Source organism: Desulfatiferula olefinivorans (genome assembly GCF_054657895.1).
In genome coordinates, this window is sequence record NZ_BAAHXV010000001.1 from 1 (window position 1) to 115343 (window position 115343).

At 59.2% G+C, this 115343-nt stretch carries 88 protein-coding genes, 3 tRNA genes and 6 riboswitches (1 of these 97 running past the window's edge); of the genes, 40 read left to right on the plus strand and 51 right to left on the minus strand.

Going from position 1 to position 115343, the window contains the following annotated elements; all coding sequences use genetic code 11:
• Both ACYQ11_RS00005 and ACYQ11_RS00010 read right to left on the minus strand, forming a co-directional pair.
• The coding region (locus tag ACYQ11_RS00005; protein ID WP_459921676.1) for a hypothetical protein at positions 1-2016 on the minus strand (2016 nt) is incomplete at its 3' end.
• Between the two features lie 453 nt (positions 2017-2469).
• Entirely contained in the window at positions 2470-3225 is a 756-nt protein-coding gene (locus ACYQ11_RS00010; protein WP_459921677.1) for a DUF6160 family protein, read from the minus strand.
• Positions 3226-3266: 41 nt separating this feature from the next.
• Positions 3267-3355, minus strand: a riboswitch (cyclic di-GMP riboswitch).
• 2092 nt (positions 3356-5447) lie between these two features.
• A riboswitch (cyclic di-GMP riboswitch) is annotated at positions 5448-5536 on the plus strand.
• A gap of 44 nt (positions 5537-5580) precedes the next feature.
• On the opposite strand from ACYQ11_RS00010, the gene ACYQ11_RS00015 reads away from it, so the two are divergent.
• The 11 genes from ACYQ11_RS00015 to ACYQ11_RS00065 all read left to right on the plus strand — a co-directional run bounded on the left by ACYQ11_RS00015 (position 5581) and on the right by ACYQ11_RS00065 (position 21437).
• A complete protein-coding gene (locus ACYQ11_RS00015; protein ID WP_459921678.1) occupies positions 5581-6297 on the plus strand; it encodes a DUF6160 family protein in 717 nt (238 codons plus the stop codon).
• A gap of 97 nt (positions 6298-6394) precedes the next feature.
• Positions 6395-6482, plus strand: a riboswitch (cyclic di-GMP riboswitch).
• Between the two features lie 34 nt (positions 6483-6516).
• Positions 6517-7431, plus strand: coding sequence for a hypothetical protein (locus ACYQ11_RS00020; RefSeq protein ID WP_459921679.1), 915 nt, complete (start codon positions 6517-6519; stop codon positions 7429-7431).
• Positions 7432-7476: 45 nt separating this feature from the next.
• Positions 7477-8205 carry a hypothetical protein gene (locus ACYQ11_RS00025; RefSeq protein ID WP_459921680.1) on the plus strand — a complete coding sequence of 243 codons (729 nt, stop codon included), beginning with the start codon at positions 7477-7479 and terminating at the stop codon, positions 8203-8205.
• A 149-nt stretch (positions 8206-8354) separates the two neighbouring features.
• On the plus strand, positions 8355-9107 hold the full coding sequence (locus ACYQ11_RS00030; RefSeq protein WP_459921681.1) for a C39 family peptidase: 753 nt from the start codon (positions 8355-8357) through the stop codon (positions 9105-9107).
• A 63-nt stretch (positions 9108-9170) separates the two neighbouring features.
• Positions 9171-10271 (plus strand): transporter, encoded by a 1101-nt coding sequence (locus ACYQ11_RS00035; RefSeq protein ID WP_459921682.1) that lies wholly within the window; start codon positions 9171-9173, stop codon positions 10269-10271.
• Between the two features lie 24 nt (positions 10272-10295).
• Positions 10296-12200: an OmpP1/FadL family transporter gene (locus tag ACYQ11_RS00040; protein ID WP_459921683.1), complete on the plus strand. Its 1905-nt coding sequence runs from the start codon at positions 10296-10298 to the stop codon at positions 12198-12200.
• 16 nt (positions 12201-12216) lie between these two features.
• A complete protein-coding gene (locus tag ACYQ11_RS00045; RefSeq protein WP_459921684.1) occupies positions 12217-13734 on the plus strand; it encodes a hypothetical protein in 1518 nt (505 codons plus the stop codon).
• A gap of 132 nt (positions 13735-13866) precedes the next feature.
• Positions 13867-13946, plus strand: a riboswitch (cyclic di-GMP riboswitch).
• Positions 13947-14018: 72 nt separating this feature from the next.
• Positions 14019-14104: riboswitch (cyclic di-GMP riboswitch) on the plus strand.
• Positions 14105-14197: 93 nt separating this feature from the next.
• Positions 14198-14277: riboswitch (cyclic di-GMP riboswitch) on the plus strand.
• A 26-nt stretch (positions 14278-14303) separates the two neighbouring features.
• On the plus strand, positions 14304-14804 hold the full coding sequence (locus ACYQ11_RS00050; protein WP_459921685.1) for a DUF6160 family protein: 501 nt from the start codon (positions 14304-14306) through the stop codon (positions 14802-14804).
• 185 nt (positions 14805-14989) lie between these two features.
• Positions 14990-15865 carry a hypothetical protein gene (locus tag ACYQ11_RS00055; protein ID WP_459921686.1) on the plus strand — a complete coding sequence of 292 codons (876 nt, stop codon included), beginning with the start codon at positions 14990-14992 and terminating at the stop codon, positions 15863-15865.
• A 47-nt stretch (positions 15866-15912) separates the two neighbouring features.
• Positions 15913-18201, plus strand: a complete 2289-nt coding sequence (locus ACYQ11_RS00060) for an LVIVD repeat-containing protein (protein ID WP_459921687.1) — start codon at positions 15913-15915, stop codon at positions 18199-18201.
• A gap of 62 nt (positions 18202-18263) precedes the next feature.
• Positions 18264-21437 carry an Lcl domain-containing protein gene (locus ACYQ11_RS00065; protein ID WP_459921688.1) on the plus strand — a complete coding sequence of 1058 codons (3174 nt, stop codon included), beginning with the start codon at positions 18264-18266 and terminating at the stop codon, positions 21435-21437.
• A gap of 60 nt (positions 21438-21497) precedes the next feature.
• On the opposite strand, the gene ACYQ11_RS00070 is transcribed toward ACYQ11_RS00065, so the two are convergent.
• Positions 21498-23063: an acyl-CoA carboxylase subunit beta gene (locus ACYQ11_RS00070; protein ID WP_459921689.1), complete on the minus strand. Its 1566-nt coding sequence runs from the start codon at positions 23061-23063 to the stop codon at positions 21498-21500.
• Between the two features lie 472 nt (positions 23064-23535).
• Between ACYQ11_RS00070 and ACYQ11_RS00075 the strand changes: the two genes are divergently transcribed.
• The gene (locus ACYQ11_RS00075; protein WP_459921690.1) at positions 23536-24114 is read left to right on the plus strand and encodes a four helix bundle suffix domain-containing protein; all 579 of its coding nucleotides are present in this window, start codon (positions 23536-23538) and stop codon (positions 24112-24114) included.
• A gap of 155 nt (positions 24115-24269) precedes the next feature.
• Here ACYQ11_RS00075 and ACYQ11_RS00080 read toward each other — a convergent pair whose 3' ends face one another.
• Entirely contained in the window at positions 24270-25007 is a 738-nt protein-coding gene (locus ACYQ11_RS00080; protein ID WP_459921691.1) for an acyl-[acyl-carrier-protein] thioesterase, read from the minus strand.
• Positions 25008-25154: 147 nt separating this feature from the next.
• Here ACYQ11_RS00080 and ACYQ11_RS00085 point away from each other — a divergent pair, with 147 nt between their 5' ends.
• Entirely contained in the window at positions 25155-25754 is a 600-nt protein-coding gene (locus ACYQ11_RS00085; protein ID WP_459921692.1) for a peptidylprolyl isomerase, read from the plus strand.
• A 7-nt stretch (positions 25755-25761) separates the two neighbouring features.
• Here the strand turns inward: ACYQ11_RS00085 and ACYQ11_RS00090 are convergent, their stop codons facing one another.
• The 5 genes from ACYQ11_RS00090 to ACYQ11_RS00110 all read right to left on the minus strand — a co-directional run bounded on the left by ACYQ11_RS00090 (position 25762) and on the right by ACYQ11_RS00110 (position 32859).
• Positions 25762-27315 carry an acyl-CoA carboxylase subunit beta gene (locus tag ACYQ11_RS00090; RefSeq protein ID WP_459921693.1) on the minus strand — a complete coding sequence of 518 codons (1554 nt, stop codon included), beginning with the start codon at positions 27313-27315 and terminating at the stop codon, positions 25762-25764.
• A gap of 262 nt (positions 27316-27577) precedes the next feature.
• A complete protein-coding gene (locus ACYQ11_RS00095) occupies positions 27578-28930 on the minus strand; it encodes a sodium ion-translocating decarboxylase subunit beta (protein WP_459921694.1) in 1353 nt (450 codons plus the stop codon).
• Positions 28931-28971: 41 nt separating this feature from the next.
• Positions 28972-31074, minus strand: coding sequence for a biotin/lipoyl-containing protein (locus ACYQ11_RS00100; RefSeq protein ID WP_459921695.1), 2103 nt, complete (start codon positions 31072-31074; stop codon positions 28972-28974).
• A 14-nt stretch (positions 31075-31088) separates the two neighbouring features.
• Positions 31089-31325 (minus strand): OadG family protein, encoded by a 237-nt coding sequence (locus ACYQ11_RS00105; protein WP_459921696.1) that lies wholly within the window; start codon positions 31323-31325, stop codon positions 31089-31091.
• A gap of 349 nt (positions 31326-31674) precedes the next feature.
• Complete coding sequence (locus tag ACYQ11_RS00110) at positions 31675-32859, minus strand: pyridoxal phosphate-dependent aminotransferase (RefSeq protein WP_459921697.1); 1185 nt, start codon at positions 32857-32859, stop codon at positions 31675-31677.
• Positions 32860-33090: 231 nt separating this feature from the next.
• Here ACYQ11_RS00110 and ACYQ11_RS00115 point away from each other — a divergent pair, with 231 nt between their 5' ends.
• Positions 33091-35142 (plus strand): fascin domain-containing protein, encoded by a 2052-nt coding sequence (locus ACYQ11_RS00115; RefSeq protein ID WP_459921698.1) that lies wholly within the window; start codon positions 33091-33093, stop codon positions 35140-35142.
• Between the two features lie 298 nt (positions 35143-35440).
• Here ACYQ11_RS00115 and tgt read toward each other — a convergent pair whose 3' ends face one another.
• Positions 35441-36592 (minus strand): tRNA guanosine(34) transglycosylase Tgt, encoded by a 1152-nt coding sequence (gene tgt, locus ACYQ11_RS00120; RefSeq protein ID WP_459921699.1) that lies wholly within the window; start codon positions 36590-36592, stop codon positions 35441-35443.
• Between the two features lie 168 nt (positions 36593-36760).
• On the opposite strand from tgt, the gene arfB reads away from it, so the two are divergent.
• Entirely contained in the window at positions 36761-37189 is a 429-nt protein-coding gene (gene arfB / locus ACYQ11_RS00125) for an alternative ribosome rescue aminoacyl-tRNA hydrolase ArfB (protein ID WP_459921700.1), read from the plus strand.
• An 11-nt stretch (positions 37190-37200) separates the two neighbouring features.
• On the opposite strand, the gene queA is transcribed toward arfB, so the two are convergent.
• Together queA and ACYQ11_RS00135 are read right to left on the minus strand one after the other, a co-directional pair.
• On the minus strand, positions 37201-38265 hold the full coding sequence (queA, locus tag ACYQ11_RS00130) for a tRNA preQ1(34) S-adenosylmethionine ribosyltransferase-isomerase QueA (protein WP_459921701.1): 1065 nt from the start codon (positions 38263-38265) through the stop codon (positions 37201-37203).
• Positions 38266-38268: 3 nt separating this feature from the next.
• The gene (locus tag ACYQ11_RS00135; protein WP_459921702.1) at positions 38269-38454 is read right to left on the minus strand and encodes a DUF2065 domain-containing protein; all 186 of its coding nucleotides are present in this window, start codon (positions 38452-38454) and stop codon (positions 38269-38271) included.
• A gap of 281 nt (positions 38455-38735) precedes the next feature.
• Between ACYQ11_RS00135 and gatB the strand changes: the two genes are divergently transcribed.
• Together gatB and ACYQ11_RS00145 are read left to right on the plus strand one after the other, a co-directional pair.
• Positions 38736-40169, plus strand: a complete 1434-nt coding sequence (gene gatB, locus ACYQ11_RS00140) for an Asp-tRNA(Asn)/Glu-tRNA(Gln) amidotransferase subunit GatB (protein ID WP_459921703.1) — start codon at positions 38736-38738, stop codon at positions 40167-40169.
• Between the two features lie 14 nt (positions 40170-40183).
• A complete protein-coding gene (locus ACYQ11_RS00145) occupies positions 40184-40765 on the plus strand; it encodes a hypothetical protein (RefSeq protein WP_459921704.1) in 582 nt (193 codons plus the stop codon).
• Positions 40766-41084: 319 nt separating this feature from the next.
• On the opposite strand, the gene ACYQ11_RS00150 is transcribed toward ACYQ11_RS00145, so the two are convergent.
• The 4 genes from ACYQ11_RS00150 to ACYQ11_RS00165 form a co-directional block, all read right to left on the minus strand.
• A complete protein-coding gene (locus ACYQ11_RS00150) occupies positions 41085-42227 on the minus strand; it encodes a hypothetical protein (protein ID WP_459921705.1) in 1143 nt (380 codons plus the stop codon).
• Between the two features lie 388 nt (positions 42228-42615).
• Positions 42616-44163 (minus strand): hypothetical protein, encoded by a 1548-nt coding sequence (locus ACYQ11_RS00155; protein WP_459921706.1) that lies wholly within the window; start codon positions 44161-44163, stop codon positions 42616-42618.
• Positions 44164-45406: 1243 nt separating this feature from the next.
• Complete coding sequence (nadA, locus tag ACYQ11_RS00160; RefSeq protein WP_459921707.1) at positions 45407-46300, minus strand: quinolinate synthase NadA; 894 nt, start codon at positions 46298-46300, stop codon at positions 45407-45409.
• A gap of 31 nt (positions 46301-46331) precedes the next feature.
• Positions 46332-47051 (minus strand): LolA family protein, encoded by a 720-nt coding sequence (locus ACYQ11_RS00165; RefSeq protein ID WP_459921708.1) that lies wholly within the window; start codon positions 47049-47051, stop codon positions 46332-46334.
• A gap of 68 nt (positions 47052-47119) precedes the next feature.
• Here ACYQ11_RS00165 and ACYQ11_RS00170 point away from each other — a divergent pair, with 68 nt between their 5' ends.
• From ACYQ11_RS00170 to ACYQ11_RS00190, 5 genes are all read left to right on the plus strand, one after another.
• Positions 47120-48361, plus strand: a complete 1242-nt coding sequence (locus ACYQ11_RS00170) for a molybdopterin molybdotransferase MoeA (protein ID WP_459921709.1) — start codon at positions 47120-47122, stop codon at positions 48359-48361.
• Between the two features lie 26 nt (positions 48362-48387).
• Positions 48388-50322 carry a molybdopterin biosynthesis protein gene (locus ACYQ11_RS00175; protein WP_459921710.1) on the plus strand — a complete coding sequence of 645 codons (1935 nt, stop codon included), beginning with the start codon at positions 48388-48390 and terminating at the stop codon, positions 50320-50322.
• A gap of 49 nt (positions 50323-50371) precedes the next feature.
• Positions 50372-51202, plus strand: a complete 831-nt coding sequence (locus tag ACYQ11_RS00180) for an undecaprenyl-diphosphate phosphatase (RefSeq protein ID WP_459921711.1) — start codon at positions 50372-50374, stop codon at positions 51200-51202.
• A 39-nt stretch (positions 51203-51241) separates the two neighbouring features.
• Positions 51242-52594: a phosphomannomutase/phosphoglucomutase gene (locus ACYQ11_RS00185; protein ID WP_459921712.1), complete on the plus strand. Its 1353-nt coding sequence runs from the start codon at positions 51242-51244 to the stop codon at positions 52592-52594.
• 243 nt (positions 52595-52837) lie between these two features.
• The gene (locus ACYQ11_RS00190) at positions 52838-53227 is read left to right on the plus strand and encodes a cold-shock protein (RefSeq protein ID WP_459921713.1); all 390 of its coding nucleotides are present in this window, start codon (positions 52838-52840) and stop codon (positions 53225-53227) included.
• Positions 53228-53413: 186 nt separating this feature from the next.
• On the opposite strand, the gene mutL is transcribed toward ACYQ11_RS00190, so the two are convergent.
• The 7 genes from mutL to ACYQ11_RS00225 form a co-directional block, all read right to left on the minus strand.
• Positions 53414-55282 (minus strand): DNA mismatch repair endonuclease MutL, encoded by a 1869-nt coding sequence (gene mutL / locus ACYQ11_RS00195; RefSeq protein WP_459921714.1) that lies wholly within the window; start codon positions 55280-55282, stop codon positions 53414-53416.
• Positions 55283-55297: 15 nt separating this feature from the next.
• Positions 55298-55483 carry a hypothetical protein gene (locus ACYQ11_RS00200; protein ID WP_459921715.1) on the minus strand — a complete coding sequence of 62 codons (186 nt, stop codon included), beginning with the start codon at positions 55481-55483 and terminating at the stop codon, positions 55298-55300.
• Between the two features lie 17 nt (positions 55484-55500).
• On the minus strand, positions 55501-56961 hold the full coding sequence (gatA, locus tag ACYQ11_RS00205) for an Asp-tRNA(Asn)/Glu-tRNA(Gln) amidotransferase subunit GatA (protein WP_459921716.1): 1461 nt from the start codon (positions 56959-56961) through the stop codon (positions 55501-55503).
• A 26-nt stretch (positions 56962-56987) separates the two neighbouring features.
• Positions 56988-57275 carry an Asp-tRNA(Asn)/Glu-tRNA(Gln) amidotransferase subunit GatC gene (gene gatC, locus ACYQ11_RS00210; RefSeq protein WP_459921717.1) on the minus strand — a complete coding sequence of 96 codons (288 nt, stop codon included), beginning with the start codon at positions 57273-57275 and terminating at the stop codon, positions 56988-56990.
• Between the two features lie 7 nt (positions 57276-57282).
• Positions 57283-58002: an SPOR domain-containing protein gene (locus ACYQ11_RS00215; RefSeq protein WP_459921718.1), complete on the minus strand. Its 720-nt coding sequence runs from the start codon at positions 58000-58002 to the stop codon at positions 57283-57285.
• A gap of 21 nt (positions 58003-58023) precedes the next feature.
• The gene (argS, locus tag ACYQ11_RS00220; protein WP_459921719.1) at positions 58024-59691 is read right to left on the minus strand and encodes an arginine--tRNA ligase; all 1668 of its coding nucleotides are present in this window, start codon (positions 59689-59691) and stop codon (positions 58024-58026) included.
• Between the two features lie 186 nt (positions 59692-59877).
• The gene (locus tag ACYQ11_RS00225) at positions 59878-60276 is read right to left on the minus strand and encodes a hypothetical protein (protein ID WP_459921720.1); all 399 of its coding nucleotides are present in this window, start codon (positions 60274-60276) and stop codon (positions 59878-59880) included.
• Positions 60277-60547: 271 nt separating this feature from the next.
• Here ACYQ11_RS00225 and ACYQ11_RS00230 point away from each other — a divergent pair.
• Both ACYQ11_RS00230 and ACYQ11_RS00235 read left to right on the plus strand, forming a co-directional pair.
• Positions 60548-60635, plus strand: a tRNA-Ser gene (locus tag ACYQ11_RS00230).
• A 16-nt stretch (positions 60636-60651) separates the two neighbouring features.
• Positions 60652-60741, plus strand: a tRNA-Ser gene (locus ACYQ11_RS00235).
• A gap of 105 nt (positions 60742-60846) precedes the next feature.
• Here ACYQ11_RS00235 and ACYQ11_RS00240 read toward each other — a convergent pair.
• The gene (locus ACYQ11_RS00240) at positions 60847-62286 is read right to left on the minus strand and encodes a DegQ family serine endoprotease (protein WP_459921721.1); all 1440 of its coding nucleotides are present in this window, start codon (positions 62284-62286) and stop codon (positions 60847-60849) included.
• Between the two features lie 1305 nt (positions 62287-63591).
• Between ACYQ11_RS00240 and ACYQ11_RS00245 the strand changes: the two genes are divergently transcribed.
• Genes ACYQ11_RS00245 through ACYQ11_RS00260 form a run of 4 tightly spaced genes read left to right on the plus strand, consistent with a single transcriptional unit; the run spans position 63592 to position 68052 of the window.
• Complete coding sequence (locus ACYQ11_RS00245; protein WP_459921722.1) at positions 63592-65379, plus strand: ATP-binding protein; 1788 nt, start codon at positions 63592-63594, stop codon at positions 65377-65379.
• Positions 65366-66739, plus strand: coding sequence for a sigma-54-dependent transcriptional regulator (locus ACYQ11_RS00250; RefSeq protein ID WP_459921723.1), 1374 nt, complete (start codon positions 65366-65368; stop codon positions 66737-66739). Before ACYQ11_RS00245 ends, ACYQ11_RS00250 begins: the two co-directional genes overlap by 14 nt.
• Positions 66740-67660 (plus strand): MBL fold metallo-hydrolase, encoded by a 921-nt coding sequence (locus tag ACYQ11_RS00255; protein WP_459921724.1) that lies wholly within the window; start codon positions 66740-66742, stop codon positions 67658-67660.
• A complete protein-coding gene (locus tag ACYQ11_RS00260) occupies positions 67657-68052 on the plus strand; it encodes a RidA family protein (RefSeq protein WP_459921725.1) in 396 nt (131 codons plus the stop codon). Before ACYQ11_RS00255 ends, ACYQ11_RS00260 begins: the two co-directional genes overlap by 4 nt.
• 44 nt (positions 68053-68096) lie before the next feature.
• Here the strand turns inward: ACYQ11_RS00260 and ACYQ11_RS00265 are convergent, their stop codons facing one another.
• From ACYQ11_RS00265 to ACYQ11_RS00290, 6 genes are all read right to left on the minus strand, one after another.
• A complete protein-coding gene (locus ACYQ11_RS00265; protein WP_459921726.1) occupies positions 68097-69815 on the minus strand; it encodes a flotillin family protein in 1719 nt (572 codons plus the stop codon).
• 111 nt (positions 69816-69926) lie between these two features.
• On the minus strand, positions 69927-70610 hold the full coding sequence (locus tag ACYQ11_RS00270; RefSeq protein WP_459921727.1) for a YqiJ family protein: 684 nt from the start codon (positions 70608-70610) through the stop codon (positions 69927-69929).
• Between the two features lie 6 nt (positions 70611-70616).
• Positions 70617-71303, minus strand: coding sequence for a PspA/IM30 family protein (locus tag ACYQ11_RS00275; protein WP_459921728.1), 687 nt, complete (start codon positions 71301-71303; stop codon positions 70617-70619).
• A gap of 63 nt (positions 71304-71366) precedes the next feature.
• Positions 71367-71885, minus strand: a complete 519-nt coding sequence (locus ACYQ11_RS00280; protein ID WP_459921729.1) for a hypothetical protein — start codon at positions 71883-71885, stop codon at positions 71367-71369.
• Between the two features lie 151 nt (positions 71886-72036).
• Entirely contained in the window at positions 72037-73188 is a 1152-nt protein-coding gene (locus ACYQ11_RS00285; RefSeq protein ID WP_459921730.1) for a class II aldolase/adducin family protein, read from the minus strand.
• Positions 73189-74880 carry an aldehyde ferredoxin oxidoreductase family protein gene (locus ACYQ11_RS00290; RefSeq protein WP_459921731.1) on the minus strand — a complete coding sequence of 564 codons (1692 nt, stop codon included), beginning with the start codon at positions 74878-74880 and terminating at the stop codon, positions 73189-73191.
• Positions 74881-75074: 194 nt separating this feature from the next.
• On the opposite strand from ACYQ11_RS00290, the gene ACYQ11_RS00295 reads away from it, so the two are divergent.
• Positions 75075-76274 carry a methyltransferase domain-containing protein gene (locus ACYQ11_RS00295; RefSeq protein WP_459921732.1) on the plus strand — a complete coding sequence of 400 codons (1200 nt, stop codon included), beginning with the start codon at positions 75075-75077 and terminating at the stop codon, positions 76272-76274.
• A 211-nt stretch (positions 76275-76485) separates the two neighbouring features.
• Here ACYQ11_RS00295 and ACYQ11_RS00300 read toward each other — a convergent pair whose 3' ends face one another.
• The 7 genes from ACYQ11_RS00300 to ACYQ11_RS00330 form a co-directional block, all read right to left on the minus strand.
• Positions 76486-76986: an FKBP-type peptidyl-prolyl cis-trans isomerase gene (locus tag ACYQ11_RS00300; RefSeq protein WP_459921733.1), complete on the minus strand. Its 501-nt coding sequence runs from the start codon at positions 76984-76986 to the stop codon at positions 76486-76488.
• A 145-nt stretch (positions 76987-77131) separates the two neighbouring features.
• Positions 77132-79753 carry a GltB/FmdC/FwdC-like GXGXG domain-containing protein gene (locus ACYQ11_RS00305; protein WP_459921734.1) on the minus strand — a complete coding sequence of 874 codons (2622 nt, stop codon included), beginning with the start codon at positions 79751-79753 and terminating at the stop codon, positions 77132-77134.
• A gap of 23 nt (positions 79754-79776) precedes the next feature.
• Entirely contained in the window at positions 79777-81327 is a 1551-nt protein-coding gene (locus tag ACYQ11_RS00310; RefSeq protein ID WP_459921735.1) for a glutamate synthase-related protein, read from the minus strand.
• Positions 81328-81363: 36 nt separating this feature from the next.
• A complete protein-coding gene (locus tag ACYQ11_RS00315; RefSeq protein ID WP_459921736.1) occupies positions 81364-82767 on the minus strand; it encodes a glutamate synthase-related protein in 1404 nt (467 codons plus the stop codon).
• A gap of 16 nt (positions 82768-82783) precedes the next feature.
• Positions 82784-83698 carry a methylenetetrahydrofolate reductase gene (locus ACYQ11_RS00320; protein WP_459921737.1) on the minus strand — a complete coding sequence of 305 codons (915 nt, stop codon included), beginning with the start codon at positions 83696-83698 and terminating at the stop codon, positions 82784-82786.
• On the minus strand, positions 83695-84363 hold the full coding sequence (locus ACYQ11_RS00325) for a methylenetetrahydrofolate reductase C-terminal domain-containing protein (protein ID WP_459921738.1): 669 nt from the start codon (positions 84361-84363) through the stop codon (positions 83695-83697). The genes ACYQ11_RS00320 and ACYQ11_RS00325 overlap by 4 nt, the downstream gene beginning before the upstream one ends.
• Positions 84364-84424: 61 nt before the next feature.
• Positions 84425-84820: a hydrogenase iron-sulfur subunit gene (locus ACYQ11_RS00330; protein ID WP_459921739.1), complete on the minus strand. Its 396-nt coding sequence runs from the start codon at positions 84818-84820 to the stop codon at positions 84425-84427.
• Positions 84821-85537: 717 nt separating this feature from the next.
• On the opposite strand from ACYQ11_RS00330, the gene ACYQ11_RS00335 reads away from it, so the two are divergent.
• Positions 85538-87709, plus strand: coding sequence for a glutamine synthetase III family protein (locus ACYQ11_RS00335; protein ID WP_459921740.1), 2172 nt, complete (start codon positions 85538-85540; stop codon positions 87707-87709).
• Positions 87710-87802: 93 nt separating this feature from the next.
• Here ACYQ11_RS00335 and lon read toward each other — a convergent pair whose 3' ends face one another.
• Both lon and ACYQ11_RS00345 read right to left on the minus strand, forming a co-directional pair.
• Positions 87803-90238 carry an endopeptidase La gene (gene lon / locus ACYQ11_RS00340; RefSeq protein ID WP_459921741.1) on the minus strand — a complete coding sequence of 812 codons (2436 nt, stop codon included), beginning with the start codon at positions 90236-90238 and terminating at the stop codon, positions 87803-87805.
• Positions 90239-90301: 63 nt separating this feature from the next.
• Entirely contained in the window at positions 90302-90718 is a 417-nt protein-coding gene (locus ACYQ11_RS00345) for an Hsp20/alpha crystallin family protein (protein ID WP_459921742.1), read from the minus strand.
• A 398-nt stretch (positions 90719-91116) separates the two neighbouring features.
• On the opposite strand from ACYQ11_RS00345, the gene ACYQ11_RS00350 reads away from it, so the two are divergent.
• Together ACYQ11_RS00350 and ACYQ11_RS00355 are read left to right on the plus strand one after the other, a co-directional pair.
• The gene (locus tag ACYQ11_RS00350) at positions 91117-92211 is read left to right on the plus strand and encodes a GGDEF domain-containing protein (RefSeq protein WP_459921743.1); all 1095 of its coding nucleotides are present in this window, start codon (positions 91117-91119) and stop codon (positions 92209-92211) included.
• Positions 92212-92218: 7 nt separating this feature from the next.
• On the plus strand, positions 92219-93331 hold the full coding sequence (locus tag ACYQ11_RS00355; protein WP_459921744.1) for a GGDEF domain-containing protein: 1113 nt from the start codon (positions 92219-92221) through the stop codon (positions 93329-93331).
• 121 nt (positions 93332-93452) lie between these two features.
• Here ACYQ11_RS00355 and ACYQ11_RS00360 read toward each other — a convergent pair whose 3' ends face one another.
• The gene (locus tag ACYQ11_RS00360; protein WP_459921745.1) at positions 93453-94736 is read right to left on the minus strand and encodes a peptidase U32 family protein; all 1284 of its coding nucleotides are present in this window, start codon (positions 94734-94736) and stop codon (positions 93453-93455) included.
• A gap of 138 nt (positions 94737-94874) precedes the next feature.
• On the opposite strand from ACYQ11_RS00360, the gene ACYQ11_RS00365 reads away from it, so the two are divergent.
• On the plus strand, positions 94875-95261 hold the full coding sequence (locus tag ACYQ11_RS00365) for a nucleotide pyrophosphohydrolase (protein WP_459921746.1): 387 nt from the start codon (positions 94875-94877) through the stop codon (positions 95259-95261).
• On the opposite strand, the gene ACYQ11_RS00370 is transcribed toward ACYQ11_RS00365, so the two are convergent.
• The 4 genes from ACYQ11_RS00370 to ACYQ11_RS00385 all read right to left on the minus strand — a co-directional run bounded on the left by ACYQ11_RS00370 (position 95204) and on the right by ACYQ11_RS00385 (position 98657).
• Positions 95204-95752 carry a GNAT family N-acetyltransferase gene (locus tag ACYQ11_RS00370; protein ID WP_459921747.1) on the minus strand — a complete coding sequence of 183 codons (549 nt, stop codon included), beginning with the start codon at positions 95750-95752 and terminating at the stop codon, positions 95204-95206. The genes ACYQ11_RS00365 and ACYQ11_RS00370 overlap by 58 nt on opposite strands.
• Before the next feature lie 17 nt (positions 95753-95769).
• Positions 95770-97539 carry an ATP-binding protein gene (locus tag ACYQ11_RS00375; protein ID WP_459921748.1) on the minus strand — a complete coding sequence of 590 codons (1770 nt, stop codon included), beginning with the start codon at positions 97537-97539 and terminating at the stop codon, positions 95770-95772.
• Positions 97536-98231 carry a response regulator gene (locus tag ACYQ11_RS00380; protein ID WP_459921749.1) on the minus strand — a complete coding sequence of 232 codons (696 nt, stop codon included), beginning with the start codon at positions 98229-98231 and terminating at the stop codon, positions 97536-97538. Before ACYQ11_RS00380 ends, ACYQ11_RS00375 begins: the two co-directional genes overlap by 4 nt.
• A gap of 201 nt (positions 98232-98432) precedes the next feature.
• A complete protein-coding gene (locus ACYQ11_RS00385) occupies positions 98433-98657 on the minus strand; it encodes a hypothetical protein (RefSeq protein ID WP_459921750.1) in 225 nt (74 codons plus the stop codon).
• Positions 98658-98987: 330 nt separating this feature from the next.
• Between ACYQ11_RS00385 and ACYQ11_RS00390 the strand changes: the two genes are divergently transcribed.
• A complete protein-coding gene (locus ACYQ11_RS00390; RefSeq protein WP_459921751.1) occupies positions 98988-100877 on the plus strand; it encodes a peptidylprolyl isomerase in 1890 nt (629 codons plus the stop codon).
• Between the two features lie 144 nt (positions 100878-101021).
• On the plus strand, positions 101022-101276 hold the full coding sequence (locus ACYQ11_RS00395; protein WP_459921752.1) for a hypothetical protein: 255 nt from the start codon (positions 101022-101024) through the stop codon (positions 101274-101276).
• 18 nt (positions 101277-101294) lie between these two features.
• Here ACYQ11_RS00395 and ACYQ11_RS00400 read toward each other — a convergent pair whose 3' ends face one another.
• Complete coding sequence (locus ACYQ11_RS00400) at positions 101295-101963, minus strand: DUF47 domain-containing protein (RefSeq protein WP_459921753.1); 669 nt, start codon at positions 101961-101963, stop codon at positions 101295-101297.
• A gap of 246 nt (positions 101964-102209) precedes the next feature.
• Between ACYQ11_RS00400 and ACYQ11_RS00405 the strand changes: the two genes are divergently transcribed.
• From ACYQ11_RS00405 to ccsB, 4 genes are all read left to right on the plus strand, one after another.
• Positions 102210-105083 carry a M16 family metallopeptidase gene (locus ACYQ11_RS00405; protein ID WP_459921754.1) on the plus strand — a complete coding sequence of 958 codons (2874 nt, stop codon included), beginning with the start codon at positions 102210-102212 and terminating at the stop codon, positions 105081-105083.
• Between the two features lie 139 nt (positions 105084-105222).
• The gene (locus tag ACYQ11_RS00410) at positions 105223-106875 is read left to right on the plus strand and encodes a Na/Pi cotransporter family protein (RefSeq protein WP_459921755.1); all 1653 of its coding nucleotides are present in this window, start codon (positions 105223-105225) and stop codon (positions 106873-106875) included.
• A 173-nt stretch (positions 106876-107048) separates the two neighbouring features.
• Entirely contained in the window at positions 107049-108416 is a 1368-nt protein-coding gene (gene resB / locus ACYQ11_RS00415) for a cytochrome c biogenesis protein ResB (protein WP_459921756.1), read from the plus strand.
• 20 nt (positions 108417-108436) lie between these two features.
• A complete protein-coding gene (ccsB, locus tag ACYQ11_RS00420) occupies positions 108437-109279 on the plus strand; it encodes a c-type cytochrome biogenesis protein CcsB (RefSeq protein WP_459921757.1) in 843 nt (280 codons plus the stop codon).
• A 135-nt stretch (positions 109280-109414) separates the two neighbouring features.
• Here the strand turns inward: ccsB and ACYQ11_RS00425 are convergent, their stop codons facing one another.
• The 5 genes from ACYQ11_RS00425 to lnt form a co-directional block, all read right to left on the minus strand.
• Entirely contained in the window at positions 109415-110197 is a 783-nt protein-coding gene (locus ACYQ11_RS00425) for a TatD family hydrolase (RefSeq protein WP_459921758.1), read from the minus strand.
• A 77-nt stretch (positions 110198-110274) separates the two neighbouring features.
• A complete protein-coding gene (gene thiL / locus ACYQ11_RS00430) occupies positions 110275-111231 on the minus strand; it encodes a thiamine-phosphate kinase (protein WP_459921759.1) in 957 nt (318 codons plus the stop codon).
• Position 111232: 1 nt separating this feature from the next.
• The gene (locus ACYQ11_RS00435; protein WP_459921760.1) at positions 111233-111781 is read right to left on the minus strand and encodes an HD domain-containing protein; all 549 of its coding nucleotides are present in this window, start codon (positions 111779-111781) and stop codon (positions 111233-111235) included.
• A 5-nt stretch (positions 111782-111786) separates the two neighbouring features.
• Positions 111787-112885, minus strand: a protein-coding gene (gene prfB, locus ACYQ11_RS00440; RefSeq protein WP_459921761.1) for a peptide chain release factor 2 whose coding sequence is annotated in 2 segments (ribosomal slippage) — positions 111787-112815 and positions 112817-112885 — 1098 coding nt in all. Because the reading frame shifts where the segments join, the coding sequence is not laid out codon by codon here.
• A 120-nt stretch (positions 112886-113005) separates the two neighbouring features.
• Positions 113006-114589 carry an apolipoprotein N-acyltransferase gene (lnt, locus tag ACYQ11_RS00445; RefSeq protein WP_459921762.1) on the minus strand — a complete coding sequence of 528 codons (1584 nt, stop codon included), beginning with the start codon at positions 114587-114589 and terminating at the stop codon, positions 113006-113008.
• 398 nt (positions 114590-114987) lie between these two features.
• Between lnt and ACYQ11_RS00450 the strand changes: the two genes are divergently transcribed.
• On the plus strand, positions 114988-115296 hold the full coding sequence (locus tag ACYQ11_RS00450; protein ID WP_459921763.1) for an STAS domain-containing protein: 309 nt from the start codon (positions 114988-114990) through the stop codon (positions 115294-115296).
• A 21-nt stretch (positions 115297-115317) separates the two neighbouring features.
• Here ACYQ11_RS00450 and ACYQ11_RS00455 read toward each other — a convergent pair.
• A tRNA-Pro gene (locus ACYQ11_RS00455) sits at positions 115318-115343 on the minus strand; it runs 51 nt beyond the window's last position.

The following is a 115343-nucleotide window of genomic DNA, read 5'->3' on the forward strand; positions in this document are numbered from 1 at the left end:
ATACATGTAATAATCCGAATACCAGGTGGATTTGTAGCGGTTGAACCGCTGACGCAGGCCGTTGTAGTCGCTGAGCACGGCGGTGTCCGGGTCTTCCGCATCCCGTTCGTCGGTGGGGTAGAGGTATTCCCATGAGTCTGGATTGTCCTTGTTGACCAGGGCATAGATCCGTCCGTCGGGACGCAGGTAGACATACCAGGTTCGGCCGTCCATCGTCACGGTGTCCGCATCGGGATCGGCATAGTAATACGGTCCTTCTCCGCCGAAACAGCTGCGCACGGCCCAGTTGACGGTCCAGGCGGCAAGCTGGGTTTCACCCACGCCGGTGGGGTTGAAGGGCGTGTACCCGTTCTGGGCGGGGACCTGTCCTGTCCGGTTTCCGCCGTCGGGGGTCCCGTAATCCCCGGAACTGGGGCCGGCCAGAGCCCGGAGGATCGGGTAGTTCTGGTTCGCATCGTACTGATAGTCGCTCCGGTTGGCCGTGGTAAAGGGCACGTTGCTCCGGGACAGGTAGTTTTTGTCGGTATCTTTCAGGGAGATATCGTAAATTCCAAGGAGATTCAGCGTTTTGTATGTGGTCATGCTGATCAGGGAATCGTTGAGGGTCATGGCCTCGGTGTAGCCCCCGTGGCCGTGCTGGGTGATGGGGTTGGAGGCCTCGGCGGTTTCCCCGGAAGCGCCCCCGTCGGCAAAGCCGAAATGGGTGGTGGCGCCGGTCAGAAAGACCAGGCTTTCCAGCATGGAGGCGGGAAAGGCGCCGGAAGCTTCATCGGTGCGGTCCCGGCCCAGAAGATCGTGCCGCATCATCATGGTGATCGAATCTTCCACGCTCAGGGTGTCCGGGTCAAAGCCGATGCCGTGCAGGGCATCGACCATTTCCCGGAGCAGGTAGACCGGCTCCTCCCCTTCGGCGGTGTCGACCATGGAGATATCACGGTCGGACCGGGCCAGGAGCTGGGCCAGGTAGGGCATGAACTCCCGGACGGTCAGGCCCAGTTCGGTGTCGGAATAGATCGCGGCGGTGTCGGAGCTGTACAGCGGATCGGCGGTGTACACGTCCCCGTTTTCTGTGAAACGGCTTTCGAGGGTCTGAATCAGGGTTTTCACCTTGTCGGCGTTGGTCGATGCGTCTGCGGGATCGAACACGGCCGCCGTTTCCCGGATCACCTCGTAAAAAAACGAGCGGGCCGTGGGGTCGGCCATCATGGTGTTCATCCAGTTGATCAGGGTGTTGACCCCGGCCACCGCATTGCCTGCCCCGAGGTTTTCATCCAGGGCCGGATCGATGACGTCCCGGTTCACGGGGTCGCCGGCGGCATCGATCCACAGGGGATAGTCGGCCCGGATCATCAGTTTGCCCAACAAAGTCGCAAGATCATTGAAATCCCGATCGAATTCCGCCTCGCCGATATCGTCGATCAGCTCCTGCATGTCCGCAAGGATCGTCAGGGCGTCTTTTTTGTCGAGCATGCGCGAAACGACCTTCCGGGCCATGGCCGCCATATGAAGGTCTCCGGGACGCTGGTCCCCTTCCCACAGGGCGTCAAGAAAGGCATAGAAGGCATCGGCGTAGTCGCCGGGGGTTTGGCTGTAAAAGGCGCCGATGTCGGGGGGGCTTTCCACGAAAAAGGGCGCGCTTTCATCCCGGACCAGGCCCAGAAGGGCGGAGGCGTTGTCCGAGAGCAACAGGGACAGGGGCTGACTGTCGTCCCTCAGAATCCCCGCGGCCACCGTGGAAAAGGTGACAAAGTCATCGGTCAGATGGTCCACCGTGCAGGTCAGCCGGGGGTTGGTCTGTTTCGCGTCGATGCTGTCCCAGATGTCTTCCAGGGAACCCCGGCCGTCGAAGACCTCCAGGACCCTGAATCCGGCGTCCGGATTGTCGGTGTTCATCGGACCGTTATCCTGAAAGGCGGTATCGATGTTTTTGTCGTCATCGGCCAACATCCCGCAGGCGCACAGGCTAAGCAGGCAGCCCACAATACCCATCCATTTGATCAAACGATGTTTCATCATAAAAACCTTTTTCCCCGATCAAATCTTTGATCACGCTCGTCATGAAAAAAAACCGGGCCTTGCAACCCGGACGGTTCCGATCAGGACCGATGCGACATATCGGTCATATGTGAATCAATAAAGGTCATTTGAACGACTGTCAAGTTTCTTTCTGCATTGACGGTGATTTCATGGTCAGACAACGGAGAGCGGCCTTCGGTGGATAGCGTCAAGACCCCCGACAATGCAGGCACCGGGTCATAGAAACAGGCCATGGGCCGGCACGGTCCCTGTTCCGGCACGGCAACGGGCCAGGTCGACTGGTTGACCTTATATATAAGGGGGCCTCGGAAAAGAAAAAAGGATCATACCGGACGGCCTTGTCCTTATTCAAATAAAAAGCCCCTTCCGCAAACGTCTGAGGTTTGAGAAAGGGGCTTTACGTCAATCAGGGATGAGAATCAGGATATCAGATCAGTGAGCGGCGATTTCGACGTTGCCGCCCAGGATCGCCATGGCGCCGGCGCCCTTGGCGATGGAGATGAATTCAGCCCCGTCATTAATGGCGCCTGCTTTGGCAACGCCCACGGTGTATTCGTCAGCGGTGGTGGAGATCAGCAGGGTGGGCAGGCCAATGACCACACCCACGACATCCTGAGCCGCGCCGTTACCGTTGGTGGCAGCGCCGATGATAGCGGTTGCTTCGTCGTAGGTTAAACCGTTGGCCATCATGGTAGGTATAACCATACCGGGGACGGCATTATACCAATCTGCGATGGCGACGAGGTCCATGCTGGACAGGTTGTCGTTGAGGCCGGCCTGAAGCACGGTACAGGTCCCAACGTCAATGGTCAGAGCGGCTGCCTTGTTCCACAGGGTGATTTCAGCCGTTGCGGCATTGTTATCATGATCATACGTGTATGCATTGGCACCGGTTACGGCATTGAATCGGGTCTGGTAGACAGCGTCCGACGTCATGGCCAGGTATTGTTTCACAACGTGTTTGTCGCTGATCACGATTGAACCGGCCGTTCCGGTGGTACCGGTTTCATCCGTATAGGAGGTTGATCCGGTGAACTGTTCGATGACCACGTTGTCAACGGTGATGCTCACACCGGCCTGGCCGGTGGCGGCTTTCATGCCGGCGTCATCCATGGCGGTCAGTGCGAATACGGTAGGGGGGATGGCGAGAGATGCAAAGACGAGTAAACTGATAGCACGTTTTTTCATTTTTCTTCTCCACGTAAATAAAAAATTAATTTTAATTTACCAGAGGTAACCCGACCATCCGTATGGCAAGCATCACACGGATTCGATGGCTTTCCGTCACCGGATTACTCCGGCTTTGGTTTTTTCTGTGGTGTTGAAACGAACACGACGTCCGCACAAAGAATGATTCTAACTGGATCAAGCATGAATAATCGTCTCATGTCAATGATTTTCCTGTCTTCAAGCTTCAAGCATCCTTATATAGTAACAGGAAATCGGAACAGATAATAAGGATCGTCCAGGACGTCATTGCCCTGTTAAAGATAGGACAGCAAACATCGAAGGTTTCTACCGGCACCGACCGACTGCAATGGGTCGATCAGCCTTACTGGTACAAGACCGACACAACGTGCGGGTATGACGCCGATCGGGAATGCATCTGATATGAATGACGACGAAAAGACACCACTTCGGAACAATAGATCCCGAAGGGGTGAAACCGGAGCGTTCCCCGGGTGACAGAACATCACCCGCGGCAGCCTGTGCTCCTTGAACAGAGAGACGTAAACAAATACTTCACACACAAACTCTTTTAAAGAACCCGCTACAGGACGTTACACGTGGTCGTCGTACCGTCGATCAGCATCCGGTGTAACCGTTTATCACGAGAAATCCAGAATGGTCTGATCGGCCCCGGCCGACTCGATACGTTAATGCCCAGGTTGCTCAGGGCGTCAAGCGCCCCATGGGTTCGTTTTATTATTCGACCCCTCGAATAATGATGATTTGAAAAGCAACATGCATGCCACTTGCTGGAGCCGAAGACTAAATAATTGTAATTAAAGAATTTTATATAATTTCAGCATCAGGGTCGTAACCCTAATCCATGATTATTCCATAAAACTATGTTCCGCCTCTGTGAAACCTGCGTATCAATCTGTGAAGCATGCTTCACAATTTTTTGTGAACATGGCTACCCAGCATCACCTGAGGACTCGTGCTTTTGATGGTTATCCTTTCTAATAAAGAATAATGCACTCGCTCGCGTGCAGGCCGACGAGACGTTTACCGCCGCCAGAGGGTGCAACCGGCGTAGGACGAGACGGTCAGCCGGTTTCGGTCTCACGTGCTCGTGCGCGAGAACGTGAACGTGTACGTGAACGAATGCGACATGCGGTTGCTCTTGTCCCAATATCCCGCCCGCGCGCAGCAGGATCGTTTATTATCTGTTCTGATTAACCGAACGGCCGGCACCGGTGCCCGCTGGAAGCAGGGCAATGCGTACAATGCGTAGCCTGACCATCAGGGTGTCGGGACACCTTCCGCTCGCCTGCGCTCGCTGAAGCGCACGAAGGGCGCAAGGCAATCAAACGGGGGTACATAAACGGAGGCGTTGCTGATGCGGCGTTTGGGACGGGTGCGGCCGGAGCTGTGCGGCAGGCGTTCCCAGGCGGCGCCTGGGTAACACGGGAGGGGGCGAGGGGTAACCACAGGGGGACCTCAGGGGACCATCGGCTGATCGGGGCGGGTGCGCCGGAGGAACGTTTTGGGGGTACAATGCCATTTGTCCGCACGAACGATGTTTGCAAAAACCCTGTAATATCGGACGATTTCGCACGACCATAGCCTGTGAGAGCCCCATGATCGGCTCAAAAATCAACATTTTACCGGCCGGTGGGCCGACTGATGGCCAGGAGAGCCCCCGGCCATGATGATAAACAGTGTTTGCATTCATATATATCAATCGTTTGGCCCGATTTTTTGAGTGATCGTAAAATTTTATTTTCGAAAAAAGGGGAAAAATTCATTTGACAAAGCGAAAGTACTGCGGCTATACAAACATCATTCGACCCTACTATGACCGTACACAAAGTTTATCTTCGTACGTATTAGAAAACAATGTTTTTCAGTTTGTCAAGGTCAGCCGTCAATCCGGACGTCCATTGAAAACGAAAACAGGCCCAAAGAAAAATCATCATGGGCCACCCAGCCAACCGGTGTATGAGGTAGGCCGAATGTGTTCTTTCCAAAAATGATTGAATTTGTGGTTTCCGGCGGGTTACCGCCGTTCAACCGCTCGGGCCAAACGGCCCGGGGTATGAATCGTCAACCGAAATGTGGGGACATTTCATTTACAAGGAAAGGAGGCTTGGACACAGATAACACATTGAACACGCGTTGATTGGTCGTGTTTGAACCATTTAGATCCATTTTGTCCCGAACGCGGTGTTCGGGCCAAACGCCATAGAAAAAACCAAACCCGGAGTGATCCGGGGACGGAAAGCCAACGAGTCCGCACGATGCTTGCCGTGCGGATGGTCGGGTTGCCTCTGGTAAATTTAAAATTAATTTTTAATTTACTTGGGAGAAGAAAAAATGAAAAAACTTGCTATCAGTTTACTCGTCGGTGCATCACTCGCAATCGCCCCCTCCGTATTCGCTCTGACCGCCATGAGCGATGCCAACATGAAAGCCGCCACCGGTCAGGCCGGTGTGAGCATCACCGTTGACAACGTGGTCATCGAACAGTACACCGGATCAACCACTTATACGGATGAAACCGGTACCACCGGTACCGCCGGTTCTATCGTGATCAGCGACAAACACGTCGTGAAAACCTACCTGGCCATGACGTCAGAAGCCGACTATGAAGCTGACTTCCTTGCTGCTGCCGGCGTTGCCAATCTGGGTACCTGGAACAAAGCCGCCGCTCTGTCCATCGACGTTGGAACCTGTACCGTACTTCAGGCTGGTCTGAACGACAACCTGGCCGGTCTTGACCTTGGTGCCATCGCAACTCAGGCTGCTGCCGACGCTGCTGCTACCCTGGCCGGCCTCATGGCTGCCGGTAACTCCTATGACGAAGCTGCCGCCATCATCGGCGCCGCCACCAACGGTCACGGCGCAACTCAGGATGTTGTGGGTGTTGTTCTTGGTCTGCCCACCCTGCTGATCTCCACCACTGCCGATGAATACACCGTGGGCGTTGCCAAAGCCGGCGCTCTGAACGACGGTGCTGAATTCATCTCTATCGCCAAAGGCGCCAGCGCCATGGCGATCCTGGGCGGCAAAGTGGAAATCGCTGCTCACTAATCTGATATCCTGATCCTTATCAGTGATTGACGTGAAGCCCCTTCCCCAAACCTCAGACGTTTCCGGAAGGGGCTTTTTAATAAGACGGTAACACCATCGTAAGAAATGCCAAACCCGGAGTAATCCGGGGACGGAAAGCTTCGAGTCCGTGACAACACTGCCTCACGGATGGTCGGGCCGCCTCAGATCCACCCCCCAGGTTTTGACGAGGGCTAAGGAATGACAACGGCCAAGGCATGCATCTTCCTTCTTCTGATATCGACGATCACCATCGTCCCGGGCGCGACGGCGCTGGAAGCCCTTTCCCAGGGACAGATGAAACACGCCGTGGCCCAGGCCGGGATCAGTATCGCCGTGAGCGATGTGACTGTCGAAAATCACCTTGGCCATCTGACGGTCGGCAATCCCGATGCACCCGCTGAATTCATCAGCTTTCAGAACATCCATGCCCTGACGTCCATCAATACAGGCCTGGTCGACATGAACGGCGACGGACTCATTCACCCTCTTACCGTCGATGTCGGCGTGATCAACGACCAGGTGATGTTCATTGCCAAAAGCCCCGATCTGTCCATCACCACAGACATGACCATTGCCGGGATCGATTTTTGCGGCACCGCCGTCGGCAGCCTGTCCGTCCAGGACATGACCCTGTCGAATGTCCATCTGGCCATGGGTCCCCACGCCGGATCAAACGGCATTGATTTCGAACTGGGCCAGCGCCTGACCATCGCCGATCTTTCCTATGGTTACAACAGCACCGACAGTCTGACCCTGACCGGCATCGCCCTGGCCCAATCGTTCACCGGAGGCCTTCAGGCACCGGGGAGCTGGGTGCCCACAGGCGCATTCACCATCGGCAACGTGGCCGGGGGAAACCCCGCGACACTGGATATCGTCGCCGACAACCAGGCCGCCTGGACCTTTACGGATGCGGGCGGAGACCCCTATTCCGTTGACAACCCGCGATACAACACCGCCTACATTGGATTAAACCTGCCCATGTCCGGCTCGGTCCGCGTCGAAAACATCACCTTCGGCGGAAACGACATGGGCCTTCTGGCCATCGACAACCTGAACGTCCAGAAGCTTTACATTGAAATTCCCGGACGGGGCCTGGGCAAGACCCCGTAAGTCCGACGATCCTTATATTTAATGATATTGGAAATCAGAGACGCCATGACGAAGAATAACAACAAACACCATTTCAATGAATTTTTGTTGAAATACAGACTGGTCTACCAGTTGGTGTTCATGGTCGTTATGATCCTGTTTCTCTGCCCGCGAACGGTCCTCGCCGATCTCAAACCCCTGAGTGACGATCAACTCAAGTCCTCCACGGCCCAGGCGGGATTCACCAACTTCACCCTGAGCAATTCCACGGCCCGGCTCTTTCTGGACATCCATATCGACACCTACGCCACCATCGGCAGTTTCAGCGGCGGCTGGTACAACAACGGTTCGGGGGTGGGATGGGACCAAAAGTGGAACAATGTATCGATCGGCAACTCGGTCAGCGATTCCATGACCATCGACGGCCTGGTGTTCATCGCCGATTTTGACGATACCGCCGCGGCCAATCCCGTACTCGAACGCGTCGTTTTCGGTTCCAACCGGCTCCAGGGAGCGCTGACCGCCGATATGTCTAGCTTTTCGGGTATGTACAACGACGCCCTGACCGGCGGGGGCGGATCGCCGGTGTCGGTGAGCAGGACCGCGCTCAACCCGAACAACGGAGCCATAACCTTCAACTTCAACTCCAATGCCAGTGCTGCAGGCGACATGGGCCTGTTTTTTGTCCTGACCATGGAAGGGGCCAGGGCCGGGCTTCAGGTCGTCGCCGGTTACGATGAAACGGCGCTTAAGACGATTTCCCCGTCGCCCAATGAATGGTGGGACGCGCCATGATTCCCGGTCATTCATATCCATCCCCCGCCAGACGGAATAATGCCGTGCAAATCAACGGCGTTTCTGATAATGATCATCATCGCGAAAGGAAAGCTGCCAACCGGCTTTCCATCCTGCCTGATCGATATCGATAGATAGAGGGTTTACCAATGCATGTTGTCTTCGCATTCATGATTTTTGCAGGACTGATTTCAGGGTTTCATCCCTTTGCCGCATCCCCCCCGGGTGAGCTGAACCTGGCCGTGGGAACCAACGAGGCCCTGCGCATCTATCATACCGTCACCCCGCTGTCGGAAACCACCCATGCCTGCCTGCTCAAACAGAATTACGATTACAGCTGCGGCTCGGCGGCTTTAGGCACCATTCTCAACTCGTACCTGGGTGAAAATTTTACCGAAAAACAGATCATCCACGGCCTGATGGAATACGGGGACAAGGAGCAGATCAAAAAGCTTCGGGCCTTCTCCCTGTGGGATATGCAGAAATTCGTGGATGTCCTGGGTTACAAGGCCGGAGGGTACAACGCCGAGCTGTCCGACTTGAAAAATCCCGAACTCTGGCCCTGCATCGTTCCCATCGAACTGTTCGGATACCGGCATTTCGTCGTACTCAAGGCCATCCACAAAGACCGGGTCTTCGTGGCCGACCCCTGGCGAGGCAACGGGAGCTACACCATCGATCAGTTCATGAAGATGTGGTACAACAACATTCTTTTCAGGGTCTACCCCAAATACAACCGGGGGCTGACCTGCCTCTCCCTGACCGAAAAGGATCTGCGTTTCGTCGACAAAGACATGGAAAAAAGCCTGATGTTCGATGTCGACCGTCCCTTTGATTTGCCCAGGGAGTGGGAAGCTGTTTTTCATAAACCGAACACCAACGAATTCCGCTACAAGAATTAGCGGGTCGAGACGGATGATGACCATTAACACAAACGGACGAATCCGAACCCGGAGGGAAACCAGGTGATACGATATGTAAGCAAACGACTGATGGTACTGGCCTTTGTTTTTCTGTTTCTGCCCCATGGCCTGGTTGCCGAGGATGCCCCCGTGTTGTCGGCCCCGACGGCCGGCAGTGACATGGATGCCCTCAAGGAGCAGATCAAACGGCTGGAAGACAAGCTGACGCGTATGGAAGAGGAGAACGACATCCGGCGCCGGCTCGAAACCACGGAAGAAGAAAAAAGCTCGGACGACGAGGCCATCCTGACCACCGCCGGAAAGGACTATACCCTGATGAAACCGGGGCGTCTGGGGTTTGAATACAGCATGCGCTACGCCGGTGATGCGGCGGACAGCATCACCACCAGCAACACCAGTTCGGTGTCGGTCAATCACAACGCCTACCACACCCTGACCAACTCGTTTTTCATTGAATACCCGGTCAAGGAAAACCTGACCGTCAACAGCAATATCCCCTTTGTCTATCGCTACAACAGCCAGACCAATGCCGATGCCAAGGATACCTCGGATTTTGGAGACGTGTCCTTCGGCCTGCAGTTCCAGCCGGTGAAAAGCGGCGGCGGACGCCCCTCCTACATCGTGTCCGGGACCCTCACCTGTCCCACGGGGCGCAGTCCGTATAAAATAGATGCCGCCCAGGAGATCTCCACCGGCAACGGGGTTTATGCGCTGAGCATGGGCCTGAACATGAGCAAGGCCATCGATCCTTTGGTGGCCTTCGGCGGATTCACCTTGGAACACGGGTTCGAAACAACCCATCTGAACAGCAAGCAGGGCACCCAGGGTGAGGCGGGTATTTACCTGGCCGGGGTCAAGCCCGGGCAAACCCTTTCCCTGGCCATGGGTATCGGGTATTCGCTGTCCTACAAATCGACGCTGACCCTCAGCTACCAGTATTCCTATCAGACCAAAACCTCCTACGACTGGGTGGGTGCCGAAGACGCCAAATCCGAGGGGACCATATCGTCCGTGTTCAGCGTGGGCACCGGCTGGACCCTGTCCCCCAAGCGATCGGTAAACGTCCGCCTGGGCATCGGCCTGACCAACAACGATTCGGACTTTTCCCTTCAGGTCCGTGTGCCCTTCACCTACGAGCTTTAACGGCCGGAGACAGGAGAATTGTTTTTGCAGATTCCCAGTGCCATAGTCAAGCAGATCGGATGGGCCGTCCTCGGCCTTTTCGTGCTTCTTCTGCCGACACCGACCTTTGCCGTGTTCAACGAACAGGTGGCGGTGGACGCCCGGGCCATTTCCCTGGCCAATACCTGCACGGCGGACCCCCCCGGGCTGATGAGCGTTCACTACAACCCGGCGGGCCTGTCCCTGCTCGATGAAGGCAAGACCTTCGGCAACGGATTCGGCCTGCCCGTGATCCAGCGTACGGGCCGGTTCAAAACCGCCGATGATTTCGAAGGCTTCATGGGGGGGTACTGGGGACCGGATCCCGAAAAATGGCCTCAATACCAAGGCGAACGATGGAATGCGGAAAATGACCCCGACCGGGACCACGGCGGCGATGATCCTTTGAGCGGTACCTCGGGCACCAATTCGTCGGGCCGCATGTACCTGCCTTTCTACGGACCCATCGATTTTCTGGCGGCCCCCACCCTGGGCCTGGCCTCGCGCAAGCCGGACAGCCGATGGACCTTCGCCTACGCCAACTACGCACCCTACGGCGGCGGCATGGCTCACCGGGACAGCGGCGACCCCTTCCGGTTCGGCTGCAAGTCGCTGTATGCACAGCACCTGATCTATGCAGCCCCCACGGTCAGCTTCGCGGTGTCCGATACCCTGTCTCTGGGGCTGTCCGTCGGTATGGCCCAGCGGTCTATGGGCCTTGAGCTGGATGTCCGGACCCCCAACGAGCTGGTGGCCCTGACCCGTGTCATCGGCGACGCCACCAAGGATCTGGAAATCCCCGTGGTGTCCGAGCAGACCCTGCCGCCTCCCTGGCTGGGCGGCGGACTCGGCCCTTACGAACATGCCCTGAGCCTGTCCATGAACCTCCGGGACGACTTTGTCCCCTCCTTCAACCTGGGCCTGCTGTGGCGGCCCCGGTCCTGGTTTTCCTACGGCTTCTGCTACCAGAGCGAATCGGTCGGCGAAATCTCGGGCAAATACATCTGGGAATACAGCGAACAGTTCCAGAAGCAGGTCCACTGGAACTCACTGACCCCCATGACCATGGAGGGGGCGGGTATGCTGGATCTGCCCATCAACAAGGTGCCCTACCAGAGCGGCACCGTCACCGCCACCCAGATCTTCCCGGCCCGGGTCCAGACCGGTATCATGGTCCGTCCCCTGGACCGGATCAAGTTTTTGTTTGACGTGCACTGGGCCAACTGGGCACGGGCCGGCAAGGAAGACCGCTTCGTTTTCGACCAGCGCATCCAGCTTTTGCGCATCGCCAAAATGCTGGGCTATTCCCACGGGGCCTACACCTTTGTGGTGGACCGCAACATGCAGGACACCTGGCACTGGAGCACGGGTATGGAGTTTGACGTCAACGACAAGCTGACCCTGCGATGCGGCTATGAAAAACGGCCCACCTCTCTCCAGCACGATCAGTTCGACGCCCTGTACTTCATTCCCGACGCCGATTTTGTCGGCGCGGGCTTCGGCCTGAAGCTGCCCAACGGCATCGACTTCGATTTCGGTCTGGGCTATCTGTGGAGCAACCATTTCACGGTCTACAACAACGAAAGTACCAACATGAACTCCACGGACTTCACCCAGATCGGCAACCCCTTTGCCGGGCTGGACTACGAGCAGGACCTGTCGATTTACATCGTTTCCTTCGGGGTCACCATGCCCCTTGAGGTCCAGCTTGAAATGATGCACCACCAGCAGGAGATGATCAAGCACACCATTCACAAAATCAAGGGGCTGATTCACAAACTCAATCCCTTCAAAAAAGAAACGAGCCGTGAGGCGGCTCACGACACCCAGGTCAACACCATGGAGGAGAACGAGGACGACGAATTCAACCGCTATCTCGAACGCCTGTCGGCGGAATATCATGGGTTATGAAAAAAAAGGTTTGATTATGTTCAGATGTAACGATGTAAGGATTGGCTGGGCTATCTGTCTGCTGATCGTATGCGCTTTCTTTGTTTCGGGCGGTGTCGCCGCGGAGAACAGGGGTAAGCCGTCCGCTACCGTCACCAAACACTCCCTGGGCAAGGTGCCCCAGGATTCCAAGCTGTTCGGTATGACCACCAACCTGCCCGATGCCACGCATCTGGCCTACGCCACACGCGTTCAGGGTAAAATGTCCGTCCATGTGGACCGGAACAAGGGGCCGGATTTCGACGGCATTGCCCAGGGCACGCCCGTGTTCAGCCCCACGACCCATCGCCCGGCCTACATTGCGTTCAAAGGAAACAGGCAGTGTGTGATCGTTGACGGCAAACAGGGACCGGAGTTCGACGGAGTTTCGGACCTGATTTTTAGCCCCGACGGCAACCATTTCGCCTACAGGGCCCTTAAAGACGAAAAGCAGTACGTGGTGACGGATCACAAACCCGGAGATCCCTTCACCCATATCACGGCTCTGCCCGTGTTCAGCCCGGATTCGGCCCATCTGGCTTTTGCCGCCACCCGGGACAAGGACTGGCTTCTGGTGAAGGACAACCGGATTCTCGGGATGTTTTCCGGTGTCAAAGACGTGGGGTTCAGCCCGGATTCCACCCATCTGACCTGTGCCGTTCTCAAAGGCACGAGCTGGCACATTTATACAGACGGATTGACCGGCTCTCCCTATGAAAACGTCACCTCGATCACCTGGAGCCCGGATTCGGCCCGCCTGACCTATGTGGCCCAGAAGGCCAAGCATCTGCTGGTCGTCGAGGGAACCGACGAGCACACGGCTTACGCAACCGTGGGTCTCCCCCTGTTCAGTCCCGATTCAAGGCATCTGGTCTACCCGGCCCAGATCGACAGCCGCTGGGCGATGATTTTGAACGGCAAGCAGGGACCGGTCTTTGACCGTGTGGGGACTTACCGTTTCAGTCCGGACTCCCGTCGCTTTGCCTATCTGGGTATCAAAAAGAGCAAATTCACCATGGTCAGCGGTCGCGAAAAGAACCCCTATTACGCCCTGGTAGGCCCCCCGGTGTTCAGCCCGGATTCCAAACATCTGGCCTACACCGTCATCGACGACAAGAAAAGTTTCATCGTTCGGGACGGCGTTCCGGGCAAGGCCTATGAACGGGTCAAGGACCCGGTGTTCAGCGATGACTCCGGCCATCTGTACTACGAAGCCCTGAGCGACAAGCGCCTGATGATCGTTCATGATGACCGGGAGGGAACGCCCTCGTCGATCGTCGCCCATCCGACCTTCAGCCCCGACGGGCGTTATCTGACTTACATGGCCTTTCGGGACGACGCCTGGACGCTGGTCGTGAACCGGCGCGATATCGACATCGGCATTGCAAGCATCATCGACGGGGTGCCCATTGTTTTCGAGAATCCCGACGTGTTTCACCTGATCGGCGTGATGAACGCGCCGGACCCGGAATTTTTCCGGATCAGAATTTCCCTGCCAAAGGGAATGTTTGACTAAAGTTTCTCCCGCTTTGTGCCGATCATCGTAGCAGATGTTCTGCATGGACGGGATTGATCATGTTCTTTGACAAACCGGGACAGACCATGCCCGCCCTTTTGATTCAAAAGGACGGACATGGAGGTAAAAGGGCGACAAGCACGCCAAACCAGGAGTAATCCTGGGACGGAAAGCCACGGGTCCATGGTTCCATGGACAGCCGGGTTGCCATTTGTTTTATTGCTAAACCAGGGGTAACCCTGGGACAGAAAGCCACGGGTCCACATGGTGTGGACAGCCGAGCCGCCTCCACACGCCAAACCAGGGGTAACCCTGGGACGGAAAGCCACGGGTCCGCACCCCTTGAGATGCGGACAGCCGGGTTACCTGTAACAACAAACAGTAGACGTACAAGGCCAAACCAGGGGTAACCCTGGGACGGAAAGCCACGGGTCCCTATCGGTCACGATACGGACAGCCGAGCCGCCTCCTATGCCAAACCAGGAGCAATCCTGGGACGGAAAGCCACGGATCCATGATCCCATGGACAGCCGGGTTGCCTGTAGGACGTTGACAGAAAGGAGTTATCAATGAAAAAGCTTAGTTTCCTTATGATGATCGTATTGGGTCTTTCTATGGGTATGATGTTCGCTCCGTCCACGGGCTATGCCGTCATGACCGCGCTTACGGAGACGGGAATGCGCGAGGCAACAGCACAGGCGGGAATTGCGATTACTGCGGCTGATCGTGTGGCCCTGGACATGGAAATCGGAAGCCTGGTTTACGGCGATGCGGACGGAACCGACGGCCGTGCCGGTTACTTGAGCGTCAATGACGTGTCATTCCGGGGTGTTGTCGAACTTCCGGAGCCTGTATCCATCTCCGTGACCACCGAAGAAGACCTTTACTCCCACACCCTGGTGACCGGCATCAATATCAGTCTGAACGGCGCCGTGATCGACGTCGATCATTTCGATATCGGATCCATCACCGTGGGAAGGGAGCCGGGCGAAGGGAACAGTTTCGGAAGCATCAGCATCCGGGACTATCATGCCACAATCAGCGGAAACGTGCGGATCACGGCCCACTAATGGGCCCCCTGACCGGTCGCTCCTTTTACCTCCTTTTTTTCTGACTCCCACCTTTAGTCAGCTCCACGGAGACCGAATTCACGGCACACCGGGCACACCGCCCGGATGCGGTGACTCTGAACCGGACTGCAGACAAAGACGGGTCAGCCTGTCCCGGTTTGTTCCTGACGTATCGGAGAAAAGGAATGAACCGACCATCCATCCTGCTTTGCATCTGTCTGTGCCTCATGCTGCCCCTTGGGGTATCGGCCGCGCCCGTGGGCAATCTTTACGACCCCGCCCTGTGGGATGTCCGGCCCTTTGACCACAGCAGTCCCCTTTCTCTGATTGTCGGTGTGGATCTGGACCGCCAGAAAAACACCCTGCCCGAACAGATCCGCCGCTTTCCCTGGACCAACCCGAACAGTTCCCCCGCTGAAGAGCGCCATTACCCCCAGACCCGGTATTCACGGAACACCCTGTCCACCACCGGAGTAAAAATCGGTAAACCCCTGTCAGGCAACGCTCTGATTTACGGACTGGCGGGCGTGTCCGACGCAAAAATCGGTTTTCATTACGAAGACTGGACCGTCAGCCGGACCTTTGAAAGCGACGACACCTTCCGCTCCGGCCCGGACGTCTACTACGGTGTGGGCGCCAGTTTTCTCATGCATACCGAAACCTGGGACAGCACGGTTCCCTGGGCCCTGGCCATGGATGTCAAATACCGGCGGTTTGATATCGAGGAAGACAAACGAACGGCAAACGGAACCGCCTACGCCTGCACCCTCGATGAAATCCAGATCGCCTTCTCTGTGTCGGCCCGGCTTTCGTCCTTTTCACCCTATATTGGTGTCAAGGTGGCCAGCATCACCGGCGAGGAGACCTATATCAACGAGAACTACAGCACGGCGTATTTTCCCGAAGGATACATTCATTACGAAGACAAAATCACCTGGTTCAAAAACATCGGTTACCTCGCCGGCGCCAGCATGGACATCGGGGAATGGTTCTCCCTGGGCCTGGAAGTCCGGACCGGGGACGAGAAAGGCCTGGGAATCAATGCGACGACTCGATTCTGACGTTTGCCCACGCTTTAAAAAAACGAACCGGATCAAGGTATGAAGCAATGAAACAGATCTTAAACACAATGATACTCTCCCTCTTCCTGGCCATGGCCGCGTCGTCGGCCCAGGGGGCAACCCCCCTTGTCAAAGCATCGGAATGGCCCATCTATCCCCAGACCCTGTTCCTCAAAGGCGGAGTCAACGCGGTGGCGTCCGGCTCGACCCTGATGTTCTGGGCCCTGGGTGATACGGTATCTTTCATCGACAAGGCCACACTCACCCAGCGCAGTGAGCTGGTCGTCCGAACCGGCACCGCCATCCAGGATCTCCTTTACGACGAGGTCAATGAGCGCCTTTACATCGCCGCCGGTTATGATACGGACGACCAGAGCGGCGGCGTCCAGATCGTCGATGTATCCGATCCGGACAACCCTGTGGTTACGGTGATTTTCGATCAGGCGCCCGACAATCCCGGTTCCTACATCGACTTCATCAAAAACAAGGAAACGCCCGTTGATCAGCCCCACATCGACGCCCGGGGCCTCGGTCTTCACGGCACCACCCTGTTTGTAGCCGACGACAACTTCGGCCTGCGAGTTCTCGATGTCTCCACGTATCCCAACCCACCGGTTGAAGTACCCCTAACCACCCAGACCGAGGAGCGGATCTCCGGGTACAAGCAGCCCAATATCGTCGGCAGCTACGACGCCACCGGCGGCTATGTGGCCCTTGAGGTCTACCCGTTTGGCGGCAAGGTGTACGCCTTTGTCCTTGATTTTTACAGCGGGATCAAGGTCTTCGACGTCACCACCCCCGCCGTCATCGGTGAGCCGACCCTCAAACCGACCCTGTCCCAGCTCTGGTACGGATCCATTTCCCTGATATCGGACATTTTCGTCACGGAAACGGGAGGCCGTCTTTCCGCCTATGTGACCGGCACCAACGCGGACAGAACCGAGTCCGTCATTTCACGAATGGACGTCGACGTGACCGATCCCATGACCATCACCAACTTCGGCGTTTACGAAAGCGAGGACGAAGCCCGCAGCGTCAGTGTGTCGGGAGATTACGCCTATCTGGCCTGCGGATCTGCCGGACTTAAGATCGTCGATATCTCCGCTGTCCCGGCCGCCGGGCAGGTTCTCGACTATCCATTGGAGGGCTCCTACGACACCAACGTGGACGGAACCTACCACGCCTTTTTGGAGGGAACAAACGTATACCTGGCCAGCGCTCAGAGCGGACTGAAACTCCTGGATGTGACAGATCCCATCGCCCCCGCCGCACCCAATCCCGCCGTCGCTGACCTGCCCTTTCCCTTGAACGTAAACGATGTCTGCTTCAAGGACGATCACACCTATCTTCTGGATCGTAACCGGGGTCTTCGAATTATTGAAAACCAGGACCCCAGCTATATGGTCCTCGAAAGTTATCTTGCGCTTTCCGGCGTGTCCACGGACCTGGCCGTCTCGGGTAATTACGCTTTTGTGGCCCAGAATTCGGGGACGGTCCGTGTGATTGATATCGCCGATCCCGACCAGCCCGTCGTTGCCGGTGCCATCGCCCTGGCCGATCCCCGGGATCTTTTCATTGACGGAACCACCCTTTACGCCGCCGCCGGGTCTGAAGGGGTCCATCGGGTGACGATCGCCGACCCGTTAAACCCCGTCGTTCTGACCGCCCTTCCCACCGCCGGTGACGCTGAAGCCGCTTACGTTCACGACGATAGGGCCTATGTGGCCCAGGGTGCGGACGGTCTTAGTATTTTTGACCTGTCCGCTCCGGCGTCTCCGGTGCTGCTGGCCACGGTGACCGCAACCGATGCCTGCGATGTGACCCTTCTCGATCAGGGCGCGTCGGTGTTCGCCCTGATCGCCGACGGCGCATCGGGTTTCATGATTCAGGATGTCACCGATCCGACCGGCGTGCTGCCCCCGCCCACGCGCGTGCAGACCCTTGACGGCGGCGGGGCGCTGACCGCCCAATCCGTTGCCGTCTATGACAACACCGCTTTTGTGGGGCTTGGAACCGATGGCTTTGTGGCCTTCGATCTGACCGATCCGTCCGCGCCTGTGCAGATTTCCTACCGGGATACGGCGGCCTCGGTCAGCGATATCGTTCCCAGGCTCTACGAGGGCACCGTGTATCTGACCCTGGCCGAAGCGTCCGCCGGCATGCAGATCTTTTATCTTTATGCGTCATCCGGAAACGATGACGACCCGCCGAACCTGGTCCCGAGCATCGATTCGGGCTGTTTTATCGACACCGTTAAACGACATGAAACCACGGGCATAACGAGGATCCTGAGCCGTATTGTCCCCCTGTTGTCATTTTGGAGCCCTGGTTTATGAAGCATACCAAGCATGTAGAAAAACCGGTCGTTTTGACCCCAGACCATCCGAGGAGAATCATTATGAAAACCGTGACCCGATCCGTTTTTGTTTACGCGCTGCTGCCCCTTCTGGCCGGCAGCCTCATGCTCTCCGCCTGCGGTTCAAGCGGCGGCGGAGGCGGCGGCGCCCAGCCCGTCGTCACCAAACTCTGGTACGAGGACAGCGACGGTGACGGCTTCGGCAATCCTGACGCGTCCGTCAATCGGGAAAGCCTGCCGGACGGCTATGTGGCAAACACCTTCGACTGTGACGACACCGACGGCGATATCCACCCCATGGCCAACGAGCTGCTCGGCGACGGGATTGACAACAACTGCAACGGCGCCGTCGATGAACTTTCCTCACCCGGCATCGTTCCGGACACCCATCAGACGACCTCGTACACAACCACCTTTGGCGAGGATGCCGATTACAGCATCGATCCGCCGTCCTACACCAAGCTCGATATCAACGGGCAGGCTCTGGACGACAGCGCTCCGGGTTGGGCCATGGTCCGGGATAATGTGACCGGGCTGGTCTGGGAACTCAAAAACACCGCAGACGGGACCCCGAACCCGGTCAATGTTCATGACGCCGACAACCGGTACAGCCGTGAACAGGCCCGGGCCGTGATCGAGGCCATGAACGATGCGGTCTACGGAACCTTTTCCGACTGGCGACTGCCCACCATCAAGGAATTATGCCTGTTGGCCGACAGTTCACGGTTTGAGCCCTGCATCAGCCAGACGTATTTCCCCCTGGCGGATAGCAGCGATTATCTCTGGTCATCCATCGACTATGCGCCGGATACAGCCAAGGCCTGGGTGTTTTCTATCCCATCCAAATACCATTTGTTCTTGGACAAAACCTCTGCCCGTTCATTCTGGGCGGTACGCGGCACGGAACATTCTTCGGTGACGGAGGAGGCCGGATCGGGCATCGTGATCGATACGACCACAGGCCTGATGTGGCAGGTCGCCACCGTGACCGGCACGGACGGTGACGGGATGACCTTTGACGAGGCCCTTGCCCACTGTGAAGCGATGACCCTGGGCGGCTTTAACGACTGGCGCCTGCCCAGTCGAAACGAGATGATCTCTCTCGTCGATTTTGATCGCCACGAGCCGGCTCTTGATCCGGCGCTGTTCCCAGGAACGAAAGCCGGAGAAACCGACTATTACTGGACTTCGACCACAGCGGTTTTGAATAACAATGAGACCAAACACGCCTGGAGCCTCAAATTCATGACGGGCGTGTCCTCCTATTCGGAAAAAACCAAAAAAGCCTGGGTCCGGGCCGTCCGCGGCGGTAACAACACCACGGTCCGGGCCTGGTACCGGGACGGTGACGCAGACGGCTACGGCGACGCCGGCGTCATTCGCATGATCGATGCGTCGGCTCCCGGGCCGGTCGGTTATGTGGACAACGATCAGGATTGCGACGATACCGATATATCCGTCAGCCCTGCGGCCCCGGATCTTCCCGATGACGGCATTGACCAGAATTGTACGGGTATCGATACCGTGACCTGGTACCGCGATGCCGACGGAGACGGGTACGGGGACATGGGCCAGACGATCTTCGCCGAAGCCCCGACGGCCGGTTACGTGCATAACCAGGCCCATATCGATGCAGGCGATTTTGACTGTGACGACGCCAACGTCGCCATCAACCCAGGCAGGGTTGACCTTGCCGATGACGGCATTGACAACGATTGCAACGGGCTCCGGAATGTGTCCTGGTATGCGGATCTGGACGGCGACGGCTATGGTGACGGCGACCGCGTGGCGGTCTCTGAAACCGCTCCGGAAGGAGGCACCTTCGCGCTTAACGATCTGGACTGCGATGATGATGACGACAGTGTCCGGCCGGGTCTTGTTGAAATCATCGGCGACGGAATCGATACCAACTGCAACGGAGACATCGACGATGACGCCCTGGCCGTGACCCCCGATACCGGACAGACCGGCGATTACACCGCCGTTGCCGGCGAGGATTCGGATTATACCGTCAATCCCCAGTCCTTCACCAAAATCGCCGCCGACGGGACCCCTCTTGATCCCGCTTCGGCGGACTGGGCCGTGGTCCGCGACAATGTGACCGGTCTTTACTGGGAAGTGAAAACCGCAGAGAACACTGTGTCAATGTACAATTATGCCAACGGTTACACGTATGCCTATGATCTTCAATTGGGCGGATTCAGCGACTGGCGACTGCCCACGTTGACCGAACTGGCCTCTATCGCCCATCTGGGCACATCGGCACCGGCCATCAACACGACGTTTTTTCCGAACACCCAGAGCAAACGGTACTGGACCCGTTCCGGCACGGGTGATGCCAATCAGGCTCTGGTGCTGTCTTTCCAGAACGGGGTCAGCTACGTTGGCACCAAAACCGACGCGCTTTATGTCAGGGCCGTACGCGGCGGAGTCGGAGCCGGTCAACTGGTCCGGGACAATGGAGACGAGACCCTGACCGACCGCTTGACCGGTCTGACCTGGACCCTGACGTCCTTAGGCAGCGGGACCTGGGACGAGTCCCTTGCCCGGTGCGAGGTTTTTGATCACGGCGGGTATACGGACTGGCGCCTGCCCTCCGCGGATGACGCGCAATCCCTGATCGATCTGTTCAACACGCATGAGTCGATTACCTTTTCGACATTCTTCGGAGAGGCCCTGATCGCCGGCAGGTGCTGGACCCAGACCCTGTCTGAAACGGATTCGACCAAAGCCTATTACTATTCATTCCTGAACGGAACCGTGTCGGATCAGGCCAAGACCCAGGATGCCGGGGCACTGGCTGTCCGGGGGGCCCGACTGGGCCGGTTTATCGACAACGGTGACGGCACGGTCTTCGATAACCGGACCGGACTGATGTGGACACTGGCCAATGGTAACGGCGGCGTACCCCTTACCTTTGAAGAATCCCTGGTCGCCTGCCGTGACCTGATTGTCGCGGGTCATGAAGACTGGCGCCTGCCCAGCCGCAGTGAAATGCTTTCCTTGCTGGAGGCCTCCATGGATGAAACGACCAATTACCTGGCGGTGTTCGGCGAACCCGACGACATCTACTGGACCTCGACCTCCGCCGCAGGGCCCGATCTCGAGCAAAATGCCTGGCAGATCAATTTTTCCGCCGACGGCATCAGTATCACCCTGGGTGATTATTTCAACACCAACCTCTTCCGTGCCGTCCGGGGCGGAAACATTCAATAACCTTAACCATGCTACGGCGACCGCCGCCGGGGAGATTTCCCCGGCGGCGGTCTTTTTGGATCAGAACATGCGGGGCCAGCCGGCAAGAAGGCGCCGGCTCATGGCTTTTCGGCCGTTTGTGCCTCGGGCGCGGCGCAGGATGGCGATCAGTTCGGTGCGGGTGTCGGCGGGGTCGATGATCTTGTCGATCAGGTTCTGGCCGGCGGCGTCCCAGGGGCCGCTGCCTTTGGTCAGTTCGGTCAGCATCAGTTTTTTCATCTCTTCCACATTGTCCATCCCTTTCATCTTCCGGCCGAAGGCCACATTCACCGCCACATGGGGGTCCATGAACGAAATGTCCGCCGTGGGCCAGGCCAGCAGGAGTTCGTTTTCCATGTTTCCCCCGGACATGTTGCAGTGGGCCATGCCGTAGGACTTGCGGATGATCACGCTGATCCGGGGCACGGTGCTTTTGTGCAGGGCCTCGATGAAAGTCATGATCTTGAGCGGCATCTTCCGGCGTTCCGCATCCCGGCCCACCAGAAAGCCCGGCGTGTCGTGGAGGAAGATCATGGGAATGTGGAAGGAGTCGCACAGGCAGATGAAACCCGTGGCCTTTTCGCAGGCCCCCGGGCCCATGGCCCCGGCGATGCAGGCGGGGTTATTGGCCAGAAAGCCCACCACCTGACCGTCCAGCCGGGCCAGGCAGGTGATCAGGCTGCCGTCGTAATACGGTTTCAGTTCGAGTACCGAATCCCGGTCGGCGATCATCTCGATGACCCTGTGCATGTCGTAGGTCTTGCGCGGATTGGCGGGCACCAGGTCGAAGATGCCGTCAAGACGCCTGGGCGACGGCTCGGTACAGGGAAGGGGCTTCGGGGGCTCGTCGGCGTTGTCGGGCAGGTAGGACAGGACTTTTCTGACCAGCCGCAGGCAGTCGTCGTCGTTTTCCGCAAACAGATCGACCTGACCCGTGACCTCGGCATGCAGTTCCCAGCCGCCAAGCTCCTCCTTGTCCGGGCATTCGCCGGTGGCGATTTCCAGAATGCTGGGGGCCGCCACGGCCATCACCGACCCCTTGACCTGAATGATGATGTCCGACACGGACGCCTCCCAGGTGGGCCCGCCGTAGCATTCCCCCATGATGGTGGTGATCAGGGGAACCTGCCGGTCCCGGCAGGGGCCCTTGATCGGGTAGGTCATGCTCATCATGCCCACGCTGCCCATGATATCGGGAAGCCTCGCCCCACCGCCGTCGCCCAGATGAATGCAGGGATACCCGCGCTTTACGGCCAGTTCGGCGTTCCGGATGAGTTTTTCCACCCCCTTGCGTCCACCGGCCCCGGCCATGACCGTGACATCGTCCCCCGAGACGAATACCCGGCGGGCATCGATTTCGCCGTAGCCGATGACCTTGCCGTCGGCCGGCGTTTTCTCCCGGGCCTCGGGCACGTCGCTGCACGTCAGAAGACCCAGTTCGTCAAAGGTCCCCGGATCGAGCAGGCGGTCGATGCGTTCCCGCACGGTCAGCAGGCCTTTTTCGTGCTGTTTTGAAATTTTCCGTTCACCGCCCATGGCCCGGGCCCGGGCCGTGAGGTCGGCCAGTTTGGCAAGACCGTAGGGGTCGTTGCTGTCGTTGAGTGTCATGGTATTGGGGCCTCCTTGAAAACAGTGTTTTTGGGGAAAATGTGTGACACGGCGGGAGGGGAAAGTCAAGGAAAATGGAACGAGCGTTCGTTTTTTAGGGGGTGGGGTGGCGGTGGGCACGGACACAGGGACGGACATGGACAGGCATGGACACACGGACACACGGACGAACACGGACAGACACGGACTCACACGGACTCACACGGACTCACACGGACGGTGGACGGTGCGGCGCGTCCGTGACGGTCCGTGCGGCCGTGTTCGTCCGTGTGTCCGTGTAAAAAAGCGCCCATGCGATGCCTGACCCCCACGCACGGACCACGGACAGTCACAGACAGACACGGACAAGCACGGACGGTGGACCTGGTCTGTGTGTCCGTGCGAACGCCGCTGCCCAATGCCCAAAAAAAACCTTGCCTTGCCGCCGATGTTCCCTTAAGTTTCAATTTTAAACACCAATCAAGGAACATCCATGGACCCCTTACTTCCAAAACACGGCGGCTATCGCAAGCTGATCAGTTTTCAGGTCTCGCAGCTCATCTACGATGTAACGGTTCGTTTCTGCGAACGATACATTGATTTTCGAAGCCGCACCAAAGACCAGATGGTCCAGGCGGCACGGTCCGGTGTGCAGAATATCGCCGAAGGATCCCAGGCGTCGGCGACCTCGAAAAAGACGGAGCTGAAATTGACCCAGGTGGCCCGGGCCAGTCTGGAAGAGCTGAGGCTTGATTACGAAGATTTTCTCAGACAGCGTGGCGGGCCTCTTCTCGCGCCTGAGCACCCGGCTCTTTGCCGGTTCAAAGAGCGGCGCTGTTCGTCGTTGGCCGACGTTCAGGGCTGGGCCGCGGAGGAACATATAAAAACCGGGCTGGGCTACGCCGTTCTGGCGGCCAACGGGGCGCTGTCGCTTCTGAATGTGGCGTGCCGTCTTCTGGACCGGCAGGTCCGGCGGCTTGCCGATGATTTTGAGAATCAGGGGGGCTTTACGGAGCGGCTGTACCGGGTGAGGACGGAGAGACGGAAGGATGGGTGGCGGCGGAAGGATTAAACGAAAGCGGGCTTGCACGGACGCAGGGACGGACACGGACAAGCACGGACGGACACGGACACACGGCTCACACGGACAGCGCCGCAGGGGCCATCGTCCGTGTTTGTCCGTGTGTCCACTACCGTCCACTTTAGTCCGTGTGTCCGTGCCTTCCGCTATTCCCACACCGTCTTCAGCCTCGTCAGCTCCCGCCGGTCTTCCCCGCCTAGAATCTGATGAACAAAAACGCAGTCGTCGCCCGGCTCCCGTCGGATCTGGGCGACAATGCGGTTGCCGTAGGATATTTCATTGATGTAGTTGACCTCCACCTGACGGAGGGTGTGGTTGTTGAAGACGGCCTGGGGGACGGTTTCCACGGCCCAGCCGATGTAGACGGAATTGTTCACGTGGTTGTTGAAATCGATGTCCTGCATGCGAACGTTGAACAGCCGTTCGTCATCCGGGGCGTCGAAGGGAACCAGACGGGAAAAATCATCGTCGATCGTCGGCGGAATGTCCATCAAATCCTTGGGAATAAAGCGGTCCAGGCGAATGGGTTTTCGGCTGGAAACGTTCATCATCACCCAGGAGCTCACGCCACGGATCAGAAGATTTCCGTCCGGATCCTCGATATCGAACTGGCGCAGTTCGTAGAGATTTCGATGGGGGCAGCGCCGGGTTTTCATGACCACCTGCTCCTTCCACAGGGGCAAGCGCTCGATGCGGACCGTGTATTTGAGCATCACCCAGGTGTAGTTTTTTTTCAAGAGGTCATGGGCGGACAGGCCCAGAAGCGCCGCATGATCACTGCCGACGTCCTGGAAATAATCAAACAGGCTGACGATTTTGAGCTGCCCGCGGTTGTCGGTTTCGGAAAAACGGATGACAAAGTCCCTGATGTACGGTGTATGCATGGTGGTGTGCCCCTGGATGCGGTCAACGGATTCGCCCCATAACACCGATTTTAAAGGTCTCTGTCAAGATTTTATTTGAATTTCCATGATGGCTGGTATACCTTTTTTCCCGTATCCGAAAACCCCAGAGAACCCAAGGAGATTCCGATGAAGATCTTACGTCCGCTTGTCGTTTTAGGTCTGCTTTTCGGTTTTGCCCTGCCCGCGTATGCCGGCCCGGCCACCGAATCGAACCTGACCGCCCTGATGACCACCTCAAAGGGCATCATCCGCCTGAAGCTCTATGATCAGGCCGCCCCTCTCACCGTGGCGAATTTTGTCAATCTGGCCGGACGGGGGTACTACAACGGCCTTTCCTTTCACCGGGTGATCAATGATTTCATGATTCAGGGCGGCTGTCCCCTGGGCACCGGCACCGGCGGCCCCGGTTACGCCTTTGCCGATGAATGCACCCCGGAGCTGGTACACGACCGGCCCGGCATGTTGTCCATGGCCAATGCCGGACCCGGCACCAACGGCAGCCAGTTTTTCATCACCCATGTGCCCACGCCCTGGCTGAACGGCAAGCACACCGTGTTCGGATCGGTCTGGGGCAAGGAAGACATGGCGGTGGTCAACAGCATTGTCCGCGGCGACACCATCGTCTCCATCCGCATTGACGGCGACACGGGACCCCTGCTTACGAAAAACGCAAAAACCGTGGCCGGATGGAATGCCGTTCTGGACGCGCGCTTTCCTGTAAAATAAGGCGAATCTATAGCGGAATGTTGCCGTGTTTCTTATAGGGCTTGGTCTCCCGCTTGGTGACCAGGGCCTCCAGGGCGTCGATCAGGTGGGCCCGGGTTTCGCCGGGCACGATCACCCGGTCGATGTAGCCTCGCTCTGCGGCGCAGTAAGGATTGGAAAACAGCTCGTTGTACTGGTCGATCTTTTCCTGCCGCTTGGCCGTAGGATCGGCTGCTTCGCTGATTTCCTTGCGGTGGATGACGCCCGCCGCGCCTTCGGCTCCCATCACCGCCACCTGGGCCGTGGGCCAGGCAAAGGCCATGTCCGCCCCGAGATGCCGGGAGCTCATGGCCAGATAGGCCCCCCCGAAATCCTTCCGGATCACCAGCAGCAGTTTGGGCACGGTGGCCTCGGAATAGCTCCACAGCAATTTGGCCCCGTGGCGGATGATGCCGCCGTGTTCCTGGGTGACGCCGGGAAGGTAGCCTGGTACGTCGGCAATGGTCAGAAGCGGAATGTTGAAGGCGTCGCAGAAGCGGATGAACCGGGACGCCTTGTCCGAGGCGTCGATGTCCAGACACCCGGCCATCACCTGGGGCTGATTGGCGATGATGCCCACGCTGCGGCCGTTGAGTCGGGCGAAGCAGGTGATGATATTCGGCGCAAACAGCGCGTGGGGCTCGAAGATCCGTCCGTCGTCGACGATCAGCCGGATCAGGGTCAGCATATCATAGGGTCTTCGCGGGCTGTCCGGCACCAGGCTGTCCAGGGCGGCCTCGTAGCGGCTCCGGTCATCGGTGGGAGACAGGCGGGGGGCTTCCTCCCGGTTGTTCGCCGGAAGATAGGACAAGAGGGTTCGGATGCCGCCTATGGCGTCGGCATCGCTGTCGCAGGCGAAATGGGCCACCCCGCTTTTCGAGCAGTGGACCATGGCCCCGCCCAGGGTCTCGAAATCGATCTCTTCCCCGGTCACCGACCGGATCACGTCGGGCCCGGTGATGAACATGTAACTGGTTTTCTTGACCATAAAGACGAAATCGGTCATGGCCGGTGAATACACGGCCCCGCCGGCCGTGGACCCCATGATGGCGGAAATCTGGGGAATGACGCCCGAGGCGTTGGAGTTTCGGAAAAAGATCTCCCCGTAGCCGGACAGGGCGTCGATGCCTTCCTGGATCCGCGCCCCGCCCGAATCGTTGAGTCCGACAAAGGGAACCCCGGCCTTGAGGGCCAGGTCCATGACCTTGCAGATCTTTTTGGCGTGCATTTCGCCGAGACTCCCGGCCCGGGAGGTGAAGTCCTGGGCAAAGGCGAACACGGGGCGGCCCTCGATCAGACCGTGACCGGTGACCACGCCGTCGGCCGGAATGGCCACCTTGTCCATGCCGAAATGGGTGCATCTGTGGGTAACGAACAGGTCGATCTCACGGAAGGTGCCCGCATCGAACAACAGGTCCAGACGTTCCCGGGCGGTCAGCTTGCCCCCGCTTTTGTGTTTGGCCACGGCGGCGTCGCCCCCCATGCGCCGGACCGACGCTTCCCTGTCCTTCAACTCCTGAATCATCTCCGCAACGGTTTTCATACGCCATTTTCTCCTGAACCTTTTTTGGAATCGTTCAAGGCTTTGGGTGACATCGTCACCGGGTGATGGTCCATCGTGCCCGGGGTGGTCGGGCAACCGTGATGTGTGTCCGGAATAATCTGAACGAGCGCTCAGTCAGATACGTCTGTTACCATGGGGGTGTCCACGCTGTCAAGCCAAGAGCCAGGTGGAAAATGTAAAAGAAAAACCCGCACCTGAAACCAGGTGCGGGTTTAGAAAAACAGATCCGATCAGCCGGGCATCAGCCGCACAGGGCCAGAAGTACCCCGGCCGCCACGGCGGACCCGATGACGCCGGACACGTTGGGGCCCATGGCGTGCATCAAAAGGAAGTTGTGGGGATTGTCCTCCATGCCCACCCCGTTGGCCACCCGGGCGGCCATGGGAACGGCGGATACTCCGGCGGCCCCGATCAGGGGATTGATCTTCTCGCGGCTGAGTTTGTTCATCAGCTTGGCCAGAAGCACCCCGGCAGCCGTGCCCACACAGAAGGCGATGAGGCCCAGCAGCAGGATCCCCAGGGTTTCGACCTGGAGAAATTTGTCGGCGGCCAGCTTGGAGCCCACGGACAGGCCCAGAAGGATGGTCACGATGTTGATCAGCTCGTTGGCGGCGGTTTTGTAAAGCCGGTCCACCACCCCGGATTCCTTGAGCAGGTTGCCGAACATCAGGACGCCCAGAAGGGGTGTCGCGTCGGGCAGCAGCAGGATACACAGCCCCAGAACGATCAGGGGAAACACGATCTTTTCGATTTTTTTCACGTGGCGCAGCTGCTTCATCTCGATGCATCGCTCCTCTTTGGAGGTCAGCGCCCGCATGATCGGCGGCTGGATGATCGGCACCAGAGCCATGTACGAATAGGCGGCCACGGCAATGGCCCCCAACAGGTCCGGCGACAGTTTCCCGGCCAGGAAGATGGCCGTGGGACCGTCGGCCCCGCCGATGATGCCGATGGATGCGGCGTCCCGGATGGAAAAATTGATGCCGTCAAAAACACCGGAAATCCACAGGGCGCCAAGAACGGTGGTGAAAATGCCGAACTGCGCCGCCGCGCCGAGAAGGGCGGTTTTGGGATTGGCGATCAGCGGACCGAAATCGGTCATGGCCCCCACCCCCATGAAGATCAGAAGGGGAAAGAGGCCGGTTTCGATGCCGAAGCCGTATACCAGTCCCAGAAAGCCGTGGGGCCCTGCGATGGCCGCCACGGGAATGTTGGCCAGAATCCCGCCGAATCCGATGGGCAGCAGCAGCAGGGGCTCAAACCCCTTCTTGATGGCCAGGTAAATCAGAAGACATCCGACCATGATCATGATGATCTGACCGAGCCCTAAGGGAACCAGGCTGTGATCGTCGGTCTTCTTGTCTGCAAACAGTTCTTTCACTCCCTGGACAAAGGCCTTCAGGCCCGTGGAGTCCCAGAGTTTTTCCATCTTTTCGACTGTACTCGTCTGATGCACCGTCTGATCCGCCGCCACCGCGTCCTGGGCCACGGGGGCTCCCCCGGCCCGGACAGGCGAGGGAGCGAGGGCCATGGCGGCCAGGATGACGATCGCGAGCATCAGACTCAGAAAGGATTGTCCTTGTCGTATGTTCATGATCAACTCATTTTTTATTTTAGTATGTTTTACCCAAATAACTACCCAATCGTCACCAGAGCCTGTCCCGTGCTTACCTGGGCGCCGGCCGCCACGCTCACGGATGTGACGGTGCCGGCCACGGGGGCTTTGACCTCCACTTCCATCTTCATGGCTTCGAGAACCAGAAGGGTGTCGCCCGAATTGACGGAGGCGCCTTCGGTCACGTTGACCCGCACCACGGTGCCGGGCATCTGGGCCTTCACCTCTTTACCGGCGCCGGAAACAGGCGCCGCCTGGGGTGCCGGGGCCGCGGCGGCGGGGGCTGCGGCCGGGGCCGCTCCGGCAGAGGCGATAAAGACCAGATCCTGTCCGGTGTTCACCTGGGCGCCCGTGGCCACGGCGATGTCGGTGACGGTGCCGGCCGAGGAGGCCTTGACTTCCACTTCCATCTTCATGGCCTCAAGGACCAGAAGGGTGTCTCCGGCATTGACGGAGGCGCCGGGGCTGACCTGAACACGAACGACGGTGCCGGGCATCTGGGCCTTGACGGCCTGGGCCGGACCGGCGGCCTGGACGGGTGCGGCCGATGCGGGAGCGGCAGCAAGGCCTTCCTGAACGTCGACGGCATAGGTTTTGCCGTTGACCACGGCGGTGTTGCCGTCGAGTTTGACGGCGTATTGTTTGCCGGCGACGGTGACGGTGTAGCCGTCCACCGCTTTTTTGGCGGCGGGGGCGGCAGCGGGGGCCGCCTCTTCGGGAGCGTTCTTGCGGACGCCGATGGTTGCCTTGCCCTGGAGGTAGGCGATGCCTTTGTCTCCGCAGGAGGCCACGATGAAGATGTTTTCATCGTTGATCGGCAGGTTGGCGTCTTCCAGCTTTTTCCTGGCCGGAGCGATGCCTTTTTTCGTATCCTCTTCAATGTAATCCAGGGGGTTGCGGCTGGTGGGCTCCATGCCCAGCTGCTCCGAAGCGATTTTGATGATTTCGGGGTCCGGCGCAACGGGAGTCTTGCCGAAATAGCCGAGAACCATCTTGCCGTAACCTTCGGCGATTTTTTTCCAGGGACCGATCATCACGTTGTTGAAGGCCTGCTGGTAGTAGAACTGGCTGACCGGGGTCACGGAGGTTCCGAAACCGCCCCGTCTCACCACTTCACCCATGGCCCGGATCACTTCGGGAAACCGGTCCATGATGTTGTTGTCACGCATCATCTGGGAGTTGGCCGTCAGGGCGCCGCCGGGCATGGGCGACCAGGGAATGATGGGTTCCACGGTTTTCGCTTCGGGAGGCATGAAGTAATCTTTCATGCAGTCCTTGAACACCTCTTCGGCTTCCATAACCTTGTCGATGTCAATGTCCAGGGTGTAGTCGCTGCCGCGCAGGGCGTGCCACATGGTGGCGATGTCTGTCTGGCAGGTGCCGCCGGATACGGGAGCCATGGACAGGTCGATGACGTCGGCGCCGGCCTCGATGGCGGACAGGTAGCAGGTCAGACCGATGCCGGCCGTTTCATGGGTGTGGAACTGCAGGGGCACATCGGCGGGCAGAAGTTTTTTCGCCCGCTTGATGGTGTCGTGAACCACCGCAGGGGTTGTCGTTCCGGAAGCGTCCTTGAAACAGACCGAATGGTAGGGAATGTCCGCTTCCATGATCTGCTTGAGGATCATTTCATAGAAATCCGCGTCGTGGGCGCCGGTGCAGCCCGGAGGCAGGGCCATCATGGACACGACCACCTGATGCTTGAGACCGGCGTTTGCGATGCACTGGCCGCTGTAGATCAGGTTGTTGACGTCGTTCAAGGCATCGAAGTTGCGGATGGTGGTGATGCCGTGTTTCTTGAACAGATCGGCGTGGAGCTTGATGATGTCCTTGGGCTGGGAGTCCAGGGCCACCACGTTGATGCCCCGGGCCAGGGTCTGGAGATCCGCATTGGGCCCTGCGGCCTTGCGGAAGCGGTCCATCATGTCGAAGGCGCATTCGTTGCTGTAGAAATAAAGGGCCTGGAAGCGGGCGCCGCCGCCGGCTTCGAAGTAATCGATTCCCGCTGCGGCGGAGGCTTCCACCGCCGGCATGAAATCATCGGTAAACACCCGGGCTCCGTAAACCGATTGAAAACCGTCACGGAAGGCCGTATTCATGAATCTGATTTTCTTTTTCCCCATAATAGTCAATCCTTTCAACTGCGTGCGCAGGCTTTTGCCGCTGCAATCGCCACCGCGACCGCCGCGAGTTCATCATCCGACTGCCGAACGACTGTCGCCTTTGGTGCCACTGCCGGAACCGCTTCCACGAAATAGTCCGCAAAGATTTCAAAAAACTTGGCGGAGGCATTCATGGAAAGGACCAGCAGCGTCAAAAAGGCAAACACCACGCCCATTCCTGCGACCATCAATCCCAGTCCTTCTGTTAACATATTATCTCTCCTTGAACAAAATATAGTAAAACGTACCAAAATTAACCCGGCCGTTTCCCCCATTCATTGAATGACGGCCGGGAAAACCCGATAAATCAACAATTTACATCTTCACGGCCCGCCATGATCAACGATGACGTCATCGTGCGTGATTTTACCGGAATTCACCAAAATTGTACAAAAGACCTGTTTTGTCAAGGAAAAATCTGGGCCTTCGGGCGGCCGGCGGCCGTGACATACCCGGGAGGGCAGTGGAAAAGACGTTTAAAATAAGGGGATTGGGACAAAATGAAACAAAATGCCGCCCGGAGGTGTGTCGGGTTCCCGCACGCCCCCCGGGCCGCAATGATCAGGACCGGTAACGGGCCATGACTTTTTTGAATCCCGGCAGGGATTTGACGATGGACGTCTCACTGCAGCAGTAAGCAATGCGGAAATGACCGGGGCCGCCGAAGCCGCTGCCCGGTACCACCAGAATCCGTTCCTCCTGCAACTCACGCACGAAGGCCACGTCATCGGCAATGGGAGTCCGGGGAAACAGGTAAAAGGCTCCTGCGGGGACGGTGAATTCGTAACCTGCGTCAACCAGGCCCTCGCAGAACAGTTTCCGGTTTGTTTCGTACTGGGACAGATCCACGGTCACCCCTTGTATTTTCCCGATAACCCGCTGCATCAGGGCCGGGGCGTTGACAAAGCCCAGGATCCGGTTGGACAGGGCCAGCCCGCCGAGAAGCTCGGTTTTGGCTGCGGCCTTCGGATGGACGGCCAGAAAGCCGATGCGTTCGCCGGGCACGGAAATGTCCTTGGAATAGGAGGTGGCGATCAGCGATTCGCTGTAGGCTTCGAAGATGCTGGGCACGGTGTGTCCGTCATAGACGATTTTCCGGTAAGGCTCGTCGGCGATCAGGTAGATGGTGCGGCCGAAGGCCCGGCTTTTTTCCCTCAGAAGGTCCCCTAAGGCCGCGAGGCTTTCACGGGAGTAGATCTGACCGGTGGGGTTGTTGGGAGAATTGATCAGCATCACCTTGGTTTTGGCGGTGACGGCCGATGAAAGGGCGTCAAGGTCCAGATTGAAGTCCGGCAGGGTGGGGACGGTTTTCATCACCCCCCCGTGGTTGTCCACATAGAAATTGTACTCGACAAAATAGGGGGCGGGCGTGATCACCTCATCCCCGGGGTCGAGGAGGGTCTTGAAGGCCACGTTCAGGGCCCCGGCGGCCCCGCAGGTCATGATCACCTCGTTTTCCGACAGAGTCACCTTCTGCTCGCCGGTCAGGTAGTCGGCCACGGCCTTGCGCACAAAGGGATAGCCCACGTTGGGCATGTAGGAATGGGTGCCCTCGCCCGATTCGGCGGCGGTTTCGGCAAGGGCTGTCTTGAACGCCGCAGGCGGGGTCAGATTGGGGTTGCCCAGGCTGAAGTCGAACACGTTTTCCGCCCCGTGAATGGCCTTGAGCCGGGCGCCTTCTTCGAACATCTTGCGGATGAACGACGATTTGTTCATGCTGTCACTGATTTTCTTTGCAACGCTCATGGTTTTCTCCTTGTCGTCGGTATGGTTTGGATGAAGCATGCACGTTAGCACAGTTCGATGGAATTTGACAAAGGCAAAGACACGTCCCCGGATGTTCGGGCCCTGGTCCGGCCGGGGTCCGCGATTGACAGGCGTCTCAGGATTTGTTAACGTATTCGATATCTTGTCGTGATCGTTCAGGCCGTTTGCCGCGCACCACTGTCCATGAACCTCAACATCCGGGATGGAACCATGAAAAAAATCCTTCTTTTCGCTCTGGCCGTTTTGCTTGTCTTGCCGGCCCTGTCACTGGCCAAACGCCCCCACAACCAGGATGACTGCCGGATCATCGCCACGGTGTTCAACGACGGCACCGGGGACAACCGGACCAAAAAACGCGGGGGCAATTACACCGCCGTCGACCTCAAGACCTTGAACAGCGGGGACATCCTGACCGTCAATCCCGTGTCGGGGACCTATAAATACGTGACCCTCCATGCCCGGTTCCAGGGCGGCTACTGGCGGACCCTCTACCAGGGGGACAAGCGACACTTTCCCGTGGACGAGTACCTGGCCGCCTCCAAAAACGACCCCCAGTGCACCCACGTGAACATTTCGGTGAACGGGGCCCATGAGAAATACGAGCCCGTCGCCTGCACGGCCGAGATCAAGGTCTGCCGAAAAGCCCCGCCCACACCCACAGGCGACTGTAAGATCATCGCCACGGTGTTCAACGACGGCACCGGGGACAACCGGACCAAAAAACGCGGGGGCAATTATGCCGCCGTCGATCTCAAGACCCTGAACAGCGGGGATATCCTGAACGTCAACCCCGTGTCGGGCACCTACAGGTACGTGACCCTCCACGCCCGGTTCCAGGGCGGTTACTGGCGGACCCTTTACCAGGGGGACAAACGGGACTTCCCCGTGGACGAGTATCTGGCCGCCTCCAAGAACGACCCTCAGTGTACCCACGTGAACATTTCGGTGAACGGGGCCCATGAGAAATACGAGCCCGTCGCCTGCACCGCCGAGATTAAAATCTGCCGTGAAGGCACGGTTCCGGCGGTCACGCCTCCGCCCACGCCGGCAGGGATCGATGAAAAACGACGCTCGGGAAATCGTGTGGCGCTCAAGGTCCATAACGGCCAGTACGTCAGCGCCGTGAACGGGGGGGGGAGTTTTCTTAGGGCCAACCAGTTCGAGATTGGCGAGTTTGAAACCTTCATCCTTGAAACCAGGGGACCGGACACGGTGGCCCTCAAGGCGGCAGGCGGTCAGTATGTCTGTGCCGAAGGTTACGGGATCGTGGTCAACCGCCCCGCTGCCGGCCCCTGGGAAACCTTCACCCTGGTCCGTCTTGGGGGAGACAACGTGGCCCTGAAAGCCCACACGGGCCGCTATGTCTGTGCCTTAAACGGGGGCGGCCGTGAACTGGTGGCCGACCGATCCGACCTGGGCCCCTGGGAAACGTTTACCCTGGTGTCGATGAACGAGGCCTCCGCATCGGGGGAGGATGAATGCCGGAAGGTGGCGACGGTGGTCAATGACGGCACCGGGGACAACCGGACGAAAAAACGCGGGGGCAATTACACGGCCATCGATCTTACGACCTTAAGCAGCGGGGATGTCTTGACCGTCCATCCCGTCTCGGGCACCTACAAATACGTGACCCTTCACGCCCGGTTCAAGGGCGGGTACTGGCGGACCCTCTACCAGGGCGACAGGCGGGACTTCCCCGTGGACGAGTATCTGGCCGTCTCCAAAAACGATCCCCAGTGTACCCACGTGAACCTTTCGGTCAACGGGGCCCATGAAAAATACGAACCCCTTGCCTGCACCGCTGAAATCCGGGTCTGCAGGCGGGGGAAGGGACCGGCCGCGCTCACGCCGCCCGTGCCTCCGAAACAGGATCGCAATCGCCGCGTGGCTCTCAAGACCTATAACGGCCGCTATATCACGGCCCTGAACGGGGGAGGTTCCTTCCTGATGGGGACCGCCTCGACCGTGGGCCCCCATGAAACCTTTACCCTGATAAGGCTCCCGGGCGACAAACAGGTGGCGCTTCGGGCCGCGTCCGGTCACTATGTCTGCGCCGAAGGCAACGCCGTGGTGGTCAACCGGACCAAGCGCGGAGACTGGGAAACCTTTACCCTCGTGCCCCGGGGAACCCCGGACAAGGTGGCGTTCAAAAACCACACGGGCAATCACATCTGCGCCGAAAACGGCGGAAATTCCACCGTGGTGGCCAATAGGCCCGTGGCGGCCGAATGGGAGACCTTTACTCTGATTGATGCGGATTGATGGGGTGTTTAGGAGAGCACGGACACACGGACGCACACGGACAGACACGGACCACCACGGACGGTGGACAGACACGGACGGTGGACAGACACGGACGGTGGACCCTCAAACGCCGCTCCGAAGGAGCCGCGTCCGTGCTTGTCCGTGAAAGTCCGTGCCAGTCCGTGGTCCGTGAGTTCTGCTGACACGGACACACGGACGCACACGGACCGCCACGGACGGTGGACAGACACGGACAGTGGACCCTCAAACGCCGCTCCGAAGGAGCCGCGTCCGTGCCTGTCCGTGAAGGTCCGTGTCAGTCCGTGGTCCGTGCGTTCAGCCCCACGCCCCCCCCACCTTCCCGCCGTTCGTAGAAATCCTTCCGGAACGCGTCAAACCGGTCCTCTGCAATGGCCTCTCGCATGTCCGCCATCAGGGTGGTGTAGTAGTGGATGTTGTGGATGGTGTTCAGCCGGTAGGCCAGAAGTTCGTTGGCCTTGTACAGATGCCGCAGGTAGGCCCGGGAATAGTTCCGGCAGGTGTAGCAGGTGCAGTGCGGGTCCAGGGGACCGGTATCCAGCCGGTGCCGGGCGTTGGCGATGTTGACGGCGCCGGTGCTGGTGAACAGTTTGCCGTTCCGGGCGTTCCGGCTGGGCATCACGCAGTCGAACATATCGGCCCCCATGGCCGTCAGTTCCACCAGGTCCTCGGGCGTGCCGACCCCCATGATGTATTTGGGCTTGTGATCGGGCAGAAGGGGCAGGGTGTGGTCGGCCATCTCCATCATCAAATCTTTGGGTTCTCCTACGCTCAGACCGCCGACGGCATAGCCCGGCAGATCCAGAGCGGCCAGCTGGTCGGCGGAGGCGGCCCTCAGATCCTTGTACATGCTTCCCTGGACAATGGCGAACAGGGCGTTCTTGCGACCGGTTTCCTCTTCCCAGAACGCTTTGCACCGGGCGGCCCAGCGGGTGGTCAGTTCCAGGGATGTTCGGGCCGCGTCGCGGCTCGCCGGATAGGCGATGCATTCATCGAGGCACATGATGATGTCCGAATCCAGGCTCTGCTGGACCCTGACGGACATTTCCGGCGTGAACATATGGCGGGACCCGTCGATGTGGGACTGAAACGACACACCCTCTTCGGTGGTTTTCGTCAATTGAGCCAGGGAGAAAAACTGGAATCCCCCGCTGTCGGTCAGAATCGGCCCCTTCCAGTTCATGAACCGGTGGAGCCCGCCAAACAGATCGATGACCTCGCACCCGGGGCGCAGGTAAAGATGATAGGTGTTGCCCAGAATGATCTGTGCCCCGCAGGCGGTCAGATCCTCCACGGACAGGGCCTTGACCGTGCCCAGGGTGCCTACGGGCATGAACACCGGTGTATGGATCGTTCCGTGAAGGGTGGAAAGAACCCCTGTGCGGGCACGGGTCCCGGTGGATCGGCCGGTGATCTCGAAAAACGCCATAACGCTCTGCCTCGTCTGTGAAAAGTTACAGGTTTACCGGCACATATCACACCGGCCCGCTTTTTCCAAAGGTTAATCCAAGCCGTCAATGCTCCAAAACCGTGCTATCGGCATCAAATCGTGGTATAGGGTGACCATCATGAACCCAAGACCAAGGACGATGGACCGATGACCGATGATACGTCTCCCCCTTCCATTCCCGACCAGGAAATCATCCTGGACTTTGTCCGGGCCTCGGGACCCGGCGGTCAGCACGTCAACAAGGTGTCCACGGCCGTGCACCTGCGCTTTGACGTGAACCATTCCCCGTCTCTTAGCGACCCGGTCCGCCGGCGCCTGATCCGTCTGGCCGGGCGCAAGGTCGATGGGCAAGGGGTGCTTCACATTCATGCCGGATCACACCGGTCCCAGTATCTGAACCGGGAGGACGCGAAAAAAAGGCTGGCGGACTTGATTGAAGAAGCGTCCCGGATTCCGAAAAAACGCGTCAAAACAAAGCCTTCGGCTGCCTCAAAACAGCGGACGCTCGACGGCAAACGCCGTAAAAGCGCCATCAAGTCCCTGCGGGGCCGGGTGGATCACCGGTCTGAAGACTGACGGCGTCTCACCTATGCGATCATCATGGCGTCGCCGTAACTGTAGAACCGATACCGCTCCCGGACGGCCTCGCGGTAGGCGGACAGAACGTTCTGTCGGCCGGCAAAGGCCGAGACCAGCATCAAAAGCGTGGATTCGGGGATGTGGAAGTTGGTGATCACGGCGTCGATGACCCGGAACACGAAGCCGGGATAGATAAACAGGTCGCAGGTTCCCCCGCCGGGCCGGACAAGCCCGTCTTCCCGGGCCGCGTATTCCAGGGTGCGGACCGTGGTGGTGCCCACGGCCACGATGCGCCGTCCCTCTTTTTTCGCCCGGTTGATCGCCCGGGCACTGTCGTCGGGAATATGGTAGCGTTCGCGGTGAATCTGATGTTTGCGAATATCATCGACCCGAACCGGTACGAAGGTGCCGTAGCCCACATGCAGGGTCACGGGAACCGTCTCAACGCCTTTTTTTCTGATTCGGTCCAGCAGGTCGAAGGTGAAATGAAGTCCGGCGGTGGGGGCCGCCACGGCCCCTTTTTCCGAGGCGTAAACCGTCTGGTAACGCCTTCGGTCCTCGGCGCTTCGCTCATAGTGTTCCTCACGCCGGATGTAGGGCGGCAGGGGCATGCGGCCCAGGGCGTCCAGGAGCCTGTCCACATCGGCGGCGCCGTGGAATCGCAAGGTGTGGATGTTGCGGTTTGAGGCCGTGACCTCGGCGGTCACCTCGGGGCCCACACGGATCAGGCCTCCGGGTTTCGGATGCTTGGAGGCCCGGATCAGGCACTCGCACTCGAACGGTTCTCCGGCCCGGTGCCGGGCCATGCCTCCCACGTAATCGAGCAGCAGGATTTCCACCTTGCCCCCGGTGTCTTTGACACCGTAAAGCCGGGCCGGAATGACCCGGGTGTTGTTCATGACCAGAAGGTCCCCGGGCGCGAGGAACTTTTCCACATCGGCGAAGACCCGATGGGCCACGGCGCCGCTCTGCCGGTCGAGACACAGAAGCCGGGAGGCGTCCCGGGCTTTTTCCGGCCGGTCGGCGATCAGGGATTCGGGAAGTTCGTAGGCGTAATCGGACAGGGCGAACATGGCTCAGTGCCGTCCCAGGTAGACCAGCCCCAGTCCCAGCAGCATCAGGAAAAGTCCCATGCCGCGCAGCTGGTTCTCCGTCTGGGTGAACATCAGGCTCAGCACTTTTTTCATTTTTTCAGGAAAGGCGAACCAGGGTAGACCCTCGATGATCAGCACCATTCCCACCACACACAAAAAAAACGTCATGGGCACACATCCTTATTTCGCATGGCCGCAGCCGGCGTCGTTTCAAAAAGCATGTCATTCTAATGAAGCGTCTTTGGTTTGTCAAAAAAAAACAATGATCCGCCGGGGCGGATATCTCCAAAAGATCAATAATAGATTGAAGCCTCGGCCGCTTAATGATAAATCCTTGGCTGACACGACGAAAGGGGACCTTTGCCCCGGTGTGCCGCTGAAACAAAAAGACGCCCGGCCTGCTCGGCCATGCGTCCCATCAACCGTCACTTGAAAAGGAATTGCCGACTATGAAATACGAGGTGGTCATCGGCCTTGAAATTCATGCCCAACTGAAAACCGACACGAAAATCTTCTGCGGTTGTTCGACCCGGTTCGGGGCGGCCCCCAACTCCCAGACCTGCCCGGTCTGTCTGGGCATGCCCGGCGTGCTGCCCGTGGTCAACAAAAAAGCCGTGGAATACGCCATCAAGGCCGGTCTTGCCATGAACTGCGAAATTATGCGGGACAACCGTTTCGCACGGAAAAACTATTTCTATCCGGACCTGCCCATGGGGTACCAAATCACCCAGTTCGAGAGGCCCATCGCCCGCAACGGCCACCTGGACATCACCCTGGACGACGGCGGCAAAAAACGCATCGGCATCACCCGGATCCACATGGAAAACGACGCGGGCAAATCCAGCCACGACCCCTACCGGCCCGTCAGCCTGGTGGACCTGAACCGGGCCGGGACCCCCCTGATTGAAATCGTGTCCGAACCCGACATGCGATCGGCCGAGGAAGCCGGGGCCTTTATGCGCCAGATCCACGCCATCGTCCGTTATACCGGCGTCTGTGACGGCAACATGGAAGAAGGCAGTCTGCGCTGCGACGCCAACGTGTCCCTGCGTCTTCCCGGCGCCCCCGAATTCGGCACCCGGACCGAGATGAAGAACCTCAATTCCTTCCGGAATATCGAGCGGGCCATCCTCTCTGAAATCCGGCGGCAGGCCGACATCCTCGACGAGGGGGGGACCATCGTTCAGGAGACCCGGTTGTGGAATGCGGATCTGGGCAAATCCATGTCCATGCGCAGCAAGGAGGACGCGCACGATTACCGGTATTTTCCCGATCCGGACCTCTTGCCCATCCTCATCGACGACGCCTGGCTCGACCAGATCAGGGCCGACATTCCCGAACTGCCCGAAGCCAAGAAAGAACGCTACATTAAAGACCTTGGCCTGCCGCCCGCCGACGCGGCGGTGCTGACCTCGTCCATCGAGCTGGCCCGGTATTTCGAAACCTGCCTGTCTCTTCTGGACAAACCCAAGCTGGTGGCCAACTGGGTGATGGTTTCGCTGCTGGCCCTGATCAATGCCAAAGGGCTGTCCATCGCAGACACACCGGTGTCGGCAGAGGGGCTGGTCGAGCTTCTGAACCTGGTGGAAAAGGGTGAGATCAGCGGCACCATGGCGAAAACCGTGTTCGAGGCCATGGCCGAAAGCGGGAAAAGCGCCCGCCGGATCGTCGATGAAAAAGGGCTGGCCCAGGTGTCCGACAGCTCGGCCATTGAAGGAATCATCGACGAGGTGCTTGCGAAAAACCCCGCGGAGGTTTCGGCCTATCAAGGCGGAAAAACCAAACTGATGGGCTTTTTTGTGGGCCAGGTGATGCGGGCGTCCAAAGGCAAGGCCAACCCTGCCGTGGTCAACCAACTCCTTGAAGAAAAATTGAAATCCTGATGCGGAGGTACGTCATGAAGCGATGTTCCACGATTCTTTTAGTGTTGGCCGTCATGATGTCGGCCGCACCGGTTGCCGCGGTTCGGGCCGACACCCCGAGTATGGTGATTCTGCCGTTTGCCGTCAGCTCGGAATCCGGCCTCACCGGGCTCGACACCGGGCTGATCGATCTGTTTGCGTCGCGCATCGCGTTTACAAACAAGCTGGATATCGTGGACACCGTGCGGGCCGTGGAACTCTACCGCAACGCTTCCGAAGCCCCCCAGGAACGGATTTTCGTGGTCGGCCGTGAAACCGGGGCCGATTACGTCCTGACCGGCAGCCTCGATGATTCGGCCAAGGGCATTGTGCTGCGGGCCTTCGTTCTCGACACCGCAACGGAAAAGCCTCTGATGGAGCTGTCGGAAAAAAGCGGACCCTACGATAACGCCGATGCCGTCATTGTTCTGGTGAACCTGATCGCCGATCGGATCAATCGGGATCTTTTTTCGCGGAAAGCCCCTGAAGCCCCCGAGCCCCAACCCACGGACAGCCCCTACAACATCTACGCCCATCCGGACAAACTTCTGGAGTTTGTTCCAAAAAAGGGGAAATGAGGGGATGGTCTGTCTTTAAGGCGTATTCCCGTTTTCAATGAACGACGCAGCGTCACGTGATGGGCACGCGTTGCTTTGCCCATCCTACAGGATAGCGCCCAACAACGTGTTGTTTATTCAATAGGGATAATCGGAGCCATGTGCCGGGCATTTGCAGGCCGTCCGCGCCACCTGTCCACCGGGTCCACGCCGTCCACCCTGTCCGTGTTTGAAACGCCGAAAACCCATCAAGAAAACCGCGACGCACTCGCGCAAAAATGAGGGGCCACCATACGGTATCCCCTCATTTTTTGTTTTGTGCCACTGAGTCGAAGCCGGATCAGAACGAAAAGACGATCTCATGGCCCATGTACATAATGGGATCGTCCCAGGCGTCCACATCGCCGTAGGCCAGGGCGATGGAATAGGAAAGCGCGTCGGTGAGCTGATAGCTGCCGGTGAGGTTGATTTCCAGAATGCCGGTATCATCGGTTCCCCAGGCATCCTCGCTCACGTCGGCGTAGGCCAGGGCCGCACCCAGACCGAGCTTGTCATTGACGGCATAGTCCCCGTAGACTTTGACCAGGGCCATGGCGCCGAGTCCGGCGATATCGCCGTCATCGTTGTCCATCAGCACCATGGGGCAGAAATCGGTGCCGAAATCGGTGAAATTCCCGTCGTCTTCGCTGCCGTAAGCCACAGCCAGCCCTGCCTTGAGGGCGTCTTTGGTCATCCAGACATCGGCGTAGAGGTTGACGGTGTCGTAATCGCTGTCGCCGGGGACATCAGTGGATACGTTCCAATAGTTGAGTTCCGCTTCAAAGCCCAGCGCCCCGAACTCACCGGCGGCAGCCATGGCGGCCAGGATGGTTTGGGTTCCATCTTCGCCCTGATCGGCCACGGCCGCACTGTCATCGGCATAGGCCAGCTTGGGCATCAGCACCAGGTCACCGGCTTTGACGGTCATTTCCACGGAGTATTCGTCTGAGTCGTCGTCTTCACCATCGACCACCGTGGTATCGCTTGCGCCGATTTCGTTGTTTTTCTGGACATAGGCGGACAGGGTCCCGAAGGAATAGTCTTTGGTTACCCGCAGTCTCAGGTAGCCGTCATCGGCGTCACCCAGCATGGTTCCCCAGGCGCCGCCGTCCATGAGCCCGGCTTCGGCCCTGGTGCCGCAGGCGAACACATGGGTCAGCCAGACCCGGTCCAGGGTGATGTCGGATGTATAGGTGGTATTCGGATCATCCCCCCAGGTTCGGTCCACGATGCCGAAGGACGTTTTCATCCAGGTGCTGTCATCGGCCTTGAACGTCACGGCGATGTCCAGCTCATGGCTGTAATACCCGTAGTCCACGTCCCCCGTGTCGTAATAGTCTCCGTCGATCACATAGGTCCCTTCCACCGCCACGTCCACGGCAAGGGCCGCCGGGACATAAAGAGCCGTCATCACCACCATTGTCGCCATGATTCGTTTGATCATTCGTCCTTCCTCCTGTTTCATTGATATGCTTTGTTCAGCCGCTGAGGGCTGCATCCTTTCCCCGATGCGCTTAAGGCATCGTTTCGTGGACAGGGGAAATAGCATGGATTGTGCCGGCCGTCGATATCAAACGGTGCCTTCCGGAAGATTCGATTTGAATCCAGATGGTTATCCGAGTGTTTGTCGAAGCCGGACGGGACGCTTCCCCAGGACGATCATGACAAAAATGTCAATTCAGGCTCAAGCAATCATACAGAAATGAACGGACACGGCGTATTTACGGGGGGGTGTGATTGGCCGACAAAAAAGCCCGGATCGACGTCGATCCGGGCTTTTCATGATCGAGCAAGGGGACGGCACAGGGCTCGCCCCCGTTTCGGTGAGTGGTTTAGAAGGAAAGTACCAGCTGATGATACAGTGCGGTCACGTCGTCGACTTTGGTATTGCCGGTGGCGCCTTCCCAGAAGTCCCCTGCCATCAAATGAGCGGCGATGGCGGTGTATTCCAGATTGTCCATCAGCTTCCAGGTAAAGGAAAGGTCGAGTTCCATGCCGTAGTCGTCATCCCAGCCGGCCGGTGCTTCGTCGGCCGTGGCCATGCCGAAGATGCCGCCCAGGGAGATGGTGTCGGTGACGTCAAAACTGCCGCCCAGATACATCAGGTTCATACCGGCGGTGTTCATGGCGGAGCCGACTTGGAGAATGTTACCGTCGCCGCCCAGGGTGCCGTCCAGCCCGCTGTCATCGCCGGTCAGGATAAAGAGTTTTTCCCAGTCTTCGCCCTGGCCCAGGAAGCCGGCGTATTCGATGTCGCTAGAGAATCCGTCTTTGTCGCCGCTGAGGTAGGCATAGCCCACTTCGACATTGGCCTTGTCCATGGGGTAAGCCACTTCCAGCCAGTAGCACATGGCATCCACGTCTTTTTTTACACTGGTGTTGGCCTGGGTAGCATTGGCGGCGGCAGTACCGGCAGCATCGGCCTGAGCGGGAGTTGCGCCTAGACCTAAAGCACCCATAAACGTTGCTTGATAAACAGCCGTCGTGAGCCCCGGATAAGGCCCTTTTAACTGAGCTTCACCGTTGATGTAACCGAATTCGGCATTGATGTTCAAAGGACCGACTTTACCGGAAAAATAGGGGGCCACATACACAACCTGACCATCGATACGGGGGTTATAGTTATCTGAAGCAGCGCCAAAGCTTAACGCAGCGGCACCGGCTGCGGCGGCGGCAGCAGGATCGAGAGGATTGGCCTGGAAAGCGATAAAGGCGCTATTTAATGCGTCGATCTCTGCGTCAACGGTGATCGCTCCATTATCTGCAACAAAGGTATTGTAACTGTACAATCCCAACAGAAGACCCGTTTTCCAGTCCTTGCTCATGTAGGTACCGGTCAGGTAGAATTTGTCGTTGTCCCGGTTGGTCTGCTGGGTTTCCAGGGCTTTTTCGGCCACGGCGCCGAAGATGAACTTGTCGTCGCCCACGGGGATGGGCAGGATGTATTCGAGGCGGTCCGTACCGTAGTCGTTGCCGTCATCGAAGAAGTCGGTGCCCCATTTCACGCCGGTTTTCCGGCCCACCTGCCACACGCCCACCGGGGAGATGATGCGCATCCAGGCATGGTCGAACTGGATGTTGTCGTCGTCTTCATCGTCCACCGTGTTGGTGAACTGGGAACTGAGCATCTTGTCGAGAATGTCGACGCGGGTGAAGAAGGTGATCTTGTCGGTGACTTTGGTTTCGGTGTTGAGGCGGAGCTGCATTTCCCGGTAGGATACGGTTTCCTGATCATCGCTGTCGGACTCCAGGCCGGGGTTCAGGTTCAGGACACCATCCAGCGTAAACGTCCCTGTGACTTTCGTCTCCAGGGCAAACGACGGGGCTGCCAAAAGCAGAGCCATCAGAACTGTTGCGCCAGTTGCAATAATTTTTTTCATCGTGTTCTCCTTCTCAAGTTATGGTGGATCTTAAACAATAAACACCCAGTTGCTGCCTGGATTGGCCACGGGCCAAACGCGGCCGTGGACGAGCGGAGGACCTCCTTTTCTGTGGTTAGGACCAGTCGGGACGGCATCACGTCAGAGGCCGGACGGGCCGGTTGATCGCCAAACCCGACGATGAATCCTGATCGTGATACCGTAACGCAAACGGAAATGGCGTTACATTGCGTAAACTATGTTATCAAATTACATTAATAACTAATCTTCCTGCTGAATTCTGTCAAGGCTTTTGTTCATATTCTGGAGGGGTCTTCGGCGGTAAAACCCCTGCGAAATGGCGATTTGTTCTGGGCCGTTTACTCGATACACAGATCAATACCGGGTTCAGTGCCAGAGAATGGTCGCTATGGGCATGTAAATTTTAATCAAAAAAACAAATAGATAACCAAATCAAGCGATCGGCGAAATTCATTTACTCACAGTCATCAGGGTCAATATCGTGTTCGTGGATAGGATCAGATCCCCTGACCTCAGGGGCCGGGGACGGGTACATCGGGTGTATGCAAAAAAAATGTTATTTTTGTGTATATACTCAATGGGGATAAAAATCAAGTCATTTGGGGCGGGAAAAGACGGGGAGTGGGGCGGTGGGGCAGTGCGCACGGACCACGGACAGGCACGGACGTTCACGGACAAGCACGGACACGGCTCCTTCGGAGCGGTGTTTTGGGGCCTGAGGTCCGTTGGCGGTCCACCGTCCGTGGCCGTCCGTGTGTCCATTTTCGTCCACAACGTCCACGGATGTCCGTGTGTCCGTGTTTTCTGAGTTAGTACCGTTTCAGCCGGTGCACAGGGTAAGGGGCGGCGGGGCAGTGCGCACGGACCACGGACAGACACGGACGTTCACGGACACGGCTCCTTCGAAGCGGTGTTTTGGGGGCCTGAGGTCCGTTGGCGGTCCACCGTCCGTGGCCGTCCGTGTGTCCATTTTCGTCCACAACGTCCACGGATGTCCGTGTGTCCGTGTTTTCTGAGTTAGCACCGCCTCAGCCGGTGCACAGGGTGAGGGGCGGCGGGGCAGTGCGCACGGACCACGGACAGGCACGGACGTTCACGGACAAGCACGGACGCGGCTCCTTCGGAGCGGTGTTTTGGGGCCTGAGGTCCGTTGGCTGTCCACCGTCCGTGGGAGTCCGTGACTGTCCGTGTTCGTCCGTGTGTCCGTGAAGAACGCCCCACTTTACGCCAGCGCAACCATCCGTTCCACCGCGGCAAGGGCGCCCAGGCGGATGTCTTCGGGGACGGTGACCCGGCCGGTCAGGGTCTCCAGGCTGTGGACAATATCGGCCAGGGTGATTTTTTTCATGTCCAGGCATTCCATTTTCAGAGAGGCCGGATAAAACCGTTTGTCGGGATGGGCTTTTCGCAGGGGATGCAGGATGCCGATTTCCGTGCCCACGATAAACTCCCGCGACGACGATGTCCCGGCGTAGGCGATCATGCCCGAGGTGCTGTGAATCACGTCGGCCAGGGCCAGGATGTCCGGCGGGCACTCGGGATGGGCCATGAACTCCGCGTCGGGGTGGGCGGCACGGACCCGCATGACGTCCTCGGGGGTCAGGGCGTTGTGAAAGGGGCAGTAACCGTCCCAGAGGTGGATTTTCTTGCCGGTTTTCGAGGCCGCGTACATGGCCAGGTTTCGATCGGGCGTCATCAGCATCTCGGGGGCGTCCAGGCTGTTGGCTACTTTAATGACGTTGGCCGAGGTACAGCAGATCGTGGACAGGGCCTTGACGGCGGCGGAGCTGTTTACGTAGGTGACCACGGGCATGGGCGGCAGTTCGGCCAGCCGTTTTTTCAGAGCCGCAGGCGTGATCATGTCCGCCATGGGACACCCGGCGTCGGTCCGGGGCAGCAGCACGGTTTTGTCCGGCGAAAGAATGCAGGCGGTTTCGGCCATGAAGTGAACACCGCAAAACACGATAATTTCGGCATCGGTGCGGGCGGCCTTGATGCTCAGCTCCAGGGAGTCGCCGCACAGATCCGCCGCGTCGATGATCTCTGCGGGCTGGTAGTTATGGGCCAGAAGAATGGCGTTTTTTTCTTTGAGCAGGGATTTGATTCGGTCTTTCATAGGGTTCCTTATAGTTTCTGGGCCGTTTCGGTCAATCCAGGGGAATGATCACGGCCTTTTCCGGCACCGTGAAGCTGAACAGGCCGTCGTCGGTCGGGACGTCGAAGGTCAGATCCGAAAACGTGATCCGGGTTTCCTCGCCGTTGACGTTGACCGAGACGATGGTAAGAAGGTCAAAGGTCGAGCGATGGATGATCAGATCGATAACGGCAATGCCTGCGGACGGGTCGTTGGGTATCAGATGAAGGCCGACCGTTAAAGGATCGTCGGTCTCGGAAAGGGTGACCGAAAATCGCGACCTTATCTGCCGGATGTCGGTGAGGACAGCGGCGCTGCCCCCCTTGCCGAAGAAATCGTCGGCCCGGCCGATCCACACCGTGTTGTCCGCGGGGCTGTGAATCCAGAGCGTCTCGCCGTCGGAAATATAATCGAGCACGTCGGGCGATTCGTAGGACCATCGGAATTTCCCCGGACGTTTGAAAAAGGCTTTACCTTGGGCCCGTTCCGTGATTTGTATGTCCGGCAGGGGCGAGGCCTGGTGAAAGCTCGCCCGGTAGGACGGGGCCTGATAGCGTTGCTCCAGACCGCCGAGCACCGATTCCAGGGTCAGGCTGCCGGACTCGCCGGCAGACACCCGGGCCGTGATCAGGGTCAGCCCCATGACAAGTAACCATGTGGTCCGAAGACCCGTGCGTATGATGTATTTCACCCGCGTATCCTTTGATTCGATGTTGTTTCGACCTAGATCCATGGTCCGTTCCTTATAAGATTTCGTCGCGGGGATCAAGGGATTATGCGTCTAAAACCCGGATGGTGTTCATGAATCGTTTTTTTAGCGTGGCAACCCGTGAATCGGTTCTGGCCCTCTGCCGTCGTTTCGGCATCATGGGCGAGGAGAAGGTGCCCCTGGATCAGGCCGTCGGTCGAACCCTGGCGGCGGATCTGATCGCCGACCGCGATCTTCCGGAATTCGCCCGGGCCACCATGGACGGCTATGCGGTTCCGGCCGCTTCGACCTTCGGCGCCTCGTCGGGGAGCCCCGCCTGGCTGACGGTCGTGGGCGCCGTCGCCATGGGTGAACGACCTGACTTCGAGGTGCTTCCGGGCCAGGCGGCACGCATCGCCACCGGGGGCATGCTGCCCCGGGGGACGGACAGCGTGGCCATGATCGAAATCACCGAGGCGGTGGACGAGGCGACCATCGAAGTCTATAAAAGCGTGGCCCCGGGTCAGCACATCATCGAGCGGGGTGAGGATTTTGAACAGGGCCGGTGCATCCTGGCACAGGGCCGCCTGATCCGTCCCCAGGAGGCCGGTCTGCTGGCGGCCTTCGGTATCGATCCGGTGGCCGTTTACAAAAAACCCCGCGTCGGCATCATTTCCACCGGCGACGAAATCGTTCCGGTCCGAAGCACTCCGCCCCCCGGCCACATCCGGGACATCAACACCTACACCCTCCAGGGACTGATTCACCAGAACGGCGGCATCCCCAAAAGCTACGGCATTGTCAGGGACCAGGCCGACGATCTTTTGGCCCGCTGCGAGGCGGCCCTTGTCGAAAACGACATGCTGCTGATTTCCGGGGGCAGCTCCGTGGGGGTTCGGGATGTCACCACCGAGGTTCTGGGCGCCCTGCCCGATTCGGACATTCTGGTGCACGGCATCGCCATCAGTCCGGGCAAGCCCACCCTTTTGGCCCGGGTGGGCGACACGCCCGTCTGGGGCCTTCCCGGCCATGTGGTCTCGGCCATGATCGTCTTTGACCAGGTGGTCCGGCCCTTTCTTCTGACCCTTTCAGGTCGGATCGACGCCGGAGAAGACCGGTTCGATCTCCCGGCGGTGCTGACCCGCAACGTGGCCTCGGCCCAGGGCCGGGAAGAGTTTATCCGGGTCAGACTGATTCGCGACGCCGATCAGGTTCTGGCCGAACCGATCCTTGGAAAATCAGGAACCCTCAACACCATGGTCCTGGCCGACGGGCTGATCCGCATTCCCATGAACACCGAAGGTCTGGACCGGGGCAGCCGGGTCCGGGTTCAACGGATGGCCCCTTTCTTCTAATCATGACACAGGACAAGGATACGCTGATGACCGTCAAACGCAATGTCTACCTGGATATGAAATCCATCGAACAGGCTCTGGACATTCTCATGAGCCGTGTTTCCGATCCCGGCAAGCGGGTGGAGCAGATCGACACGGCGAGCAGTGTGGGCCGGATCCTGGCCGAGCCTGTTTCGGCCCGTCTGTCTTCTCCGGCCTTCCATGCCGCCGCCATGGACGGGTTCGCCGTCCGGGCCGAAGATACCTTCGGCGCCCACCCCGGCCGTCCCCGGGATCTCGAAATCGGCATCGGGGCCTTTCCGGTCAATACGGGGCATGTGATGCCGCCATCCACCAACGCCGTCATCATGATCGAAATGGTCGTCGCGCAGGGCGAGCAGCGGATTCGCATCGAAGCCCCGGCCTTTCCCTGGCAGTACGTCCGAAAAACCGGTGAGGACATCGTGGCCACAGAAATGCTGTTCGCCCACGGCCACCGCCTGACGCCCTACTGCATCGGCGCCCTGATTTCAGGCGGGGTGTTCCGGGTGCCGGTGGTGAGAAAGCCCCGCCTTCTGGTTATTCCCACCGGATCGGAACTGGTGGATTACCACAGCCTGAAAGAGGGCAGTCTTCGTCCCGGTCAGGTCATCGATTCGAACAGCCATGTGCTGACGGCCCTGGGAGAGGCCTGCGGGGCGCAGGTGACCCGCCATCCCCATGTGATCGATGATCCGGAGCGGATCGGCGAGGTCGTGGGCGACGCCGCAAAAAACGACGATATCGACATGATTCTTCTGGTGGGGGGCTCGTCGGCCGGATCCCAGGACTTTTCCCGGCATGTACTGGAAACCCGCGGCGAGGTCTGGGTGCACGGGGTGACCATGATGCCGGGCAAACCCCTTTTGTTCGGACAGGTGGGCGGCACACCCGTGTTCGGCATTCCCGGCTACCCCGTATCGGCCATCGTGGCCTTCGAACAGTTTGTCCAACCGTTGATTCACCGCATGATCGGCTGGTGGCCCGAACCCCGAAAACAGATTGACGCGTCGCCCATCCGTAAAATCACCTCGAAACTGGGCATCGAGGAATTTGTCCGGGTCAAGATCGGCAAGGTGGGTGAGCGTCTGGTGGCCACACCGATTCCCGGCGGGGCCGGGTCCATCACCTCCATCACCCAGGCCGACGGCATCATCCGGATTCCGGCGCAGACCGAAGGCCTTTCCGCCCTCGAACCGGTCAGGGCCGAACTGCTCAAGCCCCTTGCGACCATTGAAAACACCCTGGTGATCGTGGGCAGCCACGACAACACCCTGGATGTTCTGGCCGACCAGATCCGCCGGTCCGGAAACCCCGATCAGGTCACGGTGTCATCGAGTCATGTGGGCAGCATGGGCGGATTGATGGCCCTGAAGAAAGGGCTTTGCCACCTTGCCGGATCCCACCTGCTCGACGAAAGCGACGGCACGTACAACCTGTCCTATATCCGTAAACATTTGCCGGACAAACCGGTCCGCGTGGTCAATCTGGTGCTCCGGGATCAGGGGCTGATCGTCCCCAAAGGCAATCCCAAAGGCATCCTGGGCATCGACGATCTCTGCCGACCGGACATCCGGTTCATCAATCGTCAGGCCGGTTCGGGAACACGAATCCTCCTGGATTACAAGCTGCGTGAGCAGGGTCTGGACCACAAATTGATTGACGGATATCAGCTGGATGAGTATACCCATATGGCCGTGGCCGTGGCGGTTCTGTCCGGCGCCGCCGATGTGGGGCTCGGCATTTACGCGGCGGCCCGGGCCCTTGACCTTGACTTTATTCCCGTGGTCACGGAGCAGTACGATCTGGTGATCGATCAGGCGTTTATGGATTCACCGATGATCCGAACGCTTCTTGACACCATAGAAGACCCGGCCTTCCAAAACCGGGTCCTGGCCCTGGGGGGGTACAGCACCGAAAAAACCGGGACCGTCATTCTGTGACCCGGAACCTCCGGACAGGAGCCTATCACATCAGGGAGCGTGTCATTTTATGGAAATGTATCAGGCCGTCATCCTGGGTATCGTTCAGGGTCTGACGGAATTTCTGCCCATCAGCAGCTCAGGTCATCTGGTCCTCGTTCAGCAGCTTTTCGGCCTGAAAGAGGCCGAACTGGTGTTTGACGTGGGGCTCCATGTGGCCACCCTGACGGCCGTCCTCATCTATTTCAGGCGGGATCTGGCCGCCATCCTGACCGCCCTGGGCCGGATGACCGGCAAGGTCCTGACCGGGCGCATGGTCTGGTCCCAGGCTCTCCTCGACGGGGACGTCAGAATGGCGGTACTGATCGTCATCGGCACCCTGCCTACCGTGGTGATCGGCCTTTGTTTTCACCGTATCGCCGAGCGGATGTTTTCATCGGTGGCCTTGGTGGGCGCGGCCCTGTGCATCACCGGAATGATGATCTGGCTGACCCGGCCCCTTCAGAACCGGAGCCTTGCTATCGATCGTTTTTCCATCAAAAAGGCCCTGATCATCGGACTGGTCCAGGGGCTCGCCATCACCCCGGGCATTTCCCGGTCCGGGTCCACCATCGCCGTCGGACTTTATCTGGGCCTGTCCCGGGAGCTGTCGGCCCGATTCTCCTTTCTGCTCAGCATTCCGGCCATCTGCGGTGCGGCCGTTCTCCACCTGAAGGATCTGAACGGAGCCGAGCAGCTGCCGCCGGTCGTTCTGGCTTCCGGCATGGCCGCCGCCGGTGTGTCGGGGTATCTGGCCCTTGCCTTTCTGGTGTTTATCGTGAAAAAAGGACGATTGTTTGTTTTTGCTCCCTATTGCTGGCTTCTTGGCCTTTTGTGTCTTGGCCTGACCATTTTTTCTTAACCATTGAAACCAATCTGTTTGACCCCAGAGGAAGACACCATGAACAAAAAAATTTTCAGGGAATACGATATCCGGGGTGTGACCGGGACGGACCTTGACGATGACAAGGTGGTCCTGATCGGTCGGGCGGTGGGCACCCTTTTGCGCCGTGAAGGCCGACGCAGCCTCGTCGTGGGACGGGACTGCCGTCTGACCTCGGACCGCTATGCCGACAAGGTCATCGAAGGTCTGATGTCCACCGGCTGCGAGGTGCTGGACATCGGCGTCTGCCCCACCCCGGTCATGTACTTTTCGATTCAGCATTTCAAGGTCGAGGGCGGCCTGATGGTGACCGCCAGCCACAACCCGCCGGAATACAACGGGTTCAAGCTCTGCAGCGGAACCGATTCCATCCACGGTGAGGGAATTATGACCCTCTACCGCCTGATCGAGCAGCGGGATTTCGAGACGGGCACCGGCGCCAGGCAATCGGCGGACGCTGTTAAGCCCTACATGCAGTACCTGTTTGATACGATTCGCATCAAAAGACCCCTCAAGGTGGGGGTCGACGCGGGCAACGGGACGGCAGGCCCCCTGGCGGTCCCGGTCCTCCGGCATTTCGGTTGCGAGGTCCATGACCTTTATTGCGACATGGACGGTCGTTTTCCCAATCACGAGGCCGATCCCACGGTGGCCGCCAACATGAAGGACCTGATCGCCCTGGTCCGTGACAAAAAGCTGGATCTGGGCATCGGCTACGACGGGGACGGAGACCGGATCGGCGTGGTCGACGAAACCGGGGCGATCGTCTACGGTGACCAGCTGATGATCGTGTTCGCCCGGGAGATTCTGACGCGCAAACCCGGAGCCACCTTCATTTCCGAAGTCAAATGCTCGAAAACCATGTACGACGCCATCCGCGAGCGGGGCGGCAACGCCGTGATGTGGAAAACCGGTCATTCGCTGATCAAAAAGAAGATGAAGGAGGAAAAGGCGGCCCTGGCCGGTGAAATGAGCGGGCACATCTTTTTCGCCGATCGGTACCTGGGCTTTGACGACGCCCTGTACGCCACCTTGCGGCTGCTTGAAATTCTCTCGGACACGGGCCTCTCCATGTCCGACCTGCTCAAGGACATTCCGGCCACGTTCACCACCCCGGAGATCCGGGTGGAGTGTGCGGACGAGGTGAAATTCAAGGTGGTCGACGCCGTCACCGATTATTTCAGAAGCCGTCACGACATCATTGATATCGACGGTGTCCGGATTCTGTTCGACGACGGATGGGGGCTGGTTCGCGCCTCGAACACCCAGCCGGCCCTGGTGCTTCGGTTCGAAGCCCTGAGCGCGGCGCGCCGGGATGAGATCCGGGCCTATGTGGAAACAACGCTGGCGAACATCATTGAATCCCTGTGAGGCTTTTGGTCCGGCCGTCGTCCATGCGTCCTTTCGGGCGGCGGCCGGATTGATATAATTGCTCGTATTTAAAGGTTATAATCCTCTTTTCGTTCCGGGTTACCCCACGCTTTTTTACTTCCGAAAAAAAATCGGTCCTGCTCGATGATTCCCCTTGAATTTTTTTGAGGTATGGTGTAATGAAAAACCATAGTGCCTTTTGAAGGAATGCTCAAACGCGTGTAATACCTCAAAAGAAATGTCTTGAATCGCGTATTTCCGCTGGTTTACAAGACCGCCGACAACACTGAAAAAAATATCTTTTTGATATCATCATATCTTACAATCGTGCTTGGTCATGACGACAGGGTATGGTTGTATCAAAAGGCCAAGACGGTCCCGGCATCGGGAATAACTCAGGAAATGTTCATTTTTTTACAAGGAGGAGTGGTTTTGCCAGAAGGAACTGTAAAGTGGTTTAGCGACAAAAAAGGCTATGGTTTTATTGAGCAGGAAGACGGGAGCGATGTGTTCGTTCATCACAGCTCCATTGATATGCCCGGTTTCAGAACCCTGTCCGAGGGAGAACGCGTCTCGTTCGAAATTGAAACCAGCGGTCGAGGGTCTGCTGCAAAGAATGTCATCAAGTTATAAACAATGCTGCAATATTTTTCGTGAAAAACCCCGCCGCCCGGCGGGGTTTTTGTTTTTATCGTTTGACGGCTTCGTAGATCGTTCGGGATCAAGGCTTGCGAAGCCCGAGGAATGAGGCGTACTTAAGGTACGCCGCAGTGACGAGGGCTGACGCGTAACGCTAAGATCGGACGGTTTAAGAAACCGTCATCGTTTGAAGGCTTTTTCGATGCTGCCCAGACTGTAACGGGTCCAGGTGGGACGGCCGTGGGGGCAGAACGAGGGCTGCTCGCAGGCGTCCATCCGGGCCAGCAGATGCCGGATCTGGGTGTCGGACAGGGACTGGTGTGCCCGGATCGCTCCGTGGCAGGCCATGAGGATCAGGCAGTCGTCCAGGGCCTGCTCCAATGCTGTGGACGTGCCAAGTTCCACCAGTTTTTCGGCAATCTCGGTGACGAGGCGGGTGATCATCCCTTCGGACAGGACCGCCGGGACCGCTTTGACGGCAAAGGTGTTCGGGCCGAAGGGCTCGATCTCCAGTCCGCGATCCGCCAGCCCGTCGAGCACACCGGAAAGGGCCGCCGCCTCCTTGTACCCCACCTCGATGGTTTCGGGAATCAGAAGGGACTGACGGGCGATGGCCCCCTGTTTGTTTTTCAATTCCTCGAATACCACCCGCTCATGGGCCGCATGCTGGTCGATGATGATCAGGCCCTGATCCGATTCACAGAGGATGTAGGCGTTGTGAAGCTGTCCGATAATCCGTAAATCTTTGAAAAAACTGGGCTCCCACAGGGCGGCCTCCCGGGGGGGAGCGGCGGGGCCGGTTTTTTTTTCGTCAAGGGCTCCCGGGGTGAACCGATCCGGAGAACCGACCGCGTTTCCGGTGCGGGCCGGAGCGTCCGAAGCGGCAGGCGCGACGAACGGGGGCGGTTTTTTTTCACAAACGGCCTGCGGGTCGTCGTCGGCGGCACGGCTGAACACCTGCGGTCTGTTGAATGCCTTGGGGTGTACCGTGGAAACGGGCCGGACGTCGGGTCGTGTCGACATCGAAGGGGCAGGCGTTTGAACGGCATACACCGCCCGCTCGGCATGGGTCAGGGCCTGGGACACGGTGGTCTGAACCGAGGTGTAGATGCGGCTGTGGTCCACAAACCGGACCTCGTGCTTGGTGGGGTGAACATTCACATCCAGCTGATCGAAGGGAAGAGTAAGAAACAGAACGGCCACGGGAAACCGCCCTTTCATCAGCCGTGATCCGTAGGCGGAGATCAGGGCGTGAATCAGGCGGCGGTCTTTGATGTGACGTCCGTTGATGAACAGAAAGATCCGCTGGGCACTGCTGCGGGTCATGTCCGGTGAGGAGACCAGCCCCGACAGGGACAGGTAGCCGTCATCGAAGGCCACCGTGATCAGGCTGTTGTGGAATTCCCGGCCGAGCACATCCACGGCCCGGTCGTAGGGGTCCGCGGCTTCGGGCCAGCTTTTCACGGCCTTGCCGTTGTGGCTCAGACGGAACTGGACCGTGGGCCAGCCCAGGGCGATGCCGGCGATGGTGTCCAGGATATGACCCATTTCGGTGGTGGTGCTTTTGAGAAACTTGCGGCGGGCCGGGGTGTTGTAAAACAGCTGTTCGACGGTGATGACCGTGCCGGGGGCCACCCCCATGTCCCGGACCTTTCGGACCGTGCCGCCGTCGATGAAAATGCCGACGCCGATATCCGAGGTCCTCTCCCGGCTGACCAAACTGAAGCGGGACACGGAGGCAATGCTGGGAAGCGCCTCGCCCCGAAAGCCCAGGGTTTTTATGGAAAACAGATCCTCATCGTTGTAGATCTTGCTGGTGGCGAACCGTTCGACGGCAAGGAGGGCATCGTCGCGGCCCATGCCCAGGCCGTTGTCCGACACCCGGATCAGGGATTTGCCCCCGTTCTCGATCTCGATGGCGATCAGGCTGCTCCGGGCGTCCAGGGCGTTTTCCACCAGCTCCTTGACCACGGAACCGGGGCGCTCGACCACCTCGCCGGCGGCGATTTTATTGGACAGGATTTCAGGAAGTACGCGCACCCGGGCCATGGCGTCAGACCCCTTCTATGGTTTTTTTTTGTCCAGATAAAAGCGTACCAGAAACTCCGAGGCGTTGGGGGCCAGGTTGAACCGCATGCCGGCCTCGTCGATCAGCTGAATGATTTTTTTCTCGGGATGATCCCGACGGGTTTCATCGATCCAGCAGATGGCCTTTCGGATGCCCTGGCCTTCGGGGATGACCGTACTCATAATGAATGCTCCCGGGGTTAGAGGTTGGGACGTCTGGTATGGACGTCCGTAGCCGATTCAAACGCGTGGGCCACCGTCAGCAGGGTGGCCTCGTCAAAATGCCGTCCCATCAACTGAAGCCCAATCGGAAGGCCACGACGGTCGAAGCCGCAGGGTACGGAGAGGGCCGGAATCCCGGCGAGGTTCGCCGAGATCGTGAAGATGTCGGAAAGATACATCGTGAGGGGGTCGTCCGCATCCTGGCCGATGCGACCGGCCGGTGAGGGCGAGACCGGCGACAGCAGAAGATCACAGTGCTCGAACGCCGCCTTGAAGTCCCGGATAATCAGTGTGCGCACCTGGGAGGCCTTGTTGTAATAGGCGTCATAATAGCCCGACGACAGGGCGTAGGTGCCGATGATGATCCGGCGCTGCACCTCCAGGCCGAACCCCCGGGACCGCGTTTTACGGTACATGTCGATCAGTTCGGTCTGGTCCGTGTCCCGGAGGCCGTACTTGACCCCGTCATACCGTGCCAGGTTGGAGCTGGCTTCCGAGGGGGCGATCACATAATAGACCGCCACCGCATAGGGCGTGTGGGGCAGGGAGATCGGGACAAATTCGGCCCCGAGATCCCTAAGGGTCACGACGGCCTGATCCACGGCGTCTTTCACGTCGGGGGCCATGCCCTCGGCGCTGAAGTATTCGGTGGGCAATCCGATTTTCAGGCCCGTGAGACGTCGTCCGAGTCCGGCGGTGAAATCGGGCACCGGTTCCCGGACCGAGGTGGAATCCTTGGGATCGAAGCCGGAAACGGCATTCATCAGAAGGCCGCAGTCCCGGACGTTCCGGGTCAGCGGACCGATCTGATCCAGGGAGGAGGCAAAGGCCACCAGGCCGTAGCGCGAGACCCGACCATAGGTGGGTTTGAGTCCGACCACGCTGCAGTGGGAGGCCGGCTGTCGGATCGACCCCCCGGTGTCGCTGCCCAGGGAGCCCAGGCACATGCCCGCGGCCACCGAGGCCGCCGACCCGCCGCTGGAACCGCCGGGCGAATGGTCGGGATGCCAGGGGTTGGTCGTGATGTGGAACCCCGAGTTCTCGGTGGTGGAGCCCATGGCGAATTCGTCCATGTTCACCTTGCCCGCGATGACGGCGCCGGCTGCCTTGAGCTTTTCGATGACGCCGGCGTCGTAGGTGGGGACGAAGGATTCGAGCATTTTCGATGCGCAGGTGGTTCGAAGTCCCCGGGTGCAGATCAGATCCTTGATGGACAGGGGGATGCCGGTGAGGGGGCCACCCTCGCCCCGGGCCAGCATCTGATCGGCGGCATCGGCATCGGCCAGGGCCCGGTCAGGGTCCACGGTGATGTAGGCACGGACCGTTTTGTCCACCTGCTCGATACGGTCAAGCACGGCTCGGGTCAGTTCCCGCGAACTGAAGTCTTTGCGTTTCAGCCTGTCGGCCGCCTCATGAATGGAAAGATCGTAAAGCGTCATGGTAATGTCCCGATGATGGTAATGGTTTATCCCACGATTTTGGGAACGATGAAACACCCGTTTTCATGGACAGGGGCGTTTGCCAGGGCCTGATCCGTGCCCGGTGACGGGATGACCACGTCGTCCCGGAAGGCATTGGACAGGGACAAGGCGTGGTGGGTGGGCGGCACGCCCTCGGTGTTGACCTGCCCCAGGGTATCCACATAGTTGAGAATGGTGCCGATCTGATCGGCCAGTCGATCCGTCAGGGTCTCGTCCAGTTCAAGACGGGCCAGATCGGCAACCTTGCGTACGTCCTCGCGTGAAATGCTCATGCTGTGTCTATCTCCTCACCAGAAATGCGTCGATGTTGTCCTGTTTCAGGCGGTTCAGGCCGGCGGCGGCGTCCATCCTGTCCCGGTAGGCACCGATCCTGACCCGGAACCAGATTTCATCGTCCCGGACCAGCCCCTTGACCCAATGGGCCTGATACCCGAGCCGTTTCAGCCGGGCCACCATTTTGTCGGCGTCCTCGGCGGTCCGGAATGATCCGGCCTGGATCGTGTATTTGTAGACGGCCGGGTCATGATCGTCGGCGGGCGACGGCGGGGCCGTCGTCTTCGGTCCGGCATCGGACGGCCCGGCGATCGCGGCCGCCTTGGTCAGCTGGGACGGGCTGACGATGGGTTTCCTCCGTTTGACCACCGTGCGGTTTTTTTCCGCCGGGGCGGAGGTTGGGGGCGGTGTCGCCGACACCGTTTTCCGATCATCGGGGTCCTTGTTCAGTTCCTTGAAAAAATCGAATTCAGGCCCCGTTTGGGGAACCTGTTCCATGGCGTTTAAATTCAGACGGTTTTCGGCTTCGAGGCTTCCGGAAATCTCAAGGAAAAGGCCGTCCTGATCAAGATCCACCCGGATCATGTTGCGGCCCACCAGCGTTCCCAGGAAAAAAAACAAAGAAAGAAGCACCACCAGCCCGGCGCCCCAGCCCAGAGCCCGCTGCCTGCTCAGGGTCAGGACCGCCTGCGTCTTGTCCGCCTGGGTGTCGCCGTTTTTTTTCATCGCCCCGCCATGGCCTGAGGGTTACATCCGTTCCGGGGCGGAAACGCCCAGAAGGGACAGTCCGTTTCTGATCACACTCTGAACCGCCTGGATCAGGTAGAGGCGGCCCATGGTGAGTTTGGGATCGTCGGTCAGAACCTTGTGCCGGTTGTAGTAGGCATGGAACGAGGCCGACAGGTTCATCAGATAATAGGAAATCCGATGGGGCTCCAGGTTTTTTCCGGCCGTTTCGACCACCTCCGGATAACGGCCAAGGGCCTTGAGCAGGGCGATTTCCTCGGCCTCGACCAGAAGGGCCACCGCCTCGTCGTCCCGGATCACCTCGTGAAGGTTCTTTTCCTCGGCGGCCTTTCTCAGCACGCTGGCGATCCGCGCATGGACATACTGGACGTAGTAAACCGGGTTGTCGTTGGTTTTCTTTTTCGCCAGTTCCAGGTCAAATTCAAGCTGGCTCTCGTAATGACGGGACAAAAAGATGAATCGGGCCGCATCGGACCCCACCTCGTCAACCACGTCCTTGAGGGTTTCGAACACGCCGCCCCGGGTGGTCATGGCCACGGGTTTCCCCTCGCGGACCAGGGACACCAGCTGGACCAGGATCACGTCAAAGGCCTCGCCGCTGTGGCCGGACGCCATGATCCCGGCCTTCATGCGGGGAATGTAGCCGTGGTGGTCCGCACCCCAGACATCGATCACCCGGTCGAAGCCCCGGGCAAACTTGTCCTGGTGATAGGCGATATCCGAGGCGAAGTAGGTGGTCTGTCCGTTGCTTCGAACCACCACCCGGTCTTTCTCGTCGCCGTAATCACTGGTTTTGAACCAGAGCGCGCCCTCATGCTCGTAGATGATGCCCCGGTCTTTCAGGGCGGCGATGGCGCCGTCCACCCGGCCCTCGTCATAGAGGCTCTGCTCGCTGAACCAGCGGTCGAAGGTGACCCCGAAGTTTTCAAGGTCCTTGGCGATGTCGGCCAGGATGCTGTCCGCGGCATACCGGGCGCAGACGGCGATGCCCTCGTCCTCGCTCAGATCGAGCAGGGTTTTTCCGTTGCGGTCGAGCACCTGGTCGGCCAGGTCGATGATGTAGTCGCCCTGGTAGCAGTCGTCGGGAAAGTCGACGGTGCGTCCCGACCGTTCCAGATATCGCAGGTACACCGACCGGCCCAGGGTGTTGATCTGCCGTCCGGAATCGTTGATGTAGTATTCGGTCTGGACCTCATAGCCGCAGAACCGAAGGACACGGGCCACGCTGTCACCCACGGCCGCACCCCTTCCGTGGCCCACATGGAGGGGACCGGTGGGGTTGGCGCTGACGAATTCCACCTGGGTCCGGATGCCCTTGCCCAGGGTCGACGCACCGTACCGGTCCTTTTGTTCGTGGACCGTGACCAGTACCTCATGCCAGGCCCGGGGCGTCAGAAAAAAGTTGATGAACCCCGGTCCGGCAATGTCGGTCCGGGCCAGGATACCCCGGGTATCCTCCAGATGGCGGACAATGATGTCGGCGATTTTCCGGGGAGGCATCTTCTGGGATTTGGCCATGATCATGGCCGTGTTGACCGACAGATCCCCCTGGGCTTCGACCCGGGGTTCTTCGACAAAGATCTCGGGGACCTCCGGCGAGGGCAGGTCACCGGCTTCGTAGGCCCGTGAAAGGGCCTCTGTCACCATGGCGCTGATGGAGTGTTTCATAGTCCTACCTGTTTGGCGTTCGTTGCATGGTCATGACAAGCAACTGTCATATGAATTTTCGGGTATCAAGTCAAGAACCGAACCCCTCGCCCGCGCTTGCACGGATGCCCGCCCGGGCGCCTGATAAAAAAAGCCCGGAGTCTTGTCGGCAAGGCTCCGGGCGATTGGAATCGTGATCCGGCACGATCAGTCGTCGAAATCATCACTGATTTCGTCTTCATCCTCGAGAAGCTTGTCGATTTCCGCCAGTTCCTTTTCATCGACCAGAATGTCCGTGGGCAGATTGCCCCGATTGACCAGGGCGTCGGCGTCGGTGAATTCGATGGTCGCCGAATCCTTGGGATCATTGCCGAAGATTTCGGCAATCTTGGCGGCCAGCATTTCGGCGAAAAACTGGGGAGGATAGAAATTATGGCTCCGGAACAGATCGATCAGCGCGCGGCGGCCGTCGGCGATGGCGGGTTCCAGGCGGTCGAAGGCGAGTTTTTCCTCATAGAGAAGGGCGTACTTTCCGGGTTCTGTTTCGGCAAGTTCCTGAATGATCAACTGACTGTCTTTCTTTTTCAGAATGTATTTCTGATTCATGTCTTCTGGTCTCCTGAGGAATGGGTTTCCTCCCGTCCGAACGGATGGGCCTTCATCATTTTCATTTAGTGTAAAGACCGGGTTTTCCCACGGATACGGGTTCTATATACCGACTCCGTCCATCACGGCGGCCGCATAACCCGATCATAATAACCCAAAAAAATACCATGTCAATACCGGCGGTGAATATAATTCACGTCTTTGGGAAAAACAAACAAAAAATATTGACCAATGGTTCATCTGATGCTAATTAAGGCCTGAATTTAAAAACGGAGGAGTGGCCGAGCGGCTGAAGGCGGCGGTCTTGAAAACCGTTGAGTGTCAAAGCTCCGTGGGTTCGAATCCTACCTCCTCCGCCATAAAAATCAAATCTGTGGAGAAATGGCCGAGTGGCTGAAGGCGCGCCCCTGCTAAGGGCGTATGGGTTAACGCTCATCGAGAGTTCGAATCTCTCTTTCTCCGCCAGTTTGATTAAAAAAAGCCGCATTCGCTGAGGCGAAGCGGCTTTTTTTATTTGGTGATTTAAGGCGTTCATTCCGGCACAGGAGGCCCTGCGCCGGGATGCCGTTCCTATCGGGTGATCTTGACGATCTTCAGACCCATGCGCGGGCTGATCACGGCCAGGGTGATCACGTCGCCGGTCTTGACTTGTTTGACGGCGGCGCGGAAATCCGCAACAGAGCGGACGGGTTTCCGGTTGACTTCATCGATCATGTCGCCGGGCACAAGACCGGCCCGCGCCGCCTTGCTGCCCGGAGCCACGGCCGTGATGAACAGGCCGTCGGCGGCCTTGACATTGTACCGCCGCTCGATCTCCGGCGTGATCTCCGACACGGAAAGACCCAGGTCGGCCGGATCCTCGGTCGCTCCGCCCCGGGCCGCCGTACTCTGATCGTCGCGCTTGGCGATTTTCACGTCAAAGACCTTTTCCTTGCCGTCACGCAGCACCGTGACCTTGACCTTTTTATCGACCCGGATTCCCGCCACGATGGTGGTCAGGTCCCGGCTGTCCGACACCTCCTTGCCGTCGACGCGGAGGATGATGTCCTTGGCCTCGATGCCCGCCTCGTCGGCGGGGTCGCCGGGGAACACCTCCATGACCAGAACGCCTTTTTTGTCTTTCAGGCCGTAATAATCAGCGATGTCCTGGGTGATACCCTGGATGGAAACCCCCATCCACCCCCGGGTGACGTTGCCGCTTTCCTTGAGCTGGGCGATGATGTTCCGGGCCAGGTTCGCGGGAATGGCGAAGCCGATGCCCTGGCCGCTCTGAATGATGGCCGTGTTGATGCCCACCACCCGGCCGTCCAGATCGATCAGGGGGCCCCCGCTGTTGCCGGGGTTGATGGAGGTGTCGGTCTGGATGAAGTCGTCGTAGGGCCCGGAGCCGATGACCCGCCCCTTGGCGCTGACGATTCCTGCCGTGACCGTATGGCCCAGGCCGAAGGGATTGCCGATGGCCACCACCCAGCGGCCGACCTTGAGTTCATCGGAATCGCCGAGTTCGAGAACGGTCAGGGTTTCATCGGGGTCGATCTTGATCAGGGCCAGGTCGGTGTTTTTATCGGTGCCGATGATTTTGGCCTCGTATTCCTTGCCGTCCTTGAGAATGACCTTGATCTGGTCGGTATTTTCGACCACATGGTTGTTGGTGACGATATAGCCGTCCCGATCGATGATGAAGCCCGAACCCAGACTGCGCTGTTTGAATTCCTGCTGGGGCTGGTTGCCGAAGAACCGCTCGAACAGATCGTTCATCGGGTCCTCGTTGCCGAAGGGGTTTTTCTGGAAATGCCGGAAAACACGGCCGCCGCCGTTGACGGTTTTTTCCGTGGAGATGTTGACCACGGCGGGGCTGAGCGTTTCGGCGATGGCGGTGAAATCCGCAGGGATCATGGGGGGGCTGTCGGCCCGGACCGCTGCCGGAAGAGACAGGGCCAGCATCAGGGCCAGGGCGGTTATCCGGGAACGAAGAACGGATGCGTGTTCACGTGCATGTCTGTGTGCCATAAGGTCTCCTTGTCTGTCGTGAAGTCAATGGAATAATCGGATAGCAAAGCCTGTGCCGACCAAGGGCGGTCAGGGCGAATTTGTTTCAGGCCTATAAAATAAGACGGTTTTCCGGATCGTAAAGGCCCGGTTTCGGGCTTTGCCGTGCCGGGGCATCAAGCGGAATGGATATTTTTTACCCATGGTTCTTCCCAAAAAGATACAGCCGGCTATTTTTTACCCGGTTCGGTCTGTGGCGGCAGGACGTCAATGCAAAGGATGCGGTCAGGGGCGGTTGTCATCCGAACGGGTGAAGCCGGAACGGTTTGGGAAACCGTCCCGGCTTACAGTGCCCGTTTGAAAGGAGAATGAGAAAGGAATGTGTGACACGAAGTCGAGAATCTCTAAAGCAAAGGTGGTGCCAATAGTATGAATAATTTATATAACCAATTGAAGTTAAATGAAATAATATCATGAATTCCGCTTCGCGCTCCCTGGATTCCTCTGAAATCGACCGGGGTCTGTAACCGTTTTACCCGGATTGGCGCTTGCGCCCTGGATACCGCCGGAAAATCCGGATACAAAGGACCCACCTGCCGGTTTCAGACAAAAAAAAGGCCCTGCCGGTGAGGGCAGGGCCTGGGGTCATGGCAAGGGGGGGTGAGAGTGCCATAACATCGTCGGCATGAATCGTGATTCATGCGGATGATCGTGTGATTCCTCCAAGCGGATCGCGGGCGGAAACCCGAAGGCTCCCACCCGCGACGTGCCCGTTTGAAAGGAGAGTGGATGAAGAAAAGGTCTTGCTATGGTTTCGTTTGTGAATGGTACTTCTGCTTGCTTCACAAAACGTTTTTTCCGGTCCCTGGGGGAGGTCAACCGGGACAGGGCCTGCCGTTTTCATTGAATGCCCTATCCCGGTATCGTCCCCGGTTGGAGGAGAGGAGACTTACAAACGTTTACCGTCGACTGTCGTTCCCGGGTGATGTGAAAGAACCGTGATGACGCGATGGTGACATTATCCCAATGCATTCGGTGTGCCGGCTTGTACGGTGATGGAATGTTAAATTTGTATCTATTTGAAATTTATAATTAAATATTGTATTTAGTTCGGGTGTGGCGTATCGGTCACCGTTTTTTTCTTGAAAGTCCGGGACGGATCATGGATACTTTCGATCCACATCCGACACCGGAACCCGTATCCATGTGGGTTATTTGTATCCAGCTTGGCCGGCAAAGCGGGATCGATTAAATTAAAAGGCTGTGTTTTCAAGTTGTTGACAATAAACGGATCCATGGGCATCTGTTTTGCAAAGTGAGTGAGGGATGATGATGACCCCGAAGAAGCGCCCCGGAAAAATATGGAATGAAGTGCCTGCCCTGGTTTTTGTGGGGACCCTGCTGATCCTGACCCCGATTTTTGCCTTCATCACCATCGACAACATCCGGCGTCAGGAAAAAAACACCGAAATTCTTCTGGGGGAAAAGGGGGCCGCCCTGATCCGTTCCTTCGAGGCCGGCACGCGCATCGGGATTACCGGCGGCCCGGGGGAAATCCGCGAGTTGCAGAAGCTGCTGTTCGAAACGGCCCAGCAGCCGGATATCGACTATCTTCTGGTGGCCGACACCAACGGGACCATCATCGCCCACAGCAATTACATGTACACCGGTGTCATGCTCAATCTGTTCAGCCACAACAAGAAGGTCGATCTCCAGAAAATCGCCGACTCCAACAATCTGTACAAGCAGATCGTCGTCTCCCCCGAAGGCAAACGGACCTTTGTGGTGTTTCGGAAATTTTCTCCCTCGGGCCTGCCCCACCCCGGGTCCATCCTTTCGTTTTTCAATCAGTCCATGGGACGCAAGGGCATTCTGGATCTGACCGCGCCCGAAAAAATCATCGTGGTGGCCCTGGACATGGATTCGGTGGACGAAATGCGCAAAATCTATTTCAGGGACGCCATCATCACCGGGGTGATTCTGCTGCTCACCGGCATTTCGGGCATTATTTTTCTGTTCATGGTCCAGGGATACCGCAGCACCCGAAGCTCGCTCAAACGCATCAAGGTCTTTTCGAACACCGTGGTCGAAAACATGCCCGTGGGGCTGATCGCCCTGGATCACATCCGGTCCGTGGTCTCCCTCAATCAGGTGGCCAAGACCATTTTGAACATAGACTCCACCAGCGAAGGCAGGCCCGCGGCCGAGGTTCTTCCGAAGGAAATGGTCGAACGCCTGGATCAGCTGGGCCGGGACCAGGACATCCTCGACCGGGAAATCACCTGCATCCTGCCCGACGGGCGGCATCTGCCCCTGGAACTCAGCGCCGCCCTGCTCAAGGACCAGGAGAACGGTATCGCGGGAACCATCTGCCTGTTCAAGGACCTCACCGAGGAAAAAGCCCTGAAAAGCGAGGTGGAGCGCAGCCACCGTCTGGCCTCGGTGGGCAAGCTGGCCGCCGGGGTGGCCCATGAAATCCGGAACCCCCTGAGTTCCATCAAGGGTTTCGCCACCTATTTCAAGGAACGGTACAGCACCGTTCCGGAAGACCGGCAGATTTCCGACATCATGATTCAGGAAGTGGATCGGCTGAACCGGGTGGTTGGGCAGCTGCTGGAGTTCGCCCGGCCGGTGGCCCTGGCGCCCCGGACGGTCGCGGTCCGGCCGTTCATGGAAACCGCCCTCAAACTGATCGAACGGCGGACTGCGGACAGCCGGGTGACGGTCTCCTGCACCATCGATCCGGACATCGACACGGCCCTGTTCGATCCGGACCGGATCAGCCAGGTGCTGCTGAATCTTTTCATCAACGCCGTCGAGGCCATGGAAGACGGCGGCGAGCTGACGGTCCGGGTCTTTGCGCCGGACTGCGGCAAGCCCGCCCTGATGATCCGGATCAGCGACACCGGCCACGGCATCTCCGCCGAGGACCTGGACCATATCTTCGACCCCTATTTCACCACGAAAAGCTCAGGCACGGGTCTGGGGCTGGCGATTTCCCACAACATTGTCGAAGCTCACGGCGGCGACATCGGCATCGAAAGCCGCCCCGGCCAGGGGACCGTCATCACCCTTTCCCTGCCGCAGAAAAAGGATTCCCATGAACAGCCGTAAACGACATTCCCTTCTGGTGGTCGACGACGACACGGCCCACCGCACCATGCTGGCCACCCTGCTCACAGGCTGGGGCTACGACATTACCGAGGCCGACGACGGCCAGATCGCCGTCGACCGGGTCCAGGAACGGGCCTACGACCTGGTCCTGATGGATGTGCGCATGATCAAGGTATCGGGTCTCGAGGCCATGGAAAAAATCAAGGCCTTCAATCCGGCCATTCCCGTGATCATCATGACCGCCTATTCGTCCATCGAGACCGCCGTGGACGCCCTGAAAAACGGGGCCTACGATTACCTGACCAAGCCCCTCGACTTCGAAAAACTCAAGCTGACCATCAAGCGGGCCACGGATCATTTCGATCTCAAGGAAGAAAACCGGTTGCTCAAAATCAGCCTGGAAAACCAGTTCGACCGTCAGAACATCATCGGCCGAAGCCCGGCCATGGTCAAGCTGCTGGAAACCGTGGCCCAGGTGGCCCAGTCCGAGGCCACGGTGCTGATCACCGGGGAATCGGGGACGGGCAAGGAACTGATCGCCGGGGCCACCCATTACAACAGCCCCCGCAAGGACGCGCCCTTTGTGAAGATCAACTGTGCGGCCCTCACCGAGACCCTGCTTGAATCCGAGCTGTTCGGCCATGAAAAGGGCGCCTTCACCGGGGCCCACAAGAAAAAGGAAGGCAAATTCGTCCAGGCCGACGGGGGCAGCCTTTTCCTCGACGAGGTTAGTGAAATGCCCCTGTCCATGCAGGTCAAACTGCTTCGGGTGCTTCAGGAACGGGAGTTGACCCGGGTGGGCGGTGAGGACGTGATCAAGGTGGATGTGCGCCTGATTGCCGCCACCAACAAGAATCTGGTCGAGCTGGTGGCCCGGGGCGAATTCCGGGAAGACCTTTACTATCGACTCAACGTGGTGGATCTTTATCTGCCGCCCTTGCGGGAGCGCACGGACGACATTCCCCTGATCGCCCAGCGCTACCTGGACATGTTCGCCGAAAAGAACCGCAAAACGGTCAGCGGGTTCACGCCCCAGGCCATGGATGTCCTGATCCGCCATCCCTGGCCGGGCAACGTCCGTGAGCTGATGAACGCCGTGGAACGTGCCGTGGTGCTCTGCCAGGGCGCCTATCTGGACGCGGACAATTTTCTTGCCATCAAGGGTGCGGAGCCGGACAGGCCGGACGCTCCGGCCGGCTCCCTGCCGTTTTCCGCCGACATGACCCTGGAGGACGTGGAAAAGAATGTGATTTTAAGCACCCTGGATTCGGTGGACGGCAACAAGAGCGAAGCGGCACGGCGTCTGGGTATCACCCGTAAAACCCTGCACAAGAAACTCAAGCAATACGGAAAAATGTAGATGAATCACCCCGCCGTTCACAGATTAACCGAGCATGTGTTCTTTGTCGAAGCCCCCGAGCAGGGCCGCTTCCCCTACTGCCACGGCTTTGTGTTCAAAGGCCGGGACACCCTTCTGATCGACGCCGGGCTGGGCGATGCGCTGATACGGGAGGTGGACGATCTGTTTCATATCGACATCCTGGTCATCTCCCATTGCCATCCGGATCATATAAGGAGCCTTCACGTGCTCGGCGACCGGGCGCTTTTTCTGCCCCGGGAAACCCCGGAGGCCGTGGACGATCTGGAGACTCTGGGCGCCTGGTACACCGGCTCGGCCGAGGCGGGCCGTCACTGGGTCGAGGTCATCGGCAAGCCCTTCGGCATCGTCCCCCTGCGCCGTCCGGACCGGCGCTACGGCCACGGCGACATTTTTGATATCGGCACGGCCCGGATCGAGGCCGTCCACGTGCCCGGCCACCACGAGGACCACTACTGTTTTCTCGACCATGTGTCCGGCACCCTGATCACCACGGACATCGATTTTTCGGGATTCGGCCCCTGGTACGGCAATCCGTCCGGAAAGGTCGAGCTGTTCATGGACGGGGTCCGGCGGGTGATGGCTCTGCCTTACAAACGCGTCTGCTCGTCCCACCGGCCGCCCATCGAGGGTGACGCCGGCGAGGCATTCAACGCCTTTCTCGCCGCCTTCGACCGTCAAAAAAGGGAATTTTTCCGCTGCCTGGGGCAGGGGAAAACGCTGGAGGACCTCGTGGCGGTTTCTCCCCTTTACCACAACAAGTTTCTCGATCGGACCATCCAGAACATTTTCGAGCGGCATATGGCCGAGGAAAACCTGGCCCGGCTGATCGCCGAAGGTCGGGTGACCCTGGATAGCGGGGTCTTCAGGCCCACAGATTCTATTGACACGGAGGCATTATGATCCGCCCCATCAGCACAGCGGACGCGCCCCGGGCCATCGGCCCCTATTCCCAGGCCGTCTGTACGGGGAGTCTGGTCTTCATCTCCGGCCAGATCCCCATCGATCCTGAAACCGGCGCTCTGGTCGACGGCGACATCGGCGCCCAGACCCACCGGGTGCTCCAAAACATCCGGGCCGTCTGCACGGCCGCCGGCGGCGATCTGTCCCGGGTGGTCAAGACCACGATCTACCTGACCGACCTGGGCCTGTTTCAATCCGTCAACGCGGTCTACGCAAGCTATTTCACCGACTGCCCTCCGGCCCGGGCCACGGTCCAGGTCTCGGCCCTGCCCCTGGGCGCCCTGATCGAAATCGATGCGGTGATGGCCCTTTCAGACGGCGCCCCGTCCTGAACGATATGTCCGGCCGGACGGGATAACCGCCCGGCCCGGATCACTCAGGATTCTTCGGAAACATCGCCGTCTTTTTTGGGCAGGATCTCGCGGGTCAGGCCGTTGATGTCGCCGCCTTTGAGACCGATGTCCGCCAGCAGGGAATCCAGGAGAGGGGCCTGGCCCCGGTAACGGAGGGCGCTGTTCACCAGCTGATCGGACAGGTTGGCGGCGGGCGGCGCGTCACCCTCGCCGCCCGCCCCATGGCTGCCGCCGGTCAGGCCGTTCACCTGGATGATCTTGATGCCCTCGATCCGCTCCATGGGTTTGACGCTTTCACGAATGATATCCGGCAGGTACTTGATCAGGGCCATGCGGATCTGCATGGCCACCTGGCTTTCGGACAGGATGTTGTCGGCCTCGTTGAGCAGCCGTTTCCCGGCGGCCTCGACGGCGTAACTCTTTTCGGCGGCCTGGGCCTTGACGATCTCCGCATCGGCCTCGGCCTGGGCCGCGATCTTCACCGCCTCGGCCCTGTCCAGGGCCGCCTGTTTTTCGGCGTCGGCCGCCACCTTGATCCGGATGGCGTCCCGTTCGGCCGCTTGACGGGCTTCGACCAGTTCCACGGCTTTCTTTCGTTCGGCGATTTCGGTGTCACGCACCGTGGCCACCGCCTCCTCTTCCTTGACGGCCAGGGCCCGGGCCCGATCCGCCTCGGCCTGGGCCTCGGATTTCTCCTTGGATTTTTCGGCAATGGCGATGGCCCGGTCCTGTTCGGACAGCTCCACGGATTTTTTCTGCTCGATTTCAGCCGTCTCAACCGCCCTGGCCCGGGTGATGTCCTTCTCCTTGAGCCGCTGTTCCTTTTCGATGCGCCCTTCTTCCACGGCCCGTTCGGCCTCGATCTTGGCGGTGGCCACCTGCTGCTCGGCCAGGATTTTCGCCTGGTCGGCCTCCCGCTGTTTTTCCGCCTGTTTTTTGGCAATCTCGGAATTCTGTTCGGCCCGGCGGATCTCGATTTCCCGCTCCTGCTGCATGCGGGCGTATTCCTCTTCCCGGCGGATTTCGAGTTTCATCCGTTCGGCTTCCAGGTTCTTGGTCGCCACGGCCACCTCGGTGTCCTGTTCGATTTCATTGCGCTTACGGCGTCTGGCCTGAATTTCCTCGGTGAGCTTGGTCAGACCCTCGGCGTCGAAGGCGTTGTCCGGATTGAAAAATTCCTTGCTGGTCTGGTCCAGTCCCGTCAGCGATACCGATTCAAGTTCCAGTCCGTTTTTTAAAAGATCCTCGGAGACGGCCTGCTGGACTTTCTGGACGAAATCCACCCGCTGCTCGTGAAGCTCGATCATGGCCATTTCCGCCGCCACGGCCCGCAGGGCATCGACGAATTTGCCTTCGACCAGCCGTTTGAGCTCATTGGGCTCCATGGTTTTCATACCCAGGGTCTGGGCCGCGTTGGCGATGGCCTCCTCGGAGGGCTTGACCCGGACGTAGAACTCGGCGGTCACGTCCACGCGCATGCGGTCCCGGGTGATCAGGGCCTGGTCGTTGGACCGCTGGACCTCCAGCCTCAGGGTGTTCATGTTGACCGGAATGATTTCCTGAAACACCGGCAGCACCAGGGCGCCGCCGTTCATGATGACCTTCTGGCCCCCGGCCCCGGTCCGCACGAAGGAAATCTCCTTGGACGACCGTGTGTAGAGCTTGGAGATAAAAATGATGACGGCGATCAGACAGATGGCCGAGACCCCCGCAATAAAAAGAATTCCGGTCACTCCTTCCATAAAACGTATCCTCCAGATTGATGATTGAGGGTAATAGCGGACAACGCCCAGGACGGGCACCGCCGCGCGACAAGCATTTGACGTGTAAATCAGGATTTAGGTCACATCGTTTCAGCGATCATCCCGCGTTTGCGATTGACCGGAGCCCCCGGGAAGCGTGTCTTCGATGACCTTGTATACGGCCCGGTCCCGGTTGACGATCAGCACCGATTGACCCTGCTTGAAGGTCGCACCGTCCACATCGGGCTCGACCATCAGGTAGTGGGTGGTTCCGTGCCGATCGGTGAACTTGGCCTGGGCCGGGCTGCCTGCCCGGGCCGTGCCGATGACGATGGTGGCCGTCCGGCCGATGTAGCCGGCCTCGGACATCGCGGCGGTTTCATCCTGGGGCATCACCCGGGCGATGATCCGGCCGAACACCCGGATCTGGGGCAGGGTCGCCGTAACGGCAAGGACCGATGCGATCGTCCCGGGAAGGACACGGCCGGTCACATGGTTCGCCAGCATCTGGATGATCAGACCGGTGAGTCCGAAGCCGGTCAGAAACAGAATCACCAGAACCATCACCGGCACCCTGCCGATGTGCAGCCAGCCAAGAAGGTGTGTGAGTCCCGAATGGGCGTCCAGATCCGGGGCGTCCACATCCCAGTCCAGATCGGGGACCAGGGAATCGAGGAAGTCCGACAGGCCGAAACCCACGACGCTGCCCATCCCCTCGATCAGGGCGATCAGGACCATCAGACCGATGGATACGGTAAACGGCAGGTTTTGCCGGATCACCAGAAAATCAATCATCCCCGTTTATCCTTTGTTTTTTCCTTTGATGGACAAAAGCCGTTCATGGATTCGGTTTTTTCGCGCCATGGCCTCAAGCTCGGCCATGTTGGTCTCGTCTTTCAGTGTTCCGGACCGGGTTCCCAGAGGAACGCCGGCGGCTTTTTCCATGACCCGTTCAAACGCGGACTCGGCCCGGGCCACCCGAGCTTCGGCGGAATTGTTACGGGCCGAGCCCGCGGCCGTTGTCGACGGGGGCTGTCCGGCTTCGGCCTGGGCGCTGCGATACAGGCTCAGGTCGTCCTTCATCTGTCGTTTTTTGGCCTGCAGGGCGGAGATATAGCCTTCCAGTTCCTTTTCACGAATGCCGCAATCGGCAATGGTGGATTCGAGGACAGGGATCTGGGCTTCGATGTCCAGCTGCCGGGCGATGGCCGTTTCCGCCAGATCGTCACGGCCCTGGGATACGGCCAGTTCGATCTTTTCGGAAAGGTCTTCATGTTTTCTGTTTTCTTCCATCAGGCGGGAATTTGCAAGATGTTTGTTGGCCACGATCTTGCCCAGTTCGATGCGGACCTCGTCGATGGCCTCGTCGATTTCCATGATGGCCTGCTCCATGACGGCTTCGGGAACCGCGTCTTCCATGGCCCCGACCAGAGAACTGAAACTCGCGCTGATGATTCGTCCAATGCGTCCGATAAGTGTTTCCTTCATGTGGCGACTCCTTGTTTTGGATATCCCGAGTGTATCCCGGCGCCTTTCAGGCGGTCCGGGACCCTAAGCGTTGTTTCGGTCTTCCAGCTGCCTGACCAGAGCGGCCAGATCAAGCAGGGGGCGTGACCGTTTTTCCATCTGTTGTGGATTGTAGCAGTGATTCCAGCGATTTGTTCCCATTTGAAGCACCGATTCCATGATACGGAACAGGCGTTCGGCCACGTTTTTCTCCAATTCGCCCAGATCCGCGGCGGCGGGGGCGTTCGGGGACTCGGGCAGGGAGGACATCACACAGGCGATCAGATCCGGAAACCAGTCAAAGGCCCGAAAGATCAGCTCCGAATGGATTCCCTGCTCGTTTTCAGCCTGACGGACGGCCTCGATGACCGGGGCCATGAGGGTCTGGATCGTCTGAAAACACCCCGGGTAATCCGTCGTCGTCGATTGACGTTGCCGCTGCTCCCGGATGATGGCCCGCAGCTTGTCGCTGGGTGTGCCGGCCCCGCCGATGGTCAGGCGGCTCAGAAACTCGGCGTCTTCATGGGATATCCGGACGCTGATGGGTACGGTTTTGCTGGTCATGAATCACCTGTATATATAAGTTGGACGGTAAGGGTCTGTTTGGGGGATCGGAATCCGTTTCCCGTCGACCCGTTGAAAACAGATTATCCAAATCGAATACATTTGTAAACAAATAATGACATAGACCCCGAAGAACGTTGGGTAACGGTGCTCAGAGCCGCTTGAAGTACAGCTCCCGGCAGGTGTTTTCAATGGCCGTCAGGTGGGCGAGGGCCTGGTTGAAATCGTTTTCGGCGGTGCAGAACAGGCCGTGCCCGTAGACGATGACGCCGTCCTTGCCCGAAAGGGCCGGCGGCACGGTGTTGCAGAGACCAAAGGGGCCGGTGCCCACCTCGCCGGGGACGATGGGGATGCCCGAAACCGACCGGGGGTGGGGGCAGGTCCGGTAACAGGCGTCGCCCGGGGTACAGTCTTTTATCTCGCAGTCCATGGACAGGATCACGGCAAACCGGGGGTGGCCGTGGAGAATGGCCCGGTGGCCCGTGGATGAAAGGATGCCCAGATGGGCCGACAGCTCGCTGGAGGCGGTCAGGGCGGCGCAGGACGAGCCGTCCAGGGGGCAGGGGTCGACGCAGCCGGGCAGCCGGTCCAGAGAACTGCCGGTCTGGCTGATGTACAGCACATCGCCCAGGCGATAGGAGATGTTTCCGAAATAGGAATCCACCAGGCGCCGTTCGACCGTTTGCTTGCCCGCCTCGTCCATGGCCGCAAGCACCTGGGCCTCGGCGGTGAAGGGGCCCTGGGCCAGAGGGCCTTTAAACGGCGACGGGGCGGGCAGCATGGCGCAGGCCTGATCGAAGGCGCGGACAAAGCTCCGGCCCGTCCGCCCTGTTTTCCGGGCGGCCAGGTAATCGGAGAAAAATTTGACGAAGGCGGCGAAGCAGACCGAGGAAAGGGTCACGAAGGCCTGCTCCAGGCTGACGGTGCCGTAGGTGACCACGCCCCGGCCCGGCACGATGGCGCTTTTGCGTCGCCGAAGCAGGGCAATGATCCGGTCCGGATCATCGGCATCGGCCACGGGCAGGTCGTGGAGAAAGGTCCGGGTTTCGCAGTCCCGGGGCACGATGACCCCCCCGGCCGTTTTTGCCAGGTAATCGAGGATGCCGGCGTAGGGTTCGGCGGGCCGGGCGATCATCAGCGAATTGACGGACAGGCCGTCAAACAGGCGCAGGGCCAGGTCCCGGTCCGGAGATAAACGGTTCCAGGCGATGTCGTCATCGAGAAACCCCATCAGCACCCCGCCCGGGTCGATCAGTCCTGCGGCGGTCAGGCGGTTTTCGAAATCCGTGAAGATCGTGTCCATCTATTCCCCCCGGATTTTGTAATAGGCGGCCCGGGCCCTGAGAAAGGCGTCCCGGTCAATGGGGTTCACCGTCACGCCCGGCCCTGAGGTTCCCGGTTCCGTAAAAAAACGTCGGGGCAGGTCATCGTCGGCGTCGGTGAAGCCGTTGGCCCGGTTCATGGCCCGCTCGTTTTTGCAGATCCTTGCCCCCACGGCCAGAAGGTCCTGTCCGGTGGCGGCAAGGCCGGTCACCGCCTCAAAGACCCGTGCGTATTCCTCCAGGGTGGCGGCAAAGAAAATAAATTTGCAGGCGGTCAGGGAGTCGGCCGCAGCGTTGATGTCTTCGCCGATCTTGATCATCCGTGCCTTGCCCGCAAAGGAGAAACGATCCGTGGCCACAGGTTTTCGAAGGATTTCATGGCTGATGGGATAGGCCCTCAGATGGCAGGCCCCCCGGGTGGACACGGCAAAGGACAGGGCCATGCCCAGGGCGCCCCGGGGATCGTAGGCCGACAGTTCCTGGGATTTCACGCTGATCGAGGTTTCGGGCCGTCCCATGCTGCGGGCGTAACGGGCCGAACCCTGGCCCAGGGCACGGCCGTCGCCCCGGCCCCGGCCGATGTCCTCGAGCAGGGTCAGAATCTCACCGGGCGACAGGGTCCGGCCCTGAATTTCCGCAAAGCAGGACAGGGTGGCCGCCGCCGAAATGGTGTCCATGCCCAGATCGTTGCACAGCTGGTTCGCGGCCATCACCGTTTCCTTGTCCGTGTTGGACAAAAGGGCAGAAAAGTGGGACAGGGTTTCGAATTCGGGCATGGCCCGTCCGTCTTGGGCCACTTTTTTACACTGGATGGCGCAACCCCGGCAGCCCTTGCTTTTGGGCGCATAGGCGGCGTTGAACGTCACGGCGTTCATGGTCTTTGCCGGGTCGAACCGGGTTTTCCGAAAATTGTCCGTGGGCATCATCCGCCGACTGTCCATCAGGTCGTACAGAGCCCCGGTGCCGAACCGGGACAGACCGAAGGGGCCGGACAGGGCCGGGGAGGCCGACACCAGCCGGACGATGTCCTCCCTGGCCCGGGACAGGGCCTCGGCGTCATAGACCGGGATGCGTCCCCGGCCGCGGACGCTCAGGTATTTGATGTTTTTGGAGGCCATGACCAGGCCGATCCCGGTCCGACCCGCGGCAAAATGCCGGTCGACGATGATGCTGGAAAACAACACCCCGTGCTCCGCCGCCGGACCGATCACCGCCGAAGCGGCCCGAGGGGAAAGGCGGTCGAAGGTCGCGCCGACCGAGTATCCCGCAAGGGGCCGCGCATCGACGAAGACCGGTCCGTCGGCTGAAATCTCGATGCCGCAGAGTGTATCGCTTCTGCCCCGGATGATCACCCCGTCGATTCCGGCCTTTTTCATCATCACGCCCAGGGCGCCGCCCACCGAGGCGTCGCCCACGGCACCGGTCAGCGGAGACCGGCTCATCACCGTCATCCGTCCCGAGGTGGGCGAGGCGGTGCCCACCAGGGGCCCGGTAAAAAACAACAGCGGCATGGCCGGATCATCCCAGTTTCGGGTGACCTGATCGTTCAGATAACGGCCCGCAAGCCCCCGCCCCCCGATCCAGGTATGATACACCGACGGCTCCGGGGTTTCAAAGGCCCAGCTTTTTGTGTCAAGATCAATAATCAGTATGCGTCCGCACCACCCGTTCATTATCGTCCTTTCAACCCATGGGTTATGGCCTGACCATACAACCGTCACAGTTCTTTGGCCAGAAAAAACAGGGCTTCCATCTTGGGGATGGGGCGTTTCTCTTTAATCCGCTTTTATCCCGCCGTTGTGTTTCCGGACAGGTTCGGTTAATAAGGAAGCGACGAGTCCCGAAATGAAAGGAAAGGGGTTGACGGATGGATCTTGAACGACGGATGGCGGCGGTGAGGGCGTTTCTGGATGAGCTGGGAATCGGATCCGGCGCGGGCGTGGAGACGCCGGAGTACCGGCAGGCGCTGCATCGGGAAATAGCGGCGGTGACCGGCAGGCCCATCGGCCCGGCCGATCTGAGTGATCCCATGGGTAAGGCCATGGTCGATCTGTTTTTCACCAACCCCGCCATCGCCGGGAAATTTCTGGCGGCGGACCGGCCCCGGCTGACCCAGCTTCTGATGACCGTCACCGATCTGCCCGGCTTTCCCCGATACATTGAACAGGCTGCCGACGTGGGCGGCGGCCCAGGCATTGTCTGTTTGTGGCTGGCCCAACGGTATCCCGAGGCCCGGTTCACGGTTTTTGACCGGTCCGACAAGGCCCTTTCCGTGGGCCGGACCTGGGCCCGCACCCTTGGCCTTGCCAACGTACACTATCAAAAAGCCTCCTACGCCGATCTGGCCGGGTCGTCGACGCCGGAACGCTTCGACCTGGTCCTGGGTCTGGGGGCGTTGAACCTGTTGCTGAGCCCCGGAGACGGAAGGCCCCATCTGTGCGCCGCCGTCGATCCGTCGTCCTTTACGGGCCGTGAGCCGTTGAACGACTTCGTCGCCGCCTGCCGTCGCCTGCTTTCACCGGAGGGCCTGCTGTACTTTTCACAAGGCAGTTTCAGCGATCTGGGCCTTTTGGGTCTGTTTGACGCCCTGCGGTCCCAGGGCCTGGGTGTGGACTGGCGGTACAGCCACGCGGTGGGAGACGGAGAGGCGGCCGCCTTTTCCATCAAGGCCCTTCACCTGTTTGCCCGGACCGATCGGCCCACGGTGTTTTGCGATGCCAGGGACGATCTGGCCGTCCTGCTGTACGCCGCGAAAAATCCTCGTTTTTCCGACAAGATCGTGCTGGGTCACGGGGACTTCGAAGCCTGGCTGGGCCTCTTATCCGACGGCATCAAGCTGGCCGATATCAGAGCGCGTCAGGCCGACGGACGCATCGAGAGGTTCACCCTTTACGTGAAATCCGGCGTGCTTGGATTTTTTTCATCCCATTCAGGCGGGGGACGATCCGGTTTTATCCATAGCGCCGCCGCCTACGAATCCACCGTGGCCCGTCTCCGGGATATCGTGGACCACTATCGGAAACAGAACGTGACCCTCGACAGTATCGCCTGGCATCCTGCCGTGTGACGGCTTTGAAAAACGCCCGATGTCTGCGTTACGCGTCAGCCCTCGTCACAGCGGCGTACCCTTAGTACGCCTCATTCCTTACGGCTTCGCAAGCCTTGACCTCGAACGTTTTTCGAAGCCGCTACGCGTTTGGTGGATTGTGTTCAAAAAACCAAAAAAAACGGCGCGTTTCCATCGAAACGCGCCGCCTGATTGGTGAGAAACCGATTGTTTAACAGCCTCCGCACCCATCCGAATCACAGCTGCACCCGCAGCCGCAACCGTCGTGGGACTGGGTGGCCGTGTCGCTGATGCCCACCACCTCGATGTCGAAGGTCAGGGCTTCGCCGGCCAGGGGATGATTCAGGTCTACCACCACGGCCTCATCGGTCACTTCGACGATGTGGGCGGGAATCTGCTGTCCGTCCGGCGTGGTGAGCACGATGGTCTGGCCCTCCTCGGGATTCATTTCGGGCGGCACCTCGCTGCGGTCGAAGGCATGCATGTGATCGTCGTTCCGATCGCCGTAGGCCTCGCCGGGCTGGAGGGTGAAGGTCTTTTTCTCGTTGAGGGTCATGCCCAACAGGGCCGACTCAAACCCCCGAATAAGTTGCCCGGCACCCATCTTAATTTCCAGGGGTTCGCGACCTTCGCTGGAATCGAACACGTCCCCGTTGGCCAGGGTTCCTGTGTAGGCCACACTGACAAACAGGCCGTTTTCAACAATTTTCATGTACTTCTCCTTTTGGAAGAGATTGATAAGGCCCATAATATGTGCAGTGATCGGTTCCCTGTCAAGCCGGGTTGGAAAAATGGTCAGGGGCGTCCCGTGCCAGGGAAAAGGACCACCCGTTCGTTGGCCGGGTGGTCCTTTCCGGTCAGCTCGCTTTTTTGGCGGTCAGGGCGGCGTTGGCTGCCGCTTCGACCTTGATGTACACGTCGGCGTAGGATCGTTTTTGTCCGTCGACGGTCAGAAGATCCTCGTCGATGCGGATGTCGAACAGACGCTGGTTTTCTTGCAGATAAGGACGGATCAGGGCCCAGTCCGCCTCGGTGAGCGCGGCGAACCGTCCGCCGTTCAGCTGTTCGTCAACGATCCGGCGATGGGGATCGCGCATGTAGATGGCCCCGCCGGACGCCAGGGAAAACAGGTTGGAGCCGGGATAGGGCGTGGCCTGGGGCTTCAGAACGCCGAACTCGTCGTAGGCCATGCCGTTCAGGATCACGAATCCGCCGCCGTTTAAGGGATCACCGGCCATGAAGGATTCGGCCAGATAGTCCAGGCACGTCCCGTTGATCACCACCCGGGGGTGCCCCGTGGCGTTGATCAACGGGCGGCCCGCCGCATTGCCCAGCACGTAGACCTCCCCCCCCTTGGCCCCGTACATGAAGGTCTGACCCACGTCTCCGTGGATCACCAGTTTGCCGTTTTTCATGATCTGGCCGAGTTGGTCCTGGGCGTTGCCGTGAATGTGGAGGGTCAGCCCGTCGATGCCCGAGGCCGCATAATCGCCGGAGCTGTCGTACACATCGATTCTGACGTCATCGGTTTTCGGCCCGAAGCCGCAGCCGGTGAACCGCTGGCCCTTGTATCCGAAACAGATGAAGCGTTTCCAGCCCAGGGTGAAGGCCCGGTTCATCAGACGGGAATCACAGTCTGGCCCTTCGGGTTCAAAGTCCCGGGCATTGACGACCAGTACGGCTTCCTGGCCTTGCGGCGCCCGGATCGTGTCCCGGCTCTCCCAGTCGATCAAACGGTACAGGCTGTCGCCCGGGTCGGTCAGGCGGGGAAAGGCCATGAAGATCTGCGTCAGTGCGGTGCGGATACGGTCGGTCACCGAACCGGGTTTCTTGTGGCCCGTATCGAGTTTTCGATCGCTCAAAAAGGTCAGCAGATCGATGGCCCCTGCCGTGGCCGCGGGGCTTTGGCCGGACCCTTTGACCACCGCATCGAGAAAACAGCATAGGCTTTCAAAGCCCCAGCCGGTGATCCGGGACAGGCTAAAGGTTCTCAGGGCGTCCCTATTCGAGGCCAGATGGGCCTCAACCGCCGCAAGGATCTCCTCCCTGTCCGGGGCTTCGGGGAGCGGCCGGGTGAGATCCAAGTGTTTTCGGCCCGGGGCCAGGGTAATCCGCTCACCGAATTTGTTTTCGGTGGTCAGCACCTTGGACCCGTCTCCCCGGCCCGCATCCCTCAAGGTGAAGGTGAAGGCCCCGCCGTCGGTGGCGCTGCCCCCCCGGGCGTTCCAGTATTTATCCGCCACGGGACAGAACCTCGGGTCTTCCTTGGAAAGATTTTGCAAGGTGGCGTCGATGGCCTGTTTTTCCGAGCAGACCAGGCCGATTTGGACCTCATCCCTTTCGAGCAGGGCAAACACCTGGGGCCGCAGCATGGCCGTGTCCGTGATGCCGATCAGCTGGAGAAAATTCGCGTAAGGATCGTTCCGGGCGATGATGAAAAACCAGGGCCCGTCCGGCGATCCGGCGGTGTGCTGACTCTGGATGTGACGGTAGATGTGCTGCTTTTCCGGAGACAGGCTGTCGAAATCGTATTCCCCGGTGGGGGCGATGGCTTCGATGATGTACTCCAGGGGATAGCCGAAAATCCGGTTGTATAAATCCAGAAGATGGACGGAAACCTCGGTATCCGTGAGAAACTGGGGATGAATCTTGTACTGCTTCAGGTACTCGCTGACGGCGTGGTAGTTGGCGAAGTCGCCGTTGTGGACCAGGGCTTCGTGCATGCCCGAAAAGGGATGGGCCCCGCCGGGATGCCAGAGTCGTCCCCGGGTGGGGTAGCGCTGATGGGCGATCCAGCCGTGGGCCTTGACATCGTCCAGGCAGTAATACTGGGTGGCCTGTTCCGCATAGCCCACCACCTTGAGAATCATCAGATTCCGGCCGTGGCAGAGCACGAAGGCCTGTTTGTCGCCCAGGGAGGCGTAGTAGGTATGGTTGAGCATCCAGCTGTTTTGGCTGACGCATTCATCCTCGGCCCTGCGTGGATCCATGCCGGAAAGGCCGTGTTTGTCGATGAACGCCGACAGGACGTCGGGTTTCACCCGGACGAAATACCGGCAGACATCGGGCGGTTTCACCTCGAGGCCGATGGCGGTGTGATCGTCCAGGGTCGGTATCATGCCGCAGGTGTGGACATCGAAGACGGGGGTGATGAAGCGGCTCTCCAGGTCCTCCCTGATCGAGGGGTCGATCAGGGCCACCTGAAGCAGGTAGTGGTCGTCCAGGATCTCCCGGCTGACCCCCAGACTTTCGGCGGACAGGCCCACGGCCGCGATGCCGCCGCCCTTGCCGTTGCCCCGGTTGTGCATCTGAACCGAGGGTTCGTAAATATGGCGTCCGGCCACGGGGATGGAACACATGAAGCCGGTGACGCCACAGCCCCCTTCCTCGTCGCACTTGGCCGTGGGGGCTGCGATGTGGGGGAGATGGGCCCGGGACGCCAGAAGCCGGTCAATGATAGTGTGCTGGTTATTATTCATAATCGTTTCACCTTGTATTTGAATCAAAGAACGATACTGTGATCGGGCGCCGCCGGATAGGCGGCCCGTTCCCTGGCGTCCAGGTAGTCCAGATGGACCAGAAGGTCCGACCGGCCCACCAGTTCCCGGATGCTGGTCATGCCGAAGCTGCGGAGCAGGTCGCACCACTGTTTGCGCCAGGCCAGGTACATGTTGACGATGCGCTGCTCGCAGTATTCTTCCGTGGTCATGTAGCCCAGTTCAGGGTCCGTGGTGGCGATGCCCCGGGCGCAGCCCCTTCCGCTCTCGCAGTTGCTGCAGCGCACGCACTCCAGCGCCACGATTTCCGCCGTGCCGATGACCACGCCGTCGGCGCCCAGGGCGATGGCCTTGGCCACGTCCAAACCGTTTCGGATCCCGCCGCTGGCGATGAGGGTGATCTTGTCCCGGGCCCCTTCCTGAACGAGGAAGTTGTGGACCTTGGGAATGGCGTATTCGATGGGCATGGCGATGTTTTTCTTGGCGATGTCCGGTGCCGCGCCGGTGCCGCCGTAACTGCCGTCGATGTGAATGATGTGGGCGCCGGCGTAATAGGCGCCCACGGCCACCATGTCCACGTCGGTGGGGGTGGACACCTTGACCGACACCAGCACATTGTGATTGATCTCTTTCATCCAGTCCACGTGCTTCTTGTGATCTTCCACCGAATACACGCTGTGGAAGGGAAAGGGCGAGAACAGGGAGCTGCCCACCACGGTTTCACGCATGGCGGCCACGGCCTCGGTGACCTTCTCCCCGAGCAGGTGGCCGCCCAGACCGGGCTTGGCCCCCTGGGCGTACTTGAATTCCACCACCGGACAATGCTTGATGGTTTCCTCCCGAACGCCGAACAGGCCGGTGGCCACCTGGGTGATCACATGGTCCTTGTAGGGCAGAAATTCCGGCGGATAGCCGCCTTCGCCCGTGCAGGTCAGGGTGTTCAGGCGTTTGGCGGCCCGGGCCCGGCCCACGATGACGGGCAGGGCCGTGGACCCGTAACTCATGCCCCCGCCGTAGCAGGGAATGGAAATGGTCCTGCGCGGGCGGTCGTCGCCGGTTTTGTTGAGTTCGATGCTGGTGTCCATCACTGTATCGGGCACATCGATGGCAGCGGCCGGATCGGGCCGGCGGAACCTTATCTTGTCGAAGCCGCCCCCCGACGCGCCCAGATTGTACTCCAGGTCCACATGGGGCAGATCCCCGGTTTCGGCCATGGCGAAATGACCGAGCAGCATTTCGGCGGTCCAGCGGTAGTCTCCCAGGGTGTCGAGAAGCGGGTTGAGCTTGAGGGACAGGGCGTTTTGGGGGCACCGGCTGATGCAGTAGTGATCCGTGTCCCGGCAGGCGTGGCCGATGCATTTGTGGCTGACCGGCCGAAGGGGCTTGGCATAGTTCTCGTATCGCGGATGCACCCCATGGGGGCAGAGCCGGGCGCAGAGTCCGCAGGAAATGCAGTTCGCGTTGCGCCGGACCACATATTTTCCGATGGTGTTGCGAAACCGCGAGGGTGTTTCCACGGCCTCGGGGAGTTGAAACGCTTGTGTGTTTTCGGTCATAGGTCCTTCCTGTATTAAGTGACGTCCATGTCGACGTCAGGGTACTTTCCGTTCTCCGAAGATCGGGCCGAAACTTTCCCGTTCCAGATCCTCGAACCACATGGAGCGGCCCACCTCACCGCGCAGACGCCGGACTTCCCGAAGGCCCATGGCCCCGAGCACTTCCAGAATCTGATTTCGCCAGGCGGCCATCAGGTTCATGATCCGGGTTTTGCCGAACTCGGGGTCCACCTGATCGAGTTTGCCGCTGCACGAGAGACCCGACAGGCATCGTCCGCACAGGCGGCATTCCAGGGCCAGCAGCAGGGGGGCGTCGATGACCACGCCGTCGGCGCCGCAGATGATGGCCTTGACCACATGCTCGGCCATGGCGATCCCGCCGGAGAACAGAAGGTTTACTTTCAGACGGGCCCCATGGTCGACCAGGGCCAGATGGACGTCGCGGATGGCGTCTTTCAGGTGGCGGGGTTCATCCGCAGAGACGTCCTTCCCATGGTGGCTGCCGGCAAAATGAACCACATCCGCGCCCAGATCGGCCATGGCCGTGGCGATCATCGGCGCCCGGTCGTCTAAGGGTGCCCGGATTCCGATGACGGCGGCAGGGTTGATGAGCCTGATCGTCCGGATGGCATCGGCAAGCCCGTCACCGTAAGCGATTTCGACCATGGGACAGGCGGCGATCAGATCGCGATGCCGGTCCAGAGCGTCCACGGTAAGCCGGGGTGCCAGGCAGCCTGGCATGTCCTTCAATTCACCGGTGATCAGCGCGGGATCGATGATAAAAATCTGGCCGGTTGCCCGGGCCGCCCGGGCCATGGACAGACGCACGCATTCATCGGGAATCCCGTAATCGTCATGGAGCTGGAACATCATGGGATAGGGTATCTCCCGGATGACGGGCACGTCCACGGCCAGACTGCCGTCGTCATGGAAACGGAGCCCCTGGGGACGCCGGGTCAGTTCGATCATGGTGTTGATATACTCCCGGCCGTGGATGCCGTCCCGGGTGGGCCGGACGATTTCGCTCATGTCCGTCCACATGGCGTCGAAGCCTTCCCCGGAAAAGGGCCCCCGGTAACCGGCCCCGGACACGGGGATGGCGCCGGTGTGGGCCTGGTACCAGGTGCGGTTGATGATGGACGGCGTCCAGTAAGCATCCCCCAGGGTGCGGTATTCGGGATTGATCACCCGGGAAAAGATGCCCTTGGTGCATTCCTGGACGCAGCGGAAACAGCTGTTGCATGTGTACAGGTATTCGGGCTCGTCCATGGTGCTCATGTGCAGGTAATTGTCCGCGAAGATATTGTACACGCATTTTTTCTTCACGCATTCCCGGCAGCTTCCGGCGCAGTCTTCCCGGAATTCCACCGTGGCGTATCGACCCACGGGGTAAAGCCGGGGCGGCGCCGGACGGGTTGGGATGTGGTATTTTTTAGGCATAGAGTCCCCTCTGTGTTTAGTGTCTCAGTCCGGCGCCCCTGACGATCGGTCCGACCTGGTCTTCCCATTCGATGGCCATGATGTGAACCCCGTGGACCCCGTCCATCTCCTTGAGTTCCTGAATGGTTTCCATGCAGATCGCAAGACCCTCTTCGGCCTGTTTGTCCTTGGGAACCCCGGCCACCCGGTCGATGATCGCGTCGGGAATGTCCATGCCCGCCACCTTGTTTTTCATGTACCGGGCCATGCCCACGGTCTTGATGGGGGTGACCCCGCCCATGATGTAGACCTTTTCCGTCAGGCCCTCTTCCTTGCACAGGTGGATCCATTTGCGAAAGCGGTCCATGTTGTAGATGCACTGGGTCTGGATGAAATCCACGCCCGCGTCAATCTTCTTGGCCAGCCGAAGGACCCGGTATTCAAAGGGATCGGCAAAGGGGTTGGCCGCCGCGCCGATGAACATTTTGGGGGCCTCTTTGAGATCGAAGCCGCTCATGTCCCGGCCCAGATCCCGCATGTCCCGTACCGTGCGGATCAGGTTCATGCTGTCGATGTCGAACACGTTCATGGCGTCGGGCTGACTGCCGAAGCTCTGGTGGTCTCCGGACAGACAGAGGATGTTGCGGATGCCCAGGGAATAGGCACCCAGTATGTCCGACTGGACGGCAATGCGGTTCCGGTCCCGGCAGACCATCTGCATGACCGGTTCAAGCCCCATATCGAGAAGATGCTTGGACGCGGCAATGCTGGACATGCGCACGATGGCGGTCTGGTTGTCGGTGACGTTGACGGCGTCGACCCAGCCCCGGAGCAGGTCGCCCTTCCGGGTCATGACGCCCGTGTCGGCCCCCCTGGGGGGGCCGCATTCACCGGTGACGGCGAAGGTGCCGTTCAAAAAAGTCTGATGCAGTGTGCTGATGGCCTGTGTCATAGAATATGGTCCTCCCGTACGACGTTTCTCGGTCCGCCGGAAAGGCTGGTTTTCCAGTTTTTCGGCGGAATGTAGGTTCGAAGGTTGTTCATCTGGCCCAGAACGCCCAGACGGTCGATGATCAGCTGCCAGGCGCAGGGCAGGTCGGGATTGATTTCGCAGACGCCCCTCTGGGATCCCCCGCAGGGGCCGTTCAGCAGTTTTTTCGAGCAGCGGGTGACGGGGCAGATGCCGCCGAAAATCCCCAGCTCGCAGTGACCGCAGCCCGAGCATTCTTCGGTGAACACGCCCTGCCGTTCCTGGACGCCGAGAAAGGTCGTGTCAAGGCCGGGGTAAACGGGCACGGCGCCGAACCGCCGTGCCAGGGCCTGGACCCCGGCCCCGCAGGCCAGGGAGAGCACGGCGTCGTTTTCGGCAACGGCGGAAGCGGCCTCCCGGATAAATTCATTTTCGCACTGGCGCTCCACCGTTTTTTCGGCGATGCGGATGTCAAGGCCGTCCTGCCGGAAGGAAAGGCGCAGGGCCGAGGCCAGGGCGGCGGTTTCGTCCTCACCGCCGGCAAAGCAGGTCTTGACGCAGGTCCCGCAGCCGAGGATCAGGAGTTTTTGGTAGCCGGCCACCATGGCCTTGATTTCCTTTATGGGTTTTTGTTCACCAACAATCATGGGTGTCTCCCTGATAAAATAAAAGGTTGTCGATCATGAGCCTGTCTGTTGACGGCCGCGTTCAGGCGGCGGCCGGGTTTTGGGTCAAAGGACGGACGGTGCGGGAGATCTCGTCGAGAATACCGCTGAGGGCCCCGTCCTCCCGTGATGTCATGGTGTGCAGGCTGAGCCGGAAACCGCCCAGGCCGATGTCGTCGAGCACCTGCCGTGTCCGGTCGATCCGTCGTGACGCCCGGGTGCTGCCTTCCATGTACCGGCAGGCCTCGCCGGGACAGACCAGCACGGCCACGGCATCGGCCCCGGCCTCGAAGGCCTTGAGAAGAAAAACCTCGGTAATCATGCCCGAACAGGGCATTTTGATCAGCCGGACCGTTCGCGTTTCCGTGTCGAGAACGGTGTTTTCTCTGAATGCGTTGATGCAGTGAAACACGGTGATCCGGGTGTTTGTTTTTTCCATGAGCCTCATCCCCATTCATGTTTGGGTTTACAAAACAAAAAGGCGCCATACCCTTGACGTGAAGGGCAAGACGCCTTTGTCCATTGGCGATCCGCCCACGGCCATGTGCGCGGATCTCCATAAAAAAAAGGCGCCAATACCCCAAAAGAGGGGGATCGACGCCTTTGTCCTTGTTTGATTCATCCGCACACCGTTGTGCGGCGTGATCATCGTTTTTTTGTTCCCTTGTCGTATCCGGTGTTTGAAGTCCTGTCAACCTTTTTTTGATAATGACAAATTTGAAAGCCTTGGGGCGTAAGGCAACAAATTTATCCGGAAATCGGACTCGGACGAATCCTGCGCAGGTCTTGCGGTGCCGCCCTCGAGCCCTGGAGCGGGCTTGCGGCACATGCGTCTGCCCGGCGGCGGCGGATCTTTTTGCTTGACGCTCCCGGTAAAATCTGACAGCAATGAAGGCAACCGGCCCCATCGCCCCATCGTCCGTCTGACCTTGGGCGGAGAACGACAAAAATGTTGTCGATTGGACGGTATAATCTACAAATTTGTCATTCACGCGGTCCCGCCGCCGTTGGATCGAAATGGTCTAACTTCTTTTTTTTCAAAGGTTTTATATCGAATCTATCGATGGCACAGCGATTGCATTTTATTTTTGTCACATGACACGAAACGTTTTTTCACTTTATTATAAGGGAACCATCCAAGCAGGAGACAAACCACATGAATGCACGATCAAAGGCCGTTTCGGCCATCAATCAACGCCCGCCCGTCGAGACAACCATCAACTACAAGGAGGTCTGTTCCATTGACCGGTTCGGGGCCAATGTATTCAGCATGTCAGTGATGAAGAAACGGCTGCCCAAGGACATTTTCAAGGCGGTGAAAAACACCGTGGAAAATTTCACCCGCCTGGACCCCGAGATCGCCAATGTGGTGGCCAACGCCATGAAAGACTGGGCCATCGAGCGGGGCGCCACCCACTATGCCCATGTGTTTTTCCCCCTGACCGGCGCCACGGCGGAAAAGCATGACAGTTTTCTGGTACCCGATCTTTCCGGCAACGCCATCGCCGAGTTTTCCGGAAAGACCCTGATTCAGGGCGAACCGGACGCCTCGAGTTTTCCCAACGGGGGACTTCGCCAGACCTTTGAAGCCCGGGGCTACACCGCCTGGGACGTGACCAGTCCGGCTTATATTATGGAAAACCCCAACGGGGCCACCCTGTGCATTCCCACGGCCTTCCTGTCCTGGACCGGCGAGGCTCTGGACAAGAAAACGCCGATTCTCCGCTCCATGCAGGCCCTGAACGTCCAGGCCCAGCGGATTTTGAAGCTGTTCGGCGACAATTCCAACAAAATGGTGTCCTCGACCTGTGGCGCCGAGCAGGAATACTTCCTGATCGACAAGCTGCTGGTGGGCCTCCGGCCCGACATTCAGGTGGCCGGACGGTCGCTGTTCGGCGCTCCGGCCCCCAAGGGTCAGGAATTTGAAGACCATTATTTCGGCGCCATTCCCGATCGCGTGATCGCCTTCATGTTCGATGTTGAGCGGGAGCTTTACAAGCTGGGCATTCCGGTCAAGACCCGTCACAACGAGGTGGCCCCGGGCCAGTTCGAAATCGCGCCGATCTTCGAGACGGCCAACCTGGCCACCGACCATCAGCAGCTGATCATGGTCACCCTGAAAAAAATGGCCAAACAATACGGCATGGAATGCCTGCTTCACGAGAAACCCTTTGCCGGGGTCAACGGGTCGGGCAAGCATGTGAACTATTCCTTTGGCAACGAAAGCCAGGGCAACCTGCTCGATCCCGGGGAAACTCCCCATGAGAACGCCCAGTTCCTGGTCTTCTGCGCCGCCGTCATCCGGGGCGTCCACAAATACAACAAGCTGCTGCGGGCCGTGGTGGCCACGGCGGGAAACGATCACCGTCTGGGCGCCAACGAGGCTCCTCCGGCGATCATTTCGATCTTCCTGGGGGACCAGTTGGCCGACGTGTTCGAACAGATCAAGAAAGGCGGCGCCAAGTCTTCCAAAAAAGCCGGTGTGATGAACATCGGTGTGGATGCCCTGCCCCCGCTGCCCATGGATGCCGGGGACCGGAACCGGACCAGCCCCTTTGCCTTCACGGGCAACCGGTTTGAATTCCGCGCCGTGGGTGCCGATCAGAGCGTGTCAGGTCCCCTGGTGGCCATGAACACGATTTTTGCCGACTCCATCGATTACATCGCCACGGAACTTGAGAAAGCCACCGGCGGTGATGCGTCCAAACTCAATGCCGCCGTTCAGGATCTGCTCAAGAAGATCATCGACGAGCACGGGGCCATCATTTTCAACGGGGACAACTACACGGAAGAATGGCACAAGGAAGCGGAGAAGCGGGGGCTGCCCAACATGAAAACCACCCCCGAAGCCCTGCCGGTGCTGATCGACAAGGATGTGGTGGCGCTGTTTGAAAAATACGGCGTTCTGTCATCGGTGGAACTGCACAGCCGGTATGAAATTTATGTGGAACAGTACGTCAAGAAAATCGCCGTGGAAGCCAAGACCACGGTGGAGATGGCCGATACCGTCATCTACCCGGCCGCGGTCAGGTACCAGAAGGAGCTGGCCGACGCCTGTCTCGCCATGAAGGAACTGGGGATCGAGGCCGACACCGACACGTTGAAAAGCCTGACGGCCGGGATCAAGGATCTCACAGCGAAGGTGGCCAAGCTGAACAAGGCCATGGCTCACAAAAGCGCAGGCCATCTGGACGAAGCCCGGCACTGCTGCGGCAAAATCATTCCGGCCATGAATGCGGTGCGTGAGGCCGCCGACAAGCTGGAAGCCATGGTGGCCGATGACCTCTGGCCCCTGCCGACCTATCAGGAAATGCTGTTTCTGAAATAACCCCGCCTCCGTTTTGCCGACCACAGCGGTCAAACGGAACGGCCCGGTTCCCCTGGGGGACCGGGCCGTTTTTTTTCTCTCAGGATAAAGACCTTAGTTTTTCTTCCGCCGATCGATCCGGGCCGTCCGTTTGTCCTGATCGACATCCCGGTCCTGGACCCGACGTTCGACCTTGCGGGTTCGCCGCTCGAAGGCATACTCCAGAACTTCCCGCATGGTTTCCACAAAATGGAACTGAATGGATTTGACCACCTTGCCGGGAATGTCTTCCAGGTCCTTTTCGTTCCATCGCGGAAGGATGATGGTGCGGATGCCCGCCCGGTGGGCCGCGATGACTTTTTCCTTGACCCCGCCCACGGCCAGGACCTGACCCCGCAGGGTGATTTCACCGGTCATGGCCAGATTCTTGCGGACCACCATGCCGGTCAGCACCGAGGTCAGGGCCGTGAGCATGGTCACCCCGGCCGAGGGGCCGTCTTTGGGAATGGCTCCGGAAGGCACATGGATGTGCAGATCCACGGAATTGAACACCTCGTCGTTGATGCCGATTTTCGACGCGTTGGTCCTTATGAACGACAAGGCCGTGCTGGCCGATTCCTTCATCACGCTGCCCAGCTGACCGGTGAGCATCAGGCCCTTGTTGCCTTTCATGGCCGTGGCCTCGATAAAAAGAATCTCTCCGCCGGCCGGGGTCCAGGCCAGGCCCATGACGACGCCGGGAATGGTGGCCCGGGAACTGACCTCTGAGGAGTAGCGGACCTGACCGAGAAACTTGGACACGTTGGTCACCTTGACTTCCACGGAGGCGGCCTCCTCCTGGGCGATCAGGCTGGCGGCCCCCCGGCAGACGCCGGCAATTTCCCGCTCAAGGTTTCGCAGGCCCGCTTCCCGGGTATAGCCGGAAATGATCATGCGCACCGCCCCCTTGGTGATACTGAACTGATTGGCCTTGAGCCCGTTGGCCCGGCGCTGCTTGGGGATCAGGTATCGGTAGGCGATCTTGATTTTCTCTTCCTCGGTATAGCCGGCAAGGTCGAGCACCTCCAGCCGGTCCAGAAGGGCCGGGGGAATGGTGTGCAGCACGTTGGCCGTGGTGATGAACATCACGTTCGACAGATCGAAGGGCACATCGAGGTAGTGGTCGGAAAAGGAAAAATTCTGTTCGGGATCCAGCACCTCCAGGAGGGCCGAGGACGGATCGCCCTGGAAGCTGTTGCCCACCTTGTCGATTTCATCGAACACGATGATGGGGTTGTTGGTGCCGGCCCGGCGGATTCCCTGGATGATCCGGCCGGGAAGAGCCCCCACATAGGTCCGCCGGTGGCCCCGTATTTCCGCTTCGTCCCGCATGCCCCCGAGGGCGATGCGAACGAACTTCCGGCCCAGGGCCTTGGCGATGGACTGGCCCAGGGAGGTCTTGCCGGTGCCCGGAGGCCCGGCGAAGCAGAGGATGGGGCCCTTGGAATCGGGCTTGAGTTTCCGCACCGCCAGGTATTCGATGATGCGCTTTTTGGCCTTTTTCAGGCCGAAATGATCTTCATCGAGAATTTTCTTGGCCTTGGCGATGTCCAGGTTGTCCTCGGTGGAAACCGCCCAGGGCAGGGAGGTCAGCCAGTCCAGATAGGTGGAGGACACGGTGTATTCCGATGAAGACGGATGCATGCGGGACAAGCGTTTCAGCTCCCGTTCCGCTTCCCGCCGGGCCTCTTCGGGCAGGTCGTTTTCAACGATCTTCGTCCGGTATTCCTGGATTTCCGAACTGTTTTCCCCGGTCTCGCCCAGTTCTTCCTGGATGGCCTTCATCTGCTGGCGCAAAAAGTACTCTTTTTGCTTGTTGTTCATGTCCTCCTTGACCTGGGTCTGGATTTTCGACCCGATTTCAAGGATCTCGAGCTGGTAGTTGACGATCTCCGTAACTTTTTTCAATCGCTTTTTCACGTTCTGGAGTTCGAGGACGGTCTGCTTGTCTTCCAGGCTGGAATTGACGGTGGAGGTGATCATGTCCGCCAGGGTGCCCGGGTCGGGAATGGCCGCCGCCATCTCCCCGATTTCCGGCGGCAGAGCCGGAGACAGCTTGACGATTTTCTGGTAATGGCTGACCAGATTGGTGACCAGGGCCTGGGTTTCCTTGTCCTCGGTCAGCAGATCGGGCATGGGGTCCACCCGGGCGGTCAGATAGGGACTGTCGCTCAGAAACTCATCGATTCGGAAGCGGCCGAGGCCCTGGACCATCAGCTGGACGCGGTTGTCCTCGCCTTTGGCCATTTTGAGAATCATGGCCAGGGTGCCCACGGTGTGCAGGTCGTCGGTGGAATATTCCATATCGGCGCTGGGTTTCCGGGACAAAAGAAGCCCGATGATGCGATCCCCGGCCATGGCGTCGTCAATCAGGCGAAGGGCGGACTTGTGGCGCACCACCAGGGGCAGAACCATTTTGGGGAAAAGGGCCACGTCAAAGACGGGAAGAATCGACAAGGTGTCCGGAATGGTTTCCGGTAAAAACTCCGTGGAGTCAAAAGGCTCTGTCATATAATACCCTCCGAAAGCAGAAGAAGTCTGAGGTGAATGCGTGAAATCGTGCCGGAACCGGGTCTATGCCGTCGCCGCTTTCCCCAGATTGATCTGGAGAAACCCGTTCGCATAGGATGCGGTGACCTTGTTCGTATCGATGGGGCAGGGGAGAAACAGCACCCGTTCAAAGGCCCCGTACTGGATTTCGGCCAGCCGGTAGGTGGCCTTTTCCTTTGGCGGATTCCCGGAGCGTTTGCCCAGAAGCTTGATGGCCTTGTTGCTGATTTCGATTTCCATGTTTTCCTTCTCCACCCCGGCCATGGTCACCTGGATCACGATGTCCTCGTCGGTTTCATAGATGTCCACCTGGGGTTTCCAGCTGGATTTTTCCAGGCGGAACATGGGGTTCAAAGACTGGAACATGTCTTCGATCGATTTTTCGGATTTCAACCGGCAATGATCGAAATCATCGCCAAACCTGATTTTGATATAATCCATCAACGGCTCCTGCTGATGAGTGACAACGTGATGTTTGCGGAGTGAAAACCTAAGGATAACGTCAAGAACTGTCCGATCAAAATAGCACCGCGCCCTCTTTTTGTAAAGATTTAGATCCGGCGAATCTTTTTTAGAGGCCGGCGGTCTTTGGCCGCCGGCCGGCTCAAAGGCGTTGCAATCTCGTCGCAAATATGCTTAGTAGTCACGGGAAACAAACAACGGTTCCAGACAGTTAGCGTTTCAGGTCAGGGGAGCGGACGGCGTGCCGGGGCCAACTGTTTTCACGAAGGGCGGCGTTATCTCACATTCGTCATGGGAAAACGGCAGGCCTTTTGCTATGATACGTCATGAATCCGGACGGGCGGCGCGTTTTCGGAGATGATTCACGGCGAGGTGACATGGTCAAACTTTTTCCACCCAATGATCACAATCAGACCCTGAGGATCAAGCGGTTTTTTATCGCCTTCGCATCCTACCTGATGTGGCTGGGCCTGGCGGCCCTGTTTTATGTCCAGGGTATCACCCGGCTTACCGGAAAGGCCTTCACCGTGGCCGTGGTCACGGTGATCGTGGTCAACATTCTGATCTACGCCGTCTTTCGCACCGGGCTCAACAAACGATTCAAGGACCCCAGTCTGACCCTGTTCCAGATGATTCTGGCCACCATCTGGGCCATGGTGGTGGTGTATTACACCGACACGGCCCGGAGTCTGGTTCTCATGCTGTACCTGGTGGTATTCGTGTTCGGCCTGTTTCGCCTGCGGGTCCGTCAGTTCATGGCTCTGTCCCTGTTCGCCGTGCTCAGCTACGGCCTGGTCCTGCTGCTCCTGTTTGTCCGCCATCCCGAGGCCGTCGACCGGCGCCTGGATCTGCTGAGCATCGTGGTGCTGGCCACGGTGCTGCCCTGGTTCTCCCTGGTGGGCGGCTACATTACCCATCTGCGCAAGCAGGTGTCCGCCGCCCTGTGCACCATCGAGCGTCTGGCCATCATCGACGACCTGACCCAGGTGTTCAACCGGCGTCAGATGTACAGCATTCTCGAGCAGCAGAAAGCCCTGGGCGATCGGGGCATCCATCCTTTTTCCATCTGCATCTTCGATCTGGATCATTTCAAGACCGTCAACGACACCTACGGTCATGTGGCCGGTGACATCATCCTCAAGACCGTGGCCCAGGAGGTTCACAAGAATCTGCGGGATATCGATCATATCGCCCGTTACGGCGGCGAGGAGTTCATTCTGATCCTGACCAATTCGGGAAGCCGGGAAGCCATGATTTGCGCCAAACGCATCCGGGTCATGGTTCGTGAAATGCGTTTTGAATCCATGCCCGAGGACTTCCGGATCACCATCTCCGTCGGGGTGACCAAATACCAGCCCACCGAGCCGATCCAGAGCGCCATCAACCGGGCCGACACCGCCCTGTACCGGGCCAAGGCGGGCGGCCGGGACCGGGTGGAATACGAGCCCCTGGGCGGCCTGGAACCGGTATGAGGCGTCCATGACCCTTAGACAACCCTGGACATTCCTGTCTGCGGATGCGGATCAGGCCCTGATCATCAAACGCTTTCTGATGGCCGTCGGCTCCTATCTGATGTGGGTGATGTTGGTCTGCGTCTGCGTGATGCAGGGGTTTACCCGGTTTTCCTACCGTGGGGTACTGGTTTTTTGTCTGGCGGTGATCCTGATCAATGCGGGCTTCTATGCCGTCATTCGCTCCGGCCTCAACAAGCGGTTCAAGGACCCAAGTCTGACCATGGCCCAGATGGTTCTGGCCACCTTCTGCATCATGGTCTGTTTGTACAATGCCGGTGAGGTCCGCAGCTCCATGCTGCTGCTCTATTTTGTGGTCTTCGTGTTCGGCGTGTTTCGCCTGAGGGTCCGGCAGTTTCTTCTTCTGTCCTTGTTCGCGCTCAGCAACTACGCCCTGGTGGCCTATCTGCTCTACCGGTTCCACCCCCAGGAGATCGATGTCCGCCTGGAACTGATCAATCTTCTGTTCCTGGCCACGGTTCTGCCCTGGTTTTCCCTGGTGGGCGGCTACATCACCAAATTGAGAAGCACCCTGGCCAGAGCCCTGGACACCATCGAGACCCTGGCCGTCACCGATGAACTGACCCAGGTCTTCAACCGGCGCCGTCTTCTGGAGATTCTCAAGGACCAGAAAGCCCAGTGTGACCGGGCCGGCAAGCCTTTTTCCATCTGCATCTTCGATCTGGACCATTTCAAGGCCGTCAACGACAGCTTCGGCCACGAAACCGGAGACATCGTCCTCAAGACCCTGGCCGGCGCCATTCGCCGGAACATCAGGGACATCGACTGCATCGCCCGGTACGGGGGAGAGGAATTCGTTCTCGTTCTGGGCAGTACGGACAAGGCGGAGGCGTTTCTTCTGGCCGAGCGTATCCGGGAGATGGTTGAAATGCTTCGCTTCGAGGGCCTGGGGGATCTGTCGGTCACCATCTCCATGGGCCTTGCCGTCTATCGGCCCCAGGAGGATTTCCAGCAGACCCTGAACCGGGCGGACACGGCCCTGTACCGGGCCAAGGCAACCGGTCGGAACCGGGTGGAATTTGAACAAAAGACCGAATCCCGCCAGCTTTATCTATTCTGACGGTTTCGTAAAACGTCCGATATCTGCGTTACGCGTCATCCCTCGTCACTGCGGCGTACCCGAAGTACGCCTCATTCCTTGGGCTTCGCAAGTCTTGATCTCGAACAGTTTACGAAACCATCTATTCTGACATGTCGGGAGCCTTCGGAAGACGGCCCCGTTCGGGGTCGGCGTAGGAGATTTCCTCGGCATGGCGGATCAGGTCCCGGGGGGCGTAGTCCCGGGACAAGGTCACGGTCACCCGGGTGTTGGGCTGGGCGCAGTCGGTGGGCCGTCCGTGTTTGTCGACCATGGCGAGCACCGTGTCCCTGACCGCCGGACCTTTGCGGCAAAGCACCTCCACGGCGTCCCCGAGACGGATCCGGTTGCGCACCTCGACGTTCATCCGGCCGGGGCCGGTATTCTCCAGGATTTTTCCCACGAAACGATGGATGGTTCCGGGCCGGTCGTCCCGGTAATTGGGCCGGATGTCATCGGGGTGGCCGAAGTAGAACCCCGTGCAGTATTCCCGGCTGTTGATGCGGGACAGCTCTTCGCGCCATTCGGGCCGGGGTGCCCATCGGTCCGGATTGTCGTAGTAGGCGTCGATGGCCTCCCGGTAAACCTTGACCGCCGAGGCCAGGTAGTTGATGCCCTTCATCCGCCCCTCGATTTTCAGCGAATCGATTCCGGCCCCGATCAGCGAAGGGATGTGGTCGATCATGCACAGATCCTTGGAATTGAATATGTACGATCCGCGGCGGTCTTCCATGAAGGGATGGACCGCGTCCGGCCGCTGTTCCTCGATGACCGCGTATTTCCAGCGGCAGGGGTGGCTGCACTGCCCCCGGTTGCTGTCCCGGTCGGTCAGAAAGCTGCTGAGCAGGCATCGGCCCGAATAGGAGATGCACATGGCCCCGTGGACGAAGGTTTCGATTTCGATGGATGTTCCCTCGGCGATGGTGCGGATGTCGGACAGCGGCAGCTCCCGGGCGAGGTTCACCCGAGTGACACCCTGGGTTTCCCAGAACCTGCAGGCGTTGATGTTGGTGGTGTTGGCCTGGGTGCTCAGGTGGATGTCGATATGGGGGATGAGGGCCCGGGCCAGGGTCAGGATGCCGGGATCGGCGATGATCACGGCGTCGGGCCCGATGCGTCCAAGATCCCGCAGGTAGGCGGAAAGGGCCTCCTGCTCGTCGTTGCGTGAATAGATGTTGCAGGCCACGTAGACCCGGACATCCTTGCTGTGGGCCAGGTCCACCGCCGCTTTCAGTTCCTCGAGGCTGAAATTCCCCGAAAAATTGCGTAAGGAAAAATCCTTGCCCGCCAGGTAGACGGCGTCGGCGCCGTAGTGAAGGGCGATGGCCAGTTTTTCCGGATTGCCGGCCGGGGCCAGCAGTTCGACGCGTCGTTGGTATCGGTTCATAATCCCATCCGCCTTTACGAGTTCATCAACGCCGATGATGTATCAAAGGGGGTGAGTATTTGCAATGATTTGTGATACGCTGCTCAAGACGGCCCGGGTGAACGGGCGGACATCGAAACCGGCAGGAAGGAGAAGCACATGGACGATCTGGGCGTGGGCGAGTATCAGAGGTATGTCGATCAGTGGGTGAACACCGTTGGGGTCCGCTATTTTTCAGAGCTGACCAACCTGGGCATCCTGATGGAGGAGGTGGGCGAACTGGCCCGGCTGATGACAAGGATTTACGGGGACCAGAGCTTCAAACCCGGCGAAACGGATCGGGACCTGGGAGATGAACTGGCCGATGTGCTGTTCGTTGCCGTGTGCATCGCCAATCAGACCGGTGTCGATCTGGCCCCGGCCCTCCGCCGGAACCTCGAGAAGAAGACGAGGCGGGACAAAGACCGCCACCGGAACAACCCCAAGCTTCATGCCCCTTCGGACGGGCCGTCAGAGGGCGACGATCGGCTGCCGGGTCGGAATTGAAAATCCAAACGTCCCAAGGCGTTGCGGCCGGTATGGCGGGCGCCGACAGCGTCCATCAGACGACGGGCCCGGACATTGTCAGGGTCGATGTCGGCGAAGAGCTCATGATCGCCGGCCAGGGCCCGCAGTCCCCGAAGCGCTTCGGCAGCATAGCCCCGCCCCCGGTCGTCCGGGCCCAGAAATCCGCCGATATGCAGGCAGAGGTTTGGAAACCGGTGGATCACGATCAGGCCCAACGGCCTGCCGTCCTCCCTGCGGCAGATCATCAGGAAGCAGTAGTTGCGACGGCCGAACACCCCCTCGAACCAGAGCCGCCCTTCATCCGGACCGGTCAGATCCGTCAGGTACATGTAAATGGAACGATCCTTGAACACCCCCTCGATCCAGGGTCGGTCCGCCTCATCGACGGGGCGCAGCGTCAGCCGAAAGGTGGCGTGGGGTTTTGCAAAGGGCCTTTTCCAGGCATTGTCCGTATAAAGGTTGACGGCCATGACAATCACCTCTGTCCTCAGGCGGGCAGCGTCAGGGTGAAGACGCTGCCCCGGCCGACGGTGCTCTCGACGGCCGCATCGCCCTTGTGGGCCAGCATGATGTGCTTGACGATGGCCAGGCCCAGGCCCGTACCGCCCAACTGGCGGCTCCGGGCCTGATCGGTGCGGTAAAACCGTTCGAAGAGCCTGGGCAGATGCCGGCGTTCGATACCGGGGCCGGTGTCGGCCACACGGATCGCCGCCCGTTGGTCGATCCGCTCGGCGCAGACCGTGACCGTGCTGTCGGGCCGGCAGTATTTGACCGCATTGTCCAGAAGGTTGATCACGGCCTGTTCGATCATCAGCCGGTCCATGGGGGCGGAAAGGTCCCGGTCGGCGGTGATTTCGATCCGGACGCCCTTGGTTTCGGCCTGGGTCTTGACGGCGGCGGCGGCCGTTTCCAGCACGGGATAAAGGGGGGTGCGGGTGAGGAACAGGTCGTCCGGGTGGTCCGTTTCAATGCGGGACAGCGTCAGAAGATCTTCGATGATGGCCATCAGCCGGTTGACGTTTTTTTCGATGATTCCCAGAAAATGCCGCTGCTTGTCCGACGGCATCTGGCCGTCGGTCATCAGGGTCTCCACAAAGCCCCGGATGGCGGTCAGGGGGGTTTTGATTTCATGGGACACGTTGGCCGCGAAATCCCGACGCATGGTTTCAAGGCGGCGCAGCTGGGTGACGTCGGTAAACACAATCAGGGTGCCCGCCCGCCGGTTTTCGTCATCAAGCAGACAGGCGGTCCGCACATGAAGGGTCCGATGGCCTGCCCCGTCAAAGGCCACATCCTCTTCCCCGTAATCCTGAAGGTCGACCGCCCGTTTCACCAGGTCCAGAAAGCCGATGTTCCGGACGATTTCCGACAGGGCCCGCCCCGGGCAGGTCTGGGCGTCGGCCCTGAAAAACCGGGCGGCGGCATCGTTGATGCTGATCAGGGTCTCGTCGCCGTCGACGGCCATCACCCCTTCGGCCATCCCGGAAAGCACGGCTTCAAGCTTGTTTTTCTGGATGGTCTCGTTTTTGATCCGTTCATCGAGCCGCCCGGCCATGGTGTTCATCGCTTCGGCCAGTCCGGCCAGTTCCAGGGAATCCGGAACGAACAGGCGGTACTTCAGGTCCCCGCGCTCAAAGTGTCTCACGCCCTCGGTCATTTCTTCGACGGGCCGGGTCACCCGCCGGGAGACAAAGAGGCTGACCAGCGCGGCGAGCAGGGCCGTAAAGACCCCCACGGTGATGATGCTCCACCTGATGCGTCTGACCTCCGACGCGATGGAGGACAGGGGCACCGAGGCCCGAAGCGCCGCCGGGATATCCTTGCCGCTCCAGACGGGAACGGCAACATACATCATGTTTTGGTTGAGGGTGCCGCTGAAACGGACCGAGGTGCCGGTTTTACCCGAAAGAGCCTGAATGATTTCGGGCCGGTCGTCGTGCCGGTCCATCACCGCCGGGTCCTCCATCGTGTCCCCGATGACCTGCCCCGTGGGGAGAACGACCGTCAGGCGGGTGTCGGCCTCCCTGCCCGATGCCTTGCAGGCCGCGTTCACGCCGGCGTAATCCCCGCTTTCGATCAGGCCCGCGATCCGGCCCGTGAACAGGTTCGCCCGGGCTTCGAGATCCTGGGCGTACTGTTGGTGGAAGAATGACGACACCGAGGTGAGGGTAAAAAGGCTCACGGCCAGAAGGGCCACCAACGTAATGAACAGATAGGATGGATAAAGCTGCCGCAGCAGTCGTTTGCGCGTTTTCATGCGATGTCCCTGAACCGGTAGCCGATGCCTCGGACGGTTTCAATCCATGGGCCGCAAGGGCCGAGTTTTTTTCGAAGACCCACCACCAGAACATCCACGCTGCGGTCGGTCACGGCGTAATTTTCCCCGTGGATGGCGTCGACGATCTGGTTGCGGGTAAATACCCAGCCGGGTCTGCGGCAGAGGAGAAGCAGAAGCTGAAATTCCGAATAGGTCAGATCCACGGACCGATCCGTGACCACAACCTGCCGGCGTCCCGGGTGAACAACCATCTCGCCCAGATCGATCACGTCTCCGGTCTGTCGGGGCTCATCGGCGGACCGTCGTCGCAGCAGTGCCTTGACCCGGGCGATCAGGATTTTCGGGCTGAAGGGCTTGGTCACATAGTCGTCGGCGCCCATCTCGAGTCCGGTCACCACGTCGGCCTCTTCGCCTTTGGCGGTGAGCATCAGGATGGGGATATCCGCAGACGCCTTGTCGCGCTTCAGTTCCCGGGTGACGTCCAGTCCGCCGAGGCCCGGCAGCATCAGGTCGAGCACCATCAGATCGGGGGGCTCGGACCGTGCCGCCGTAAGGGCCTTCTCGCCGGTTTCGACACAGCGCACCCGGAATCCTTCCCGCATGAGGTTGTAACTGACCAGTTCGAGGATGTCTTCCTCGTCATCCACCACAAGAATATATTTTTCCGACATGGGTTTCCTTTTGTCAATGGGGGGTGCCGTCCCCTCGTTTTATAGATCGTTCGTCCGTTTCATTCAACAAAAAAGGATAGTTGCGGCATGTTAGGATTTGATGAGCAAATGATGAGAATTGTGTAAACGGCCGTTATGGCGTGAAAAACCGGTGTGAGGCCGGGCCGGGTCGGCCCGGGCCCCGGCCGGATGCTCAGGCGGTCACAGCTCGTCGTTGAGGCGGGGGAAGATGATTTTGGAAATCACGTCCATCAGGCTGCGGCGCCGGTCTCCCACGCATCGTTTCTCCACATGGTCTCCTGCGCCCGGGGGGGCGTCCAGGCGGGCTGAACGGCGGTCCGTTCCCCGCCTCCGCCATTTGAGATTATCGAATACGGAAGACGGGTCCTGTCCGGATCGTGCCGGATCATTGCAAATCTTGTGCATAGTCTGCCTCCTTGGTTGGGGTGCATACGGGGTCGCCCGGTTGACGGGGTCGGGGCCGAAACGGAGAGAGAGGGAAACCACCCGGATTTTCAGCGGCGGAAAGGTGTTCAGGGACATGCGCGGCACAGAAACAAGTGACGGGGAAAAGGAAGACCCCCATGGTTTTCCTAAACTATACCCCGTCCGGGCTTTCATATCAAGATTTTTGCCCGAAAGTATTGACAAAAAAACAGGTTGGAAATAGGTTGGAACTCCTGTAGAGTTCGCTTTCGCCATGCGACAACCATGGAATTCATCAACATCTATCAAATAAGGACAAAGGCAGGGTCAATGCTTAGCTTAATGCGTGAAAATGCAGGCTCTTGGATTATCAAGATTCTTCTGGCCGTGGTGGTGCTCGTCTTCATTTTTCTGGGTATCGGCCCCGATCGGAGAGGCGACCAGAACGTTGCGGCCGAGGTCAACAAGACCGTGATTACCGTCGATGATTTCAAAATGGCCTACAACAATGTTCTTCAGGCCTACCGAAACCAGTTCGGCGACAACCTGAACGACGAATTCATCAAAATGCTGAACCTGAAGGCCAACACCCTGGAAAGTTTGATTGATCGTCAGTTGATTCTCGAGGAGGCCGACCGCTTCGGGATTCAGGCCACCGACGACGAGGTGCGGAATCTCATCCGGGGTATCACCGTGTTTCAGGAAAACGGAAGGTTCGATCCCGATCGTTACAGCAGCTACATCCGCTACAGTCGACAGACGCCGGAATACTTCGAGGCCATGCAGCGCCGGGACCTTGTGATCAAAAAATTTCAGGGCCTCATTTCCGATACGGTCCCGGTGTCCGACGATGAGATCCGGGCCTTCTATGTCTGGGAAAAAACCGGGGTCCGCGTCGGCCATGTCCGTTTTGACAGCGACGCGATCGAGGGCATTGCCCCGACCGACGACGAGATTCTCGCCTTTTACGAAAAACAGGCCGACAACTATCGGTCCGAACCCCAAGTCCGGGCCCGTTACCTGTGCTTCGATCCGGACGATTACCGGGCATCCGTCACCGTATCCGACGACGAGATCACGGCTTTTTACACCGCCAACCAGGAAAAATACGACCGGCCCAAAACCGTCAGCGCCCGCCACATTCTGATCCGGGTCGATGAAAACGCCCCGGAGGAGACCGTCGAGGAAAAACGTCTGGCCGCCCTGAACGTGTATAACATGGCCGTCAAAGGCGGACAGGACTTCGCCGAACTGGCCCGGACCTACTCCGAGGACAGCTCCAAAGATCAGGGCGGCGCCCTGGGAACCTTCGATCGGAACCGGATGGTTCAGCCTTTCTCGGACAAGGCCTTTTCCATGAAGGCCGGAGACATCAGCGAACCTGTGAGAACACGGTTCGGCTGGCATGTGATCAAGGTCGAAGCGGTCAACGAGGCCCGCCGGCAGCCCCTTGACGAGGTTCGCGCTGAGATCGAAACCCGTCTGGCCCGGCAGAAAGCCGAAAATCAGGCTTACGACCAGGTGGATCTGATCTACGACGCCGTTTTATCCGGCAGCACCATGGATCAGGCGGCCCAGACGGCCTCGCTGCCCCTGATCAACAGTGGTCTTTTTACCGAAACCGCCGGGCCCGCCGGTGTGGACGCCGCCGTCCGCAGCCGATTTACCAAGGCGGCCTTTGAGCTTGCGGAAAACGGCATCAGCGATATTCTGGATCTGGACGGCCGCTACTACATTCTTCAAATCGCCGAAAAGAAAGGGGCGGAGATTCAACCCCTCGACGCCGTCAAAGACCGGGTTGCCGCCGATCTGATCCGGACGATGAAAGACGAACGGGCCAAGGGGGACGCCGCCGCTCTGATCGCCGCCGTCCGTGACGGGAAAACCACCCTGGCCGATCAGGCCGGTTATGAGGAAACCCCGGTTTTCACACGGGACAGCCGGGGAACCGACGCCGGGATTGAAAGCGCCGTGGTTCGCGCCGCCTTTGCCTTGAGCACCGAAACGCCCCTCTCCGCCGAACCCGTCAACGTGACCGGGGGCTATGCCGTGATCCGCCTGATCGATCGGACACCGCCGGATCAATCGGTTCCGGCCGAAGAGATGGAGCGCATCCGTGCGGATCTGGGACGAAAAAAACAGGCCCAGGCGCTGCAGCGATGGGTCGATCAGCTCAAGGCACGCAGTACCGTCAAACGAAACGAACATCTGCTTGATTAAAAAAACGTTGCCCGGCGCATCGTTAAAGGCTATTCTTCACCATACGCCCCGGCTCCCCAGGGCCGGGGCGTTCCTTGCCCCACACGTGGAACGTTTTCCCGGACACCCCCGGATCACCGCAACCCATGGATGAAGCGTGAACGTATGCACGAATTCGAGCATGACAAACAGGTTACCCAGAAATTCAAACGATGCCCGTACTGCTACACCCACCTCCGCCTGGACGCCACCCATTGTCTGGAATGCCGAAAGAAAGTGGGCAAGGTCGACAACGTGGGCCTTGCCAAAAAGCCGTTCAACATCAAGGCCTATCTGGCGGCGATTCTCTGGATCATCCTTTTCGCGGTGTACATCTGGAAAATATTTATCGAGAGGCTGATGTCGGAGGGCGGATCGTAATAAGGCCCGGGCCGCGGGTCAGGCGGCCAGGAGAGCCCGGATCAGGTCCGCCGAATCATCGGCCCGACTGGAAATCGACGCCAGAATTTCGGTCAGTCGGATCAGGTGGAACAGGGTGATCGGGTTATCGGTGGTGGAAAAGATCTTGCGTTTCAGTCGTTCTTCAAGCCGCCGTGTTTCCTGGTCCATGGACGAAATGCCCTCGAGGGCTTTGAGAACCTGGGACCGGTGTTTGGCCGAGGGTTTTTTGAAGTGTTTGCGGACGCCGGGAATCAGCTTGACCAGTTCTTCAATGGGATCGATCACCGAATCGAACAGAAGAAAAAAATCCTTTTCCAGGGCATCGGGAACCCGAAATCCCTTCTGGAAGGACATCCACTCCAGCGCCGCCTCCAGGGACTCGACGATACGCGACTGATCTTTCAAAAGGCGGAGCCAGAGATAGGCCTGCATGCTTGTCCGGGGTTTTCCCGGCACGCCGGACCGGATCCGGCCTTCCTGGGCATGGGCCTCCTTGGCCAGTCGGATCACATCCTGCCGAAAATCCTCGAACGACTCACAACGGTGGTTCTGGAAACATTCCAGGGCCTGCTGAAATGCCCAGGTGCATTCCTTGATTTTTTTGGTGTGATCCTCGATCTGGTCAAGGGGTGTTCGTTTGTTTTTGGATATCAATGGGATACGCATGTGGCCTCCTGGGTGTCACGACCCCTTTCCATGGGAATCGATTCTCCGGCTGATAGCACGACGCGATCGCCAAGGCAACAAAATAAACTCGGCCGGGTGATGATTTCCCTTAGGGTTTGATCCGGCCTGTGGTACATTGGTGGTCACCGATAAACCGAGGGGTGGCCCGCGGCGACGGAGGTTTCGCGTCCGACGCGCCGGAAACCGTCCCGATTCGACAACCCCGAGTGACCTTCTGGAGAGATCATGCATCGCATCCCACCCCGAAACACGATTGCATCATGGACCATCCGTGCGTTTTTCCCACTCATTCTGATTTTATGGCTCACCGCCTGCCGTACCCCGGGGATGCGGCCCGATGCCGTCTGCCGGGATCGTTTCCGTGATGATCCCGCGTTGCTTCAGGGGACTCTGGAAAACGGACTCCGTTATGTGATCAGGGCCAACCGGGAGCCCCGGAATCGTGTGAGCATGCATCTGGTGGTGCCGGCCGGATCCATTCACGAAACGGACGACGAGAGGGGGCTGGCCCATTATCTCGAACACATGATGTTCAACGGCAGCCGCAATTTTCCTCCGGGCGAACTGGTCCGGTATTTTCAGAGCATCGGCATGCACTTCGGCGCCGACGCCAACGCCCATACCGGTTTTTATGAAACCGTTTACGATGTGCTGCTGCCCGGAGGAACCCGGGAGGATCTTTCCGGCGGACTGCGGGTCCTGAGGGATTACGCCGACGGCGCCCTGCTCCTGCCCTCCGAAATCGACCGCGAGCGCCAGGTGATTCTGGCGGAAAAACGCGATCGGGATTCGGCCGATTACCGGACCTTCGAAGCCACCCTGGCCTTTGAACTGCCGGATATGCGTCTTTCAAGCCGTCTGCCCATCGGTGATGAGACGGTGATCGTCTCCGCAGACCGGACCCGGCTCAACGGGTTCTACCGGACCTGGTACCGCCCCGATCGCATGATTCTGGTGGTGGTGGGGGACGTGGACACGACCCTCGTCCGGTCGGCCGTCGACGAGGCCTTTGCATCCCTGGCTCCCCCGGCGGCCCCGTTTCCCGCCGACCCGGATCCCGGCCGGCTTCGTCATGAGGGTATCCGGCCCTTTTATCATTTTGAGAAAGAAAGCGGTAAAACCACCGTGGCCCTGGAGGTTCTGACCCAAACGGCGTTTGAGGCGGACAGTTTCGACCGGCGTCGGGATCGTCTGGTGGCCCGGCTGGCCGACCGCATGGTTCAAAACCGGCTGGACGCCCTGACCCGCCGGCCGGGCAGCCCCGCCACCTCGGCCTCCGTCGGTTCCGGCACCTTCCTTCGCCATGTGCGCTACGGCAATATTTCGGCGGAATGCGGACCGGAAAACTGGCGGGACGCCCTGGTCTTTATCGAGCAGACCCTGCGGCAGGCGCTTGAATACGGGTTTACGGATCAGGAGCTCGATCGGGTCCGGCAAAATCTGCTGGCCGAGATGGAGCAGGAGGTCAAATCCGCCGACACGCGCAACAGCAGCACCCTCAGCAGCCGGATTATCCGGGCCCTGGTCAACCGGGAAACGGTGCTCAGTCCCGAGGATAATCTGGCCCTGTTCGGCCCCGTTCTCGAAGCGGTGACCCTGGCCGAGGTCAACGGGCGGTTCCGCACGACCTGGACACCCGATCACCGCCTTATTCTGGTTACCGGCAACGCCGATCTGACCGGATCGGCGGAGCCGGAGCAGATGATCCGGTCGGTCTATGACGCCGGGCGGGCACAACCGGTCGGGCCGCGGCCGGATGAGGCCGGGGTCACGTTTCCCTACCTCGACGAACCCGCCGCCAAAGGCGCCGTCGTGTCGCGGGAGGACCTGACCGACCTGGGCATCACCCGGGTCGTTTTCGACAACGGGGTGGTTCTGAATCTCAAGCAAACCGACTTTGAGGCCCATCGTTTCCTGTTCCGGCTGATCATCGGCGGGGGCAAGGCCGATGAACCCACGGACAAACCCGGCCTGGCCTCTCTTGCCATGAACCTGATCAACGAAAGCGGGTTCGGAGCCCTGGACAAGGAGGACCTGAAACGGGCCCTGACCGGAAAAACCAGCCGGATGAGCTTTTCCGTGGCCGAAGACAGCTTCGTTTTGTCGGGAGTCGGGGTGCCGGGGGAAACCGACCTGGTGTTTCAGCTGCTGCGGACCCAGCTGCTCGATCCGGGCTTCGATGAGGACGCCTATCGTCTGACCATGGAACGGATGGCCCAGAACTACGAGGAAATGGAAACCACCGTCGAGGGTATGGACGACATGAAGGGCGGGGCCTTTCTGGCCGGGGGCGATCCGCGGTTCGGGCTGCCTCCCTTTGAACGGTATCGGTCCAACACCGTGGACGATGTCAGGGCCTGGGTGGGCCGGTCCTTTGAACAGGACCTGCCGGAATTGTCCCTGGTGGGGGATTTTGATCCGGACAGGGTCATCGATCTGGCGGCCCGGTATCTGGGCAGCCTGACCCGGGAGCAGCGGAACGCTTCCCGGCCCGGCGACGGTTCCTCGGCTCTGCCCCGTCTGCCCCGGGGCCGGTCCGAAACCTTTTTTGTCAATACCGTGATTCCCAAAGGCCTCGTCAAGGTCTGCTATGCCACCGACGACTTCTGGGATATCGGCCGGACACGTCGTCTGTCGGTTCTTGCAGCCGTTTTTTCCGACAGGCTGAGGAACCGGATCCGTGAGGAACTGGGCGCGGCCTATTCGCCCTATGCCTACAATCTGTCCAGCATCGCCTTCCCCGGATACGGGGTGTTCCAGGCGGTGGTGACCCTTGATCCCGAAAAGGCCGATGCGGTGATCGCCGCGATCCGGGCCATCGCCGACGACCTGGCCGCCCGGGGTATCTCCGACGATGAACTCCGGCGGGCCGTGGATCCCATCCTGACCAGCATCCGGGACATGCGGCGCACCAACGGTTACTGGCTGAACAGCGTGCTTTCCGGATCGGGCCGGCATCCCGTCCGGCTTTCCTGGGCACGGACCATCGAGCAGGATTATGCCGCCGTCACCACAGGCGACATTCATGCCCTGGCCGGGCGTTACCTGGACAATGAGGGGGCCGCCTGTCTTCGGATTATGCCGGGGCCTGCACGGTGAACGTTTCCGAGGGTTGAAAACGAATTTTCACAGCAAAACGATGGGATTTCCAGTCGCAATCCATGGTTGACATCATCGGGTCATTCCACTATATGAGGCTTACTTGAAACAATGTGACTCATAAACGCAGGAGATCTTTGTGGACTCGATAAACTGGTTTGGCTTGATCAGTGGACTGGCCGGCGGGCTGGGCATGTTTCTCTACGGCATGAAGATGATGTCCGAAGGGCTCCAGAAGGTCGCCGGCAACGGATTGAAAGCCTTTCTGGAAAAACTGACCATGAACCGCGTGGTCGGCACCATGGCCGGCGCCGGCGTCACCGCCATCATCCAGAGCAGTTCAGCCACCACGGTCATGGTGGTGGGCTTTGTCAACGCCGGGCTGATGAACCTGATGCAGGCCCTGTCCGTGGTGCTGGGGGCCAATGTGGGCACCACCATCACGGCCCAGCTGATTTCCTTCAAAATCGGCGCTCTGGCCTACCCGGCCATCGGCATCGGGGTGATGCTCCGCATGTTTTTCAAAGACAAGCGGGCCCAGTACTACGGTGAAATTCTCATCGGATTCGGTCTTCTGTTCACCGGCATGGCGGTGATGGAAGGCGGTTTCAAGCCCCTTCGCACCAACGAGACCTTCCGTCACGCCTTCATTTATTTTTCCACCAATCCGCTGGCGGCGGTTCTGGCGGGCACAGTGTTGACCATGATCGTCCAGAGCAGTTCGGCCACCATCGGCATCACCATCGCCCTGGCCACCACGGGGCTCATTGATTATTACGCCGCCTGCGCCCTGGTGCTCGGTGAAAACATCGGGACCACCATCACCGCCAACCTGGCCGCCATCGGCACCAGCCCCGCGGCGCGACGGGCCGCCTTCGGCCATTTCCTGTTCAACGCCCTGGGCGTGGTCTACATGCTTGTTTTTCTCAAGCTGTTCATCATCGGCGTGGACTTTCTGACTCCCGGCGATCCCAACCTGGTCACTGCCGAGGGGGTCCGGCCGGACATTGCCCGGCACATTGCCAACCTCCATACCGGATTCAACATCATCAACGTCATTGTCTTTTTGCCGTTGCTGCATATCCTCGCCCGAATCTGCGAAAAAATCATTCCGGGAAAAGACCAGGTGGGCAACAAGTTTCTGTTTCTCGACGACCGCCTGATCGAAACCCCCTCCTTTGCCGTGTCCCAGGCCATGAAGGAAGTCAAGCGGATGTCCGGCATCTCGCTGGAAATGCTCAAGCTGTCCAAGCAGTGCTTCTTCGAGCGTGACAAGAAAAAGATTCAGGCCATCTACCAGCATGAAAAAACCGTGGATCTGCTCGAACGGGACATCACCCTGTTTCTGGTGAAACTGAACCAGCAGCCGATCAGCGCCCAGATTTCCCGGGACATCAACAGCATGCTCAACGTGCTGCATGACCTTGAAAAAATCGGGGATTATGCGGAAAACATCGCCATCTACACGGAAAAAATCATCGACGGCAACGTGGTGTTCTCCGATGCGGCCATGGAGGAGATCAGCCAGCTGTTCGACGTGGCCATCCGTTTCACGGAAAATATCATCAGCGAATACAACCGGGGCAACCTTCCCAAGAAGGTCAACACCGATGACGAGGACCTGATCGACTCGCTGCGCAAGCAGCTGCGCATGAAGCACATCGAGCGGCTTCACGACGGCACCTGCACCGTGGAAAACGGTATTTTTTACATCGACATCCTGAACAACCTGGAGAAGACCGGCGACCAGGTGTTCAACATCGCCCAGATTGTGATGGGGGAAATCAAATAGCCGGTTGTTTCGGTTTATTAGCCCGAAAAGGCGGCGGTCCCGTCCCGCGAGCGCCTGTTTTCTCCTTGCATTCCCTATCGTAAGACTATAGTTTAACCGGTAACGGTTTGGACAAGGCCCCTGGTCACCGGGGCCTTTTTTATGCGATCGACTCTTACATAAGGATCAACACCATGAGCCGGAACAAACCGCCTGAAAACCTCTTTGACAGAATCTGGAATCTGTTTGCATCGGTTCGATTCTCGGTTCTGATTCTGGTTCTTCTGGCCGTCACCTCCATCATCGGAACCCTTATTCCCCAGAACCAGCAGCCCGTTTATTACTTCCGAACCTTCGGGGAAACGGCCTATCGGGTGATGGAATTTTTGAATCTGTTCGACATGTATCATTCCTGGTGGTTTCGTTTCCTGATGATGATGCTCGCCATGACCCTGACGGTCTGCTCGCTGGAGCGCCTGCCCGCCGTCTGGAAAATCGTCCGGAAAAAGCCCGTCTACGATGCCGGTCGGTTCAAAAACCTCAAGGATCGTCACACCGTCGAGCCCGCCGGGTCCTTCGACGACAAGCGGGCCGAGATCGTCCGGCTGATCGAGAAAACCTTTGGAACCTGTCATGAGGAAACGGGGCCTGCCGGTCCCGTGTTTTTCAGCGAAACGGGCCGCTGGTCCCGCATGGGCGTCTATGTGGTCCACGGCAGCATTCTCCTGCTTCTTTTGGGCGGGCTGATCGGATCGCTCTGGGGCTTTGAAGGCACCATGACCATTCCCGAAGGCGAAACGCGGGACCAGGTGAGGCTGAGAAACTCCGATCATTCGATTCCCTTAGATTTCGCGATTCGCTGCGATGATTTCACGCTGTCCCATTACGACAACGGCGCCCCCAGCGAGTACCGTTCGGATCTGACCATTCTCGATCAGGGTCGGGAGATTCTGAAAAAGAGCATTATCGTCAACGATCCCCTGCGGTTCAGGGGCATCAATGTCTTTCAGTCCAGTTTCGGGGTCCTGGCCGGAGATACGGCGACCCTGACCTTCACCAGTACGGCCTCGGGCATGAACTACGAACGCACGGTGACCATGAACACCCCCCTTGACCTTCCGGAAAATCTGGGAACCTTTACCCTGGCCCATCACATGAACGCCTATCCCTTCATGGGTCATGACCTGGGGGAATGCTTCATCGGCCATCTGGAAACGGCCGACGGCAAACGGGAGGACGTGATCCTTCCCATCCGGTTCAACGGGTTTGACAAAATGCGCAAAGGCGCGGTGACCGTGGCCGTGGCGGATTATGAGAAACGCCATTACACCGGCCTGCAGGTCACCCGGGACCCGGGCGTTTTACTGGTCTACCTGGGTTTCATTCTGATGATTGTCGGATGCTGGACGGCCTTTTTCATGTCCCACCAGCGGGTCTGCGTGGAAATTCAAACGACAGGCGAAGGCAGGTGCCGGGTGACGGTGTCCGGCACGGCCAACAAAAACAAGCTGGGCACGGCCCTCAAGCTCAAACAACTCGCGTCCCGAATCAAGGACGCCTGACAGGATAAAGGACCTCGCTTATGACAAGTTCACTGGTATTGGCTATCGTTACCTTTGTCTACGGTTTTTCCGCGGTGATGTACATTTCCGCCTGGATCTTCAACAAACAGGCCTTGGCCCGGGTCGGCATGGCGACCGCCCTTGCGGGGGTGGCGGGCAACCTGATCGGTTTCGTGCTGCGCTGGATCGAAACCTACGCCCACGGGCACGGCTACATTCCCCTGTCCAACCTCTACGAGTCTTTGGTGTTTTTCGCCCTGACCGTGGCCGTGGTTTGTCTGTTTCTCGAATGGAAGTACAAAAACAGCCACATCAACGCCGTGTCCATCACCCTGTCGTTTCTGATCATGGCCTACGCCTCCCTCAAGGCCGGCCAGGGCGCCGCCGCCATCCAGCCCCTGGTGCCCGCCCTGAAAAGCAACTGGCTGACGGTCCACGTGATCACCTGCTTTCTCGGCTACGCCGGTTTTGCCATCGCCTTCGGCATCAGCCTGATGTACCTGGTCAAAAAGGCCCTGGATCGTGGGGACGCGGGTGCGGTCAGCCGAATTCCGGCCTATGACCTGCTCGACGAACTGACACAGCAGACCATCATGTTCGGCTTTCTTTTTCTGTCGCTGGGTATCATCACCGGCTCGGTCTGGGCCAATTCGGCCTGGGGCTCCTACTGGTCCTGGGACCCCAAGGAGACCTGGTCCCTGATCACCTGGTTCATCTATGCGATCTTTTTGCACCTTCGGTACGTCCGGGGCTGGGACGGGACGAAAATCGCCGTGATTTCCATTGTAGGGTTCATGGCGGTGATGTTTACCTATTTCGGCGTGAATTTTCTGCCGGGGCTTCACAGCTACGCCAAGGGCTGATCCAAGACGGCTTCGTAAAATGTCCGATATCTGCGTTACGCGTCATCCCTCGTCACTGCGGCGTACCCTTAGTACGCCTCATTCCTCGGGACTCGCAAGCCTTGATCTCGAACATTTTACGAAGCCGTCCAAATTTCATTCAATGCCGTAGAGCCTGACCGTGTTGTCCCAGATCACCCGGGCCAGGCGGTCGGGGTCGTCATCCCGGAGTTCGGCGAGCTTGAGAAAGGTCGAGCGGACAAAGGCCGGTTCGTTGCGGCGGGTTTTGTTCTTTTCCGGGGCCGGGGTCAGATAGGGGGCGTCGGTTTCGATGAGCAGCCGGTCCTCGGGAATGGCCCTGACCTGACGCCGGAGGTCCGCACCCCGGGTCTTTATGGTGAGAATCCCCGTGATGCCGATGTGAAGGCCCAGATCCAGATAGGCCGCAAGCTCGGCGTCATTGCCGCTGAAGCAGTGAACCACCCCTCGAAGCGAGCGCCGGCCGGCATGGTGCCGGACCATCTCAAGAAAACGTCCGCCGGAATCGCGTTCGTGGAAGATCAGGGGGAGATCCAGATCGGAGGCGGCTTCCATCTGTTTTTCGAACCAGTGTTCCTGAACCGCCTGCGGTGAATGCATGCGGGCGAAATCCAGGCCCGTTTCCCCCCAGGCTTTGACTTTGGGCCGGCCTGCCAGGGCCTTCAGATCATGGAGTGCCCGGTCCGTGGCCCGGGAGGCGTCATGGGGATGGATGCCCACCGAGCAGTAGAACATCGGCTCTGCGTCGGCCATGCGCACCAGTTCGGCCGAGTTGGCCTCGGTGATGCCCACCAGCATGACGGCGGCAACGCCGGCGGCCTTTGCCCGTTCCAGAACCCCGTCCATGTCTTTCCGGTAGGATGCATCATCCAGATGACAGTGACTGTCGAATAATTTCATGGCGCCTCTCCTTAATAGTGAATCACAAAACCAAACCGTTTATCACCGGACGGCCCAGGGATCAATCTTTTTTGACGTCAAAGGGCGGGTCCGCCGTGAACGAAGGACCGGGCGGCGTGGGGAGGGTTGAGGATGCGGGCGCCGTCAAAGGGCAGGCAGGTGCCCACCCGCATCATGCCGGGCAGGGCGGGATAAAGGACGTCGGCGTGTGATTCCTCGCAGGCGAACAGCAGCTCGTAATCCTCGCCGCCGGCCAGCATCATGTCCCGGGCTGAGAGACCCTGATCCCGGCAGTAGGCCCAAAGGTCCGGGTCAAGACGGGTCTCGTCGATCTCGAAGCGGACGGTAAGATCCGAGGCCTCGGCCACATGGCGGGCGTCACCGGCCAGTCCGTCGCTGATATCGGTCACGCAGCGGATGCCGTGGTCGCACAGAATCCGCGCCGCGTCAAATCGTGCCTTCGGGCGTTTGAAGGCCCGGATCAGGGCCTGGGGCGCGGACCGATTCGCCTCAAGGGCGTGCAGGCCGGCCCGGGCCAATCCCAGGGGGCCGGTCACATACAGCCCCTGGCCGGCGCGGGCTTCCGAGCGTCGGGGAAAAAACGACGGGTCCCCTTCGCCCACGGCAAACAGATCCAGGGCCAGGGCCGAGCCCGACGAGAGATTGCCGCCGCCCAGACCACAGCCGTAAAGGCCGAGGGCCTCACCCAGGCCTTCATACAGGCGAAGGACCATGGCCTCGGTCATCCCGCTTGGCAGGGTCAGATTGACAAACACCGAAATCGGCCGGGCAAAGGACGCCGCCAGATCGCTCAACGTGACCGAGACGGCTTTGAATCCGATGTCCTCAAGACTCTGCCAGTCCAGACGGAAATGCACGTCCTGCCGCTGGCAGTCGGTGGAGATGACCGGACGGGAAAGCCCGGAAAGAAGGGCGGCGTCATCGCCGGGGGGAACGAGGAGTTCCGGATGATGCCGGTTGATCCGCTCGGCCTGCCGGCGGATTTTTTCGATCAGGTCGAATTCGTCGAACATGTCAGTTCCCGAACCGGGCGAGCCATCGCCGGAAGGTGAGGACATGGTCCTCACCGAACCGGGACAGGTCGTTTAGAATCTCATCGACGGATTTTTCCCGGCCGATGGCCCCCGGCGTCTTGGAAAAAAATTTGTCGGCATAGCAGACGATGGTTTCCTCGAGGGTCAAAGGCACCATGTCCCGCAGGGGCAGGCCCAGGTTTCGTTTTGCGATGGCGTCTTTGGTGATCCCGGTCAGCGTGTGCCGTTCGGCCACCAGGGCGTGCCGGGGAAGCCCCAGATCATCCAGGATGTCCCGTCCCAGGACGCCGTGAAACACATAGGGATGCGCCCCCCGGCAGCCGATGGCCGGGGCCGTCGTGTGAATGACGCCGATATCGTGGAGCAGGGCCGCTTCTTCGATGAACACGCGGTCCGGGGCCAGATGGGGCACCCGGTCCGCAATCCGGCAGGCCTTGTCGGCCACGCAGCGGCTGTGTTCCATCAGAACCCGGCAGGCCGTCGAGCCGGGGTCGTAGAATCGATGGACGATCGCATCGGTGTCGATCATGGCGCTTAGTGGACTCCGGACAAGAGGGCCGATTCGATAAACGGATCGAGTTCCCCGTCGAGCACGCTTTTCACGTTGCCGGTTTCATGGAGCGTCCGGTGATCCTTGACCATCTGGTAGGGATGGAGAATGTACGACCGGATCTGGCTGCCGAAATTGATATCGTCCTTGCCGTCGTGCATGGCCTGGAGTTTTTCATCGCGTTTCTGTTTTTCCATCTGGTAGAGGCGCGACTTGAGGACCCGCATGGCGATTTCCCGGTTTCGATGCTGGGAGGATTCCTGCTGGCACTGAACCACGATGCCCGATGGAAAGTGGGTGATGCGGATGGCGCTGCTGGTTTTGTTGACGTGCTGGCCGCCCGATCCGCTGGCCCGGAACACGTCGATACGGATGTCCTTGTCCTCCACGTCCACCACGATTTCGTCGTTGAGTTCCGGACAGACAAAGACGGAACAAAACGAGGTCTGGCGTTTGCCGTTGGCGTTGAAGGGCGAGATTCTCACCAGGCGGTGCACCCCGCTTTCCACCTTGAGAAAGCCGTAGGCGTTTTCTCCGCTGACGGTAAAGGTCACCCCCTTGACGCCGGCCTCGTCGCCGGGCTGGTAATCAATGACGGTCTGTTTGAATCCCTTCTGGTCGCACCATCTGGAATACATGCGGAACAGCATTTCCGCCCAGTCCTGGGAGTCGGTGCCCCCGGCGCCGGCATTGATCGACACGATGGCGCTGCAATCGTCTTCCTTGCCGTTTAGCATCATCTGCATGGACATGCGGGCCAGGCGTCGTTCGATATCGCCGATCTGCTGTTCCACGTCCCGGAGGGCGGAATCGTCGGATTCCTCCACGGCCAGTTCGAGAAGAACCTCGGTGTCCTCCACCTGGGCGTTCAGATCCTTCCAGTTGTCAACGGCTTGGGTCAGGGACGTGCGTTCCTTGAGGACATCGGCGGTGGCGTCGGGATTGTTCCAGAAATCCTTGTGGGAGATCTGCGCTTCAAGCTCTTTGAGTCGGTGTTCTTTGCCAGCTAAGTCAAAGACAACCTTCGAGCTGATTGAGTTTGACATGAATGTCCTTGAGGACGCTTTTCAGTTCTGAAGACATGGTCGTTTCCTCCACCGTAAGTGAGTTTGGATGATGGTCGTGATTCCGGCCGGGCCACGGGGCTCCGGGCCGGAAGGCAACTGGCCTATTCATAAAGGAACAGGCGTGAGATGTAAATATTTATTTGGGCTCCCGGGGGCCGTGGTGGGCGTCGGGCCTTTTTCGTGAAAACCAAAACAGGCCGAGCAGGGCAAAACACAGTCCGGCAAACAGATCGCCCAGACGGGTATAGAGGGTCCGGATATCAAGAAGGGGCAGGGTCCGTGTCGCTTCCGCATCGACATACAATCCGGTTTCAAAAAGGGTGCGCCCCACCGGATCGATGAACCCGCTGATGCCGGTATTGGCGGCCCGGGCCACGGCCCGACGGTTTTCGACCGCTCGGAAGGTGACCATGGAAAAATGCTGATAGGGCGCGCTGCTCCGGCCGAACCAGGCATCGTTGGTCATGTTGACCAGAACCTGGGCCCCGTTTTGAACCATGGCCCGGCTCAGCCCGGGAAAGATCACCTCAAAACAGATCTGAACCCCCAGAACCGCCTTTTCCATGGTCAGGGTTTCACCCCGTTTTCCCGGAAAAAACTCTCCGGACTGCTCGGTCAGTGTGTTGATGAAGAACAGCAGGGACTTCAGGGGGACATATTCGCCGAAGGGAACCAGATGGACCTTGCTGTAGGTCCCCAGGCGTTCGCCGTTTCGATCCAGAAGATGGGCGCTGTTGTAAAAATGGAAGCGGTTTTTTTTCTGAACGAACGAGGGGAACCCGATCAGAACGTCCTTGCCGATGAATGCGATGCGTTGCCGGAGTTTGTGGGTCGGGTGTTTGTCATGGCCGAAATAGAACGGTGCGGCCGTCTCCGGCCAGACGATCAGATCCGGAGAGGACGCTGCGGCCCTGACCGACAGATCATGATATTTTTCAAGGGTTTTGGATTGATAGGACGGCGTCCATTTGAGGGACTGGTCGATGTTGCCCTGGATGACCGAGACGGCCAGGCCGGGGGCTTCGGCCGCCAGGCGATCGATCTGTCTGATGCGCAGTTCCCCGTAGGCCAGCGCGCCCAGAACACAGAGCCCGGCTGCGGTCGCCTGGATCAGGACGGTCCGGGCGCTCACCGGGCTGCCCTGCCAGCCGGCCTTCCGGCCATGGGCCAGAAGACCGAACAGTGCCGCGTTGACCATGACGATCAGGAAGGACAGCCCGTAAACGCCGGTGACATCGGTCATCTGAATGATCCTCACAAAGGGCTGCTGGGAATACCCGAGCAGTTCCCAGGGAAAGCCGGAAAGGGCGTGGGCCCGGACATACTCCAGGCAGACCCAGAGCGAAGGCGCCGCCGCGATCAGGTAGGCCGGATGCTTGCATCCTCTGGCCAGTATGGCGCAGAACACCGCGGGATAAAGGGCCAGGTAAAAGGCCAGGAGCGCCAGGATGGGAACGCACAGCACCATGGGGATGTAGCCGTAGGTGTGGAGGACATGAAGGATCCAGGGCAGCAGGGACAGGTAATGGGCGCATCCGAAAACCCATCCCGCCAGGGCGCTTTTTTTCGGTGAAAGATCCCGGATGATCCAGAAAAGGGGCACGAGGGCGATAAAGGCCAGGCCGTACCATCCCGCCTTCGGGAACGACAGGGTCAGTCCCGCCCCGGCCGCTGCCGACGCAACTATGATTCCGATATCGTTGTGACTGATCCTGACCATCTTTTGTTTGCCCTTTCGTCGGTTCAGCTCCGTTTCATACCGCGCCGGGTGATCGCGTGATATTCTGAGGCGGACTCGTAGACAGTCATCCTTATCCGGCCGGGCTCCGGGGTGTCAACCGGTTTTTCGACGATCACCGGGATACGGCCGGCCATAACGCTTCAAGAATGGGCGGGCGTGAACAATTCGTTTGAGATTTAAAAATGAATATGATAAAAATTGGGTAACGTTTTAACCGATGGAGTGCCATGCGCTTCCTCCCCCAACGATAGACACGACTCTTATCATACTTCGAAAATGACAGTTCATTGCCGTTTTCAGCCCAATGCTCTTTGCATCGATGTGACGGGTGAAACTACCTTGCGACGACTTTTTTAACCATAGATGGGGTGTCAGTTATGAGTATAATCAACAAAAACGGAAATCAGGTCACCATCAAGCCCGGCAAGGATGTTGTCGCATCCATGGCCAACGAGTTCAGGGCGGAACTGAATTCCCAAATTCAGGAGTCTCCGTCCGAACTGGTCATTGACCTCTCCGGCGTTGAAATGGTGGATTCCGTTGGCATTGGTGTGATTATCGCGACCCATAATTCACTGGATCAGAAGGGCGGCAAACTCAAGGTCATCAATATCGCCGACGATATCTACGGACTGTTCAGCACCATGCGGCTGGACCGTCATTTTACCGTGGAAAAGGCAGGCTGACCACGCAAAGCGCGATAAGGGTGGTCGGGGCGGCAGGATTCGAACCT

Excerpts from the sequence above, each read along its gene's own strand:
- ACYQ11_RS00435 (WP_459921760.1), bottom strand. The coding sequence starts at position 111,781 with ATGATCGACACCGATGCGATCGTCCATCGATTCTACGACCCCGGCTCG.
- ACYQ11_RS00285 (WP_459921730.1), bottom strand. The coding sequence starts at position 73,188 with ATGGACACGATCTTCACGGATTTCGAAAACCGCCTGACCGCCGCAGGA.
- ACYQ11_RS00400 (WP_459921753.1), bottom strand. The coding sequence starts at position 101,963 with ATGCGTATCCCATTGATATCCAAAAACAAACGAACACCCCTTGACCAG.
- ACYQ11_RS00150 (WP_459921705.1), bottom strand. The coding sequence starts at position 42,227 with ATGATCAAACGAATCATGGCGACAATGGTGGTGATGACGGCTCTTTAT.
- ACYQ11_RS00450 (WP_459921763.1), top strand. The coding sequence starts at position 114,988 with ATGAGTATAATCAACAAAAACGGAAATCAGGTCACCATCAAGCCCGGC.
- ACYQ11_RS00380 (WP_459921749.1), bottom strand. The coding sequence starts at position 98,231 with ATGTCGGAAAAATATATTCTTGTGGTGGATGACGAGGAAGACATCCTC.
- ACYQ11_RS00085 (WP_459921692.1), top strand. The coding sequence starts at position 25,155 with ATGAAGATCTTACGTCCGCTTGTCGTTTTAGGTCTGCTTTTCGGTTTT.
- ACYQ11_RS00070 (WP_459921689.1), bottom strand. The coding sequence starts at position 23,063 with ATGACACTCAACGACAGCAACGACCCCTACGGTCTTGCCAAACTGGCC.
- ACYQ11_RS00335 (WP_459921740.1), top strand. The coding sequence starts at position 85,538 with ATGAATGCACGATCAAAGGCCGTTTCGGCCATCAATCAACGCCCGCCC.
- resB (WP_459921756.1), top strand. The coding sequence starts at position 107,049 with ATGAGCCGGAACAAACCGCCTGAAAACCTCTTTGACAGAATCTGGAAT.
- ACYQ11_RS00300 (WP_459921733.1), bottom strand. The coding sequence starts at position 76,986 with ATGAAAATTGTTGAAAACGGCCTGTTTGTCAGTGTGGCCTACACAGGA.
- ACYQ11_RS00310 (WP_459921735.1), bottom strand. The coding sequence starts at position 81,327 with ATGACCGAAAACACACAAGCGTTTCAACTCCCCGAGGCCGTGGAAACA.
- ACYQ11_RS00020 (WP_459921679.1), top strand. The coding sequence starts at position 6,517 with ATGACAACGGCCAAGGCATGCATCTTCCTTCTTCTGATATCGACGATC.
- gatC (WP_459921717.1), bottom strand. The coding sequence starts at position 57,275 with ATGAGCATTTCACGCGAGGACGTACGCAAGGTTGCCGATCTGGCCCGT.
- ACYQ11_RS00060 (WP_459921687.1), top strand. The coding sequence starts at position 15,913 with ATGAAACAGATCTTAAACACAATGATACTCTCCCTCTTCCTGGCCATG.
- ACYQ11_RS00225 (WP_459921720.1), bottom strand. The coding sequence starts at position 60,276 with ATGAATCAGAAATACATTCTGAAAAAGAAAGACAGTCAGTTGATCATT.
- ACYQ11_RS00180 (WP_459921711.1), top strand. The coding sequence starts at position 50,372 with ATGGAAATGTATCAGGCCGTCATCCTGGGTATCGTTCAGGGTCTGACG.
- ACYQ11_RS00030 (WP_459921681.1), top strand. The coding sequence starts at position 8,355 with ATGCATGTTGTCTTCGCATTCATGATTTTTGCAGGACTGATTTCAGGG.
- ACYQ11_RS00280 (WP_459921729.1), bottom strand. The coding sequence starts at position 71,885 with ATGACCAGCAAAACCGTACCCATCAGCGTCCGGATATCCCATGAAGAC.
- ACYQ11_RS00330 (WP_459921739.1), bottom strand. The coding sequence starts at position 84,820 with ATGGAAAAAACAAACACCCGGATCACCGTGTTTCACTGCATCAACGCA.
- tgt (WP_459921699.1), bottom strand. The coding sequence starts at position 36,592 with ATGGCGTTTTTCGAGATCACCGGCCGATCCACCGGGACCCGTGCCCGC.
- thiL (WP_459921759.1), bottom strand. The coding sequence starts at position 111,231 with ATGTTCGACGAATTCGACCTGATCGAAAAAATCCGCCGGCAGGCCGAG.
- ACYQ11_RS00350 (WP_459921743.1), top strand. The coding sequence starts at position 91,117 with ATGGTCAAACTTTTTCCACCCAATGATCACAATCAGACCCTGAGGATC.
- ACYQ11_RS00260 (WP_459921725.1), top strand. The coding sequence starts at position 67,657 with ATGATCCGCCCCATCAGCACAGCGGACGCGCCCCGGGCCATCGGCCCC.
- ACYQ11_RS00405 (WP_459921754.1), top strand. The coding sequence starts at position 102,210 with ATGCATCGCATCCCACCCCGAAACACGATTGCATCATGGACCATCCGT.
- queA (WP_459921701.1), bottom strand. The coding sequence starts at position 38,265 with ATGTTCGCCCTGTCCGATTACGCCTACGAACTTCCCGAATCCCTGATC.
- ACYQ11_RS00170 (WP_459921709.1), top strand. The coding sequence starts at position 47,120 with ATGAATCGTTTTTTTAGCGTGGCAACCCGTGAATCGGTTCTGGCCCTC.
- ACYQ11_RS00270 (WP_459921727.1), bottom strand. The coding sequence starts at position 70,610 with ATGATTGATTTTCTGGTGATCCGGCAAAACCTGCCGTTTACCGTATCC.
- ACYQ11_RS00055 (WP_459921686.1), top strand. The coding sequence starts at position 14,990 with ATGAACCGACCATCCATCCTGCTTTGCATCTGTCTGTGCCTCATGCTG.
- ACYQ11_RS00365 (WP_459921746.1), top strand. The coding sequence starts at position 94,875 with ATGGACGATCTGGGCGTGGGCGAGTATCAGAGGTATGTCGATCAGTGG.
- ACYQ11_RS00395 (WP_459921752.1), top strand. The coding sequence starts at position 101,022 with ATGCACGAATTCGAGCATGACAAACAGGTTACCCAGAAATTCAAACGA.
- ACYQ11_RS00175 (WP_459921710.1), top strand. The coding sequence starts at position 48,388 with ATGACCGTCAAACGCAATGTCTACCTGGATATGAAATCCATCGAACAG.
- ACYQ11_RS00185 (WP_459921712.1), top strand. The coding sequence starts at position 51,242 with ATGAACAAAAAAATTTTCAGGGAATACGATATCCGGGGTGTGACCGGG.
- ccsB (WP_459921757.1), top strand. The coding sequence starts at position 108,437 with ATGACAAGTTCACTGGTATTGGCTATCGTTACCTTTGTCTACGGTTTT.
- ACYQ11_RS00100 (WP_459921695.1), bottom strand. The coding sequence starts at position 31,074 with ATGGGGAAAAAGAAAATCAGATTCATGAATACGGCCTTCCGTGACGGT.
- gatA (WP_459921716.1), bottom strand. The coding sequence starts at position 56,961 with ATGACGCTTTACGATCTTTCCATTCATGAGGCGGCCGACAGGCTGAAA.
- ACYQ11_RS00135 (WP_459921702.1), bottom strand. The coding sequence starts at position 38,454 with ATGACGTTTTTTTTGTGTGTGGTGGGAATGGTGCTGATCATCGAGGGT.
- arfB (WP_459921700.1), top strand. The coding sequence starts at position 36,761 with ATGACCGATGATACGTCTCCCCCTTCCATTCCCGACCAGGAAATCATC.
- ACYQ11_RS00305 (WP_459921734.1), bottom strand. The coding sequence starts at position 79,753 with ATGAATAATAACCAGCACACTATCATTGACCGGCTTCTGGCGTCCCGG.
- ACYQ11_RS00425 (WP_459921758.1), bottom strand. The coding sequence starts at position 110,197 with ATGAAATTATTCGACAGTCACTGTCATCTGGATGATGCATCCTACCGG.
- ACYQ11_RS00325 (WP_459921738.1), bottom strand. The coding sequence starts at position 84,363 with ATGATTGTTGGTGAACAAAAACCCATAAAGGAAATCAAGGCCATGGTG.
- ACYQ11_RS00390 (WP_459921751.1), top strand. The coding sequence starts at position 98,988 with ATGCTTAGCTTAATGCGTGAAAATGCAGGCTCTTGGATTATCAAGATT.
- ACYQ11_RS00200 (WP_459921715.1), bottom strand. The coding sequence starts at position 55,483 with ATGAGTACGGTCATCCCCGAAGGCCAGGGCATCCGAAAGGCCATCTGC.
- ACYQ11_RS00145 (WP_459921704.1), top strand. The coding sequence starts at position 40,184 with ATGAAGCGATGTTCCACGATTCTTTTAGTGTTGGCCGTCATGATGTCG.
- ACYQ11_RS00370 (WP_459921747.1), bottom strand. The coding sequence starts at position 95,752 with ATGGCCGTCAACCTTTATACGGACAATGCCTGGAAAAGGCCCTTTGCA.
- ACYQ11_RS00275 (WP_459921728.1), bottom strand. The coding sequence starts at position 71,303 with ATGAAGGAAACACTTATCGGACGCATTGGACGAATCATCAGCGCGAGT.
- ACYQ11_RS00320 (WP_459921737.1), bottom strand. The coding sequence starts at position 83,698 with ATGACACAGGCCATCAGCACACTGCATCAGACTTTTTTGAACGGCACC.
- ACYQ11_RS00105 (WP_459921696.1), bottom strand. The coding sequence starts at position 31,325 with ATGTTAACAGAAGGACTGGGATTGATGGTCGCAGGAATGGGCGTGGTG.
- ACYQ11_RS00015 (WP_459921678.1), top strand. The coding sequence starts at position 5,581 with ATGAAAAAACTTGCTATCAGTTTACTCGTCGGTGCATCACTCGCAATC.
- ACYQ11_RS00050 (WP_459921685.1), top strand. The coding sequence starts at position 14,304 with ATGAAAAAGCTTAGTTTCCTTATGATGATCGTATTGGGTCTTTCTATG.
- ACYQ11_RS00290 (WP_459921731.1), bottom strand. The coding sequence starts at position 74,880 with ATGAACGGGTGGTGCGGACGCATACTGATTATTGATCTTGACACAAAA.
- ACYQ11_RS00110 (WP_459921697.1), bottom strand. The coding sequence starts at position 32,859 with ATGAGCGTTGCAAAGAAAATCAGTGACAGCATGAACAAATCGTCGTTC.
- argS (WP_459921719.1), bottom strand. The coding sequence starts at position 59,691 with ATGAAACACTCCATCAGCGCCATGGTGACAGAGGCCCTTTCACGGGCC.
- ACYQ11_RS00075 (WP_459921690.1), top strand. The coding sequence starts at position 23,536 with ATGGACCCCTTACTTCCAAAACACGGCGGCTATCGCAAGCTGATCAGT.
- ACYQ11_RS00165 (WP_459921708.1), bottom strand. The coding sequence starts at position 47,051 with ATGGATCTAGGTCGAAACAACATCGAATCAAAGGATACGCGGGTGAAA.
- ACYQ11_RS00315 (WP_459921736.1), bottom strand. The coding sequence starts at position 82,767 with ATGCCTAAAAAATACCACATCCCAACCCGTCCGGCGCCGCCCCGGCTT.
- ACYQ11_RS00355 (WP_459921744.1), top strand. The coding sequence starts at position 92,219 with ATGACCCTTAGACAACCCTGGACATTCCTGTCTGCGGATGCGGATCAG.
- ACYQ11_RS00345 (WP_459921742.1), bottom strand. The coding sequence starts at position 90,718 with ATGGATTATATCAAAATCAGGTTTGGCGATGATTTCGATCATTGCCGG.
- ACYQ11_RS00245 (WP_459921722.1), top strand. The coding sequence starts at position 63,592 with ATGATGATGACCCCGAAGAAGCGCCCCGGAAAAATATGGAATGAAGTG.
- gatB (WP_459921703.1), top strand. The coding sequence starts at position 38,736 with ATGAAATACGAGGTGGTCATCGGCCTTGAAATTCATGCCCAACTGAAA.
- mutL (WP_459921714.1), bottom strand. The coding sequence starts at position 55,282 with ATGGCCCGGGTGCGCGTACTTCCTGAAATCCTGTCCAATAAAATCGCC.
- ACYQ11_RS00025 (WP_459921680.1), top strand. The coding sequence starts at position 7,477 with ATGACGAAGAATAACAACAAACACCATTTCAATGAATTTTTGTTGAAA.
- ACYQ11_RS00065 (WP_459921688.1), top strand. The coding sequence starts at position 18,264 with ATGAAAACCGTGACCCGATCCGTTTTTGTTTACGCGCTGCTGCCCCTT.
- lon (WP_459921741.1), bottom strand. The coding sequence starts at position 90,238 with ATGACAGAGCCTTTTGACTCCACGGAGTTTTTACCGGAAACCATTCCG.
- nadA (WP_459921707.1), bottom strand. The coding sequence starts at position 46,300 with ATGAAAGACCGAATCAAATCCCTGCTCAAAGAAAAAAACGCCATTCTT.
- ACYQ11_RS00080 (WP_459921691.1), bottom strand. The coding sequence starts at position 25,007 with ATGCATACACCGTACATCAGGGACTTTGTCATCCGTTTTTCCGAAACC.
- ACYQ11_RS00250 (WP_459921723.1), top strand. The coding sequence starts at position 65,366 with ATGAACAGCCGTAAACGACATTCCCTTCTGGTGGTCGACGACGACACG.
- ACYQ11_RS00115 (WP_459921698.1), top strand. The coding sequence starts at position 33,091 with ATGAAAAAAATCCTTCTTTTCGCTCTGGCCGTTTTGCTTGTCTTGCCG.
- ACYQ11_RS00265 (WP_459921726.1), bottom strand. The coding sequence starts at position 69,815 with ATGGAAGGAGTGACCGGAATTCTTTTTATTGCGGGGGTCTCGGCCATC.
- ACYQ11_RS00090 (WP_459921693.1), bottom strand. The coding sequence starts at position 27,315 with ATGAAAACCGTTGCGGAGATGATTCAGGAGTTGAAGGACAGGGAAGCG.
- ACYQ11_RS00155 (WP_459921706.1), bottom strand. The coding sequence starts at position 44,163 with ATGAAAAAAATTATTGCAACTGGCGCAACAGTTCTGATGGCTCTGCTT.
- ACYQ11_RS00385 (WP_459921750.1), bottom strand. The coding sequence starts at position 98,657 with ATGCACAAGATTTGCAATGATCCGGCACGATCCGGACAGGACCCGTCT.
- ACYQ11_RS00240 (WP_459921721.1), bottom strand. The coding sequence starts at position 62,286 with ATGGCACACAGACATGCACGTGAACACGCATCCGTTCTTCGTTCCCGG.
- ACYQ11_RS00295 (WP_459921732.1), top strand. The coding sequence starts at position 75,075 with ATGGATCTTGAACGACGGATGGCGGCGGTGAGGGCGTTTCTGGATGAG.
- lnt (WP_459921762.1), bottom strand. The coding sequence starts at position 114,589 with ATGGTCAGGATCAGTCACAACGATATCGGAATCATAGTTGCGTCGGCA.
- ACYQ11_RS00255 (WP_459921724.1), top strand. The coding sequence starts at position 66,740 with ATGAATCACCCCGCCGTTCACAGATTAACCGAGCATGTGTTCTTTGTC.
- ACYQ11_RS00045 (WP_459921684.1), top strand. The coding sequence starts at position 12,217 with ATGTTCAGATGTAACGATGTAAGGATTGGCTGGGCTATCTGTCTGCTG.
- ACYQ11_RS00010 (WP_459921677.1), bottom strand. The coding sequence starts at position 3,225 with ATGAAAAAACGTGCTATCAGTTTACTCGTCTTTGCATCTCTCGCCATC.
- ACYQ11_RS00375 (WP_459921748.1), bottom strand. The coding sequence starts at position 97,539 with ATGAAAACGCGCAAACGACTGCTGCGGCAGCTTTATCCATCCTATCTG.
- ACYQ11_RS00215 (WP_459921718.1), bottom strand. The coding sequence starts at position 58,002 with ATGAAAAAAAACGGCGACACCCAGGCGGACAAGACGCAGGCGGTCCTG.
- ACYQ11_RS00360 (WP_459921745.1), bottom strand. The coding sequence starts at position 94,736 with ATGAACCGATACCAACGACGCGTCGAACTGCTGGCCCCGGCCGGCAAT.
- ACYQ11_RS00095 (WP_459921694.1), bottom strand. The coding sequence starts at position 28,930 with ATGAACATACGACAAGGACAATCCTTTCTGAGTCTGATGCTCGCGATC.